120 protein-coding genes, 4 tRNA genes and 4 pseudogenes (1 of these 128 cut by a window edge) are annotated in these 114,527 nt (G+C 42.6%); 73 read left to right on the top strand and 55 right to left on the bottom strand.

All coding sequences use genetic code 11. The features are described 5' to 3' along the window. Positions 1–424, bottom strand: partial view of an MATE family efflux transporter gene (locus tag FD716_RS15505; RefSeq protein WP_139853717.1) — the 5' portion only. The gene continues 878 nt to the left of window position 1, outside the view; only the first 424 of its 1,302 coding nucleotides appear in the window; it begins with the start codon at positions 422–424; the stop codon falls past the left edge of the window. A 190-nt stretch (positions 425–614) separates the two neighbouring features. Then, positions 615–1,073 carry a DMT family transporter gene (locus FD716_RS15500; RefSeq protein ID WP_139853153.1) on the bottom strand — a complete coding sequence of 153 codons (459 nt, stop codon included), beginning with the start codon at positions 1,071–1,073 and terminating at the stop codon, positions 615–617. A 149-nt stretch (positions 1,074–1,222) separates the two neighbouring features. Between FD716_RS15500 and hemW the strand changes: the two genes are divergently transcribed. Then, positions 1,223–2,377, top strand: coding sequence for a radical SAM family heme chaperone HemW (gene hemW / locus FD716_RS15495; RefSeq protein WP_139853716.1), 1,155 nt, complete (start codon positions 1,223–1,225; stop codon positions 2,375–2,377). Positions 2,378–2,556: 179 nt separating this feature from the next. Beyond that, on the top strand, positions 2,557–3,408 hold the full coding sequence (locus FD716_RS15490) for a hypothetical protein (RefSeq protein WP_139853152.1): 852 nt from the start codon (positions 2,557–2,559) through the stop codon (positions 3,406–3,408). A gap of 121 nt (positions 3,409–3,529) precedes the next feature. On the opposite strand, the gene FD716_RS15485 is transcribed toward FD716_RS15490, so the two are convergent. Continuing rightward, entirely contained in the window at positions 3,530–5,353 is a 1,824-nt protein-coding gene (locus FD716_RS15485; RefSeq protein ID WP_139853151.1) for an acyl-CoA dehydrogenase C-terminal domain-containing protein, read from the bottom strand. A 239-nt stretch (positions 5,354–5,592) separates the two neighbouring features. Between FD716_RS15485 and FD716_RS15480 the strand changes: the two genes are divergently transcribed. Both FD716_RS15480 and FD716_RS15475 read left to right on the top strand, forming a co-directional pair. After that, positions 5,593–8,025: a hypothetical protein gene (locus FD716_RS15480; RefSeq protein ID WP_139853150.1), complete on the top strand. Its 2,433-nt coding sequence runs from the start codon at positions 5,593–5,595 to the stop codon at positions 8,023–8,025. Positions 8,026–8,169: 144 nt separating this feature from the next. Next, positions 8,170–10,494 (top strand): hypothetical protein, encoded by a 2,325-nt coding sequence (locus FD716_RS15475; protein ID WP_139853149.1) that lies wholly within the window; start codon positions 8,170–8,172, stop codon positions 10,492–10,494. A 96-nt stretch (positions 10,495–10,590) separates the two neighbouring features. Here the strand turns inward: FD716_RS15475 and aroE are convergent, their stop codons facing one another. The 5 genes from aroE to ribA all read right to left on the bottom strand — a co-directional run bounded on the left by aroE (position 10,591) and on the right by ribA (position 14,400). Beyond that, on the bottom strand, positions 10,591–11,379 hold the full coding sequence (gene aroE, locus FD716_RS15470) for a shikimate dehydrogenase (RefSeq protein ID WP_139853148.1): 789 nt from the start codon (positions 11,377–11,379) through the stop codon (positions 10,591–10,593). Between the two features lie 223 nt (positions 11,380–11,602). Further along, positions 11,603–11,809 (bottom strand): hypothetical protein, encoded by a 207-nt coding sequence (locus FD716_RS15465; protein WP_139853147.1) that lies wholly within the window; start codon positions 11,807–11,809, stop codon positions 11,603–11,605. A 240-nt stretch (positions 11,810–12,049) separates the two neighbouring features. Further along, positions 12,050–12,994, bottom strand: a complete 945-nt coding sequence (gene hemF / locus FD716_RS15460) for an oxygen-dependent coproporphyrinogen oxidase (RefSeq protein WP_139853146.1) — start codon at positions 12,992–12,994, stop codon at positions 12,050–12,052. 70 nt (positions 12,995–13,064) lie between these two features. Next, positions 13,065–13,622 carry a hypothetical protein gene (locus FD716_RS15455; protein ID WP_139853145.1) on the bottom strand — a complete coding sequence of 186 codons (558 nt, stop codon included), beginning with the start codon at positions 13,620–13,622 and terminating at the stop codon, positions 13,065–13,067. Positions 13,623–13,797: 175 nt separating this feature from the next. Beyond that, positions 13,798–14,400, bottom strand: coding sequence for a GTP cyclohydrolase II (gene ribA, locus FD716_RS15450; RefSeq protein ID WP_171477058.1), 603 nt, complete (start codon positions 14,398–14,400; stop codon positions 13,798–13,800). 300 nt (positions 14,401–14,700) lie between these two features. On the opposite strand from ribA, the gene dxs reads away from it, so the two are divergent. The 9 genes from dxs (at position 14,701) to FD716_RS15405 (ending at position 24,395) form a co-directional block, all read left to right on the top strand. Then, a complete protein-coding gene (gene dxs, locus FD716_RS15445; protein WP_139853143.1) occupies positions 14,701–16,614 on the top strand; it encodes a 1-deoxy-D-xylulose-5-phosphate synthase in 1,914 nt (637 codons plus the stop codon). 120 nt (positions 16,615–16,734) lie between these two features. Beyond that, a complete protein-coding gene (locus tag FD716_RS15440) occupies positions 16,735–17,565 on the top strand; it encodes an inositol monophosphatase family protein (RefSeq protein WP_139853142.1) in 831 nt (276 codons plus the stop codon). A gap of 242 nt (positions 17,566–17,807) precedes the next feature. Then, the gene (locus FD716_RS15435) at positions 17,808–18,419 is read left to right on the top strand and encodes a MarC family protein (protein ID WP_139853141.1); all 612 of its coding nucleotides are present in this window, start codon (positions 17,808–17,810) and stop codon (positions 18,417–18,419) included. Positions 18,420–18,798: 379 nt separating this feature from the next. Then, a complete protein-coding gene (locus FD716_RS15430) occupies positions 18,799–20,784 on the top strand; it encodes a DEAD/DEAH box helicase (protein ID WP_139853140.1) in 1,986 nt (661 codons plus the stop codon). A 387-nt stretch (positions 20,785–21,171) separates the two neighbouring features. After that, complete coding sequence (locus FD716_RS15425) at positions 21,172–21,996, top strand: ABC transporter ATP-binding protein (RefSeq protein WP_139853139.1); 825 nt, start codon at positions 21,172–21,174, stop codon at positions 21,994–21,996. Further along, positions 21,993–22,772, top strand: coding sequence for a lipid asymmetry maintenance ABC transporter permease subunit MlaE (mlaE, locus tag FD716_RS15420; protein ID WP_139853138.1), 780 nt, complete (start codon positions 21,993–21,995; stop codon positions 22,770–22,772). The genes FD716_RS15425 and mlaE overlap by 4 nt, the downstream gene beginning before the upstream one ends. After that, positions 22,772–23,440 carry an outer membrane lipid asymmetry maintenance protein MlaD gene (gene mlaD / locus FD716_RS15415; RefSeq protein ID WP_139853137.1) on the top strand — a complete coding sequence of 223 codons (669 nt, stop codon included), beginning with the start codon at positions 22,772–22,774 and terminating at the stop codon, positions 23,438–23,440. The genes mlaE and mlaD overlap by 1 nt, the downstream gene beginning before the upstream one ends. Before the next feature lie 20 nt (positions 23,441–23,460). Further along, positions 23,461–24,090 (top strand): MlaC/ttg2D family ABC transporter substrate-binding protein, encoded by a 630-nt coding sequence (locus FD716_RS15410; protein ID WP_139853136.1) that lies wholly within the window; start codon positions 23,461–23,463, stop codon positions 24,088–24,090. A 17-nt stretch (positions 24,091–24,107) separates the two neighbouring features. Then, complete coding sequence (locus FD716_RS15405) at positions 24,108–24,395, top strand: STAS domain-containing protein (RefSeq protein WP_139853135.1); 288 nt, start codon at positions 24,108–24,110, stop codon at positions 24,393–24,395. Positions 24,396–24,471: 76 nt separating this feature from the next. On the opposite strand, the gene FD716_RS15400 is transcribed toward FD716_RS15405, so the two are convergent. Then, positions 24,472–25,485: a CorA family divalent cation transporter gene (locus FD716_RS15400; protein ID WP_139853134.1), complete on the bottom strand. Its 1,014-nt coding sequence runs from the start codon at positions 25,483–25,485 to the stop codon at positions 24,472–24,474. A 154-nt stretch (positions 25,486–25,639) separates the two neighbouring features. Between FD716_RS15400 and FD716_RS15395 the strand changes: the two genes are divergently transcribed. Beyond that, positions 25,640–26,230: an LOG family protein gene (locus tag FD716_RS15395; RefSeq protein WP_139853133.1), complete on the top strand. Its 591-nt coding sequence runs from the start codon at positions 25,640–25,642 to the stop codon at positions 26,228–26,230. 1 nt (position 26,231) lies between these two features. After that, on the top strand, positions 26,232–26,639 hold the full coding sequence (locus FD716_RS15390) for an NUDIX hydrolase (RefSeq protein WP_139853132.1): 408 nt from the start codon (positions 26,232–26,234) through the stop codon (positions 26,637–26,639). A 15-nt stretch (positions 26,640–26,654) separates the two neighbouring features. Here the strand turns inward: FD716_RS15390 and FD716_RS15385 are convergent, their stop codons facing one another. Together FD716_RS15385 and recG are read right to left on the bottom strand one after the other, a co-directional pair. Further along, positions 26,655–27,287 (bottom strand): ComF family protein, encoded by a 633-nt coding sequence (locus tag FD716_RS15385; RefSeq protein ID WP_139853131.1) that lies wholly within the window; start codon positions 27,285–27,287, stop codon positions 26,655–26,657. A 178-nt stretch (positions 27,288–27,465) separates the two neighbouring features. After that, the gene (gene recG, locus FD716_RS15380; protein ID WP_139853130.1) at positions 27,466–29,511 is read right to left on the bottom strand and encodes an ATP-dependent DNA helicase RecG; all 2,046 of its coding nucleotides are present in this window, start codon (positions 29,509–29,511) and stop codon (positions 27,466–27,468) included. A 35-nt stretch (positions 29,512–29,546) separates the two neighbouring features. Here recG and FD716_RS15375 point away from each other — a divergent pair, with 35 nt between their 5' ends. Beyond that, positions 29,547–30,359, top strand: a complete 813-nt coding sequence (locus tag FD716_RS15375) for an NAD-dependent epimerase/dehydratase family protein (RefSeq protein ID WP_139853129.1) — start codon at positions 29,547–29,549, stop codon at positions 30,357–30,359. 14 nt (positions 30,360–30,373) lie between these two features. Here the strand turns inward: FD716_RS15375 and FD716_RS15370 are convergent, their stop codons facing one another. Continuing rightward, positions 30,374–30,988, bottom strand: coding sequence for a LysE family translocator (locus FD716_RS15370; RefSeq protein WP_139853128.1), 615 nt, complete (start codon positions 30,986–30,988; stop codon positions 30,374–30,376). A gap of 601 nt (positions 30,989–31,589) precedes the next feature. Continuing rightward, the gene (gene plsB, locus FD716_RS15365; protein ID WP_139853127.1) at positions 31,590–34,166 is read right to left on the bottom strand and encodes a glycerol-3-phosphate 1-O-acyltransferase PlsB; all 2,577 of its coding nucleotides are present in this window, start codon (positions 34,164–34,166) and stop codon (positions 31,590–31,592) included. Positions 34,167–34,385: 219 nt separating this feature from the next. Between plsB and FD716_RS15360 the strand changes: the two genes are divergently transcribed. Both FD716_RS15360 and FD716_RS15355 read left to right on the top strand, forming a co-directional pair. Then, complete coding sequence (locus tag FD716_RS15360; RefSeq protein WP_139853126.1) at positions 34,386–35,261, top strand: acyl-CoA thioesterase; 876 nt, start codon at positions 34,386–34,388, stop codon at positions 35,259–35,261. A gap of 136 nt (positions 35,262–35,397) precedes the next feature. Beyond that, positions 35,398–36,645, top strand: a complete 1,248-nt coding sequence (locus tag FD716_RS15355) for a dicarboxylate/amino acid:cation symporter (RefSeq protein ID WP_139853125.1) — start codon at positions 35,398–35,400, stop codon at positions 36,643–36,645. A 119-nt stretch (positions 36,646–36,764) separates the two neighbouring features. Here the strand turns inward: FD716_RS15355 and yihA are convergent, their stop codons facing one another. From yihA to FD716_RS15330, 5 genes are all read right to left on the bottom strand, one after another. Beyond that, positions 36,765–37,610, bottom strand: coding sequence for a ribosome biogenesis GTP-binding protein YihA/YsxC (gene yihA, locus FD716_RS15350; RefSeq protein WP_139853124.1), 846 nt, complete (start codon positions 37,608–37,610; stop codon positions 36,765–36,767). 108 nt (positions 37,611–37,718) lie between these two features. Then, the gene (locus FD716_RS15345; RefSeq protein WP_139853715.1) at positions 37,719–38,162 is read right to left on the bottom strand and encodes an RrF2 family transcriptional regulator; all 444 of its coding nucleotides are present in this window, start codon (positions 38,160–38,162) and stop codon (positions 37,719–37,721) included. 202 nt (positions 38,163–38,364) lie between these two features. Continuing rightward, entirely contained in the window at positions 38,365–39,129 is a 765-nt protein-coding gene (locus tag FD716_RS15340; RefSeq protein WP_139853714.1) for a globin domain-containing protein, read from the bottom strand. Positions 39,130–39,370: 241 nt separating this feature from the next. Continuing rightward, positions 39,371–40,909 carry a helicase HerA-like domain-containing protein gene (locus FD716_RS15335; RefSeq protein WP_139853123.1) on the bottom strand — a complete coding sequence of 513 codons (1,539 nt, stop codon included), beginning with the start codon at positions 40,907–40,909 and terminating at the stop codon, positions 39,371–39,373. Positions 40,910–40,936: 27 nt separating this feature from the next. Then, positions 40,937–42,130 carry a PLP-dependent transferase gene (locus tag FD716_RS15330; RefSeq protein ID WP_228714959.1) on the bottom strand — a complete coding sequence of 398 codons (1,194 nt, stop codon included), beginning with the start codon at positions 42,128–42,130 and terminating at the stop codon, positions 40,937–40,939. A 155-nt stretch (positions 42,131–42,285) separates the two neighbouring features. Between FD716_RS15330 and FD716_RS15325 the strand changes: the two genes are divergently transcribed. From FD716_RS15325 to FD716_RS15155, 35 genes and pseudogenes are all read left to right on the top strand, one after another. Further along, positions 42,286–43,014 carry a type 1 glutamine amidotransferase gene (locus tag FD716_RS15325; protein ID WP_139853121.1) on the top strand — a complete coding sequence of 243 codons (729 nt, stop codon included), beginning with the start codon at positions 42,286–42,288 and terminating at the stop codon, positions 43,012–43,014. Positions 43,015–43,272: 258 nt separating this feature from the next. After that, positions 43,273–43,584, top strand: coding sequence for a 30S ribosomal protein S10 (rpsJ, locus tag FD716_RS15320; RefSeq protein WP_004725677.1), 312 nt, complete (start codon positions 43,273–43,275; stop codon positions 43,582–43,584). A 59-nt stretch (positions 43,585–43,643) separates the two neighbouring features. Next, positions 43,644–44,282, top strand: coding sequence for a 50S ribosomal protein L3 (rplC, locus tag FD716_RS15315; RefSeq protein WP_139853120.1), 639 nt, complete (start codon positions 43,644–43,646; stop codon positions 44,280–44,282). Positions 44,283–44,293: 11 nt separating this feature from the next. Then, positions 44,294–44,896 (top strand): 50S ribosomal protein L4, encoded by a 603-nt coding sequence (gene rplD / locus FD716_RS15310; RefSeq protein WP_139853119.1) that lies wholly within the window; start codon positions 44,294–44,296, stop codon positions 44,894–44,896. Next, entirely contained in the window at positions 44,893–45,213 is a 321-nt protein-coding gene (rplW, locus tag FD716_RS15305; RefSeq protein WP_139853118.1) for a 50S ribosomal protein L23, read from the top strand. The genes rplD and rplW overlap by 4 nt, the downstream gene beginning before the upstream one ends. Before the next feature lie 11 nt (positions 45,214–45,224). Beyond that, entirely contained in the window at positions 45,225–46,049 is an 825-nt protein-coding gene (gene rplB, locus FD716_RS15300) for a 50S ribosomal protein L2 (protein ID WP_139853117.1), read from the top strand. 19 nt (positions 46,050–46,068) lie between these two features. Continuing rightward, positions 46,069–46,344, top strand: a complete 276-nt coding sequence (gene rpsS, locus FD716_RS15295) for a 30S ribosomal protein S19 (RefSeq protein WP_139853116.1) — start codon at positions 46,069–46,071, stop codon at positions 46,342–46,344. A 10-nt stretch (positions 46,345–46,354) separates the two neighbouring features. Further along, positions 46,355–46,684, top strand: a complete 330-nt coding sequence (rplV, locus tag FD716_RS15290; protein ID WP_068889854.1) for a 50S ribosomal protein L22 — start codon at positions 46,355–46,357, stop codon at positions 46,682–46,684. 1 nt (position 46,685) lies between these two features. Then, positions 46,686–47,499 (top strand): annotated as a pseudogene (gene rpsC / locus FD716_RS15285) (30S ribosomal protein S3); the annotation flags it as partial. Then, positions 47,442–47,855, top strand: a complete 414-nt coding sequence (gene rplP / locus FD716_RS15280) for a 50S ribosomal protein L16 (protein ID WP_016654884.1) — start codon at positions 47,442–47,444, stop codon at positions 47,853–47,855. The pseudogene rpsC and the gene rplP, both read left to right, overlap by 58 nt. Further along, a complete protein-coding gene (gene rpmC, locus FD716_RS15275; protein WP_004934539.1) occupies positions 47,855–48,052 on the top strand; it encodes a 50S ribosomal protein L29 in 198 nt (65 codons plus the stop codon). The genes rplP and rpmC overlap by 1 nt, the downstream gene beginning before the upstream one ends. Beyond that, positions 48,049–48,306 (top strand): 30S ribosomal protein S17, encoded by a 258-nt coding sequence (gene rpsQ, locus FD716_RS15270; protein ID WP_139853114.1) that lies wholly within the window; start codon positions 48,049–48,051, stop codon positions 48,304–48,306. Before rpmC ends, rpsQ begins: the two co-directional genes overlap by 4 nt. A gap of 90 nt (positions 48,307–48,396) precedes the next feature. Next, on the top strand, positions 48,397–48,765 hold the full coding sequence (gene rplN, locus FD716_RS15265) for a 50S ribosomal protein L14 (protein ID WP_004725701.1): 369 nt from the start codon (positions 48,397–48,399) through the stop codon (positions 48,763–48,765). Between the two features lie 11 nt (positions 48,766–48,776). Next, positions 48,777–49,097, top strand: a complete 321-nt coding sequence (gene rplX / locus FD716_RS15260) for a 50S ribosomal protein L24 (RefSeq protein WP_139853113.1) — start codon at positions 48,777–48,779, stop codon at positions 49,095–49,097. A gap of 15 nt (positions 49,098–49,112) precedes the next feature. Continuing rightward, positions 49,113–49,649 carry a 50S ribosomal protein L5 gene (rplE, locus tag FD716_RS15255; RefSeq protein ID WP_139853112.1) on the top strand — a complete coding sequence of 179 codons (537 nt, stop codon included), beginning with the start codon at positions 49,113–49,115 and terminating at the stop codon, positions 49,647–49,649. Positions 49,650–49,658: 9 nt separating this feature from the next. Continuing rightward, positions 49,659–49,964, top strand: a complete 306-nt coding sequence (gene rpsN / locus FD716_RS15250; RefSeq protein ID WP_139853111.1) for a 30S ribosomal protein S14 — start codon at positions 49,659–49,661, stop codon at positions 49,962–49,964. 11 nt (positions 49,965–49,975) lie between these two features. Continuing rightward, complete coding sequence (gene rpsH / locus FD716_RS15245) at positions 49,976–50,371, top strand: 30S ribosomal protein S8 (RefSeq protein WP_139853110.1); 396 nt, start codon at positions 49,976–49,978, stop codon at positions 50,369–50,371. A 13-nt stretch (positions 50,372–50,384) separates the two neighbouring features. Further along, positions 50,385–50,918: a 50S ribosomal protein L6 gene (rplF, locus tag FD716_RS15240; RefSeq protein ID WP_139853109.1), complete on the top strand. Its 534-nt coding sequence runs from the start codon at positions 50,385–50,387 to the stop codon at positions 50,916–50,918. 14 nt (positions 50,919–50,932) lie between these two features. After that, positions 50,933–51,283, top strand: a complete 351-nt coding sequence (gene rplR, locus FD716_RS15235) for a 50S ribosomal protein L18 (RefSeq protein WP_139853108.1) — start codon at positions 50,933–50,935, stop codon at positions 51,281–51,283. Between the two features lie 2 nt (positions 51,284–51,285). Continuing rightward, complete coding sequence (gene rpsE / locus FD716_RS15230) at positions 51,286–51,783, top strand: 30S ribosomal protein S5 (RefSeq protein WP_139853107.1); 498 nt, start codon at positions 51,286–51,288, stop codon at positions 51,781–51,783. A 6-nt stretch (positions 51,784–51,789) separates the two neighbouring features. Beyond that, positions 51,790–51,966, top strand: a complete 177-nt coding sequence (rpmD, locus tag FD716_RS15225; protein WP_139853106.1) for a 50S ribosomal protein L30 — start codon at positions 51,790–51,792, stop codon at positions 51,964–51,966. 3 nt (positions 51,967–51,969) lie between these two features. Then, on the top strand, positions 51,970–52,410 hold the full coding sequence (gene rplO / locus FD716_RS15220; RefSeq protein WP_139853105.1) for a 50S ribosomal protein L15: 441 nt from the start codon (positions 51,970–51,972) through the stop codon (positions 52,408–52,410). A 45-nt stretch (positions 52,411–52,455) separates the two neighbouring features. Next, on the top strand, positions 52,456–53,781 hold the full coding sequence (gene secY, locus FD716_RS15215) for a preprotein translocase subunit SecY (RefSeq protein WP_171477111.1): 1,326 nt from the start codon (positions 52,456–52,458) through the stop codon (positions 53,779–53,781). 20 nt (positions 53,782–53,801) lie between these two features. Further along, positions 53,802–53,918, top strand: coding sequence for a 50S ribosomal protein L36 (rpmJ, locus tag FD716_RS15210; RefSeq protein WP_000867907.1), 117 nt, complete (start codon positions 53,802–53,804; stop codon positions 53,916–53,918). 107 nt (positions 53,919–54,025) lie between these two features. After that, entirely contained in the window at positions 54,026–54,382 is a 357-nt protein-coding gene (gene rpsM / locus FD716_RS15205; protein ID WP_004725722.1) for a 30S ribosomal protein S13, read from the top strand. 19 nt (positions 54,383–54,401) lie between these two features. Further along, positions 54,402–54,788, top strand: coding sequence for a 30S ribosomal protein S11 (rpsK, locus tag FD716_RS15200; RefSeq protein WP_004281491.1), 387 nt, complete (start codon positions 54,402–54,404; stop codon positions 54,786–54,788). A 12-nt stretch (positions 54,789–54,800) separates the two neighbouring features. Further along, on the top strand, positions 54,801–55,424 hold the full coding sequence (rpsD, locus tag FD716_RS15195; protein ID WP_139853104.1) for a 30S ribosomal protein S4: 624 nt from the start codon (positions 54,801–54,803) through the stop codon (positions 55,422–55,424). 17 nt (positions 55,425–55,441) lie between these two features. Beyond that, entirely contained in the window at positions 55,442–56,449 is a 1,008-nt protein-coding gene (locus tag FD716_RS15190) for a DNA-directed RNA polymerase subunit alpha (protein ID WP_139853103.1), read from the top strand. A gap of 18 nt (positions 56,450–56,467) precedes the next feature. Then, positions 56,468–56,845 (top strand): 50S ribosomal protein L17, encoded by a 378-nt coding sequence (gene rplQ / locus FD716_RS15185; protein WP_139853102.1) that lies wholly within the window; start codon positions 56,468–56,470, stop codon positions 56,843–56,845. A gap of 183 nt (positions 56,846–57,028) precedes the next feature. Then, positions 57,029–58,483, top strand: coding sequence for a flavin-containing monooxygenase (locus tag FD716_RS15180; protein WP_139853101.1), 1,455 nt, complete (start codon positions 57,029–57,031; stop codon positions 58,481–58,483). Between the two features lie 225 nt (positions 58,484–58,708). After that, entirely contained in the window at positions 58,709–58,969 is a 261-nt protein-coding gene (locus FD716_RS15175; protein WP_139853100.1) for an FAD assembly factor SdhE, read from the top strand. After that, positions 58,953–59,366, top strand: coding sequence for a hypothetical protein (locus FD716_RS15170; protein ID WP_139853099.1), 414 nt, complete (start codon positions 58,953–58,955; stop codon positions 59,364–59,366). The genes FD716_RS15175 and FD716_RS15170 overlap by 17 nt, the downstream gene beginning before the upstream one ends. A gap of 428 nt (positions 59,367–59,794) precedes the next feature. Further along, positions 59,795–60,838: a hypothetical protein gene (locus FD716_RS15165; protein ID WP_139853098.1), complete on the top strand. Its 1,044-nt coding sequence runs from the start codon at positions 59,795–59,797 to the stop codon at positions 60,836–60,838. Positions 60,839–60,958: 120 nt separating this feature from the next. Beyond that, positions 60,959–61,543, top strand: a complete 585-nt coding sequence (rrtA, locus tag FD716_RS15160; RefSeq protein ID WP_139853097.1) for a rhombosortase — start codon at positions 60,959–60,961, stop codon at positions 61,541–61,543. 320 nt (positions 61,544–61,863) lie between these two features. Next, positions 61,864–64,059, top strand: coding sequence for a TRAP transporter large permease subunit (locus FD716_RS15155; protein WP_139853096.1), 2,196 nt, complete (start codon positions 61,864–61,866; stop codon positions 64,057–64,059). 623 nt (positions 64,060–64,682) lie between these two features. Here the strand turns inward: FD716_RS15155 and FD716_RS15150 are convergent. After that, a complete protein-coding gene (locus FD716_RS15150; RefSeq protein ID WP_139853095.1) occupies positions 64,683–65,588 on the bottom strand; it encodes a LysR family transcriptional regulator in 906 nt (301 codons plus the stop codon). A 78-nt stretch (positions 65,589–65,666) separates the two neighbouring features. On the opposite strand from FD716_RS15150, the gene FD716_RS15145 reads away from it, so the two are divergent. From FD716_RS15145 to FD716_RS15135, 3 genes and pseudogenes are all read left to right on the top strand, one after another. Then, entirely contained in the window at positions 65,667–66,545 is an 879-nt protein-coding gene (locus FD716_RS15145; RefSeq protein ID WP_139853094.1) for an HARLDQ motif MBL-fold protein, read from the top strand. Positions 66,546–66,573: 28 nt separating this feature from the next. Then, positions 66,574–66,834 (top strand): annotated as a pseudogene (locus FD716_RS15140) (MipA/OmpV family protein); the annotation flags it as partial. Between the two features lie 42 nt (positions 66,835–66,876). Beyond that, positions 66,877–67,113, top strand: coding sequence for a hypothetical protein (locus FD716_RS15135; protein ID WP_139853092.1), 237 nt, complete (start codon positions 66,877–66,879; stop codon positions 67,111–67,113). Between the two features lie 85 nt (positions 67,114–67,198). Here FD716_RS15135 and FD716_RS15130 read toward each other — a convergent pair whose 3' ends face one another. From FD716_RS15130 to FD716_RS15120, 3 genes are all read right to left on the bottom strand, one after another. Further along, positions 67,199–68,077, bottom strand: coding sequence for a DMT family transporter (locus FD716_RS15130; RefSeq protein ID WP_139853091.1), 879 nt, complete (start codon positions 68,075–68,077; stop codon positions 67,199–67,201). A 51-nt stretch (positions 68,078–68,128) separates the two neighbouring features. Further along, complete coding sequence (leuA, locus tag FD716_RS15125) at positions 68,129–69,826, bottom strand: 2-isopropylmalate synthase (RefSeq protein WP_139853090.1); 1,698 nt, start codon at positions 69,824–69,826, stop codon at positions 68,129–68,131. A 140-nt stretch (positions 69,827–69,966) separates the two neighbouring features. Continuing rightward, positions 69,967–70,749 carry an AraC family transcriptional regulator gene (locus FD716_RS15120; RefSeq protein WP_139853089.1) on the bottom strand — a complete coding sequence of 261 codons (783 nt, stop codon included), beginning with the start codon at positions 70,747–70,749 and terminating at the stop codon, positions 69,967–69,969. A gap of 126 nt (positions 70,750–70,875) precedes the next feature. Between FD716_RS15120 and FD716_RS15115 the strand changes: the two genes are divergently transcribed. Then, positions 70,876–71,790 (top strand): DMT family transporter, encoded by a 915-nt coding sequence (locus FD716_RS15115; RefSeq protein WP_139853088.1) that lies wholly within the window; start codon positions 70,876–70,878, stop codon positions 71,788–71,790. 11 nt (positions 71,791–71,801) lie between these two features. Here FD716_RS15115 and FD716_RS15110 read toward each other — a convergent pair whose 3' ends face one another. The 3 genes and pseudogenes from FD716_RS15110 to rnr all read right to left on the bottom strand — a co-directional run. Beyond that, complete coding sequence (locus tag FD716_RS15110; protein ID WP_171477110.1) at positions 71,802–72,005, bottom strand: YheV family putative zinc ribbon protein; 204 nt, start codon at positions 72,003–72,005, stop codon at positions 71,802–71,804. A gap of 41 nt (positions 72,006–72,046) precedes the next feature. Further along, positions 72,047–74,086 (bottom strand): M3 family metallopeptidase, encoded by a 2,040-nt coding sequence (locus tag FD716_RS15105; RefSeq protein WP_139853086.1) that lies wholly within the window; start codon positions 74,084–74,086, stop codon positions 72,047–72,049. 1,009 nt (positions 74,087–75,095) lie between these two features. Further along, positions 75,096–77,291, bottom strand: a pseudogene (rnr, locus tag FD716_RS15100) (ribonuclease R); the annotation flags it as partial. 262 nt (positions 77,292–77,553) lie between these two features. Here rnr and FD716_RS15095 point away from each other — a divergent pair. From FD716_RS15095 to FD716_RS15085, 3 genes are all read left to right on the top strand, one after another. Next, positions 77,554–77,643 (top strand) — tRNA-Ser (locus FD716_RS15095). Between the two features lie 14 nt (positions 77,644–77,657). After that, positions 77,658–77,734: transfer RNA gene (locus FD716_RS15090), tRNA-Arg, on the top strand. Positions 77,735–77,778: 44 nt separating this feature from the next. Continuing rightward, a tRNA-Arg gene (locus FD716_RS15085) sits at positions 77,779–77,855 on the top strand. Positions 77,856–77,922: 67 nt separating this feature from the next. On the opposite strand, the gene FD716_RS15080 is transcribed toward FD716_RS15085, so the two are convergent. From FD716_RS15080 to FD716_RS15055, 6 genes are all read right to left on the bottom strand, one after another. After that, a complete protein-coding gene (locus FD716_RS15080) occupies positions 77,923–78,636 on the bottom strand; it encodes a hypothetical protein (protein ID WP_139853085.1) in 714 nt (237 codons plus the stop codon). 104 nt (positions 78,637–78,740) lie between these two features. Then, positions 78,741–79,400 carry a hypothetical protein gene (locus FD716_RS15075; protein ID WP_139853084.1) on the bottom strand — a complete coding sequence of 220 codons (660 nt, stop codon included), beginning with the start codon at positions 79,398–79,400 and terminating at the stop codon, positions 78,741–78,743. 126 nt (positions 79,401–79,526) lie between these two features. Beyond that, positions 79,527–80,114, bottom strand: a complete 588-nt coding sequence (locus FD716_RS15070) for a hypothetical protein (RefSeq protein ID WP_139853083.1) — start codon at positions 80,112–80,114, stop codon at positions 79,527–79,529. Between the two features lie 184 nt (positions 80,115–80,298). Next, positions 80,299–80,790 carry a flavin reductase gene (locus FD716_RS15065; protein ID WP_139853082.1) on the bottom strand — a complete coding sequence of 164 codons (492 nt, stop codon included), beginning with the start codon at positions 80,788–80,790 and terminating at the stop codon, positions 80,299–80,301. A gap of 201 nt (positions 80,791–80,991) precedes the next feature. Beyond that, the gene (locus tag FD716_RS15060; RefSeq protein ID WP_139853081.1) at positions 80,992–82,014 is read right to left on the bottom strand and encodes a methionine synthase; all 1,023 of its coding nucleotides are present in this window, start codon (positions 82,012–82,014) and stop codon (positions 80,992–80,994) included. 29 nt (positions 82,015–82,043) lie between these two features. After that, positions 82,044–83,021, bottom strand: a complete 978-nt coding sequence (locus FD716_RS15055; RefSeq protein ID WP_139853080.1) for a DUF1852 domain-containing protein — start codon at positions 83,019–83,021, stop codon at positions 82,044–82,046. A 567-nt stretch (positions 83,022–83,588) separates the two neighbouring features. On the opposite strand from FD716_RS15055, the gene FD716_RS15050 reads away from it, so the two are divergent. From FD716_RS15050 to FD716_RS15040, 3 genes are all read left to right on the top strand, one after another. Further along, a tRNA-Arg gene (locus FD716_RS15050) sits at positions 83,589–83,665 on the top strand. Between the two features lie 201 nt (positions 83,666–83,866). Continuing rightward, a complete protein-coding gene (locus FD716_RS15045; protein WP_139853079.1) occupies positions 83,867–84,367 on the top strand; it encodes a YcxB family protein in 501 nt (166 codons plus the stop codon). Positions 84,368–84,400: 33 nt separating this feature from the next. Then, entirely contained in the window at positions 84,401–85,039 is a 639-nt protein-coding gene (locus FD716_RS15040) for a fumarylacetoacetate hydrolase family protein (protein WP_139853078.1), read from the top strand. Between the two features lie 127 nt (positions 85,040–85,166). Here FD716_RS15040 and FD716_RS15035 read toward each other — a convergent pair whose 3' ends face one another. The 5 genes from FD716_RS15035 to FD716_RS15015 form a co-directional block, all read right to left on the bottom strand. Next, complete coding sequence (locus FD716_RS15035; protein WP_407641937.1) at positions 85,167–85,886, bottom strand: substrate-binding domain-containing protein; 720 nt, start codon at positions 85,884–85,886, stop codon at positions 85,167–85,169. A gap of 312 nt (positions 85,887–86,198) precedes the next feature. Then, positions 86,199–87,917, bottom strand: coding sequence for a cation:proton antiporter (locus tag FD716_RS15030; protein ID WP_139853076.1), 1,719 nt, complete (start codon positions 87,915–87,917; stop codon positions 86,199–86,201). A gap of 162 nt (positions 87,918–88,079) precedes the next feature. Then, complete coding sequence (gene rpmG, locus FD716_RS15025; RefSeq protein ID WP_001205031.1) at positions 88,080–88,235, bottom strand: 50S ribosomal protein L33; 156 nt, start codon at positions 88,233–88,235, stop codon at positions 88,080–88,082. A 12-nt stretch (positions 88,236–88,247) separates the two neighbouring features. After that, entirely contained in the window at positions 88,248–88,484 is a 237-nt protein-coding gene (gene rpmB, locus FD716_RS15020; protein WP_031952295.1) for a 50S ribosomal protein L28, read from the bottom strand. A gap of 162 nt (positions 88,485–88,646) precedes the next feature. Further along, complete coding sequence (locus FD716_RS15015) at positions 88,647–90,095, bottom strand: coniferyl aldehyde dehydrogenase (RefSeq protein WP_139853075.1); 1,449 nt, start codon at positions 90,093–90,095, stop codon at positions 88,647–88,649. A 111-nt stretch (positions 90,096–90,206) separates the two neighbouring features. On the opposite strand from FD716_RS15015, the gene FD716_RS15010 reads away from it, so the two are divergent. Further along, positions 90,207–90,917, top strand: a complete 711-nt coding sequence (locus FD716_RS15010; RefSeq protein WP_139853074.1) for a TetR/AcrR family transcriptional regulator — start codon at positions 90,207–90,209, stop codon at positions 90,915–90,917. Between the two features lie 61 nt (positions 90,918–90,978). Continuing rightward, on the top strand, positions 90,979–91,845 hold the full coding sequence (gene purU, locus FD716_RS15005) for a formyltetrahydrofolate deformylase (RefSeq protein ID WP_139853073.1): 867 nt from the start codon (positions 90,979–90,981) through the stop codon (positions 91,843–91,845). 88 nt (positions 91,846–91,933) lie between these two features. Here the strand turns inward: purU and FD716_RS15000 are convergent. Beyond that, positions 91,934–93,024, bottom strand: a protein-coding gene (locus FD716_RS15000) for an IS4-like element ISAba1 family transposase (RefSeq protein ID WP_110925086.1) whose coding sequence is annotated in 2 segments (ribosomal slippage) — positions 91,934–92,484 and positions 92,484–93,024 — 1,092 coding nt in all. Because the reading frame shifts where the segments join, the coding sequence is not laid out codon by codon here. 220 nt (positions 93,025–93,244) lie between these two features. Here FD716_RS15000 and FD716_RS14995 point away from each other — a divergent pair. The 3 genes from FD716_RS14995 to FD716_RS14985 are packed head-to-tail and all read left to right on the top strand — an operon-like array spanning position 93,245 to position 95,130. Next, positions 93,245–94,075, top strand: a complete 831-nt coding sequence (locus tag FD716_RS14995; protein ID WP_139853072.1) for a TonB family protein — start codon at positions 93,245–93,247, stop codon at positions 94,073–94,075. Between the two features lie 27 nt (positions 94,076–94,102). After that, the gene (locus tag FD716_RS14990) at positions 94,103–94,726 is read left to right on the top strand and encodes a MotA/TolQ/ExbB proton channel family protein (protein ID WP_139853071.1); all 624 of its coding nucleotides are present in this window, start codon (positions 94,103–94,105) and stop codon (positions 94,724–94,726) included. Next, complete coding sequence (locus FD716_RS14985) at positions 94,726–95,130, top strand: ExbD/TolR family protein (protein WP_139853070.1); 405 nt, start codon at positions 94,726–94,728, stop codon at positions 95,128–95,130. Before FD716_RS14990 ends, FD716_RS14985 begins: the two co-directional genes overlap by 1 nt. 117 nt (positions 95,131–95,247) lie before the next feature. Here FD716_RS14985 and msrA read toward each other — a convergent pair whose 3' ends face one another. The 5 genes from msrA to thyA all read right to left on the bottom strand — a co-directional run bounded on the left by msrA (position 95,248) and on the right by thyA (position 98,913). Next, positions 95,248–95,772: a peptide-methionine (S)-S-oxide reductase MsrA gene (msrA, locus tag FD716_RS14980; RefSeq protein WP_139853069.1), complete on the bottom strand. Its 525-nt coding sequence runs from the start codon at positions 95,770–95,772 to the stop codon at positions 95,248–95,250. 107 nt (positions 95,773–95,879) lie between these two features. Continuing rightward, the gene (locus FD716_RS14975; protein ID WP_139853068.1) at positions 95,880–96,332 is read right to left on the bottom strand and encodes an META domain-containing protein; all 453 of its coding nucleotides are present in this window, start codon (positions 96,330–96,332) and stop codon (positions 95,880–95,882) included. Between the two features lie 126 nt (positions 96,333–96,458). Then, a complete protein-coding gene (locus FD716_RS14970) occupies positions 96,459–97,535 on the bottom strand; it encodes an Lnb N-terminal periplasmic domain-containing protein (RefSeq protein ID WP_139853067.1) in 1,077 nt (358 codons plus the stop codon). A gap of 26 nt (positions 97,536–97,561) precedes the next feature. Then, complete coding sequence (locus tag FD716_RS14965; protein WP_139853066.1) at positions 97,562–98,074, bottom strand: dihydrofolate reductase; 513 nt, start codon at positions 98,072–98,074, stop codon at positions 97,562–97,564. After that, positions 98,071–98,913, bottom strand: a complete 843-nt coding sequence (gene thyA, locus FD716_RS14960) for a thymidylate synthase (RefSeq protein WP_139853065.1) — start codon at positions 98,911–98,913, stop codon at positions 98,071–98,073. The genes FD716_RS14965 and thyA overlap by 4 nt, the downstream gene beginning before the upstream one ends. 129 nt (positions 98,914–99,042) lie before the next feature. On the opposite strand from thyA, the gene FD716_RS14955 reads away from it, so the two are divergent. Both FD716_RS14955 and FD716_RS14950 read left to right on the top strand, forming a co-directional pair. Then, entirely contained in the window at positions 99,043–99,876 is an 834-nt protein-coding gene (locus FD716_RS14955) for a YwqG family protein (RefSeq protein WP_139853064.1), read from the top strand. Positions 99,877–100,195: 319 nt separating this feature from the next. Further along, positions 100,196–100,726 (top strand): CHAP domain-containing protein, encoded by a 531-nt coding sequence (locus FD716_RS14950; protein ID WP_139853063.1) that lies wholly within the window; start codon positions 100,196–100,198, stop codon positions 100,724–100,726. A gap of 37 nt (positions 100,727–100,763) precedes the next feature. On the opposite strand, the gene ddlA is transcribed toward FD716_RS14950, so the two are convergent. Beyond that, positions 100,764–101,855, bottom strand: coding sequence for a D-alanine--D-alanine ligase (gene ddlA / locus FD716_RS14945; protein WP_139853062.1), 1,092 nt, complete (start codon positions 101,853–101,855; stop codon positions 100,764–100,766). Positions 101,856–102,074: 219 nt separating this feature from the next. Beyond that, on the bottom strand, positions 102,075–102,632 hold the full coding sequence (locus FD716_RS14940) for an NAD(P)H-dependent oxidoreductase (protein WP_139853061.1): 558 nt from the start codon (positions 102,630–102,632) through the stop codon (positions 102,075–102,077). Positions 102,633–102,752: 120 nt separating this feature from the next. Here FD716_RS14940 and FD716_RS14935 point away from each other — a divergent pair, with 120 nt between their 5' ends. Then, the gene (locus tag FD716_RS14935; RefSeq protein WP_139853060.1) at positions 102,753–103,097 is read left to right on the top strand and encodes a winged helix-turn-helix transcriptional regulator; all 345 of its coding nucleotides are present in this window, start codon (positions 102,753–102,755) and stop codon (positions 103,095–103,097) included. 9 nt (positions 103,098–103,106) lie between these two features. Here FD716_RS14935 and FD716_RS18940 read toward each other — a convergent pair whose 3' ends face one another. From FD716_RS18940 to lgt, 4 genes are all read right to left on the bottom strand, one after another. Beyond that, complete coding sequence (locus FD716_RS18940) at positions 103,107–103,280, bottom strand: hypothetical protein (protein WP_171477057.1); 174 nt, start codon at positions 103,278–103,280, stop codon at positions 103,107–103,109. A gap of 18 nt (positions 103,281–103,298) precedes the next feature. Beyond that, positions 103,299–103,670 carry a hypothetical protein gene (locus FD716_RS14930; RefSeq protein WP_139853059.1) on the bottom strand — a complete coding sequence of 124 codons (372 nt, stop codon included), beginning with the start codon at positions 103,668–103,670 and terminating at the stop codon, positions 103,299–103,301. After that, complete coding sequence (locus tag FD716_RS14925) at positions 103,667–104,053, bottom strand: hypothetical protein (RefSeq protein ID WP_139853058.1); 387 nt, start codon at positions 104,051–104,053, stop codon at positions 103,667–103,669. Before FD716_RS14925 ends, FD716_RS14930 begins: the two co-directional genes overlap by 4 nt. Positions 104,054–104,216: 163 nt before the next feature. Continuing rightward, positions 104,217–105,035 carry a prolipoprotein diacylglyceryl transferase gene (gene lgt, locus FD716_RS14920; protein WP_139853057.1) on the bottom strand — a complete coding sequence of 273 codons (819 nt, stop codon included), beginning with the start codon at positions 105,033–105,035 and terminating at the stop codon, positions 104,217–104,219. Between the two features lie 92 nt (positions 105,036–105,127). Between lgt and FD716_RS14915 the strand changes: the two genes are divergently transcribed. Further along, complete coding sequence (locus FD716_RS14915) at positions 105,128–105,895, top strand: NRDE family protein (RefSeq protein WP_139853056.1); 768 nt, start codon at positions 105,128–105,130, stop codon at positions 105,893–105,895. A gap of 62 nt (positions 105,896–105,957) precedes the next feature. Here FD716_RS14915 and FD716_RS14910 read toward each other — a convergent pair whose 3' ends face one another. The 4 genes from FD716_RS14910 to tatA (FD716_RS14895) form a co-directional block, all read right to left on the bottom strand. Continuing rightward, positions 105,958–108,174, bottom strand: coding sequence for a PhoX family protein (locus tag FD716_RS14910; protein WP_139853055.1), 2,217 nt, complete (start codon positions 108,172–108,174; stop codon positions 105,958–105,960). Positions 108,175–108,408: 234 nt separating this feature from the next. Then, the gene (gene tatC, locus FD716_RS14905; RefSeq protein ID WP_228715012.1) at positions 108,409–109,140 is read right to left on the bottom strand and encodes a twin-arginine translocase subunit TatC; all 732 of its coding nucleotides are present in this window, start codon (positions 109,138–109,140) and stop codon (positions 108,409–108,411) included. An 80-nt stretch (positions 109,141–109,220) separates the two neighbouring features. Then, on the bottom strand, positions 109,221–109,772 hold the full coding sequence (gene tatB / locus FD716_RS14900) for a Sec-independent protein translocase protein TatB (RefSeq protein ID WP_139853053.1): 552 nt from the start codon (positions 109,770–109,772) through the stop codon (positions 109,221–109,223). A 17-nt stretch (positions 109,773–109,789) separates the two neighbouring features. Then, positions 109,790–110,014 (bottom strand): Sec-independent protein translocase subunit TatA, encoded by a 225-nt coding sequence (tatA, locus tag FD716_RS14895; protein ID WP_139853052.1) that lies wholly within the window; start codon positions 110,012–110,014, stop codon positions 109,790–109,792. Between the two features lie 196 nt (positions 110,015–110,210). Between tatA (FD716_RS14895) and FD716_RS14890 the strand changes: the two genes are divergently transcribed. Continuing rightward, positions 110,211–111,086, top strand: a complete 876-nt coding sequence (locus tag FD716_RS14890; RefSeq protein WP_139853712.1) for an AEC family transporter — start codon at positions 110,211–110,213, stop codon at positions 111,084–111,086. 145 nt (positions 111,087–111,231) lie between these two features. Here the strand turns inward: FD716_RS14890 and FD716_RS14885 are convergent, their stop codons facing one another. The 3 genes and pseudogenes from FD716_RS14885 to tatA (FD716_RS14875) all read right to left on the bottom strand — a co-directional run bounded on the left by FD716_RS14885 (position 111,232) and on the right by tatA (FD716_RS14875) (position 114,442). Then, positions 111,232–113,226 (bottom strand): PhoX family protein, encoded by a 1,995-nt coding sequence (locus FD716_RS14885; RefSeq protein ID WP_139853051.1) that lies wholly within the window; start codon positions 113,224–113,226, stop codon positions 111,232–111,234. A 727-nt stretch (positions 113,227–113,953) separates the two neighbouring features. Next, positions 113,954–114,200 (bottom strand): annotated as a pseudogene (gene tatB, locus FD716_RS19125) (Sec-independent protein translocase protein TatB); the annotation flags it as partial. A gap of 17 nt (positions 114,201–114,217) precedes the next feature. Beyond that, positions 114,218–114,442 (bottom strand): Sec-independent protein translocase subunit TatA, encoded by a 225-nt coding sequence (gene tatA, locus FD716_RS14875; protein WP_139853049.1) that lies wholly within the window; start codon positions 114,440–114,442, stop codon positions 114,218–114,220. Positions 114,443–114,527: the final 85 nt, after the last annotated feature.

Genomic DNA, 114,527 nt, shown 5'->3' with positions numbered 1-114,527 from the left:
GATGGCCCAGGGCTTCTGAATAGCCACGTAATGCTGCGTACATGGTGACTGCGGGCATGCCGAGACCAATGGCATGTAAAAATAAACTGGCTTTCGGTAATAGGATTTCGGGTACGCCAAACATCGGCAGGAAAAATGGCATGACTTGTAAAATGAGTCCTGCAATTACCCCAATAATAAATGCGACCCAAAGCGATTGCCGTGCAATGCTGCCAATTTTATCAAAAGTCCGTGCACCATTGGCTTCAGCGACAAGGGGAGTGGTGGCAATCATAATGCCACTGGCCAACAACATAATCGGCATCCATAAGCCAACAGCAACTGCAATGGCTGCCAAATCTACAGCAGACAAATGACCTGCCATGATGGTATCAATCAGGCCAAAACCGGCTTGTGCAAATTGGGTTACCAAGATTGGGATCATCAGATGAAAAAGCTGTTTGAGCTGAAAGCGGCTCGTTGTGACATGTGACACAGAAAATACCTTATATCCAAAGATTTAAAAAATTAAACGCGAGCATTGACCTCAATCAAGCAGGTAGATCAAAAAGCGCTTCGAGCAAGTGATTCGAGCAAATAATTTGAGTATGTAACGCGAGAAAACAATACTTGTCTTAACGCTGTAGAGTCAGCATCACCCCAATAAAAATGATCACGGCACCTAGGCAGCGTGACCAAGAGATTTCGGTTTTTTCAATACCGAACCAGGCAAAATGATCTAACAGCATCGACATGACGATTTGACCAAAAATAATTAAACCGCTGAGCGTGAGAAAGCCCAATTGGGGCACAGTATATATACTCATGCTGATGGCATAAACGCCTAAACAACCACCGAGCCAAAGATACCACGGAATCAACCCAAGCATGCTCAAGTTTGGTTTAGCGCTCTGTTGAAAAAACACCAACAGACTTAACAGTAAGGTGCCCACAATAAAAGACAACAGTGCCGCTTGTAAGGGCGAATATAAATAACTGCGCAGTTGAGCATTCAAAGCAGTTTGAAGGGCCATCGCCACACCGATACCGATGGCAAAAGGCAGTAGAACCAAGACTTGAGCCGTTATTTTCATATGGATTATGCTTCTAGTTGTTAGGATTGTTGAAATGAGACGATGATCAATCGTGCGTCTAAACAGTCTAGAACAAATTCATGACATTACCTAAGCGAAGCAAGTCAGACATGTTAAAATCGGTTTTTATTTTTTTCCGAGTTAAATTCTTGACCGCGCTCAATCCTGCTGCTGTGCCTTTGTCTTTGTATATCCATATGCCGTGGTGTGTGCGGAAATGTCCCTATTGTGATTTTAACTCGCATGCCGTACCCGATGGCAAACTCAGCTTAGATTTAGAAAAAGCGTATTTACAGGCTTTGGTCGAAGATTTTAAAACGCAAATTGACTTTGCCCAAGGACGTCTGATTCATAGTGTGTTTATTGGTGGAGGCACGCCATCACTGATTTCAGCGCAAGGCTATAGCTGGTTATTTGCTCAACTGAAACAGCAACTTGAATTTGAAGCCGATTGTGAAATCACCTTAGAAGCCAATCCAGGCACTTTAGAGCATGAGCCTTTTGCAGGTTATTTGCAGGCGGGGATTAATCGACTTTCGATTGGGGTGCAAAGCTTTGACACGGACCATCTAAAACGTCTCGGCCGAATTCATAGTAATAATGATGCCTTATCTGCAATTAAATTGGCCAAGCAAGCCGGTTTTGCACGGGTCAATGTCGATTTGATGCATGGTCTGCCTGAACAAAGTTTGGCGCAGGCGCTACTCGATTTAAAACTTGCGGTTGAACAGGGCGCGACCCATATCTCTTGGTATCAACTGACCATTGAACCCAATACCGTATTTTTTAGAACCCAACCGATTCTCCCAGCAGAGGATGTGCTTGAACAAATTCAGTTGCAAGGTGAAGCTTATCTGCTTGAGCAAGGTTTTGTGAATTATGAAGTTTCAGCGTGGCGAAAAGAACGGCCGTCGGCACATAACTTAAATTATTGGCAGTTTGGTGACTATTTGGCGATTGGTGCAGGCGCACATGGCAAAGTGACTTTGCCAGACGGGGTTTATCGTTTTCAAAAAACCCGCCAGCCGAAAGATTATTTGGCCAAAATCCCGGCTGAACATGTGCAGTTTAGAAAGCTTGAAGCAGCTGAATTGCCTTTTGAATTTATGATGAATGCGCTGCGTTTAAATCAAGGGGTTGCAGCCAAGCTGTATGCTGAGCGCACTGGACTGCGCCTAAGTGATATAGATGAAACCTTGGTATCGCTTAGACAACGTCAGTTGTTAGTGAATGACTCACAGCGCTTGTCGTGTACCGAACATGCGCATGGTTTTCTCAATACTGTATTGCAGAACTTTCTTTAGGTTAAACCGTCAAGGGGCTCAATCGGTTTGAGCTCCTTAAAGTTTTAAGCCCTGTAAGATGCAACTTGTTAAATTTAAATATTTGAAATAAATAAAATTAATATATAAGGTGTGGCTTGTGTGGTTTAGATCTGCACGCTGACTAAAATTGAATAATAAGATTTTAAATGGGGAAATCTATGCAGAAATTAGAAGCCAAGCCTGAAAATCACAAAATTTTTGTTTTTAGTAAAGTTTTTGAGTTTGCATCAGCGAAACAGCAAGCTGAGAAAAAGAAACTCAATGCATTTGGTTTAAATAAGTTTAATCCCTTCAATCGGCCGACCGATGAAACCGTGGTGCTCAAAGACCAAATCTTACGTTATGAACCTTTTTGGTATGTCGCCAGTCGCCGTCAGCTCGATTATACCTGTGAAGTCACCTATGCCATTCCAGTACACAATCCACATGCGACTGCGATTTCAAGTAAAGCAACAGCGAGTGAGTCGGCAAATTATCCAGTTATTCGTCAGCAGGATAAATCAAAAATAGATGTTCCCGTGGTTGAGCATTGCCATCGTTCGATTGAATATGCGGGACACTTTGATGGGTTAAAGCGTGGCATAAAAACCAAAGCATTCATTGAATATATTAATAAATTTAATCACGAAGAAGTCCAACAAGTTGCGTTGGACAATGTCCTCAAGCCATTGTTGTCGGTTGATGAGTTGACCAGTGTGGTGCGCTCTGAATTACAGAATCAAGTGATTAATGCTACGACGATTGAACGTGATGCTGAAGAAATTACGGCTTTACATCTGTATTTTCGACCGGTATATGCATTCGAGTACCGTTGGTCGACTACAGATAAAGTCGGGGTGATTGAGGTTGATGGCTTAACTGGTGAAATTGTTGAAGGTGGTAATTGGTTTAAGAATACTTTTGAACAAACCTTTACCCGAGATAATTTAATTGAACTCAGTGCGGAGTTGGCGACGATGGTGGTGCCTGGTGGTGGTACCGCAGTTAAAATCGCTTCTAAAATGATGTAAATACTGGGGTAGATGCATAATAGTATCGTGAATTACACAGCATCAATAACAAAGCGCGCCGTAGCGCGCTTTGTTATTGAATGAAAGTCAGCTTTGAGGCTGACTTTTTTGTCAGTTCAAATTAGTAATCAAAACTAAAATGATCAGCAGGCAGTGAGGTCATGGTGCGAGATGGATTAACCATGGCTTCAGCGTGACCTTGGGTGCGTGGCAAGATCCGTTCAAAGTAAAAATCAGCCACTTTAATTTTCGCTTTATAGAATTCAACTGATTCTTTACCAGTGCCATCTTCTAATTTTTCAGAAGCGACAGCCGCTTGTTGTGCCCAGAAATACGCCATCATGGCATAGCCTGAGAACATTAAGAAATCAACCGAAGCACTGGAAACGATATCGCGGTCTTTACGTGCTGCAAGCATGATACGAACCGTTAAAGCATTCCATTGTGCGCAGATTTTGGTGAGATCCCAAGAGAAGCGACGCATATATTTATTGGGTGCATGACGACCTGCAAATCTTAAGATTTCAGCCGTATATTCACGCACCACTTTACCTTTAGAAGACAACAAGACTTTACGACCAATCAGATCCAACGCTTGTACGCCAGTTGTACCTTCATAAAGCGTTGCGATACGTGCATCACGGGCAATTTGTTCCATGCCATGCTCTTTGATATAACCGTGGCCACCAAAGATTTGCATACCATGGTTGGCAGCTTCTAAGCCAAGCTCAGTTAAAAAGCCTTTTAAAATTGGGGTGAAGAAGCCAAGTTTGTCATCATAGGCATCAAATTTTTCTTGATCGCCTTGTGCCAATGCATCCGCCATTTTATCGGCAATTTGTGCAGCATGATAAATCATGGCACGGCCACCTTCGGCAATGGCTTTCTGGGTTAAGAGCATACGACGAACATCGGCATGGTAAATGATCGGATCAGCAACTTTTTCAGGTTCTTTTTTACCAGACAGTGCGCGCATTGACATACGTTCTTTGGCGTATGGGAGTGCACCTTGGAAGGACAACTCAGCATGTGCCAAACCTTGTACCGCAGTACCAATACGTGCAGTATTCATAAAGGTGAACATGGCATGTAGGCCTTTGTTGGGTTCACCAATCAGATAACCAATCGCATCGTCAAAGTTCAATACGGCCGTTGCAGAGGCACGAATCCCCATTTTATGTTCAATCGAACCACAGCTCACACCATTGCGTTCGCCAATGCCACCGTCAGCAGTCGGTAGGAATTTAGGAACAATAAATAAGGAGATGCCACGAGTACCAGCAGGTGCATCTGGGAGACGTGCCAATACAATGTGCACGATGTTTTCAGTTAAATCATGTTCACCCGCAGAGATGAAGATTTTGGTGCCACTAATTTTATAGCTGCCATCTGCATTGGCTTCTGCTTTACTTTTGACCTGACCTAAGTCGGTACCACATTGTGGCTCAGTCAAACACATGGTGCCAGCCCAAGTCCCTGCAACCAAATGCGGCATGTAAGTGTTTTTCTGTTCGTCTGTACCAAACTGCATGATGGTGTTCATACAACCCATACTTAAACCTGGGTACATGGTGAACGACCAGTTGGCGGTGCCCATCATTTCAGATTTAATCAGGTTCAATGACATCGGTAAGCCTTGGCCACCGAATTCTTCTGGATAAGAAAGTCCTTGCCAGCCGCCTTGTACAAACTGGTCATAGGCAGCTTTAAAGCCTTTGGGGGTGGTGACTTCACCATCATTGAAATGACAGCCTTCTTCATCACCGCTTTGATTGAGGGGTGAAAGCACATTTTCACAGTAATCTGCCGCGCCTTCTAAGATCATTTCAATGGTATCTGGGTCTGCATTTTCGCCATTTTGCAAGGTTGCATAATGGGCAGGGTAGTCAAATAACTCATTCATTAAGAAACGGATGTCACGTAAGGGAGCTTTATATGTTGGCATGTGTTAATCCTAATATAGAAATAGTTTTGGATTTTTCAATCAATGGGTTGATTATTCATTTTTAAATAAAAAATACATTGATAACTGCTGCTAAATAAAATGTCAGAAAGGCGAATTTGATATAAATAATACAAGTCGGAAGTTGTTTTTTTTGCTAGACTCCTAAGGGTTTATTTTGATCAATTAGCCTAAACGTATTGGCTTGAAACGATAATTAAATCGGGTGTTTAAAGAATCTTATGCGATTAAAAAATTTAACATTATGTCTTTTGGGTTTGAGTCTTTCTGCATGTTCAATGCATGCAATCCAAAGCAACCAAACCACAGTAAGCCTAGATCAGAAAGCGACGCAGGGATTGAATGCAATTTATAGCACCCCGAGCTTTGATTTTAATGGGCAGTTTAAATTGGATTTTGCGGCTGAGACAGCGCAACAAAAACAATCCAAGCAGCAGACCTTGGAACCACAGCTTGAGAAGCAACTTGAAGCCTATTTGAATGCGCAAAATGTTAAATTAACAAAACAGCAAAAACAAGATTTGTATCAAGCGATTGCGCAAGAAAAAGATGCTGACTATGCATATAGTGGTACTGGAAGTACTGATAAATTTCAAGACTTCCTCGGTAATATTTTATCAAACATTCAATTTAGCTATGATGGCTCAGTGCATTACCGCGACCAGATCGGCTCGCTCAACCTAACGGCAAAATACGATAAACCGAATTTATCGGTACAGACGAAAGTGCCGATGGTGCTTGATTTTAAAAACAGTAAATTCTATGTCAATTACTTTGGCATCATGCCATTTATGGTCAACTCACAAAGCCAAGACAGTTTAACTTATTTCGATTTTTCCAAGTTCAAAGGCGACCTTGATAAAATTGATATGAAAAACTTAGTTGATTATCTCAAAGCCAATACTGCGATTCCATTTGTATTGGCGGAGCCTGAGCAACTTAAAAGTCTAAGCATAAGTTCACAAGAAAAGGCACGAGGTGTTGTTGAGAAAATACGCTTAACCTCAAGTATCGAAGAACTATTTTTACAACAGCGTCTGTTTGAAGCGGTAAATCTGTCATTTATGACAAATTCCATCGTTGATGTCGAAAAATTGGTGAATGACAATACCAAGTCAGCAGTGAGCGAAGCCGCTGTAGAGCGCGATGAAGACGAAGAGTACGTGCGTTATGCAACCTCGGAAATGAGCACAGCGGGCGCTGAAGCTTATCGTGAAAGTATTAAACTGTATCGTTTGGTAAATGAACACCTCGGTGGTGACGATGCACGTGATAGCGATGATGAAGCCTATGTCGAAGACAGTGCGGCAGACAACGCAGCAGATAATTACGCAGAAGCCAGTAATGCTTATGCAGCAGCGGCTGAAGCTGCAGTCGGTGGTGCAGATGAGTATGACTCTGCAGCAGATTCGGCTTCTGCAGAGGAAGCCTATGGGGTCTCAGAAGAGGCACTCAGCGCGACTGATGATGGTCTGACCGAACCGCAATGTGATGCACTGCGTCAACAAACAGGTCGCAGTAAATTGGGTGATGTGACTTATTGTGAAGATAATTATGGTATTGGTCTTTTAAATTCGGCAGCGCCTTCTGAGGATAATAACAACCCATTTGCCGCCTTTATTTCAGATGAGCATGAGGCATTGGTCCAAAAATTCCAAAGTTATGGTTCAGAAAAACTAACCGATGCAGTCGCTTTTAAGCAACTTTGGAATCAGCACAGTGATGAAATTAAACAGCTTTTGGCTAAGCACAAAAGTAATGTCTATGTCGCTGATATTGGGTTAGATGCGCAAGGTCGTGCCGTTGTTACCGATTATGACTTGAGTTTCAACGTTGAGAAATTTGGTCAGATGAATCTGAAATCAGAGACCAATATTTTTAACTACGGCAAGGCGACTGCAATTTCACAGCGTCAATTAAAAGATGCCAAATCGGTTGAAGAAGCCAGTAAAGGTTCAATGCTTGAAAGTATTGTTGAACGGATGAGCACAGCTTTTGGCATTGCCAGTACTGAGGCAGTCGCAGAAAAATCGAAGGTTAAATCTATTTCACAGCAGTTAGATGATGTGGCTGCACAGGTTTATGATGCGACAGGCTCATATAGCAAAGCCTATGAAGCGGTTTATGCATTGAAGCTATCACTTGAACATGCACAAATTGTTGAATATTACACGCCCCGTGAATTGAATGAAATTGCCCGCGTTTATGCCTATAGTTTCGCAGACCAAAGTGTTTATCACCCGAAAGGGAAGCAATTGGCTGAATTAGAAGCGTTGATGGTGAAACATCAATTACAGTCGCGTCGTCAATACGACACTGAAATCGGTACGGATGTTTATGAAGTGGTGATTGAGGCCATGGATCAACGTAAGCAACGACTTGAATGGCAGAAATTGGTGAAACAATATAAACAGCCAAAAGCCATTTTTGTACAAGCATATATGCAGCAATTCCTTGAAGAGCAAACGCTTGATGCTCAAGAGAAAGTTCAGTTAAAAGCCACTGCTGAGGTTTTAGCACAAGCTTATGCAGATTCAAGACAAAATAAATTGTCGAAGAAAAGCATTCAACGTTTGTCACAAGGTGCTGAAGAGTATATCGATTACGATTTGTACAGCAGTCTTTATGAGAAATTATTAGTGCAATTTAAGTAATGCTGAACCATTCAATTTGCGACGAGCGCGCAATTGAAGGGTAACCCAGTCTTTTAAATAAGCGGCTATTTTTAGCCGCTTATTTAAAGCGAAAAGAAAAATTTTGATGTTTCATATCGATAAAGAAATTGGATGTAAAGTTCTATGCGTTTAAAAACCTTAACATTATGCCTGTTTGGGCTTAGCCTCTCTGCCTGCTCAACCTATAGCATTCAATCCCAATCTCGGACGGATGCCAGTCTTGATCAAAAAGCAACGACGGGTTTAAATGCGATCTATGCCTATCCGAGCTATGATTTTAATGGACGTATTAAGTTATCCTTGGATGTTGATCCGAATGTAAAGCCTGAAGTTGCTGCAAAGAAGTTAGATCAAAAACTTGAGCAGCAAGTCGAAGCCTATCTAAAAACACAGAATATCCAACTGACCAAACAACAAAAACAAGCCTTTTATACGACGATTTCCGAACAACAAAGTTCGAGTAATCCATTGGTTAAACGTGATGTTTTTCAGATTATGTCTGGCGTCCTTGAACCAATACAGTTGAGTTATGATGGCTCGGTGCATTATCGTCAGAAATTAGCCGCCTTAAATCTGCACTATAAATATGAAACGCCGAACGCTAAGTCTGAAATGACCGCGCCAATGATCCTCGATTTTCAGAATGATAAATTCTATTTTAATATTGCTGGCTTTATACCGTATTTGCTGACCAAGGAAAATCGCGATCGCTTTGTCTATTTTGATTTTTCAAAATACAAAGATGACATCAATAAGGTCGATTTAAACAATGTGGTGCAGTATCTCAAACAAAGTACCGCGGTTCCTTATGCATTGGCAGATGCGAAACAACTTCAACAGGTTGCTTTAAACTCACAAGATAAAGCCAATCAAGTGGTTGAGAAAGTACGCCTCACTTTTACATTGGAAGAAATGGTCTTGCAGCAATTTCTCTATGCCAATGTAAATCAAAATTTTCTAAAAACTTCGATTTTAAAAGATACAAAAGAAGACCAATCCAAAGATGACGCTAAGGCTATCGAAAGCACTGCAACTGAAGTGGAAGATGATGATTATTATGGGTATGGCCTCACTGGAGAGGCACTTGCTGCGCATAAATCAAGTTCTAAACTACGTGATTTAGTTGATACACATTTATATTCAACGCAAGATGCCGATGAAGTCGAGGGTTTGGATGAAGAAGATTTAGCAGATATCGAAGCTCAGGTTGATGCAGAGGATGTTGCACAGTCCGACGAAGATGAGGTCGATGTGGTTGCCGCTGAAGCGTCTGGTTTAAGCGAAGAGCAATGTGAAACGCTGGCTGAAAAACCCAAAACTGCAAAAATGGGAGATATTAGCTACTGCCAGTCTGAATTTAGTGTTGATATTTTAGCCGCTGATGAAAAACAGGATGAGCGACCAGAACTCAAGACAGCAACAGCAGCATTACTTTCACTTGCGGAGCTATCCGAGGTATTTAAACCAGATGCAAGTGACGACTTCGTTGATGCACAAGGCTTTAAAACGCTTTGGGTGAAGCATGCCGATGAGATTAATGCGGCTTTAGCCAAGCAAAAAACCAATCCAATTACGGTTGATGTTGGGCTAGATGCGCAAGGGCGCGCCAGAACGATTGATTATGGTATTGATTACCATATTGAAGATTTGGGCCGAATTAAATTTAAAACCGACATGAATATTATTAATTATGGTAAAGCCACGGCCATTCCTCAAAGTACTTTAAAAAATGCGGTGACCTTTAAAGAAATGCTAAAAGGCTCTGCATTTGAACAGTTATGGGACACATTAGATTTAGATAAAACTGAAGGCAAGACGACTGAGCTACCGAAAAAAAGCTTCGATGAGCAATTAGAAGATGTGGCACAGCAGGTCTATGCCAAAACCCAGTCGTATAGTAAAACCTATCAAGCGGTTTATATTATGCAGTTGACCCAAGATCAACCTAAAGTTGTGCAGCATTATTCGGCAAAACAATTGAGTGAGATTGCACGGGTATATGCATATAGTTTTGCCGATCAAAGCATTTACAACCCTAAAGGCAAGGAATTGGCTGAGTTAGAAAGACTGATTGAAGTACATCATTTACAAGACCGTACTCAGTATGACTACTCACTAGGTGATTCTGTGTATGACGTGGTTGAAGCTGCGATTGAGCAGTACAAGCAAAACCAAGTATGGCTTGGGTTAGTGAAGCAATACAAGCAGCCGAAAGCCGTATTTGCGCAATACTATGTGCAACTTTTCCTTGAAGAACAAGAGTTAAGCAAGGCTGAGCAAGTACAGTTAAAAGCGACCGCTGAGATTCTGGCACAAGCTTATCTCGATTCAAGAAAAAACAAGTTGTCTGAGAAAAGTGTCGCGGGTTTACAAGCTGATGCAGAGGACTATATTGACTACAGCATATACCGCAAAGTTTTTGAAAAAACCGCAAAGCATTTTAAGTAATTATCGATAAACAATTAGATAGTCAAATAACAAAGCACCTCCAAGGAGGTGCTTTTTGATTTAAGACCGTTATAAGTTTTTTAAAATGAGTGCGGCTTATAAAAACTGTTTTAGCGCAGGGCGCACACCATGCCAAATTGCAAAAGCTTCAACTGCTTGTCCAACCAACATGCCATAACCATCACTATGCGCAACACCGCGCAACTGTGCTTGTTCTAAAAAGCTAGAGGCTTTTCCATAAGCCATTTCATAGGCAAAGTTAAACTGTAATGCTTCGGGTAAGATCAGCGCATCGCCAGACAAACTGGCCGAAGTGGCATTGATGACCAGATCAAACTCACCTTGAAGTTGATCGAGGCCACATGCGCTTAAGGTTGTGCCTGCAACTGCTGGTTGTAAGTCTGCAACTAATTGCGTAGCACGTTCAACAGTCCGATTGGCAATCACGATTTTGTCGGCACCGGCTTGTGCCAGTGGGTAAATCACTCCACGGGTTGCTCCTCCCGCACCAATAATTAATATTTTACTGTGCTGAAGTGGCCAATCTAAGGCCTTAATCGCATCGACTAGGCCCTGTCCGTCGGTGTTGTCACCATAAAGCTGACCATCTACACGCCATAAAGTATTGACGGCTTTGGCAATTTTTGCGCGCTCGGTCAACACATCACAACGTGCATAGGCTTGTTCTTTGAAGGGGACGGTTACATTGAGGCCAAGACCTTGCGCATCAAAAAACTGTTGCATACTCTGTTCAAAACCATCAAGTGGCGCAAGCCGTTTCTGATAGTCCAACTCAAGTCCTAGGCTTTGAGCAAAGGCATGATGCAGCTCGGGTGAGCGTGATTGTTCAATGGGGTTGCCAATAACAGCAAATTGTTTGCGCATAAACCGATCCAATGACTTAAAAAGCAATGGACACAATATACGTGATTTAAGCGGGAGGGCAAAATATTGAGGAAGAATAAGCGCAATGAATAAAGTGCGATCTACATCAGTGTTTTGTTGTGAAGACCTTGTTTGTCATGCATTTAAATAGCAGGTTTGGTCTTAAAAGATTGTCAGGAAATCGCCTCAAGAGGGTTGAGGGGTTAAACAGGGTTAAACGAGTTTAAGGGTTACAGATGGATTCGAGAACCTCTAAAACAATGGTGGCAAAGATCGCGATTATTGCAACAACTAATAGACTGCTGAGGGTCATGCTAATTCCGTCTGAAATATCATTTTGAAAAGCAATAGTGACAGCGAATGAGCAAAGTAAACTAATCAGCATGCCAATCGACAAGATGATTTTTTGATTGGTGCTTAAGGTGGGCATGGACAAACTCTAACTTAATGGTACCGATTCATACACGATTCGGAGATGGTTGTGTGAAGTACACAAGGAATCATTTTTCAGAAGTTTAGCCAGTGTAAACTGATCTTGAGGTGATGTGGGGAAGTAACTTAAAAATCAGACAGAGAATTGTGAGAATTCTTTTCTAATATGAAAAAAGCAACTGTTGCATCAGGCAATACAGTTGCTTTTTGGGTTGAGTCTTTCTGTTTGCGTTTTAGCTTAAGCTTTGTTTTTTGCTAACCAGTCTCTTGGTTTTAGGTAATAGTCAGCAAGACGTTGCTCTGCAGATGCTTCATCCCATTCTGGGCGATAAGACCAGGCTGCCAAATTTGGCAGACTGACTAAAATCGACTCGATACGGCCACCGGTTTGTAAGCCAAATAAAGTACCACGGTCATAAACCAAATTGTACTCGACATAGCGACCACGACGATAAAGCTGGAAATCGCGTTGTGCAGGGGTAAACGGTTTATCCTGATTTTTTTGGAAAATAGGAATAATTGCCTCTAAATAACCATTGCCGACAGCTTGGATGTATTTGAAGCAGGTTTCAAAATCCCATTGATTTAAATCATCAAAGAATAAACCACCGACTCCGCGCTGTTCATCTCGATGCTTGAGATAGAAGTAATCATCACACCATTTTTTATGTTGGTCATAGACGTCATCCCCAAAAGGGGCACATAAGTCATGCGCAGTCTGGTGCCAATTTAAAATGTCTGCATCATTTGGGTAAAATGGAGTGAGGTCAAAGCCACCACCGAACCACCAGATCGGTTCCTGCCCTTCAGGTTCGGCTACGAAGAGTCGAACATTGGCATGTGAGGTTGGTACATTGGGGTTGTTTGGGTGAATGACCAAGGATACGCCCATGGCTTGCGCTTTTGCGCCTGCAATTTCAGGGTGACGTTCTGTGGCCGATGCAGGGAGTGAGGTGATGTTGATGTGGGAGAACATCACACCACCTTTTTCAATCACTTGCCCATCTTGTAACACGCGAGAACGACCACCACCACCTTCAGGGCGCTGCCAGTCATCAATAATAAATTGTGCTTTACTGCCGCTTTGCTGTTCTTGCTTTTCTAGAGCAGCACAAATACGGGCTTGTAAATCGAGGAGAAATTCGCGAACGCGTTGAATATCAGCTGAAGTGGGGTTCTGCATGATGGTCCTCATAAGATGATTTTATAGGTTAAATACATAAAAGCATAAAACCATAATAAAAGTAAGGGTTTTATATCATTTCTTTATCGACTGCAGCGTCTAGTTGTTTAAAGACGTCATTGCTTTTATATCTGTACACAATATAAGCTACAAAAACAATGATTAAAGTGAAACCAATCGAGCTAGACATATAACCTGCAATGCCAGCAATAAGAAAGCTTAACCAGAGCAACATGATGTAGTGTGACTTGGCTACACGTTTTAGCGCATCATCATTATGTTGTGCTTTGCCAAGGCTAAGATTATTTAATCGTACAAAGGGGCCTTCTTTTGCATTGCTTGGGATCACCCAAAGCATTTGCACTTTATGACCTGCACGTAAGCTTACATTCCAATTGGAAAGGTTAACATCAAGTTCTTTACCCTCATCATTGACGATGAAGAATTGGTCATGCACAACAGTGGTTGAACTAATATTAATCGGTGCGGTACCGCCTGTACCTTGGTAACTTGCCCCACCGCCACCAGACCCGTGAATTTGAGTTTCTCTTTGTTTACTGGTATCTACAACCTCACCATAGAATTGGCAAATCTCATAGCTTTTATTGTTGACAATAATATTGGACATCTAACCCCCAAAAACGATCCAAGTCTTGATTTACGTATAGTGTGGCAAGTTGTGCCGCTTCATATGATAGGCAAATCCAGTCAGATCAAAATGCGACCCAAATCAATTAATGTTTAGGTCGTCTTTATAAAGGAGCCATCAAAATATAAAAAATATAACGATTGGTCAAATCTATTTAAAAATCTTCTTTGTCATACATATGCGACATGCGCTCATGTTTGGTTTTTAAATAGTCTTCATTCATTGGATTCATGCCTACTGTGAGCGGGATTCGATCAACGACATCAATTCCTTGTTCTGTTAAGGCTTGAATTTTTAATGGATTGTTCGTAATTAGCTGAACTTGTTTAATTTTGAGTTGATCAAGCATGATACTGCACATATCATAGCGCCGTGCATCTGCGGGCAGATTCAAGAGTAAATTGGCGTCAACAGTGTCATGTCCTTGATCTTGCAGCGCATAAGCACGAATTTTATTGGTGAGACCAATACCGCGACCTTCTTGGCGTAAGTATAAAATGGCGCCTTGTCCAGCAGCATCGATCATTTGCATTGTATTGTGCAATTGCGGGCCGCAGTCACATTTAAGTGAGGCAAAGGCATCACCGGTTAAGCATTCTGAATGAATGCGAACCAGTACGGGCATGGTTGGTTGGTGTTCTAAACCTTTAGAAAGCGCAATGTGTTCTTCGCCTGTGTTGGGGTCCTGAAAAACGCTAATTTTAAAATCACCAAAAGCCGTCGGGAGCTTTGACGTCGCAACAAATTCGATCGACACAGAATTTTCCATTATTCATGTAGAAATTGGTTAAAGTATATCGTAAAGCTCAAGTATTGATAGAACTGTGAAATATGTTTCGCTGCATTCGTTTTTGTTTTTTGTATAAAGCAAACGATAATAGTTGATAAGTAGTAAGATTATTAAGGATAATCTAGCACCAAGCATTTCCAAGTGTCATTTGGTGCTCGCGCATTACTCGTCATGTGGCCGATTGAGGTGATATGATTCGATTTATAGCGTGTACTAACCCGTTTACCTAGCTTAGGATTTGCCAGGCTTAAGAAGGCTTTGCCACATATGTTGTATACAGAAATACCAGCTCAACGTCCAGTTACGCCTTTGTTAGATGGAATTGATCATCCTCAGCAATTACGTCAGCTCGCGCAAAGCCAGTTAGCTCAAGTGGCGGATCAATTACGTCAGTATATACTCTATGCCGCGGGACAAAGTGGCGGTCATTTTGGGGCAAATTTAGGGGTCATCGAATTAACGGTTGCCTTGCATTACTGTTTTAACACACCAAACGATCGTCTGATTTGGGATGTGGGGCATCAAGCTTATCCACACAAAGTATTGACAGGTCGTCGTGAACAATTAACAACCATTCGTGCTAAAAATGGTTTGGCTGCCTTTCCCGCTCGGGAAGAATCAGAGTTCGATACTTTTGGTGTTGGGCATTCTTCTACTGCGATTTCAGCAGGGTTGGGCATGGCTTTGGCACGTCGCTATCAGCAATCGGCATGTGAAGTGGTTGCAATTGTGGGTGATGGTGCGATGACTGCGGGCATGGCCTTTGAAGCCATGAACGATGCAGTGGCACATCAAGCCGATCTTATTGTGATCTTAAATGACAACGATATGTCGATTTCCTGTAGTACCGGTGGTTTTGCACAGCATCTAGCCGCGATTTGGGAAAAAGGACAGTTGGTCAATATTGATGCCGATGGTCAAGCCTTTATACAATCACATCCAGACTGGTGCTATACCTCGCGTTTACATAAGCCAGCAACCGATGCGGCAGATAACTTATTTAAAGCCATTGGCTTTGATTATTTTGGTCCTTTCGATGGTCATGATGTCAATCAATTAGTGACGGTATTTGAGGCCTTAAAAAAACGGAAAGGGCCGCGTCTGATTCATATCTATACGAAAAAAGGCAAAGGCTTTGCACCAGCCGAAGCAGATCAAATTAAATATCATGCCGTGAGTCGTACAAATTCAGCGCCTGTGGTGGCGCAAGCCACTGTTGCACCGAAATATTCTGAAGTCTTCGGTCAGTGGTTATGTGACCAAGCAGAACAAGACTCACGATTACTCGCGATTACACCAGCCATGTGTGAAGGCTCGGGCATGATGCAATTCGCCAAACAATATCCAGATCGTTATTTTGATGTGGCGATTGCAGAGCAGCATGCGGTAACTTTGGCGGCGGGTATGGCATGTGAAGGTCTGAAACCTGTGGTTGCGATTTACTCGACCTTCTTACAGCGTGGCTATGATCAGTTGGTGCATGATGTTGCCTTACAAAATTTAGATGTGACTTTCGGAATTGACCGTGCAGGGCTGGTGGGTGAAGATGGCCCAACCCATGCTGGTGCCTATGACTATGCTTATATGCGGACGGTACCGAATATTGTGATCATGGCGCCCAAAGATGAAAATGAATGTCGTCAGATGTTGCACACTGCTTATTTATATCCTGGGCCAGCAGCAGTGCGTTATCCGCGTGGTAATGGTTTAGGTGTTGAAATTCAACAGCAAATGACAGCCATGGAAATTGGGAAAGCCGAATCTGTGGCTTGTTTCCAAGCGCAGCATGACGAGAAAATTACCATTTTGGCTTTTGGTAGTCGTGTCAGTGTTGCTGTAACGGCAGCAGAGCAACTTGCAGCTGCGCTTGAGGTTGCCGTACAAGTCATCAATATGCGCTTTGTTAAACCACTTGATACGCAGCTCATCTGTTCTGTTGCAGCAACAACACATTTATTTGTGACTGTGGAAGAACATGCTGTGATGGCTGGCGCGGGCAGTGCTGTGAATGAGTTCTTGGCACAAGCACAAATTGTGAAACCAATATTGAACTTGGGTTTGCCCGATGAATTTCTGCCCCAAGCCAGTCATGCAGAAATGCTCAAGGACTGTGGACTAGATGCCGGTGGTATTCAAAACGCGATTCATCAAGCCTGGTTAAAGCTGCTTCAAACAGTTTAATTTCAATGTGTTAGAAAAAATAGCAAGATTTTTACCCTAAAAGCGCTTTCATTTGCTAAAATGTTGGCGCTTTTATGCATTATTCTTTATCAGATTCTTTAATTTTGTAGTGGGTGTTCAATGGAACCTATGGTGGTGATGGCTGCGCGTGCGGCTGAAACAGTTGGTCAAGAGCTTTTAAAAGCACATAAAAATCGTCATAAACTCGACCTACAAGTTGAAGAAAAAGGTATTGATGGGCCTGTAACGCAAGTTGATCGTTATTTAGAAGAATTGACGATTGCAACTTTGCGTAAAAGCTATAAAAACCATAGCTTCTTAGGTGAAGAATTTGGTTTGCAAGAAGGTAAAGGGGATGATGCTGATTGGTGTTGGATTATTGATCCACTCGATGGCACACTCAACTTTGTTAATGCAGTTCCGCATTTTTGTATTTCAATCGCAGTGCAGCACAAGGGTATTACCCAACATGGCGTCATTTATGACCCAGTGAGAGATGAGCTGTTTTCTGCCAGTCGTGGCCGTGGTGCCATGATGAATCAACGCCGTATTCGTGTGAATATTAAAGACAGCTTAGATAAAAGCTTCTTAGCGGTTGGCCATGCTTATCGTGCAAAACGTAATGGCGAAATCGTTTCTTATGCTAAAAACCATTTTGAATCTTTGTTAGCTGTGACTGAAGCTGGTGCGCAATATCGCCGTACGGGTTCAGCAGCTTTAGATTTAGCTTATGTTGCTGCAGGTCGTTTCGATGGTTATTTCGAACTTGGCTTAAAATCATGGGATATCGCTGCTGGTGAACTCTTGGTGAAAGAGGCGGGTGGTACTATGGTTGATGCACGTGGTGGTAACGACAGTTTAGACAATGGTCAAGTATTGGCATGTTCAATGAAAATGCTTAAACCACTAATGCAAACCGTTGTTCCTGCTTGGGGTGATGCTGCAAAATAATGTAGCCACTACAGCGTTATAAATAACAGTCTAAAAAACCATCGTGTTTTTTGGGCTGTTTTGTTTTGGTAAAGACTATTGATAAAAATAAAAAATCAAATGAGTATCAATGGTGTGTGCAGTAATGTGATGTCATGCAATTTTTTTCATGGTATGGCAGCATAGAGAGCGGCGTAAATCATTTTGGGTCGATTTAACGCAAGGTCCGTTTTTTTGTATAGGTAATGACTTAGGTATCTATTTTGAACAATCTTTATATTCATTCATTTACATTATTTTTTGCTTTATTAAACCCTTTTCTCATGAGCATTTACATGCTGGGTTTAATTCGGAATTTAGAATTTAAAACATTTGCAACGGCACTCATTCAGGGGGCATTGATCGCCTTAACCGTATTTATGCTGTTTGCATGGGGTGGTGAGTCGATTTTTAGTGAGTTTTTACAGGTTCGATTTGAATCTTTCCAAATTTTTGGTGGCATTATTTTCTTGGTGATCGGTTATCGTTATGTATTTGAAGGTGCCGATACTATTGGTGTGACACGTGGGGCGCCAGAGCATGTGGCGGGTGCCATCGCAATGCCCTTTATGATTGGACCTGGAACCATCAGTGCGGCAGTGGTGACGGGGGTGCAATTGCCGTTGGTGGGTGCTTTTGCGGTTATTGGTGCCACCCTTGCGATCAGTTGCAGCTTGCTTATTTTAATGAAGTTTGCACATGACAACTTAAGGACCAAGCACTCTAAATACATTGATCGCTATGTCGACATTGTTGGTCGTCTATCTGCTTTGTTGGTGGGAACCATTGCCATCGATATGATCATCACTGGTGTGGTTGGCGTTATGAATAATTAATATTGCGCTTAAGCTTAGGGGCGTGCATTTTGAACACAAGATTAAAATTGCAGAGAATCTTTAATTTAAGCGTGACATTTGTTTAATAGCTGTTATACTCCCGCCACGCAGTTCATTTCCGTTCATTACCTGAACATTCTCTTCTTATACATTGTGTATGCGCGTCCGGTCCAACTAGAGGACGATATCTCGCGCCCCAATCGCTTAAGCGATTCTTTCAGGTTTACGGCCGTAATCTTACGTGCGTTATATCACATCGTCCTTACTCGGATTGCCGCTGATCTTATATTTTCAGCGTTTATTTGCTGTGCCGCTTTTTGCCGATGTCCATCTGATTTATTTTATAAATGGAGCACCCATTTGCGGGTGAATGTCCTCTATGAGCAAAACTTTTGCTGATTTTCCTTTGCATGAATCTTTACATAAAGCAGTTGAAAGCCTAGGTTTCACTACACCTACCGCTGTTCAAGAACAATCTATTCCACTTGCGCTAGATGGAAAAGACCTGCTTGTATCTAGCCAGACCGGTTCTGGTAAAACTGCAGCTTTTTTACTACCAACTTTAAATGCGATTGCTGACCAAGATAGCTTGGGTACAGTAAAAGATCGCATGCGTGCTGTAACGCAACCAAATATTTTAGTGCTTTGTCCAACACGTGAGTTGGCTCAGCAAGTTAGCCAAGATGCGATTGCATTTGTACGTCACATGAAAGGTGTTCGTGTTGCTGCAATTATGGGTGGTATGCCTTTTGGTAAACAAATCCAACAATTAAAAGGCGCTCAAGTTGTTGTTGCTACGCCAGGCCGTTTACTTGACTTGGTAAATCGTCGTCAAATTAAACTTGACCTTGTAGATGCATTAATCGTCGATGAAGCTGACCGTATGCTTGATCTAGGTTTCTCTGAAGACCTTGAAGCAATTGGTGAATTAGCGGGTAACCGTAAACAAACATTGATGTTCTCGGCAACGTTTGCAGATCGTATTATCCGTCTTGCTGAACGCATGATGAATAATCCACAACGTATCGCAATCGAAACGGGTCATACAACCAATACTGACATCACCCAAACTTTACATTGGACTGATGGTTTTGAGCATAAGAAAAAATTACTTACGCATTGGTTAAGTGAAGAAGATTTAGATCAAGCTGTTGTTTTTGCAAGTACGCAAGAAGATACAGATATGTTGGCTGAAGAACTGGCTGAAGCTGGTCTTTCTGTGGTTGCATTGCATGGTGCTATGCCGCAAGCCGTACGTAACCGTCGTTTACGTAGCATTCGTGAAGGTCGCGCTAAAATTTTAGTTGCAACTGACGTTGCTGCACGTGGTCTTGACGTACCAACAATTTCTCACGTGATTAACTTCGGTCTTCCAATGAAGAACGAAGACTATGTTCACCGTATTGGCCGTACAGGTCGTGCTGGTCGTACTGGTAAAGCAATTACTTTAGCAACTTACCGTGAACGCGGTAAAATTCGTGCATTAGAAGACTATTTAGATGCACGTCTAAATGTTTCTGAAATTGAAGGCCTTGAGCCATCTCCACCGCCAGCGAAAGGCAGTCGTGATGGTCGCGGTCGTGATGGCGGTGGTCGTGGTCGTGATGGCGGTCGTGGTCGTAGCTTTGGCGGCGGCAGTCGTGATGGCGGCGGTCGTGGTCGTGATGGCGGTGGTCGTAGCTTCGGTGGCGGTAGTCGTGATGGCGGCGGTGAGCGTCGTAGTTATGGTGATGATCGTCCACGTCGCGAAGGTAGTAGCTTCTCTGAGCGTCCACCACGTCGTGACTATAACGAAGATCGTCCACGTCGCGAGCCAAGTGCTGATGATCGTCCGCGCCGCGAATATAGCGCTGACCGTCCACGTCGTGAAGGTGGTTACAATGATAAACCACGCACTAATTCGAATGATGACAACCGTGGCAATCGCGTAGATTACAAACCACGCAGCGAAGGTAACTTTGCTGATCGTCCTAAACGTTCTTTTAGCGATGACCGTCCACAACGTTCTTTTGGTGGTGATGATCGCCCTAAACGTACTTTTGGTGGTGATGACCGTCCTAAACGTACTTTTGGTGGTGATGACCGTCCACAACGTTCTTTCGGTGGTGATGACCGTCCTAAGCGTACTTTTGGTGGCGATGATCGTCCTAAACGTACTTTCGGTGGTGATGATCGTCCACAACGTTCTTTCGGTGGTGATGACCGTCCTAAGCGCACTTTCGGTGGTGATGATCGTCCTAAACGTACTTTTGGTGGCGATGATCGTCCTAAGCGTACTTTTGGTGGTGAAGATCGTCCACGTCGCGAATTTAATTCTGATCGCCCGAGTCAAGATGATCGTCCACGTCGTAAATTCAACGACTAATCATCAATACGCGATTTTGTAAATAAATGAACCAGTCTTAGGACTGGTTTTTTTATGTACGCATGTTTGATTTTAAAATGTGATGCTTGTCAATTTAGTATAAAAAAGTGATAATTATAACGTTAATGTAAAGGGGCTACATTTCAAATGATGTTTTATGTTTTTAGCACATTGGTTATTTTTAACTTGAGCTACTTCTTTTTCAGCAGTTTGTTCTTAATTTAATTCTGAACTAAAATTTACAAAAAATATAAGCTTATTAAAATCATTATTTTACAAAATAAGGGCTCCGTTCGTCCTCATTATTATCTTTGAATAACAGTACATTAACCCTAATTCATGATGGTATAGTACATCAGCTGATTAATTGCAGGAAAATGTTCATTTATGAATAACTCAGTGTTTCAGGAAACTGAGGCTGAGGCTTTAATTGAAGTTAATAATTTAAGCTTTAACCGAGGTAAACGTGTCATTTACGACAATGTCAGTTTAAAAATTCGACGTGGACAGATTACCGCAATTATGGGGCCATCTGGCACTGGTAAAACCACCTTACTGCGCTTAATTGGCGGACAACTCCCCGCAGATCGTGGGGAGGTTTTGTTTGATGGTGCCAATATTGTCAAGATGTCTCGTCAAGAATTATTCGCTGCACGTGCACGTATGGGCATGTTATTTCAAAGTGGTGCTTTATTTACCGATATGTCGGTTTATGAAAATGTTGCCTTTCCAATCCGTGCGCATACTCAATTGCCAGAGCATTTAATTGCTGAACTGGTGGCACTTAAATTGGAATCGGTGGGTTTACGTGGGACAGAACAGTTTATGCCTTCTGAACTCTCGGGAGGGATGAACCGTCGTGTTGCTCTGGCGCGTGCCATTGCACTCGATCCAGAGTTGATCATGTATGACGAGCCATTTGCTGGACAAGACCCGATTGTAAAAGGGGTGTTGACCCGTTTGATTCGTTCACTACGTGAAGCGCTGGATCTGACTTCCATCATTGTCTCGCATGATGTGGCAGAAACCCTCTCAATTGCCGACTATATTTATGTGGTGGCAGAGGGAATTATTCAGGGTGAGGGTACACCTGAGCAGCTCAAAGCAGATTCATCACCATTCGTACAACAATTTTTATCGGGCTCAATAGAAGGCCCAGTCGATTACCAATTTAGCCATCAAGCCTATTTAAAGAATGAGGTGCGTTCATGAATGCCATTGCCTTATTAGGTAGACGCGTCATTGAACGTGTAGAGGGGATTGGTGTTGCAACGATCATGTTGTTGCAGATTTTATTTTCAGTACCAAGCCTACTTGGCGTAAAACTTTTTATTTATCAGATGTATCGCGTTGGCGTACTGTCTTTACTGATTATTGCTGTATCTGGTCTGTTTATTGGTTTAGTGCTCGGCTTACAAGGCTATTCAATTTTAGTCAATGTGGGTTCTGAGTCGATGTTAGGCACCATGGTGTCTCTCACTTTGCTCCGAGAGCTCGCACCGGTGGTTGCAGCCTTGCTGTTCGCGGGCCGTGCAGGATCTGCGTTGACGGCTGAAATTGGTCTAATGAAAGCCACTGAGCAACTTTCGAGTATGGAAATGATCGGTGTTGATCCATTAAAACGCATCGTATCACCACGCCTATGGGCGGGGATTGTCAGCCTGCCGATGCTTTCCGTTATTTTCGCAGCCATTGGTATTATGGGCGGCAAATTGGTTGGTGTTGATTTTCTTGGTGTAGACGAAGGTTCATTCTGGAGCGGCATGCAAAGTAACGTCCAGTTTATGCATGATATTTTTAATGGCACCATTATTAAGAGTATTGCTTTTGCCTTTATCTGTACTTGGATTGCTGTATATCAAGGTTATGCCTGTGTCCCAACTTCGGAAGGCATAGCAACCTCAACGACACGAACGGTGGTGTATTCATCACTCTGTGTATTGGGCCTAGATTTTGTGTTGACTGCGGTCATGTTTGGAGGAATTTGATGAAATCACGTGCAAGTGAACTGACCGTAGGTATTTTGGTTATTATCTTCGGCTTAGCTTTGTTTTTTTTAGCAATGAAAGTCAGCGGTCTTGTTGGGACGAACTTAAATGATCCCTATACCATGACGGCTAAATTTGACAATGTGAATGGCTTGAAACCACGCGCCAAAGTGACCATGAGTGGGGTAACCATCGGGCGTGTAGACCAAATTACACTTGATCCGGTAACGCGCCTTGCTACCGTTTCTTTTGACCTGGATGGAAAGTTGACCACCTTTGATGAAAAACAGTTAAAGACGGTACAGCAGGATGCCTTGGCAGAGTTGCGTTATAGCGCTGACTATGAAGCTGCAGACCCAGCGAAACAAAAAGAAATGGAACAACAACTGATTGGTAACATGAAATCTATCACCAATATTGATGAAGATGCTTACATCATGGTGGCAACCAATGGTTTGTTAGGTGAAAAATATTTGAAAGTAATTCCTGGTGGTGGTTTGAATTATCTTAAACGAGATGATGTTATTTCAAACACGCAAGGGACAATGGATTTGGAAGACTTAATTTCCAAGTTTATTACGGGGGGGACAGGTAAGTCTGATGATACCGCGACTGCACCTGAGGCCAGTAGTGATAGCAATGATGCACAAACATCGTTCGTTGAATAAATTGAAGAGGAATGGTTTAAATGAATATGTTATTGAAAACAACACTAACAGCAAGTCTATTAAGTTCAATGATTGCAACCACAGCATTTGCAGCACCTGCAGAAGCACCTCCCGCTTTTGTTAAACGTGTTGCTGATGGTTTGATGACGCGTCTGAAAGCCGATCAAGCAAAATTACAAAGTAATCCAGCTGCGATTAATGCGATTGTGCGTCAAAACCTTGATCCGTATGTTGATGGCCAAGCGTTTACTCGTATCGTGCTTGGAACCTATGCGACCAATCAATACACCACTGCGGCTCAACGTGCACAGTTTGAAAAAAACTTCCGTGAAACATTGATCAATAATTACGGCTCAGCGTTTGCGAAATACAGCAATCAGACTTATACCATGCGTCCATATAAAGACACTGGTAGTAAGAACCCTGTTGTGACGATTGATTTCATTGATAAAGGTAATAAAACTCCGGTTTCTTTCCAGTTGGCAGATAGCGGTAATCAGTGGAAAGTCCGTAATATCAACGTTGCAGGAATCGATTTGGGTTTGCAGTTCCGTAATCAGTTTGCAGCCAACGTAAAACGTAATGGCAATAACGTTGATAAAGCAATCGCAACCTTTAAGCCAGATGCTGATGCAGCGGTGAAAAAATAATTGACAGTAGGTGTCAGGTGATTGAATTTAAAAATCAGGAATTAACTGTTTCTGGCGCGATTAATTTTGAGAATGCGGAAACCTTGTATTTGAATGGTTTACGAATCATTCAGATGCAGCAGCAGTATCCGATCATTGTTAATTTATCGCAGTTAAAAGCGGCCAATTCATTAACACTTGCGGTGTTGGTGCGCTGGTTGCGTCAAACGCCAGAGGCCAAGGGATTATTGTTTAAAGCGGTCCCTGAGCAGATGCTAAAGATCATTCAGTCTTGTCACTTAGAAAATGATTTGCAAATGATTTAAGCGAAAAGTATGGTCATGATTCAATTTCAGCACTCCAATGGGGTGCTGAATTGTTTTTAAGAGCAGGATTATATTTTTAAATCCATTTTTTCCATCGAAAGTAAATCAGTGGTCCAATAAAGAACACAATCAAGATGCTTATCACCACAAAGAAGCTGGTGGTGCCGTGAGCAAATGGCAAGATTTCAGTGTTCATCCCATAGATACTGGCAATTAACATGGGGGGAGCAAGCATACTTGGCAAAATAGAGAATCGACGAATCGTGTCATTCTGTTCGGTGTTAATAAATCCAGAGGTGGTGTCGAGTAAGAAGCGGACTTTTTGAAAGAGGAAGGCATCATGTTCAACCAGTGAGCGGACATCCTCACTTAACTCTCGTATATCAGCATCATAGATATGGCTACCCAGTGCACGCGGGCGTGATAAAAATGTCAGAACCCGACGTAAGTCGATTAAGCACAGCTGTGCTTTTCCGAGAACGTCTTCCTTTTGAGCCAGACGTGTAATCATATCGTCAAGGTCGAGAATCTGCTCACGATGGCGGTTATTCAGGACTTCAGTGGAATACATTTCGAGGTCCTTGTGGATATCTTCTAAGATATCCGCAAGCTCATCAAGCTTTGCTTCTAATAGACCAAGCAGTAACCAAACAGGATCTTTATAGTCCATGTCATAGTCATTGCGACGTGCCCGTGCTCGAAAGGCCCGAAAGGCCACCAGTTTCTCACCACGTAAGGTAAACAGGCGTTCTTTATGCAGAATGAATGCAACGGTTTGCACGGTTGCCAACATATTGCTACTGTCTTCAACATCTGGATCGACTTGATAGTTTTTATTTTTAGTTAGAAAATAGGTGCTGATATGTAAAATCCCGTCATCATCTCGATAAAAACGAGCGGATGATGAAATGTCTTCTAAGGATTTTAATGTCGGTAAGTTTTGTGTGTAAGCATCATAGACCCATTGTTGTTCTTCTTGCGTGGGTGCGATAAGGTCAATCCAGACAAACTCTGGGTGTAGATCGAAGCCACCATTAACCGTGACGTCTTCTAAACTGCCGCGTTCTGTTGCATAAAAAGCTTCAAGCATGTTGTCTTTTCTCCCTACGCGGTATGGGGTCAATGAATGGGTGTATTTTAGACAAGGATTCAAGGAAAAACACTTATTAACTCACTAATTTTTTAAAAATTCATCTGCTCGATGTTTTTTCCAACATACAATCTGACAACAAGGTTCAAATGATATGAATTCAATTGCAGTTTTTTGTGGTTCGGCCTTAGGTACGGATACAATTTTTGCTGAACAAGCACGATTAACCGGTGAAATGATCGCCAAAGCAGGCAAAACATTGGTCTACGGTGGTGGGCGATCTGGGCTAATGGGAATTGTTGCGGACAGCGCATTAGCTGCAGGCGGGAAGGTCATTGGTGTCATCCCTCAAGGTTTGGCGGATAAGGAGTTGGCACATCCTGATTTGACTGAATTATATGTGGTGCAAGATATGCATCAGCGTAAAACCAAGATGTCTGAATTGTCCGATACTTTTATTGCGCTACCAGGTGGCTCTGGGACGCTCGAAGAAATTTTTGAACAATGGACTTGGGCGCAACTAGGCATTCATTTAAAGCCTTGTGCATTTTTAAACATCAATGGTTTTTATGATGATCTGATTCGCTTTATTGATGTCACAGCAACAAAAGGTTTTACCAAATCGCGTTTTTCCGAAGCCTTAATTTACAGCAACCGTATTGAGGAAATCTTGCAGCAATTTGAAGATTATGTTGCACCTGAACCGAAATGGGGCAAACAAGAACGTGTTGAGTTAGCGATCTAACATGAAATGTATAACAGTTTCGGCTGCTGTGATTGTCAATGCACAGCAGCAAATTTTATTGGTACGCAAACACAATACCGCGTTCTTTATGCAAGTGGGTGGCAAGCTAGAGCCGAATGAATCTGCTGAAGCAGCACTCTTACGTGAGGTTGAGGAAGAGACCGGTTCTACAGCCACAATTCAGCAGTTTATCGGGCGCTTTGAAACAGCAGCGGCCAATGAGGCCAATCACTTATTGGTCAGCTATTTATATTGGGTTGAGCTGGATCAAGTGCCGCAGATACAGGCAGAAATTGCAGAGCTGTGTTGGTTGGATTTGGCGGCTATTCCTGAACAAGCGTTGTTGGCACCCTTGACCAAAGAGATTGTGATTCCGTGGTGCCAACAGCATTTTTCTGCGATGGCATAAATGTTGGATTGGGCTTTATTTTTCATGTGCGGCTGCAATACAGACTGCCTCAACTTGGGTGCAGCCGAGCCGGTATAAGGCATCGGATAGGGCGTGAATCGAACTGCCGGTGGTGATGACATCATCTAAAATCAAGACTTTTTTATAGCGCCCCTGTTGCTGTGGTCGAGGTTTAAATTGGTGATTCATTTGTGCGAGTCGTTCAGTGCGACTCAAGCCTTTTTGTGCATGTTGTGCGGAGCGGATGATCGGTTGCCAAATTGGACGTTTTAATTGTTGTGCGACGATCTGGCTAATCAATAACATTTGGTTGTAGCCGCGTTCAATCAAGCGTTGTGTTGAGATCGGCATGGCCACCAACGCATCGACCTTGGGGAGAGTTAAGCTGAGCAGGCTATGCGCCAACATGATTTGAAAATGCAGTTGTTGCTCATATTTGAATTTTTGAATCACACGGTCAATCGGGAAAGCGTAATCGTGCGCGACCAAGACATTTTGTTCGTGCCGATGAATATGCTTTTTTGACCAAGGCAACGCTTGCCAGCAGTCGGTGCAGAGCGAATGTGCTTGTTGCTGGTCGAGTCCACACAGTTGGCAAGGCAGCTGTTTGGTGAGTCGGGATTTAATAAGCATGTGAATTTGTTTCATCAACAATCACCGTGATTTAACTGAGCATTGTAGCGGTTCGCTGCTATAGATTGATGGCTGCCCAGATGTAGCATTGCGCGATGTATAAAATAGCCTAAGTCACAAGTCACAAGTCACAAGTCACAAGTCACAAGTCACAAGTCACAAGTCACAAGTCACAAGTCACAAGTCACAAGTCTTAGACATAGGCGTAGCGCGGTGCTTGTGGTAACCAGCGATTGAGTAAAGCTTCGGCTTGCTGCGGATAATCTTTTAAGACCTCGCCAGCAATCAGATGTGCATCTGCCAAAAGATGTTCATCACGTTCGAGTTTAGCCACGCGAAAACCCATATCGCCCGTTTGCTTGGTACCCAATAGCTCACCGGGTCCACGAATTTCCAAGTCTTTTTCTGCAATCACAAAGCCATCGTTACTTTCACGTAAAATTTTCAAACGTTCATGGCCATTTTGCGACAGTGGATATTTATATAGAAGTGCGCAGAAGCTGGCCTGTGCACCTCGACCAACCCGACCACGGAGCTGATGCAATTGGGACAGCCCTAAACGTTCTGCATTTTCAATCACCATAATTGAAGCATTCGGTACATCAACGCCAACCTCAATCACAGTGGTGGCGATCAGTAATTGTAATTGATTGTCTTTGAACTGCTGCATCACCGCTTGTTTGTCTGCGGATTTCATTTTGCCATGCACCAAGCCAATTTTAATCTCAGGGAAACGACTTTGAATTTCTGCATAAGTGGCTTCTGCCGCTTGGGCATCGAGGGTTTCCGATTGTTCAACCAAGGTGCAGACCCAATAGGCTTGTTTGCCTTCAGCACAATTGCTGGCAATTCGAGTCAGCACTTCTTCACGTCGATTTAAAGGAATCGTTACGGTCTGAATCGGGGTGCGTCCTGGTGGTAACTCATCAATTACCGATGTATCGAGGTCACCATAGGCAGACATGGCAAGGGTGCGCGGAATGGGAGTGGCGGTCATCACCAATTGATGCGGTGTGGTTTGATCTTGGCCTTTATTGCGCAGCGCCAAACGTTGATCGACCCCAAAGCGATGCTGTTCATCGATGATGACCAGACCGAGCTTATTGAACTCAACATGATCTTGGAAGAGTGCATGGGTGCCGACCACTAAGTGAGCAGTACCATCTTTGACTTGTGCTTCTGTTTCGGCACGGGCTTTGGCTTTTTGTTTGCCTGCCAACCACACGACATTTAAGCCCAAAGGCTCAAACCATTTTTGAAAATTTAAATAATGTTGTTCCGCTAAAATTTCAGTCGGAGCCATTAATGCAACTTGCCAACCGGCTTCAAGCGCATGACAAGCGGCAACACCTGCCACTAAGGTTTTTCCTGCACCGACATCACCTTGTACCAAACGTAGCATCGGCTTGGCTTGAGCGAGGTCTTGCACAATTTCCTTCGATACTCGTTTTTGCGCCTTGGTCATTTCAAAAGGTAGTCCTGCAAGCAGTTGCTTGGCCAAGTTTCGACTTGGGGCAAAGGCAGGGGCCGCAATGTGCTGAATATAGGCACGACGGGTCAGTAAGCTAATTTGATGTGCGACCAACTCTTCAAGAATCAAGCGCTGCTGTGCAGGGTGAGTGGCTTGTGCCAGTTGTAACATATTGGCATCCACCGGTGGGTGGTGGATATATTCGAGGGCTTGTTTGAGCGCATAACCGTTGCTAAATTTTTGTGGTAATAGTTCGGCTAAATCGTGGCTATGTAGTTTGAGGGTTTTATCAATATAGTCACGTAGTTTGGCTTGCGTCAGTCCATCTGTGCTTGGGTAGATGGCAGTCAGTTGGGTCTTAGGCAGTGCAGTATGTGAACTAATCAGTTGGATTTCGGGGTGATAAAGCTCTAAACCACGTGCACCAACACGCACCTCACCAAAAATGCGCAAGCGATTACCGATTTGGGCACGATCTGTGAGTGCTTTATAAATATGATAAAAACGTAAAGTGACTTTGCCAAAATCATCTTGCAGTAAAATCGCCAGCGATTGGCGTTTACCAGGGGGATGATCAACAGATTGCACCACGCCTTCAAGCAGATAACTACGCCCAACCGTTAATTGGTTCATGGCAATGATCGTGCTACGATCCTCATAGTCACGTGGCAAATGAAACAGTAAGTCATCTGTGGTCAGTATGTTGAGCTTTTCAAGTAAAGCTGCAGAGGCTGAACCGACCCCTTGTATTTGATGGACTGCTGCCATGTCCTCTCATCTTTGTCTGTGAATGCGGTGATTCGATGCATATTCTATTTGTGGGTTATGGTAAAACATCCCAGCGTGTTGCTAAACATTTATTTCAAGCTGGCCATAAAGTTAGCACAATAAGTCGTAGCTCGAAACCAGCAGATGGCGCAAACCATCTGATTCAAGACATCTATCAGTTAGATCTCTCTAGGCTAGCACCAATTGATGTGGCGTATATCTTGTTAACACCTGAACAGGGCACGTCGGAAGCCTATCAGCATACCTATGTCGATTCTGTTACCCCAATTGCTGCAGCACTCCGTGCACATCCGATTAAGAAAGTAATCGTCGTGTCTTCCACCCGAGTTTATGGTCTAGACCAAGGCCAAGTCGTTGATGATCAAACTTTGCCGAAACCTAATGATCGACAAGGGGAGTTATTGCTAGAGATGGAGCAGGCATGGCAGCAAGCCTATCCATTGCAAACAGTGCTGGTTCGGCCAAGCGGAATTTATGGAACTTCGGTTGCACGGATGATTAAGTTGGCACACAGCACTCAGACTTATCCAAAAATGCATTGGAGCAATCGGATTCACATTGAAGACTTGGCACGGTTTTTAGCAGCATTGCTTCACGTGGAACCATCGGTAGCTTCTTATCTAGTCAGCAATAATCAGCCAACTTTGCTGCATGAAACGATTGTGTGGTTTCAACAACGGCTTGGTTTGGTGGAACTGCAATTATTAGGCGATGCGACGTCGGGTAAGAAAATTTATGCACAGCATATGTATGAGACTGGGTTTAAGTTGCAGCATCCCAATTGTTTTCAGGATTATGAACGACTATTAGAAGAGGGGGCTCAGTAGTTTATTTTGCTCGATTAAATACTGCTGCCCAATAGGATATAGATTGCCAGTAAGATAAAAATAACACCGCTGAGCAGATCGATTTTAGTTTGATGCGCCATTAAAAAACGAGCGCTATACTGTCCGATTTTTGCATAGCAGAAATGTACGCTTAGGGTGGAGAGCAATAGGATTGCTGTTAAATATAGATTTTGTTTGAGCAAACCCTGTTGTGGGTCAATAAAAGCGGGAAATAAAGCACTAAAGAAAATTAAAGTTTTCGGATTGAATACAGACATCATGTAGCCAGCAACAAAGCTAAATGGCTGCATTTCTGGTTTATCCTGATTGATGCTTTGTCCCTTGAAGGCACTAGAAATACACGCTATGCCAAGATAAAACAGATATAACCCGCCTATGAACTGTAGCGTATAAAATAGGACTTTAGAGGTGGAAATCAGGACGATAATTCCACACATGCTCAAGACTGCGACAAAGCCTAACCCGGCTTGAATACCAATTATTAACGGTAGGGTACGCTTAAATCCAAAGCGCATTGAGCAATGGATCACGGAGATGGTACCGGGGCCTGGGGTCGCTGCTGCAAAGATACATGTGGCGATATAAGTCAATTGATCAATGGCTTGCATGAGGAGATTAGCCTTTTTTAGTAATCAACAGTGTCATCGGCCAATGGAGATCATACTTATTATTTTTAATTTCAATTCCTAATATCTCTGCTGCTATAGTTTGAATAGGCGCATAACAGGATTCAATTTTCATAGTATTTCTTCTTATGTGAAAATAAAATTCATTATTTAGCTAAAATTTAAAAATTATAGATAAAGAATGTAATCTAATCGTTTTAAAGATATTTAGATTGCTGGTCGTTTTTAATATTATTGATTTAACCTACTTATTTTTAAATCTATTCCGTCTTTTTAGTATGCAATTTATTTTGCAGTAACACTTTTAAGAGCATGCAATTACGCAGTCGTACGGCAAGCAGGTTATTCTTACAAGGATTGTGATGAGTGATCGAAAATTAGCATGAAGTTTTCGATGCTGGATTGCTACGGTGGTTGAGAAAGTAGAGCGTCGTTGTGACTTTTACGATCAAAGTCATTTAGCAGGGCATTTTAAAAAAGCTTTGGGAACAACACCGAATCCATATCGGCAAGATGTGCGGTTGGGATTTTGTTGAAAGCTCGTCCTAACCCTCTCCTAGACGGAGAGGGTATCAACGGCAGATTATTTCTTTTTACGTTTCAAGCGCTTCTTGGCATTTTGCGCGGCAACGGCATCCAGTGCTTCTTTGAGTTCTTCATCGGTGAACGAGGTGATATGTTGCAGCATTTGCAGGGTCACATCATCGAGGACTAAATTGGCGTACTGTGCAACGTTACGGAATTGCTCATCAAAGGTCAGGCCGCCTTCTTCATTGGTGCTGATATAGCCTTGTTGAGTGAGCACTTTGATAAAGCCTTGGAACAATGATTTATCAAAGAATTCTGGAGAATTAAACTCGTAGAGTACCGACAGGCGCTGACCCAATAAGTGACTGAGATCTTCAACCTGTCTGGTTGAAATGTTGCCTGAACCACGCTGGGTGATCAGTGCCAAAGTCATATAATAGCGTTCTAAACTTTGCATCACTGGTGCAGCTAACACAGCCAATTGGTTGTGGTCTTCGCTGTTGCGCACTGGGCTATTGAGTATGCCTTCAGCATCCATCTGGATCAGATTGGCTTTGACCAGAGCATCCACATATTGCAGGATTTGATCTTTGAGTTCAGCATCTTTCCATTTTAAGAACAGTTCTGCTTTTAGGAATGGATATAAAGTGCGGATGACATTGATTAAATCACCTTGACCAATTTTACCATTGTGCTCAACAAGGGCTGCAATCAATGATGGTAATACGAAAGCATGCAAGATGTTATTGCGGAAATAAGTCAGCAACACCGCTTGATTATCTTCAATCGCAATAATATCGCCAAGCACGTGTTGAATACGTTTGATCAGTTTTAATTTCAGACCGTAGGCAATAATTTCCTTGCCCGAAAGGTGGGTAATTTGCGTGCGCTCATCGTATGGCAGGGCTGAAGCCAGCTTGCGGTAGGTGTCGAGTTGCTTGATGCAAATTTCTTCATCTAAGGTGTGCTTTGGTGTTGCCAATAAAATCAGTGAGAGCAATGAAACTGGATTGATCACCACCGCACGGTTGATGTTTTCTAAAATCGCATTGGCTGAACTGTTGACTGCATCGGAAACTTCTTGCGGAATTGGATCATCATTGCGTTTGATTTCAATGTTTTCGGCATTGTGTTGTTTGAGCAAATCATCTAGAAATACGGGTTCGCCAAAGTTGACATGTACTTTACCAAAAATACGTTCAATTTTTCTTAATGCGCCAATAATCCCAAAGATCGATTCCGCTTCTTTGGGTTTACCTTGCATTTCACCCACATAGGTTGAGCCTTCCATTAAGCGCTCATAACCAATATAGGTTGGAAGGAATACAATCGGCTTCGACTTGCCACGTAAATGGCTGTGTACCGTCATGGCCAACATGCCTGTTTTAGGCGGTAATAGACGACCGGTACGTGAACGTCCGCCTTCAATAAAGTATTCGAGTGGCGTATTGCGCGACAAAATACTAAACAAATATTCTTTGAATACTGAGGTATACAATGCGCTACCACGGAATGAGCGACGAATAAAGAACGCGCCACCACCACGCAACAGTTGGCCGACAAAGGGGAGGTTCAGGTTATCGCCTGCCGCAATATAAGGCACCATCAAACCACGACGATGAATCACATAAGACAATAATAAATAATCGATGTGGCTGCGGTGGCAAGGGGTATAGATAATTTCGTAATCTTTTGCCAGTTCACGAACCGTACTAAAGTTATGTACTTCAACCCCATCATAGAGCTGTGTCCAAAGGCGGGTCAGTGCCATATCTGCAAAGCGAACTGCTGAATAAGAATAATCAGAAGCGATCTCGTTGACATGCCCAATGGCCCGACGTTCAGCTTCGACCATGCTGATTTTGCTGCGAATACTTTCTTTACGCACCGCATCTTGGACTTCTTCTGATTTGATCAGAGAGTGCATTACATTACGACGGTCGGATAAATCGGGACCAAGAATAACTTCACGTTGACCATCGAGGTAATTGTTTAGCTGACTTAGGATATAGGTTGCTGGTGATAAATTTGGATGGTGAATGGTGGCGTAGCCAATTAAGTCTTTGAGTGATTGGGGTTTATGGAACTCTAAATAGGACTGGCGACCATGTATCCCAATATTCATCAGCTGTTTTACTTTGCTTGGCGTTGCCCAAGTGTCCGTAAACAATAGTCTAAATAAGGAGTCTTCTTTGTCTGGTGAGCGGCCCCAGAGTACCGTCACAGGAATCAATTCGACATCGTAGTCTGGGTTTTTTTCAAGGAACTCAATGAGACGGATCAAACGCGGAGGAAAGGCGTGTGAAGGCGGATTCACTAAATTGGTTTCATCTTTATGTTGTAAAAAAATAACCGCCTTTTTTTCTTGATGCTGGCCAAGTGTAAACGCATCCAAAGCAGGTTGGAGTTTTAAGCGGCGTGTTTCGCTATCGACAACCAAGGCATTACTGCGTGAATAGTTTTGTAATACGTAGCAGACAATTTTGTGCGTTGCGGCTTGTTCTTGTTCTGGGTTTTGCGGGCTAAGCGGGGCGTCATTTGGAACCTCACCGAGGACGTGCGGGGTAACCACAAGATCAAGTAGTTTACTGGAAAGTCGACGATAAATTTGACCAAAACTACTCTTGGACATAAAAACTCCTAGCGAATGACGCAGCCGTTGAGAACCACATGGGAAAGTATTTTTCGAGATTATATCAAATAACCGACAACACAATACAGTCAATCAATGTCGCGCTATTCATTGAATAGGTGTGGCAAAATATCCGCTCAGGGTGTGTAATCTCAAACATTGTCACTTCAATATGATTAAGCTGCATCGATATAGGGATATACAGAGGATAAATTGGGTATGAATCAACTCACTACAGAGCTTGTAGATCTATTAACGCTAGAGAGACTCGAAGCGCATATTTTTCGCGGACAAAGTCGAAACCTTGTTGGAAAGCGGGTGTTCGGTGGTCAAGTCTTGGGGCAGGCTTTACGTGCGGCATCTTATACGACTGACCGTCCTGCGCATTCATTACATGCTTATTTTCTTTATGGTGGTGACATTAACGCACCAATTATCTATGAAGTCGATAAGTTACGTGATGGCAAAAGTTTTATTAGCCGCCAGGTACGCGCGATTCAGCATGGTCGAATTATTTTTTCGGCAATGGTGTCTTTCGTGAATGAGGAAGAAGGTTTGGGTTATCAAATGGAATCGCCAGATTATCCAGAGCCAGATGAACTGATTCCTGAACAGCAGCTTAAAGAAAGCCTGATCGATTTTGTCCCTGAAAATATTCGTGCTGCATTTATGCGACCGCGTCAGGTTGAAATTCGGCCAGTAACAGTAAGTAATCCATTTCTACCGCACCCGGAAATACCGAAGCAAGCGCATTATCTGCGTACACATCAACCTATCGCACCTGGACTTGTGGACGATATTTCTTTACACCAAGCGATTGTGGCGTTCTATTCGGACTACACCTTGATGGTGACGGGACTAAAACCGCATGGTTTAAGCTATGTATCGCCAAGCCTGCAGTGTGCCAGTATTGATCATGCGATTTATTTCCATCGTCCTGTTCGTGCTGACCAGTGGATGCTCTACGATATGGAGTCCACGGTAACACATAGCTCTCGCGGCTTAAATTTCGGTCGGATGTGGCAAAATGGCAAACTGGTTTGCAGTACCACACAAGAAGGCTTAATGCGAGTGCGTGAGTTTAAAACGCAATGAGTCGTGGGCGAACGTGTGTGTGCATAATTTGAGCTATATAAAGCATTTATTTTATGCCTAATTTTCTTAATTAGACTCGATTGATTGTCTAAGAAATGGCATAGTGCAGGCAAACCCACAATTAAAATCAACACGTATGAGCCTTAATACCCAAATTTTAATCGCGGCAATCCTAGGTGTCGGATTCGGTTTTTTCTTAAATGAATTCCCAGCAGGCACATTTGTTGCTGGTAGCCTTTATGGTCTAAACATTGCCAGCAGTATTTTCATCGGCTTGCTGAAAATGCTGCTGGTGCCCTTGATTTTTAGCTCGATTGTGGTTGGTGTGTCTAATTTACAGTCTGGTGGGCAATTGGGGAAAGTGTGGAAAATCACGCTGATGTGCTTTGTTACCACCACGACGTTGGCTTTGATTTTGGGGCTGAGTGCGGCGCATCTGTTTGACGTGGGTAAGGGCGTTGATATTGCGCTATTCCAAGATGCAATGCAGTCGCAGAAAACGCCGGACACCTTAACGCCTTCTTCATTTTTCACCAATTTTATTCAAAACACCTTAATTAACCCATTTAAAGCCTTTGCTGATGGCAATATTTTGGCTGTCGTGATTTTTGCCTTGTTGGTTGGGGTGGGGTTGGTGCAAGGTGGGCCGCGTTTTAGCAGTATCCTCAAGTTAAGTCAGCAGTTTTTTGACATGATGATGCTCATGATCTCTTGGGTGATGAAGCTAGCACCTTTGGGGATTTTTGCCCTGTTGGCAAAACTGATCGCCACCGAAGACATTAGTATTTTAAGCCGCTTACTTGAGTTTTCTTTGGTGGTGACGGGAACAACTATTTTCCATGGTTTAGTCGTCTTGCCATTATTGCTGTGGATCTTTGGGCGAATGAGCCCTTGGCGATTTTTTAAAGGGGCGCGTGCTGCATTGATCACGGCATTTGCCACCAGTTCAAGCTCGGCAACGATGCCGTTATCAATGCAATGTGCGCAGCAAAACCTAGGTGTGCGTGCGGAAACAGCAGGTTTTGTTATTCCTTTGGGGTCGCAATTAAATATGGATGGTACAGCGCTGTATGAGGCTGCTGCGGCTTTATTTATTGCTAACTTAATGGGCTTAGAGTTAAGTTTGACACAGCAATTGATCGTCTGTTTAACCGCAATGATCGCCTCTTTGGGAGCACCCGGTATTCCGAGCGCGGGCATGGTCACTATGATTATGGTGTTGCAATCAGTGGGCTTGCCAGCGGAAGCGATTGCGATTTTACTACCGATTGACCGCTTATTAGATACCGTACGTACGGTCGTGAACGTACAAGGTGACATTATGATTAGTGTCGTGGTCGACCATCACGTCAAAGATGATGCATTAGATTCGATCAAGAGCTAATGTAGAGAATTAAGCGAATTTAAGCATAAAAATGGGCGCTGAATGCGCCCATTTTTATTGCTGAATCATCTATTTGATCAGACTTTCTAACAGCAGTTAAGCTATTTCAATCAGATGAATTATTTAGATTCTTCGATGCTTTCAGTCGTATCGGTACCGTGCGCTAGATCAGAATCAGCCTCACTTTCCACATCCGCATCGGCTTCAGAAAGTGTTGGAATACTGCTTAAATCAAACTCTGGTTTTACCTCGAGGGTGTAGTTAAGTCGACCAGCCATTACGCTGGCTAACTCTTCAAGTCCTTGTCGATTCATTGATGAAAATAACTGAATCGAGAAGTTTAGATTCATTTTTTTCAATTGCTGTTGCACTTCATGCAAGACTTTATGGGCAGGTCCACGATTTAACTTGTCTGATTTGGTCAACAACACATGCATGAACAAATTACGTGAATGTGCCCATTCCAACATCATGATGTCAAAATGCTGTAGTGGATGACGGATATCCATCAATAACACCAAGCCTTGTAAGCTTTCACGGTGAATCAAGTAATTCTCAAGTTCTTTTTGCCAAACCAATTTCATCGCTTCAGGCACCGCTGCATAGCCATAACCAGGAAGGTCGACTAAGCGTTGATCGGGATTGCCCAAGCTAAAAAAGTTGATCATCTGGGTGCGACCAGGACGTTTCGAGGCACGAGCCAGCTGCTTTTGGTTGGTGATGGCATTGATTGCACTCGACTTACCGGCATTAGAGCGACCAGCAAAGGCAATTTCATAACCTGTATCCTCAACACATAAGTTTAGCTTAGGTGCACTCATGAGAAACTCAGCCTGACGCAACCAAGTTAAGGAAGAAGATGAATATGCCGAGATCGCAGAGTCCACCTTTTTCTCATAACTGATTTTTTGTTTCGGGGCGTTGGCTGTCTTACTATTTTTCGACTTTCCACTACTGCGATGCATAATTTAACTTCAAACCTAATCGTCAACGACATGCATTATATAGGAACTCAATTGTGCAAGCGAATCTGTCTGTATTTATGGAGGGTGGGATGAGGGATTTACGCCACTTTAAATGTTGTAAAGTGAAATGTAATTTGTACTTGAGCTCATCGTTGCAGCCGCAGATTGAACCACATCGGCTAAGCGGTATTGATTTAAATGATTATAGAATTGCTGCATGGCCTGATCTAAAACACCTTTAAGGTCGCAATGCTTACGAAGTACACAAGGAGGGCTGTTGCAGTCGATAATCTCTTGATTACCTTGGAGAATTTTTACCATTTCACCCAGTTGAGCGCTGAGCGCATCTGGGTTTAATCGGATGCCACCCCCTTTGCCACGACTGGTGATAATCCATTCATTTTTAGCCATGAAATGGACAACTTTAACCAAGTGGTTTTGTGAAACCTGTAAGTTCTCTGCTAACTCCGCAATGGTGTACGGCACATCCCGTGGTGGTGAGATGTACATGACGATGCGTAAGGCGTAGTCGGTAAACTTATTCAGTTGCATGAGGCTTAAAACTACATTAAATGAGATTTTCCGTATGATAACGCGTAGTTGCATAGAGATCATCTAAAGAATTTTTAAATGCCCTGTAAATGGGCGAGCATACTTGGGATTATAAAATATTAGCAAAAATCAGAAGTTGAAAATAGAAACAGATCATCAAGAGATGATCTGTTTGAAAACAAAGATTTAATTTTTATCCAAATTATCTGGTTGGTAGTGGTGCGCTGACTGTGACACGGTCACCAACGTTGTAATGGTTAAGTAAAATATTTGGAACTGAATATTCAGTATGATTTTCTTCAGGTTTAACCACAAATTGATATTGCTGTTCGGCACTGTCGCTCAGTGTGAATTGATGTGGTTGATGTAAGTCGTGGGTAGGTACTTTAACTTTAACTGAAATAAATTCACCTGTATTCGCGGCAAGTAGGGCTTCAGTGTCTGTTGGTTTAACGGTGAAGCGTTGACCTGCATCTGTACTTTCGATGGCGGCAATCTCAAACTCACGCCAGCCCGCCCAGCCACCAACTTGTGCACTGAGTGCTTCGTATTTTTGTTTTTCAACATTAATCAAAATTTCTGCAAGCTGTAAATACGCTTGTTCCCAAGCCGCAATTAAGTCTGATTCAAATGGAACATCAAGCACTTCACTGATTGAATGTAAGAGGTTTTCGCCTACAATCGAATACTGGTCTGCTTGGATATCGAGACTGACGTGTTTTTTGGCAATATGTTCAATTGCTTTGGCCAACACAGTTGGATTTTCAATGTGTTCAGCATAAGCCAAAACCGCACCCGCCAATGCACGTGGTTGACGACCAGATTCTTGGCTATCGAGATTAAATATATTTTTAAGTTCTGGGTTGTTGTTCAACATGCGTTTATAGAAATAACTGGTTAGCGCCACACCGTGTTCTTTCAATACAGGAACGGTACTTTTTACGAGTTCAATTTGCTGTGGTGTCATCATGGCTAAAACTACTGTTGTGATTATAAGATGTATTTAAAATACATTTTATCTATTCTATTGTAAATACTTATTTTTAAAAAACCATAAAATAATTAAGTCTATGTCGTATTCGAGTATCTCATAGGAATATGGCATTTATCTTTCACATACACTAAAGGCGATAACCCGTAGGCCTTTAGTGTTGTTAATTAATAGAAAAAATTTCGATGTCTTCGCTTTAGGTAGATCTTGCTTGGAGTTAACGTTTTCCAAACAATGAACCCAGTAAACCGCGAATTAATTTCTGACCACTTGATCCACCTAAGCTACGTGCAGCACTTTTGGCAAAGGTGCTGACGATATCCTCGGTTAATTTGCTGCGATCTTTGGCTTGGCGTTCGGCTTCTTTTTGTTGCTCCCGTTCAAACCGCTCCTGCTCTTTGGCGTGTTGCTTTGCCAGTACTTCCTGTTGTTTTGCTTCGTTTTCCAGCAATTGCTGTTGTGCGCTTTCATTGACTTTACGTTGTAGCATTTCATAGGCGCTGTCGCGATCAACTGCTTGCTCATAAACACCTGCAACTAAACTCTGTTGCATCAGTTTTTGTCGCTCGTCAGCATGAATAGGAGTGAAAGCGGAGCGTGGCGGCATGATCATGCCACGTTCTACAATTTGCGGTGTCCCTTGCTCGTCTAGACAGCTAATCAACGCTTCACCTACTGCAAGTGCAGTGATTACGGCTTCAGCTTTAAATTCTGGATTGGCTCTAAAGGTTTCTGCTGCTGTCTTTACTGCTTTTTGATCTTTGGGGGTGAATGCTCTGAGCGCATGTTGAATGCGATTGCCTAGTTGCCCAAGCACATTTTCAGGAATATCCAGCGGACTTTGACTAATAAAATAGATGCCAACGCCTTTGGAGCGAATTAAGCGAACCACTTGTTGAATTTTTTCTTGCAGTGTTGGGCTTGCATTATTGAAGAGTAAGTGGGCTTCATCAAAGAAAAATACCAATTTGGGTTGGTCTAAATCACCAACTTCTGGGAGTTTCTCAAATAACTCAGACAGCATCCAGAGTAAAAAGGTGGCATAGAGTTTTGGGGTGTTCATGAGCTTATCGGCAGCGAGGAGGTTAATATAGCCACGTCCATCAGCATCAGTCTGCATAAAATCCATAATATCTAGGCTAGGTTCGCCAAAAAAGTTTTCAGCGCCCTGATCCCCCAGCGCCAATAAGTTCCGTTGAATGGCACCTAAGCTGGCAGGGGAGAGGTTGCCATAATCCGCTTTTAAAGCGGATGCATTTTCACTGACATAACTCAGCATTGCTTTAAGATCTTTAAAGTCAATCAACAGTAGTCCTTGGTCATCCGCAATTCGAAACACCGCGGCAAGTACACCTTGTTGCGTGTCATTCAGATTCAGCATTTGTGCAAGTAGCAAAGGGCCTATTTCTGAAATGGTGGTGCGAATGGGATGGCCTTGTTCACCAAACAAATCCCAAAATGTAACCGGTGCGCCTTCAAAGTTGATCGCCTCAATACCTAAGCTTTGTAGACGCGCATCAAATTTGGGATTGCTTGTTCCTGCTTTGGCAATGCTGGATACATCGCCCTTGGCATCGGCGAGGAAAACCGGGACACCCATCTGAGAAAATCCTTCAGCCAACACTTTTAAGGTGACCGTTTTGCCTGTGCCAGTTGCACCTGCAATCAAGCCGTGCCGATTGGCAAACTGTGAATGTAGAACAATATCTGTTGCTAAATCAGTCGATTTCTTTGCAATGATCATGGGTGTTGCCATGGTATTCCCCTATGCGAATTTTATTGTTTATGGTGAATTCATTCGTTTTAATGCTTGGGCTATATCTTGTATTAAATCTTCTGGATGTTCTAGCCCGATACAAAATCTAACCAGAATGCCAGCATTTAAATGAGGGTGAGCCAAGTGGCGCATATCTTCAATTTGATAGAGCATGACTAGGCTGAGCGGACCACCCCAACTGAAGCCGAGTTTGAACAGTTGTAGATGGTCGCAGAAAGCACGAACAGCCTGCATGTCGAATTCTGGTTTAAACACTACACTGACCAGTCCAGCACTCAAGCCAGTTTGACAGATTTCCAGCCAATATTGATGTCCAGCGCTCTGTGGGTATGCAGGGTGTAAAACTTGAGAGAAAGCAGGCTGATGAATCAGCCAGTCCAAAACGGTTTGCGTACTTTTCGCATGTTGTGCATAGCGTAATGCCATAGAGCTCAGACTGCGTTGAACTTGCGCAGTATCATCAGCTGAAACGGCAATGCCTTGTAGGGCGTGCATGCGTAGTAAGCGATGGTGTAGGACTTTATCTTGAGTAATAATCGCACCCATTAAGATATCACCACCACCACTTGGATATTTGGTGAGTGCGTGGACGCTAATATCGACGGCTAAGTGCTCATCGCTGAGGTCAAAAGGGTTAAAGGCAAGTCCTGCACCCCAGGTATTGTCGAGTGCAATGCATACACCCGCTTGTTTGGCTTTTTTAATGAGTCCTTTTAGGTCAGGGAACTCTAAGCTAACTGAGCCTGCCGCTTCAAGCCAAAGCAGCTTTGCTTGCTTTGAGGGCTGAAAGCTTTGTGCATCTAAGCCATCATAAACTTTGACCACAATGCCATAACGCTTTTGAAGATCGCGCAAATGCTCCATATTTGGACCATAGATGTTATCTGCTACCCAAACTTCATCACCATGACTCAAGCAGCAACTATTCACTAGGTTGATAGCTGATAAACCACTTGGTGCGAGCAGGCAATGCTCACCTCCTTCATTTAGCGCAATTTGATCGGCCAGTGTATAGGTGGTTGGTGTGCCATGTGTGCCATAGCTATAATCATAATCATCTGTCCAGTGTCGATTAAACAGTGCATCCGTATTGTTAAATATAATGGTGGAAGCACGGAACAGCGGCGGTTGCACAGTAGAGATAAATTGTGGTGCTTTGCGTGTTGCATGAATAAGGCTGGTCTGTGGATGTCTTTTCACAAGAATACTCATAAATTTTATGAATTAAGTTATGTTTGAAGCAAAGCATATTAATGAAGAGGAGCAAAGCAAAAAATTGTGAACCAAGATAAATAAAAGAATGATTGGCTTTATTTTTGCAGATTAAAAGAAATTAAAAATAGAGTGGGTGAAACATAATGAAAAAATTAAAAGTACATTATTTTCTTCATATTGCAGGGGAAGGTTTTGGGAGTTGTTATGAATATCTCAAGTCCTTGGGGGCTGAGATTAGCGCTACGGAATTTTTTGCATTACCTATTGATTTTGCATTAGAAGTTGATGCGCTTCCGAGTGTCGATGATGTCGACTTACTGCTTGTTATGGGTGGGGCGATGAGTGTAAATGATGAAGTTAATTTTCCATGGTTGAGGGTGGAGAAGCGTTGGATTCGTCGTTATTTGGCTGCATCTAAACCTGCGATTGGTTTATGTTTAGGGGGGCAATTAATCGCAAATTCATTGGGTGCAAATGTTCAACGAAATGCTGAACAAGAGTTGGGTTGGACAACGGTTTATCCAAGTGCTTATGTTCCAAAAGGTTATTTTAGTTTATCGAGTGAAATAAATATTATGCAGTGGCATAGTGAGACTTTTGATATCCCCAAAGGCGCTGTTCGACTGGCCGAAAATGCGGTTTGTTCAAACCAACTTTTTCAAATTGGAACAAACGTATTGGGCTTCCAATTTCACCCTGAAATTACACCTGATGCACTTAAAGTTTTTATTGAACATGAGCGTGAGGAATTGGTTTTTGATGGTGTAAATGTGCAGCCTTTACATACGCTCGAAATGACCAGGAAGTCAGACTTTATTATTGGTAATCAATTGCTTAATCAAGCTATTGATTATGTTCTAAAGCATTAATCATGATGTCTAGGCTACATCAGGTTTTATATACAATTAAAATGGATAAAAAGCCTAAATAGGTTTGCTTAATGCTTAAACAGTAGCTATAATGGGCAACCCTTGAATAGCAAGGGCTAAACGATAAATTAGTCGTTTAGATCGTTACAGTCATGGCATCGATCATGACCTTAGTGATTTTCACTGCCTTTGACACTTACCAATGGGTGAGCTGCGTCAAAGGTGATTCTTTATGTTTTTGGCTTGGAGTTTACTGGTATGTCTAACCAGAGAATCCGTATCCGTCTTAAGTCTTTTGATCATCGTCTGATTGATCAATCGTCTCAAGAGATCGTAGAAACCGCTAAGCGTACTGGAGCACAAGTGTGTGGTCCAATCCCGATGCCTACACGCATCGAACGCTTCAACGTTCTTACTTCACCGCATGTAAATAAAGATGCGCGTGATCAGTATGAAATCCGCACTTACAAGCGTTTGATCGATATCGTTCAGCCTACAGATAAAACTGTTGATGCTTTAATGAAATTAGATCTTGCAGCTGGTGTTGATGTTCAGATCGCATTGGGTTAAGGCTTTCGGTTAATTAACGAATAAAGTTAATTAAGCCGCTTTTTAAGAGGTTTACACACATGGCTATTGGTTTAGTCGGTCGTAAGTGCGGTATGACCCGTATTTTTACGGAAGCCGGCGTCTCTGTGCCAGTTACGGTGATCGAAGTTGATCCAAACCGTATCACTCAAATCAAAACGCTTGAAACTGATGGTTATCAAGCGATTCAGATTACTACTGGCGAACGTCGCGAATCTCGTGTAACAAATGCTCAGAAAGGTCACTTCGCTAAAGCGGGTGTTGCTGCTGGTCGTTTAGTTCAAGAGTTCCGTGCTACTGAAGCTGACCTTGAAGGTCGTGAAGTTGGTGGTACTATCGGTGTTGATTTGTTCACAGTTGGTCAAGTAATTGATGTAACTGGTCAATCAAAAGGTAAAGGTTTCCAAGGTGGTGTTAAGCGTTGGAATTTCCGTACCCAAGATGCAACTCACGGTAACTCGCTTTCACACCGTGTTTTAGGTTCAACTGGTCAAAACCAGACACCTGGACGCGTGTTTAAAGGTAAGAAAATGGCCGGCCATATGGGCGCTGAACGTGTAACCGTACAGGGTCTTGAGGTTGTATCTATCGACGCAGAACGCTCAATTCTTGTAGTTAAAGGTGCAATTCCTGGCGCTACTGGTGGTGACGTTATTGTTCGTCCTACGATCAAGGCTTGAGGGGAAATTACGTGAATTTACAAACTGTTTCCGGCTCTGCTGTTGAATTGTCTGAAGTTGCTTTCGGTCGCGAATTTAATGAAGCGCTTGTACACCAGGTTGTTACAGCTTATTTAGCTGGCGGCCGTCAAGGTTCTCGCGCTCAGAAATCACGTGCAGACGTATCTGGCGGTGGCAGAAAGCCATTCCGTCAAAAAGGTACAGGCCGTGCGCGTGCTGGTTCTATTCGTAGCCCAATCTGGGTTGGTGGTGGTAAAACTTTTGCTGCTCGTCCACAAGATTGGTCTCAAAAAGTTAACCGCAAAATGTATCGTGGCGCAATGCAATGTATCTTAGCTGAACTTGTTCGCCAAGATCGTCTTGTGTTAGTTGAAGAGTTTTCTGTTGCAGCTCCAAAAACTAAAGAATTGCTTGCTAAACTGAACGACTTAAATGCCACTCGCGCATTGATCGTTACAGAAGCTGTAGATGAGAATCTATATCTTGCAGCTCGTAACCTTCCGCACGTTGATGTGGTTGATGCTGCTGCAATCGATCCTGTTGGCTTGATCGCGTTCGATAAAGTTATTATGTCTGTTGCTGCTGCTAAGAAGATTGAGGTAGAACTCGGATGAATAACGAACGTATCTATCAAGTCCTTCAAGGGCCTGTATTCTCAGAAAAAGCACAAGCTTTAGGTGATACTGCTGGTGTTCAAGTTTTTAAAGTTGCAGTTGATGCAAATAAACTTGAAATCAAAAAAGCAGTAGAGCAACTCTTTGGTGTTGAAGTGTTGAAAGTAAACACAACAATTACTAAAGGTAAAACTAAACGCTTTGGTAAAACATTAGGACGCCGTTCTGATGTTAAAAAAGCATACGTCACCCTGAAAGCTGGCCAAGATGTTGAAATGGCTGACTTGGGCGATACCGCTGAAAGCGCAGCGGAATAAGGACGAAATTTATGCCAATTCAAAAATGTAAGCCAACGTCTCCGGGACGTCGCTTTGTAGAGAAAGTGGTTCATGACCATCTCCACAAAGGCGCACCTCATGCACCGTTGACAGAGGCTAAAAAACGTACTGGTGGTCGTAATAACAACGGTCACATCACGACTCGTCACATTGGTGGTGGTCATAAACAACAGTACCGTATAGTTGACTTCAAACGTAACAAAGATGGCATTCCAGCCACTGTTGAACGTATTGAATACGATCCTAACCGTACCGCACACATTGCTTTAGTTTTGTATGCTGATGGCGAACGTCGTTACATTATTGCACCTAAAGGTTTACGTGCTGGTGATAAAGTACAGTCTGGTAACGATGCTCCAATTCGTCCAGGTAACTGCTTGCCACTTCGCAACATGCCTATCGGTTCTACACTACATAACATTGAACTTAAAATCGGTAAAGGCGCGCAATTAGCTCGTTCAGCTGGTACTTCTGTTCAGTTGTTGGGTCGTGACGGTTCTTACGCAATTCTACGTCTGCGTTCAGGCGAAATGCGTAAAGTGCATGTTGAATGCCGCGCTGTAATTGGTGAAGTTTCTAACCAAGAAAGCAACCTTCGTTCATTGGGTAAAGCTGGTGCTTCACGCTGGCGTGGTGTTCGTCCTACCGTTCGTGGTATGGCGATGAACCCAGTTGATCACCCGCACGGTGGTGGTGAAGGGCGTAATAAAGGTATTCAGCCTGTAAGCCCATGGGGTCAAAAAGCGAAAGGGTACAAAACACGTACCAATAAGCGTACGACTAAGATGATCATTCGCGACCGTCGCGTTAAGTAACAAGTAAAGGAATCTGACAATGCCTCGTTCTCTGAAAAAAGGCCCATTCGTCGATGCGCACTTGTTCGCTAAGGTTGAAGCGGCTGTAGCGAGTAATACTCGTAAGCCGATCAAAACTTGGTCGCGTCGTTCGATGATCCTCCCGGATTTTGTTGGTCTAACAATTTCTGTTCATAATGGCCGTAACCATGTTCCAGTGATTGTATCTGAACATATGGTTGGTCATAAACTCGGTGAATTCGCGCCAACTCGTACCTATCGTGGTCACGGTGTTGACAAGAAGTCTAAACGTTAAGGTGCTCACAATGGAAGTAACTGCTAAATTACGCGGTGCCGCCATCTCGGCACAAAAAACACGTTTGGTTGCAGATTTAATTCGTGGCAAGTCAATTGCTCACGCATTAAACATCTTGAACTTCAGCAACAAAAAAGCTGCTGTTCTTGTAAAAAAAGCTTTGGAATCTGCAATTGCAAACGCTGAACATAATAACAGTTTAGATGTAGACGACCTTAAAGTTTCTACGATTTACGTTGATGAAGGCACTAGCCTGAAACGTATTTTGCCACGTGCTAAAGGCCGTGCGGATCGTATTACTAAGCGTACTTGTCACATCACCGTTAAGGTAGGGGTTTGATATGGGTCAGAAGGTTCATCCAATCGGTATCCGCCTAGGTGTTGTGAAACGTCATAACGCTAACTGGTATGCGAGTCCGAAACAATACGCTGAATATTTGCTTAAAGATCTTCAAGTTCGTGAGTTTTTGAATAAAAAACTTAAAAGCGCGATGATCAGCAATATTCTTATCGAACGTCCTACAGGTGCTGCTAAAGTAACAATTAGCACTGCTCGTCCAGGTATCGTAATCGGTAAAAAAGGCGAAGATATTGAGAAATTACAGCGTGAACTCACCACAATCATGGGTGTTCCAGCGCAAGTAAGTATCAACGAAATCGATCGCCCAGATTTAGACGCACGTCTTGTTGCTGAAGCAATTGCTTCTCAACTAGAAAAGCGTGTTATGTTCCGTCGTGCTATGAAGCGTGCGGTACAAAACACAATGCGTGCTGGCGCTAAAGGTATCAAAGTTGAAGTTTCAGGTCGTCTAGGTGGTGCAGAGATTGCGCGTACTGAGTGGTATCGTGAAGGTCGTGTACCTTTACATACGCTTCGTGCAGACATCGACTATTCATCTGTACGTGCTGAAACAACTTACGGTACGATTGGCGTTAAAGTTTGGATTTTCCGCGGTGAAATCTTGGGTGGCATGAAGCAAGTCATGAACCCAGCACCAGCTGAAGAACGTCCAGCTAAACGTGGTCGCGGTCGTGGTGAAGGTCAGGAGCGTCGTGGTCGTCGCAATGATCGTTCTGCTGAAAAGGGAGAATAATCCATGTTGCAACCTAAACGTACTAAATTCCGTAAAGTGCAAAAAGGCCGTAACACTGGTCTTGCGCATCGTGGCAGTACAGTATCATTTGGTACAATCGCACTTAAATCAGTTGAACGTGGTCGTATGACTGCGCGTCAAATTGAAGCAGCGCGTCGTACCATTAGCCGTCGTGTAAAACGTGGTGGTAAAATCTTCATCCGTGTATTTCCAGACAAACCAATTACTCAAAAACCATTAGAAGTACGTATGGGTAAAGGTAAAGGTAGTGTGGAGTACTGGGTTTGCGAAATCAAACCAGGTAAGATCCTGTACGAAATGGAAGGTGTGAACGAAGAATTAGCACGTGAAGCGTTTGCGCTTGCTGCTGCTAAGCTTCCGTTTAAAACCACTATCGTGACTCGGACGGTAATGTAATGAAAACTAAAGATCTACGTGAAAAATCGGTAGAAGAATTGAAAGCTTTGCTTGATGAGCAACAGCTTAACCAATTCCGTCTTCGTATGGCGAAAGCGACGGGTCAATTGGGTAAATCGCACGAAGTGCAAGTTGCTCGTAAGACTGTTGCACGTATTAAGACACTCCTCACCGAAAAACAGGGGAACGGACAATGAGTGAAAATGTAGTCCGCACGTTAACCGGCAAAGTAGTAAGCGACAAAATGGACAAGTCTATTGTTGTACTTATCGAACGCCGCGTTCAACACCCGTTGTATGGCAAATCACTTCGCCGTTCAACTAAATTACACGCTCATGATGAGAACAACACTGCTAAAACTGGCGATGTTGTAACCATTAAAGAAAGCCGCCCAATTTCTAAAACTAAAGCTTGGGCTTTAGTGGAAGTCGTTGAAGCAGCTGCTGAGTAATTAGGTTCTTGTTGCATCATCGGTCAATTTCGAGTACTCTTTGAGCCTTTCGAAATTGCGACCGGTGATGCTCGGTTTTGGAGTAGGGCAATGATTCAAACCGAAAGTATGCTCGACGTAGCAGACAATAGTGGTGCACGCCGCGTACAATGTATTAAAGTACTAGGTGGTTCACACCGTCGTTATGCTTCTGTTGGCGATATTATTAAAGTTACTGTAAAAGAAGCAATTCCGCGTGGCCGTGTTAAAAAAGGCGACGTGATGAATGCAGTGGTTGTTCGTACAAAATTTGGTATTCGTCGTCCAGATGGTTCAGTGATCCGTTTTGATGATAATGCTGCTGTTATTTTAAATAATAACAAGGCTCCGATTGCCACTCGTATTTTTGGACCAGTGACTCGTGAACTTCGTACTGAACAGTTCATGAAAATCATTTCATTGGCTCCTGAAGTTCTATAATAGAGGCAATCATGGCTAAGATTAAGAAAAACGATCAAGTAATTGTGATCGCAGGTAAAGAGAAAGGCAAACAGGGTACTGTTTTGTCTGTATCTAACGATCGAGTTAAGGTTGAAGGCCTTAACTTGGTGAAGAAGCATCAAAAGCCGAACCGTGCAACTGGTACTGAAGGTAGTATCGTTACACAAGAAGCTTCGCTTCATATCTCAAACGTGGCAGTTTTTAATGCTACAACCCAAAAGGCTGACCGTGTTGGTTACCAGTTTGATGCAGAAGGCACGAAAGTTCGTGTTTATAAATCAAATGGTGAATCAGTGGCGGCGGCGAAGTAATAGGTTGAAAAGGCAATGGCCAGACTTAGAACACGTTATAACGAAGAACTTAAGACTCAACTGAAAGATACGTTGGCTCTTGAGAATGTAATGCAAATTCCGCGTATTACAAAAATTACGATCAACATGGGTGTTGGTGCTGCTTCAGCTGATAAGAAATTATTAGATGGCGCACTTTCTGATATGCAAGCAATTGCAGGTCAAAAACCAGTACTTACTCTTGCGCGTAAATCTATCGCTGGTTTTAAAATCCGTGATGGTTGGCCGATCGGTTGTAAAGTTACTTTACGCGGCGACCAAATGTACGAATTCTTGGACCGTTTGATCTCAATCGCAATCCCTCGTATCCGTGACTTCCGTGGTTTCTCAGCGAAATCTTTCGACGGTCGTGGTAACTACTCGATGGGCTTGAAAGAACAGATCGTTTTCCCTGAAATCGATTATGACAAGATTGATCGTATTCGTGGTATGGATATTACTATTACTACGACTGCTCGCACCGATGACGAAGGCCGTGCGCTTATGCGTGCATTCGGCTTCCCGTTTAAATAAGAGGTCGATATGGCTAAGAAAGGTATGATTAATCGCGAATTAAAACGCGAACAGACCGTTGCTAAATACGCTGCAAAACGTGCTGAATTAAAAGCAACGATTGCAAATGTAAATGCAACTGACGAAGAGCGTTTTGAAGCGATGATGAAATTTCAAGCATTGCCGCGTAACGCATCTCCAGTGCGTTTGCGTAACCGCTGTGGTTTAACTGGTCGTCCTCATGGTTACTTCCGTAAGTTCGGCTTAAGCCGTAACAAATTACGCGAAACAGTAATGCAAGGTGATGTACCGGGCGTTGTTAAGGCAAGCTGGTAAGGAGCGACTAGATGAGTATGCAAGATACCGTTGCCGACATGCTAACCCGTGTTCGTAACGCACAAATGGCTAAGAAACAAACCGTTTCTATGCCGAATTCTAAGTTGAAGGTTGCTATTGCAAACGTTCTTCAACAAGAAGGTTATGTTTCAGATGTAGGTGTTGCTGATTTAGAAGGCAAACCAACTTTGACCATCACTTTAAAATATTTCGAAGGCAAACCAGTTATCGAAACTGTGAAACGCGTAAGCCGTCCAGGTCTACGTCAGTATCGCGGTAAAGATAAATTACCGAGCGTTAAGCAAGGTTTGGGTATTGCAATTGTTTCTACAAGCCAAGGCATCATGACTGATCGCGCTGCACGCTCTGCGGGCATCGGTGGTGAAGTTATTGCTTTTGTTTCTTAATAGGTGATTCCTCATGTCTCGTGTGGCTAAAGCCCCAGTAACTGTGCCGAATGGTGTAACAGTTACTCAGAACGGCCGGCAGGTCGAAGTGAAAGGCAGCAAAGGTACATTGTCTTTCAACCTGCATGCGCTGGTCGAGCTCAAACAGGAAGATGGTGCTCTGCACATTGCTCCAGCAAAAGAGTCGAGAGACGGCTGGATGCAAGCAGGTACTGCTCGCGCTGTTTTAAATAACCTTGTGAAAGGTGTTAATGAAGGCTTTGAACGTAAGCTACAACTGATCGGTGTCGGTTATAAAGCTGCAGTTAAAGGTAACGTTGTTAACCTTAACCTCGGTTTTTCTCACCCAATTGATTATGCACTTCCAGAAGGTGTAACTGCTGAAACTCCAATCGCGACTGAAATCGTGTTGAAGTCTGCAAATAAACAATTGTTAGGTCAAGTGGCTGCTGATATTCGCTCTTACCGTTCTCCTGAACCTTATAAAGGTAAAGGTGTTCGTTATTCGGATGAAGTTGTTCTTCGTAAAGAAGCTAAGAAGAAATAGGGCGCGAGGTTCTTATGAACGAAAAGAAACAATCCCGTTTGCGTCGTGCGAAAAGCACACGCTTGCACATCCGTGCATTGGGTGCGACTCGTTTGTGTGTAAACCGCACTCCGCGTCACATCTATGCTCAATTGATTTCAGCCGATGGTGGCAAAGTTTTAGCGCAAGCTTCAACTTTAGACGCTACTTTACGCGCTGGTGCTACGGGTAATACCGAAGCAGCGAGTAAAGTAGGTGCTTTAATCGCAGAACGTGCCAAAGCAGCTGGTGTAACTAAAGTTGCATTTGACCGTTCTGGTTTTAAATATCATGGTCGTATTAAAGCCTTGGCTGATGCTGCCCGTGAAGGCGGCTTGGAGTTCTAATCATGGCGAAAGTTGAACAAAACGAAGGTCTCGTTGAAAAGCTGGTTGCCGTTGATCGTGTAGCCAAGGTTGTTAAAGGTGGTCGTATCTTCTCTTTCACAGCATTGACTGTGGTAGGTGATGGTAATGGTCGCGTCGGTTTTGGTCGTGGTAAAGCACGTGAAGTTCCAGCTGCTATTTCTAAAGCACTTGAAGCTGCTCGTCGTAACATGATTACTATCGAACTTGCTGAAGGCACTTTACAACACCCAATTAATGCTCGTCATGGCGCTAGCCGTGTTTTCATGCAGCCTGCTTCTGAAGGTACTGGCGTAATTGCTGGTGGTTCTATGCGTGCTGTACTTGAAGCTGCTGGTGTACGTAACGTATTGACGAAATGCTATGGTTCTACCAATGCTGCTAACGTAGTAAACGCAACTTTTAATGGTTTGCGTGATATGACTTCTCCTGAGAAAGTCGCTGCGAAACGTGGTCTTTCAGTAGAACAAATTTTAGGGTAATCAATCATGAAAACGATTAAAGTTACCCAGATCAAATCTTCATCACATCGTTTGAAAAATCACAAACTTTGTCTACAAGGTTTAGGTCTGCGTCGTATTGGTCATACTGTAGAAGTGCAAGATACGCCTTCTAACCGTGGTATGGTCAACAAAGTTTACTATATGGTTAGTGTAGAGGAATAAGCCATGACTCTGCGTTTAAATGAACTTGCACCTGCAGAAGGTGCTAAACGTGAAAATCTTCGCGTGGGTCGTGGTATAGGCTCTGGCGTTGGTAAAACAGGTGGTCGCGGTGTTAAAGGACAAAAATCACGTAAAAGTGGTGGCGTTCGTCCGGGCTTTGAAGGTGGTCAAACTGCATTATATCGTCGTTTGCCTAAATTCGGTTTTACTAGCCAAATTGCTTTGAAAACTGCTGAAGTACGTTTGTCTGAACTTGCTAAAGTAGAAGGCGATCTTGTTAGTCTTGAAACTTTGAAAGCAGCTAACGTTGTGCGTAAAGATATGTTACGTGCTCGTATCGTTCTTTCTGGTGAAGTGACTCGTGCATTTACTGTACAAGGTGTTCCATTGACTAAAGGCGCTAAAGCTGCTCTTGAAGCTGCTGGCGGTAAAGTCGAGGAGTAATCGCGAGTGAGTATGTCTCCTAGTTCTTCAGGTCATGTTCACATGATGAAAGGTCAACCATTTCATGTGAAATACCGTGAAATTATTCGTCGATTAATGTTCTTAGTTGGCGCATTGGTCGTCTTTCGACTAGGAACGCATATTCCTTTGCCAGGTATCGATAATGTCGCCTTAGCAGGTTTTTTCAAGCAAAATGAAGGTACTTTCATTGGCTTGTTTAACATGTTCTCAGGCGGAGCATTAGAACGGATGTCTATTCTAGCTTTGGGTATCATGCCTTACATCTCTGCATCGATTATCGTGCAGTTGATGTCAACGGTAGTACCATCGCTAGAAGCATTGAAAAAAGAAGGTGAGCAGGGTAAGCGTAAGATTAATCAATATACGCGTTATGGCACACTTTTACTTGCAATAGTACAAGGCATAGGCATGTGTGCTGGCTTGGTTGCTCAGGGTATTACCTTGACTTCTGGTCTTGCATTCATGGTTCCTGCATTGACCTCTTTGGTTGCAGGGACAATGTTCTTGATGTGGTTGGGAGAACAGATTACCGAACGTGGTATCGGTAACGGGATCTCAATGATTATCTTTGCAGGTATTGTGGCAGGTTTACCAGGGCTTGTTGCTCAATCATTTTCTTCGGCAAATGATGGAACTAGCAGCATTGGTATGATCGGTCTTGTCGTGTTTGGATTGCTCTCTGTAGCAGTCCTTGCTGCGATCGTGTTTATTGAAAAAGCTCAACGTCGAATCACTGTCAACTATGCTCAAAAGCAGCAAGGTCGTCGCGTATTTACTGCACAGCAAACGCACTTGCCTTTGAAGATTAATATGGCTGGGGTCATTCCCGCAATCTTCGCAAGTTCGTTACTGCTCTTTCCTGCAAGCTTAGGCCAATGGTTAGGTAGCACTGAAGCTGATGCAAGTTTTTTCCAGCAGACCTTACAAACTTTGGCATTAGAATTATCGCCTGGACGACCGTTTTATTTGGTGCTCTTCGGTGCGTTAATTATCTTTTTCTGCTACTTCTATACAGCGCTTGTATTTAGCCCTAAAGAAGTTTCAGAGAATTTGAAACGCAGTGGAGCTTATGTACCTGGTATTCGCCCAGGTGAGCAAACTGCTCGTTATTTAGATCATATTCTTAGTCGTTTGACGTTTATTGGTGCAATTTACATTACAGTGATTTGTTTGATGCCAATGATTTTGCAAAGTTCTTTCGGTATTCCATTCACTTTGGGTGGTACCTCTTTGCTGATTGTTGTCGTCGTAGTTATGGATTTCATGGCTCAACTTCAAGCTCACTTAACGTCGCATCAGTATGACAATCAATCACTAATGAAGAAAACGACTGCTCATCCTAAGGGATAAGCGCACTTAGAGGTTTCATTATGAAAGTTCAAGCTTCTGTAAAGAAAATTTGTGGTAGCTGTAAAGTTATCCGTCGTAATGGGGTAATTCGCGTAATTTGTAGCGCAGAACCTCGTCATAAACAACGTCAAGGTTAATTTATTAATCAAGACCTGTTGATTTCAGTAGGCAAATTAGGTTACTATCCGCCCCTCAAGATTTGTGGGGCGGTTGATTATCTCTGCTGCCTTTTTGGAGAAAATGAATGGCTCGTATTGCCGGTGTAAACATTCCGGATAACAAGCATGCTGTTATCTCTCTCACTTATATTTTTGGTATTGGTCGCCATACTGCTAAGAACATCTTAGCTGCTGCTGGTATTACCACCACCACTAAAATTCGTGAATTAGATGATGCTCAGCTTGATGCGATTCGTGCAGAAGTTGCCAAGGTTCCGACCGAAGGTGATTTACGTCGCGAAATTTCCATGAACATTAAACGTTTAATGGATTTAGGCTGCTACCGCGGTCTTCGTCATCGTCGCAGCTTGCCTGTTCGCGGACAACGCACCAAAACTAACGCACGTACCCGTAAAGGTCCGCGCAAACCTATTAAGAAATAAGATTTCTGGAAGCTAAAAGATGGCTAAAGATACTCGCGCACGCAAGAAGGTCACCCGTACCGTCTCTGAAGGTGTTGCACACATTCACGCTTCTTTTAATAACACCATTGTGACTATTACCGATCGTCAAGGTAATGCACTGGCTTGGGCCACTTCAGGTGGACAAGGCTTCCGTGGATCACGTAAATCAACTCCGTTTGCTGCTCAGGTAGCTGCTGAAGTTGCTGGTAAAGCAGCTTTAGACTACGGATTGAAAAACTTGGACGTCCTTGTAAAAGGTCCTGGTCCAGGTCGTGAATCTGCGGTTCGTGCTTTAGGTGCAGTGGGTTATAAAATTAATAGCATTACCGATGTGACACCAATTCCTCACAACGGTTGCCGTCCACCTAAAAAACGTCGCGTCTAAGGAGAAACATTCATGGCTCGTTATATTGGTCCAAAATGCAAACTCTCTCGCCGCGAAGGGACAGACCTGCAACTTAAATCTGGCGTCAAACCATTTGACGTCAAAACAAAAAAACATGCTAAAGCGCCTGGCCAACATGGCCAAAGCCGTGCAAAACAGTCTGAGTACTCACTACAATTACGTGAAAAACAAAAAGTACGTCGTATGTACGGTGTGTTAGAGCGTCAATTTAGTAACTACTACAAAGAAGCAGCTCGTGTAAAAGGTGCAACAGGTGAAAACTTGTTGAAACTGCTTGAAAGCCGCATTGATAACGTTGTTTATCGCATGGGTTTTGGTTCTACACGTGCAGAAGCTCGTCAGCTGGTATCTCACCGTAGCATTACTTTAAATGGTCGTCGTGTTAACATTGCGTCTATTCAAGTTAAAGCTGGTGATGTTGTTGCAGTTCACGAAGGTGCTAAACCACAATTACGTATTAAAAACGCAATTGAGTTAGCAGCTCAACGTGGTATTCCTTCTTGGATGGATGTTGATCATTCTAAATTAGAAGGTACATTTAAAGCTGCACCAGATCGTTCTGATTTACCTGCTGAAATCAACGAAAGCTTGATTGTAGAATTGTATTCTAAATAATCCTTGAGGTAGCAATAATGACGCGTACTGCAAACGAGTTTCTAACACCGCAAGCGATTAAGGTCGAAGCGGCAAGCGGGACCTCGGCAAAAGTGATTCTGGAACCTTTAGAGCGTGGTTTTGGCCATACTCTAGGGAATGCTTTACGTCGTATCCTACTGTCTTCTTTACCTGGCGCTGCTGTGGTTGAAGTTGAAATAGAAGGTGTCGAACACGAGTACAGTACTTTAGAAGGCTTGCAGCAGGACATCGTCGAGCTCTTGCTGAACCTTAAAGGGTTGTCTATTAAACTGTTCGATCAAAACGAAGCATATTTAACATTAGAAAAACAAGGTCCTGGCGATGTTACTGCTGCAGACCTTCGTTTACCTCATAATGTTGAAGTGGTTAACCCTGAGCATTTGATTGGCACACTCAGTGCCTCTGGTTCATTGAAAATGCGCCTGAAAGTTGCTCAAGGCCGTGGTTATGAAACATCTGATTCACGTTTCCCAGAAGGCGAAACTCGCCCAGTGGGTCGTTTACAGTTAGATGCTTCTTATAGCCCGATCCAACGTGTGTCTTATACCGTAGAAAATGCGCGTGTAGAACAACGTACGGACCTTGATAAACTTGTCATTGATCTTGGTACTAACGGCACTGTAGATCCTGAAGAAGCAATCCGTAAAGCGGCAACAATCTTGCAACAACAAATTGCAATCTTTGTTGATCTTCAGAAAGATCAAGCGCCTGTGGCTCAAGAACCTCGTGAAGAAGTTGACCCAATCTTGCTTCGTCCAGTGGATGATCTAGAGCTAACTGTTCGTTCTGCTAACTGTTTGAAAGCAGAAAATATTTACTACATCGGAGATCTAGTACAACGTACTGAAGTTGAGCTATTAAAAACGCCTAACTTAGGTAAAAAATCGTTGACTGAAATCAAAGATGTTCTGGCTTCAAAAGGCTTACAACTCGGCATGCGTTTAGAGAACTGGCCACCGGCTAGCCTCCGTATGGACGATCGTTTCGCCTATCGTAGCCGTTAATTAAGTAGGACTATCACCATGCGTCATCGTAATAGTGGTGTGAAATTAGGCCGTACCAGTAGTCATCGTAAAGCGATGTTCCAAAACATGGCTAATTCTTTATTTGAGCATGAGTTGATCAAAACAACTGTGCCTAAAGCTAAAGAATTACGTCGTGTTGCTGAGCCTTTAATCACGCTAGCTAAAAACGATACTGTAGCAAACCGTCGTTTAGCGTTTGCTCGTACTCGTTCAGCTGTTATTGTCGGTAAACTATTTACCGTATTAGGCCCTCGTTACAAAGAACGTAATGGCGGTTATCTACGTGTGCTTAAAGCGGGCTTCCGTGCAGGTGATGCTGCACCAATGGCTTATGTTGAGCTTGTAGATCGCGAAGTGAAAACTTCAGCAGAATAATTTTATATTATTCGTGAAAAAGGCCAGTTGAAACACTGGCCTTTTTTTATGCCTGAAATTTGTTGCTTTCTCAATCATCAATCTCGACTGGCATAATAATCCTCTGTTTCTATTAACTTGACATTGCTGATTGTCAAAATTGTGTTTTAATAAGCTATCTCAAATACAGGCCATAAAAATAATATGGAAAAGCATGTTGATCTTCTTATCGTTGGTGCAGGGCTGTCTGGTATCGGGTTAGCAGCACATCTTTCAAAAAAATCTCCTAAGCGTTCATTTGAGATCATTGAGCGGCGGCAAAGCTTTGGCGGCACTTGGGATTTGTTTCAGTATCCGGGGATTCGTTCTGATTCAGATATGTCAACATTTGGCTTCGACTTTAAGCCTTGGACAAAGTCCAGTGTGTTGGCAGATGGTGCGGCTATCAAAAACTATTTGAGTGAAGTTGTTGATGAATTCGATTTAAAAAATAAAATTCATTTTAATCATCGTGTTCTTTCAGCAAATTATAATTCTGAGAGCAAGAAATGGCAGGTCGAAATTGAAGATGCTGCGCAGAATAAACAAACCTGGATCGCAAATTTTATATTTGGCTGCACAGGTTACTATAACTATGATCAAGGCTTTCAGCCTGATTTCCCGAATCAAGATCAGTTTAAAGGACCATTGGTTTATCCGCAGCATTGGCCTACAGATTTAGATTATCTCGGCAAAAAAATTGTGATTATTGGCAGTGGTGCAACTGCGATTACATTGGTGCCTGCTTTGGTCAAGGGCGGTGCTGAGCATGTCACCATGTTACAACGCTCACCGACTTACATTGCTTCGGTCCCTGCGACTGATTTTGTTTATAAGAAGATGCGTCAGTTTTTACCCGAGGCATTGGCCTACAAAATTGCGCGCACGCGTAATATTGTGATGCAACGTGGTGTCTATGTGCTGGCACAAAAGCATCCTCAACTGTTGCGACGTGTGTTATTACGCTCAGTTGCTTCACAGCTCAACGCGAAAGTGGATATGAAACACTTTACACCGCGTTATGCACCATGGGATCAGCGACTCTGTGTAGTCCCAGACGCTGATTTGTTTCAGGTGTTGGGCTCAGGGCATGCAAGCGTTGAAACGGATCAGATTGAGGCATTTACGGAGACGGGTATCCAACTTAAATCTGGGCAGCATTTGTCAGCTGATATTATTGTTTCTGCAACAGGACTACAGATTCAAATCTTGGGTGGAATACAGGTCAGCATTGATGGTCAAGCGCTGAACACCTCAGAACATATGTTATATCAAGGTGTGATGGTGAGTGATGTGCCCAATATGGCAATGATTATTGGCTACATCAATGCCTCTTGGACACTAAAGGTTGATATTGCAGCAAATTATATTTGTCGTCTGCTTAATTATATGGATCAGCATCATTTGGATGAGGTCATCGCACAGGGCGACCCGAGTCAGTTACTCGAAGATACTGTGATGGGGAGTTTAAGTGCTGGCTATATCGCACGTGCTGCTGATGTAATGCCAAAACAAGGGCGGAATGCACCTTGGCGAGTCAGCAATAATTATTTTGCAGATCGTAAAGCACTAAAAAATGCTAAGTTTGATGATCAGGTGCTCAGATTTAAACTGCGCTAAATTCCGAAAAGCGGATGAAATCAGCGACCAATCTTAAAATCAATCTTTTATAAGCGGTTGCGTATCCTTGTTTTAAGTGAATTATGGTGAATGCACTCTTTCGCAATTTTAGTTAAATTGTCGGCTGTTTAGTGTATTGAGGGCGGATTCAGTTAAACTATCCATTCGATTCAACGCCAGATTCGGTGAATTCACTGAATCTTTTTTTGTTTTAGGGAAATTGAAATGTCAGAGAATCAGAGTTTAGAAGAACGCAAAGTGATTTACCGTGCTCGACGTGGTTTAAAAGAGATTGATGTTTATTTTGATCCCTATGTGAAGCAGTATTATTTGCAAGCGGATGCGCATGAGAAAGCATTATTTGCTGAACTGGTTGAACAAGAAGATCCAGACTTACTGGATTGGTTTATGGAAGTGACTGAACCACCACGCCCAGAGCTGAAAGATTTGATTGCTAAACTCAAAGATTATGTCCATTCAGCCTAATTCAGCTGCTGCGATTCATTTGGTTTATACGCTGAAACCCAGTCGATCGATACTGGTGTTTCAGTTGTGTAGTTTATTCATTCTCCTAATGATCTTTTATCAAATTTTAAGTTTTGCTGAATTACTGCTTTTATTGCTACTGGCGCTGACCAGTTTTTTCTTTTTTCTAAAACAAGATCATATTCGGACACTGGCTGTGCTTGATGCACAAGACTGGACGATTCAATATGCCCATTCCAAAACTAAACACCGCGTACAAATTAAAAAAATCATCGACCAATATTTTTATGTGGTGGTTTATTTTGAAGCACGTTCAATCAAACCGCTGCTTATTTGGGGTGACCAACTCCCTAAAAGTGTATGGAAAAGTATTAGGATTCACTCAAAACTACAATAATGAGTTATAAGACACAATTATGTAACATTGAAAAAGATGTTAAATAATGAATACTTGTCTTTATATTGATGTTTTGTTTAAAAAATAGTTAGACATTGTTGAAAAAAACCACTAAATTAGCTTTGTTATCGAATAACTATACAGATGTCTTGTTATTTCAATAACCCGATTATGTTGTTGTAAAGATTGAGTGATCAAAACCAATTAATCCCACTGTGGATTTACCCTTTAATAAGTAGCATGTGCAGAACCGTCGCAATGCTGCTTTTTTTTGCCCAAAATTTAGTGGAAAAGATATTTTAGGTCAATTAAACAACCCTACTTATATGACAAACTGACAGGACTTGGAGAACGCTTTTTTTGTTCGAATCTAAGGTTTGATCGGTTTTATCGTAAAGGAATAATCACAATTATATAGGGATAGAAGCATGTATAAAAAACATAAAAAAATTCAACTCACCTGCATCACACTTCTGATTACAACGGTTTTATCTGGCTGTTCTATGGCAATAAAACATGGTGCAGAAACGGGTCTCGGTTTTACAGAAAAGCATATCTTGCCCCCCATTTTAACCATGAGTGATGTGGATATGGTGTGTAATAGCAGTAATGCATTAGCACCGATGATTATGTCGACCAAAGCGATGGGGGCAGATCCTGCTCGTATGGCAGTGATGCTTTATGCATCAGCAGGGATGTGTGCTGAAAGTCAGGCGATGAATGCTGAGTTACGTTATTTACGTGCATCCAAAGTTGGTCAAGTGGCAGAGGCACAGGATGCGCGAATTGAGCAGAAACGCTGGGCAGCGATTGCAGCAGAACGTCAATACACAGGTTATCAACTATTTGCTGAACATTGGGAGCGGAAATACAAGTATAAATTAGGTGAGGAGTGTCTAAACTTCCAAAAAGATACAGATCAATCTGTGTATTTATTGGCGATGATCAGTGGCTTACAGTCGATGACCAATGATATTAACTCAGGCGGGCAGGCCAATGTCCCGAAAGATATTGCTGCCAAGGTTGAGCGCGGGATGCGTTGTTTAGACAATACAACCTATTGGGGAGTTCCACGGGCAACGCGGGCGGTGATTTGGACCTTATTGCCTGGTTCTGGGGATGGTAAACCAGACCCATTTCTAACATTGCAAGAGTCGATGCAAATTGGGGAGCAAAAAGGGGTACGTTTATCGCATGCCTTAAATGCTGTGGCGGCACAGGCCAATGGGGATGATAGCAAAATTCGTAATGCATTACGTGCCTATGCATCATCTCGCGGAGAAGGGAAAAAGGTTGATCCCAATTATCGTTTATTTGATCAGATGGCAGGGCAAATGATTCAAAGCATTGCAGACCGCTACTGGACTGAACATACCGGAAAACGTGCAGGAGAGGAGGGAATGAGTCATTTCTGGGATGATCAAAAAATGGCTGCAGACGATACGCTATTTAGCAAAGCACCCGCAGAATAGCTTTAATAAAATTACAGAGAAAATAAAATATAATCTGTATCTTTATGAATATTAGAAAAGTTTTTAAGTGCTGAAGGCGTCGCTATACACCTTCAGTAAGCGGCTCGAAGGGGTGAAAAAATGAAAGAACAGGAATTACGACGAAGAATGATTTTAGTTGGCGCTGTAATGTTAATTGCTGCGTTTCTACAAATTTTCCAGCCCTACTTTATTTATTGGAAACCTGAATTCTTTAACCAACCTTGGCGTTGGTGGACTGCACATTGGGTTCATGTCGGATGGATTCACTATCTATTGAATATGTTGGCTTTTATATTCTTACCTTTTATTTTTCCACACCTACAAAATCGTTTTTTATTGATCATGATGTTGTGTTTACCACCATTAATGAGTTTTAGTTTTTATTATTTCTATCCAGATATTGAAGTCTATGCAGGCTTATCAGGATTAATGCACGGTTTATATGCAGCGGTTGCTTTGTTTTTTTTACAGTTTAATCAAGAACGTAAATTTGCTTTATTGGTATTGGGCTTGGTTTGGGCCAAAATCATTTGGGAAAATACCATGGGTTCATTGGAAACAGCTGAATTGATCGGTAGCCCTGTTTTGGTCGAGGCACATTTTGTTGGTGCAATTTGGGGCAGTTTGTTGGCGATTCTTTGGTTGATATTTATACAGTTGCAGCAACACCGTGCTGCAAAGTAAATGCAAACCATGAGCATCTCGTCATTTCGCTTGAAATAAAAGCCAAGACAATTGAAATGTTCAGATAACGGCAGGCGCTGCGCTGCATTTTTTGCAATTATTTACGCTTTGAAGATGATTTGAATTGTTGCCGCGGTTGCGACGCGAGCATGTGCATGAAAAGAATAGAGAAAATAAAAATTGGTGTGAAATGTGTTGAGTCAAATAACACAGCATTGGTGTAATCAAAAGAAATCAATCAGGTAACGGATTTTACCTCAATACAAGAACTGTGAAATAGATAGCCCAAGTTCTGGACTATGATAAAAAATGGACAAAGCATGCACGAAGCAAAAAATAATAGATCAGGATTTGGTCTACTCAGTTATCTCTGGAATGAATGGTTTTCAACCTTTTTTATACTCTTACTGCTCTTGCTGACCTTGATTATTGGAACGGGTGAGTTGATTCATGGTGAGTTGTTACGTACAGGTGAGCGCCTGTATGGCGACCCAAGTACAGGGATGCAATATTCTTTTTTAAGGGCAGAACCTGAGCAACCACAATGTGAGCGTTATCCCAATATAGATGCTTTGGTTCAGCAGCAAATGCAGACCAATGCCAAAGATGATTCTGCCGACTTTTTTGGCACGGCCTCAACCGCTGAGGTGCGTCAATCGGTGTTGGCGGCACAGCAACAATGCGAAGAAAAATATGCTTTCTATGACAAGAGTAAGCAGTATTTAGATGCGCATAGTACGCTTCGGAGCTTTCGAGATTTTGAAATCGGTTTGTTTGGGTTATTTAAATATGGCACCGATAATCGGATCTTGCTGCTGTTGATGATGGTGGTGGTTTCCGCGATTACGGCCTCGGTCAATATGCACCATATTAGTTTAAGAGCACCGAAAACCAAGATGGATTTTCGGATTTATAATTTGGTGATGGTGCTGGGTAATGGCTTACTTAGTTTTTCAGTTGTGAGTCAGTATCAATCCGTTCTCGACTCTGGGGTGGCGATCAATCTGGAAACCCGTGGAATTTATTATTTATGGATTCTGCTGTTCTTTAGTTTGACTCTGATCAGTGCGGTACAGTTGTTTCGAATCCCCAAAACGGCCATCGAAGGCGGGAAAATTGGGCTGGCTTTTTTAAGCGTGCCGTTATTTGCATTTATGGCGACATTGACTGGAATTGCCTTTATCTTTTTCATGGATTATCCAATGGGGCAGGGGATTTATCTGGGACAGATGATTGAGTTCTCAGGCATTTTCCTAAATCTAGCCTTGTTTATTTGGGCAGGAATGTTGCTCACCCAAACGCGCATTATGGATGTCTTTTTGGCAATTTTACGGCCATGGAATCTTGCCCCCGAAACCTTGACCTGTTTGATTTTAATTGCGGCAGCCATCCCAACAGCCTATACCGGTGCCTCAGGTATTTTCGTGATTGCAGCGGGTGCGATTATCTATCGAGAAGTTTGGAATGCCGGGGCACGTCGTCAATATGCATTGGCGGTTTCAGCCATGTCAGGCTCCTTGGGTGTGGTATTAAGACCTTGTTTGTTAATCATTTTGATTTCGATGTTGGACAGCAAACATGTGACTTCTGATGAACTTTTTAATCATGGTTTTTGGGTATTTTGGTTGACTGCGATTATCTTTTTTGCGGTCTCACTGTTTTTGGCTGAAGACAAGTTTCGGATTAACTCACCCAAAGTTGCTGTGCCAGGGATGTTACGTGCCTTGATCCCGGTCATTCCTTATGTGTTGATTGTCGCCTTGGTGATCGCCTTTTATGCCTATGGTTTAGATACCCAAATGGATGAATTTACTGCACCGGTGATTTTGCCATTTATGCTGCTTGGTATTATTTTCTTTGATAAAAAATGGGGGGATCGACTGCCAATCAACAGCATACAAAGTAATCTAGAGCAAGAACATGAACAGAAATCAGTATTCTTGCGCGAATATGGGCATCGGGCTGAGCAGCAACGTGGTTTTGGTCGTGCAATCCGTTTCGCGACTGCAGAGAGTGTTGGACATATCGGGGCACTCATTATTTTGATGGCCTTATCCGCCAGTATGGGGGGCTTGATTGAGCGCGCTGAAGTCGTGAGCTTACTGCCGACACATTTGGGCAGTGTACTGATTACGCTGGGCTTTATGGCAATGCTTTTGGCCATGATTGGAATGTGTACCGATCCCTTTGGTGCAGTGCTGTTGGTGGCTGCCAGTATTGCGCCAGTGGCTTATGAAAATGGCATTCATCCAATTCATTTCTGGATGGTGGTGTTGGTTGCCTTTGAATTTGGCTATGTGACACCACCTGTGGCGTTGAATCATCTACTGACACGTTTGTCGGTGGGAGATGATGAGATCATTGCAGCCGATGACGAAGCTAAGCAAAAGTACAGCAGTTTTTACTATCGCTACGAACGCTGGATTTTACCGATGATGGTGCTGTTTTCGTCCTTGATGTTGGTGACTTATATGCCGTATTTGTTCAATTTATTTGATTGGTATCCAAATAAGTAAAGTAGTTGAGCCATTTCTCTCTACGCGATTTACAGCTTAGGGAGAAGTCTGCAGATGTTGATTGATTGCAATGCATAAAAGGAGATCTTGAAGAATGATGGGATGAAATGACCGATTATTTAAACGTAATACAAAAATATGGATGAACGATTTAGCGTTTGCTTTACATCTTTAAATGATGAGTTTAAGGCGAATATCTAAGAACAAATGACATTACATTAGGAATACTATGAATAATTATTTACTTTTTATTTCTTTAATTGGCTCACTGTTTATTAGTGGATGTACTTCAACGCCAACGTGGCAGAAGCAAGGTATGTCACACTATGAAACGCAGAACACCTTTGCTAAATGTCGGTATGATATCGGTCTCGCAAAAGTTAATCCAAATGATAAACTAGATTTACTTGGTGAATGCATGCTATCAAACGGATACCGACTTTATTAAGCAGTCTCAGATCAACTAAAATTGTAGCCAACATGCCACAGTATATTGTTCTATATGCGTGTGGCACGAAGCATAATCTATGCTAGAAAATAATCGCTTCGGATGGTAATAATTAGTCAAGTGCTTAAAATAACTTGATATTTAATTACCGGATTTAGATCTCCAGTGTATCAGCCTACTTTTGATAATGCTGACTTAGAAAATCACCCACAGACGCAATGATCTGCTTTTTCCAGTGCGTCGTAGAGCTGCGATACAGCATAAACAGACCACCTACCGCTTTCTCATCATTTAATGCCAATTGATAAATATCGGATTGCTCTGCCATGGATTCAAACCATGGGCGTGGCACCACCGCGATCAGGGGTGCAGCCTTGATTGCTGGAATAATTTGACTGTAATCATTGCAGCTAAATCCAATGGTTCGATCCAAGCCGAGTCGTCTGAGTTGGCGATCCAGCTCATTTTCATTTTGAGGCCAAGGATGGCAGTAGATATGTTTAAACGCTGTGAGTTGTTCAAGGGGTAATCCTGGTTGAGATGCCAGTTGCGATTTTAGCGGGTCACCATATAAAACAATCAATTGAGTGTTGCCAACATGGGTATAGCGCAGTGCAGAGATCGGATTTTGATAATCACCCACTGCGAGTACCAAATCGACTTGACCTTGTAGCACTTCGTCACGCCAAGAGCGTCGTTCAAAGGTGACACAGTTGAGTTTGGTTTTATTTAATTCCGCAAGCTGAGCCAATGCCGGCGTTAATAATACATTCAGTGCTGGTGGAATCACGATATTAAAAATACGTTCAACATTTTCAATATTACGAAATAAGTCTTCATTTAAAGAGGTGAATAATGGCGTTAATTTCTCTTTGAGGGTTCGTGCATAGGGCGTGGCAACTTGCAGATTATTCTCTCGTCTAAAGAGAGGGTCATCCAAAACACCGCGCAGTCGATTCAGGGCATGACTGACAGCAGAGGGTGAGATCTGGAGTTTGAGTGCAGTCTCTTTGGTGGAGCCCGTTTGCAACAGCACATAAAGCACTTTTAATAAATTTAAATCTAATTGAAGAATGTTCAATCTGTGCCAACCAAAGTGAGCTAAATTCAACAGCTTTATACTATCATCCTGATGAAATTTCAATCTTAAGTCAGTGTTATGAATAGAGTTAGTTGGTTGATTTTAGCCGCCATTTGGGCGCCAATCACCTCAGCAAAATTAGATCCACAGCAAGCATTGTCCCATGCACCACCAATGGCTATTTTCGAGGCGTGGGCCAAACCGATTGAACCCTTTCAAATGGCACTACAGGTTTGGTATGTCGGCACTGAAAATCTCAGTTCGATTTTGATTACCACGCCAGAAGGACATCTACTGATTGATGCTGGTCTGGATCAAAGTGCAGAATTGATAAAATCGAATATTGAGCGACTCGGTTTTAAGGTTGGGGATATTCAATATCTATTGAACAGTCATGCGCGCTTAGATCAAGCAGGTGGCTTAGCCAAGATGAAAGCGTGGAGTGGCGCGCGTTTAATTACCAGTCGAGAAAATGCCAAACAATTGGCTTTGGGGGGAGCAGAAGATTTTGCATTGGGCGATGCATTATTATTTCCGCCTGTGATTGTTGATCGGGAAATACGTAATCGTGAGCGCTTCTATTTGGGTGGTGTGGAGATTACGGCACTTCTGACACCGGGGCATTTACCCGGTGCCACCTCATGGAAGATTAAACTGAGCAACAAGGATGTTTTAATCTACGCAGATAGTTTGGCGACGCCAGATTATTATTTAATTAACAATAAAAACTATCCCACGATTGTGGATGATCTGAATAATAGTTTTGCAGTTTTATCTGAACAGAAGGTGGATATTTTTATTGCCAGCAAAGGCGAACGCTTTAATTTAAAGGACAAGATCAATCAATATAAAAAAGGTGATCAACGCGCCTTCTATGATCGTGAGGGATTAGCGCGTTATGTCGATCTATCTAAAGCCGCATTGAACAAGCAGTTGGAAGCTCAAACAACCAAGTAGTAATCACTTAACCCACCTCTCGACCCGCTACGTGAATAAAAACTATAACCAAGCCTATTTTGGTGTCACAGAAAGTCAGGCAGCCCAAACCAATTTTACAGCGTATTCACCCGGTGGTGGTTTTAAGGATGTTGGGGCATTGCTTGGGGTGCATTATAAATTAAGCAAAAAGTTATTTTTAGGTGCAAAAGGCGGTGGTTATTATTTGTTGGGTGATGCCGTAGATAGCTCAATCGTAAAACAGAAATATGGGCTGATCGCGGTGACTGGATTGCTTTATAAATTTTAAAACGACTGATTTAAAGGTCACTGATCTAAAGTTGAGAACAGCATGAAAAGTTATTTATTCTTTATTCCAATTGTTGCAGCATTATTTGGTAGTGGATGTGTTGTCGGTCCAAGCTGGTATAAACAAGGGATTTCTTATGATGATACGGAAAACATTTTAGCCAAATGTAAATATGATATTGGCCTCGCCAAAGTGAATGCCAATGAAAAACCCGAATTAATCGCAGACTGTATGAAGTCGCAGGGTTATCGTTTCCGTAATTATTCACAGCCTCGTTAAACAGTATTATTTGCACGATCACCTAAACCCGTATTACTCGGTATAAAAGTAATGCATGTTTAGGTGATTGAATTTTGAAATCAGTCTACTGTTTTGCTAAACGATTTTGTAGCAAAGGACTACACAGTACAATTGCCAGAATAATAAAGCCAAAACCAATGATGCTGTAATGATCTGGGGTTTCTTGCCAAAATAAATAGCCCCACGTACCTGCAAAGATAATCGCACTATAATTGACGGGCCCAATTTGCCCAGCCGGTGCCATTTTATAGGCATAAGACATAAACATCTGACTGATACTCGCCAAAATGCCTGCTGCAGCTAACAATCCAATTTCATGCAAAGTATAGGGGCGCCATAGCCAGAACATCGGAATTGCAGAAACCAAACTACCAATCACACAGAAATAAAATACGATGCGTTCAGGTGGTTCGGTATGGGTGAGCGCCCGCACGGTGACATAGGCCATTGCTGCTAAAAAACTGGCACTTAAACCAATCGCAGAAATAGAGTTAAAAAAACCATCATCTGGCTTAGCCACAAAGACCACACCAATCAAACCAATTGCAGCGGCAAGCAGCATCGGCTTGGTGATTTTTTCTTTTAAGAACAACCATGCAATCAATGGAATAAAAATAGGTGATGAATAGGTGAACACCATGGCGTTGGAAAGTTTGAGGTGTGCAATGGCATAGAAAAAGCCATACATCGCTGCTAGACCCGCAATTGAACGCCAAGTATGCATCCATAATTTTTCAGTTTTAAAATGCGACAGCCCTTTGTTAAATACCAAAGGTAGAAAAATCAGCAGGCCAAAAATATTACGGAAAAATACCACACTGGCATTGTCTACCGTGTGTGAGGCATAGCGTACGCAAACGCCCATAATCGAAAATAAAAAGGCGGAAAGCATTAAAAATCCAATCGCCTTCAGTAGAGGCGGATTGGATGAGGTGTTTGGCATAATGGTCAACTTTGCGTTATTCCAGTGCAGTTTATCAAAGTTGAGCAAAGTTTAAGCCTGTTGAGTCTGATCTTGTGTGACATCACTATGAATATACGGAATGAGACTATTCGCTAAAGCTTGAATCGATGCACGCGCAATATCATTATCAATCGCAACGCCCCAAGTGGTTTGCCCTGTTTGACTACGGATTTGGACATAGCAAATTGAGCGGCTATGGCTGGCTTGACCCAAAGTATGTTCTTTATACTCAATGATCTGTGCTGTTTCACTGCATAGATCCAACAAGGCATTTAAACTGGCTGAAAGTATGCCATTGCCTGTGCCAATGCTATGGGTTGCCTGTTCGCCGTGTGCAAGCTGCAATTGAATCTGGGTTTCATCAGGACGCTGCTGTTGCACCTGATAAGAAACCAAGTTGAGTTGGGTCTGACTGATGCCGTAATGCGCACAAAATACTTTCCAAATCTGACTTTGGCTTAACTCTTGACTGCTGGCATCGGATATTTTTTGAATCACTTGGCTAAAGTCACGCTGTAATGCAGGCGGAAGCTCAATACCGTGATTTTGCTGTAAAATCCAAGCGGCACCACTTTTTCCCGATTGACTATTGACCCGAATCACCGCTTCATAACTGCATCCGATATCTGAAGGGTCAATGGGCAAATAGGGCACCTCCCAGCGTGAATGGCTTTGCGTTTTACGTAATTCAAAGCCTTTTTTAATTGCATCTTGATGACTCCCGGAAAAAGCCGTGAACACCAATTCACCCGCATAGGGATGACGAGGATGCACTGGAAGCTCATTGCATTCAGTGACGACATTCACCACATGGCGAATTTGACTAAAATCAAGTGCTGGCGCAATGCCTTGGCTATACATGTTTAAGGCTAAATTGACCAAATCGACATTACCAGTACGTTCACCATTGCCAAATAAACAGCCCTCAATCCGATCTGCACCCGCCAATAATGCCAATTCAGCCGTTGCCACGCCTGTGCCGCGATCATTGTGTGGATGCACGCTAATACAGACCGCTTGACGCTGTGAGAAATGCCGACAGAACCACTCAATTTGATCGGCAAAGACATTGGGGGTACTGACTTCAACCGTGGTAGGTAAATTGATAATCATGGGGCGGGCAGCACAAGGTTCCCAAACCGCAGCTACTGCCTCACAAACCTCTAATGCAAATTCTGCTTCAGTAAAACAAAAGGTTTCAGGTGAATATTCAAAGGTCCATTGGGTTTCTGGATGCTGTGCGCAAAGTTCTCGAATTTGCCGTATTGCTGTGACTGCAAGTTCAATCACTTGTGATTGGGTCATTTTAAACACCAAACGACGGAACACTTCAGCCGTGGCATTATATAAATGAATGGTGGCTTGTTTGGCACCGCGTAAAGACTCAAAGGTTCTGGTGATTAAGTCGGAGCGTGCTTGGGTAATCACTTGAATATTTACGTCATCTGGAATGTGATTTTGCTCAATTAAAAAGCGCACAAAATCAAAATCAGTTTGTGACGCAGATGGAAAGGCGACTTCAATTTCTTTAAAGCCACAACTGACCAACAATTGGTAAAACTTAAACTTACGCGCATGATTCATTGGGTTGGCCAAGGATTGATTGCCATCACGTAAATCTGTGGATGACCAACGCGGGGCATGCTCAATTTTACGATTGGGCCAAGTCCGATCTGGTAATTCAATGGCATTGAATCTTTGATATTTTTCGATAGGGTTCGCCAACATGATCCTCTCCAATAGGGTTGCTTGCGTTGATTATTGGGATTTTTCGGGCGAACTGCTCACGCATAGCTGACAATTGCTATTGCGAAAAGGACAATCAACAGGGGGGGGAGGTGTGAGAGAAAACTCAGCTGACGTGCCTCTTAGTCTATTGAGTTCACTTCAAATTGAGCAATATATTCACTGGGTGTCATGGCTGTTTCGCGCTTAAACATGGCACTAAAGGCACTGGGACTGTCATAGCCTAAGTCCAGTGCAATGGTTAGAATTGATTTATGCAGGGCCAAATCGGTCATGGCTTGCATCAATTTGGCTTGGCGAATCCATTGTGCGAAATTCATTGCGGTTTCTTTTTGGAAATAGCGCGCCAAAGTCTTACTGCTCATATGTAGTTGATCTGCCGCTTGTTCCAGTGGCCAAGTTTCACTTAGGTTTTCACGGATTTGTTGGCAGAGTTGTACCAAAGCGGGTGTTTTCGGTTCGGGTAAGTTAAATGCCAAACTCGGCAGTAGACGGACTTCATCTAAAATCAGTTCTAATAAACGCTCATCTCGGCTATGTGGTTGTATTTCAGTTTGAATCTGTAGTGCGGCACTCATTAGCTCACGCAGTAATGGGGAAATACTCACCACCAAACATTCATTGGCCAGATCAGCACGGCTATAAGTATCGATAAATACCCCACGTGCTTTCACCTGACCATGGATCAGTAAGGCATGTGGTTTTCCTGCTGGAATCCAGAGTCCACGACCTGGTGGGCTAATCCAAATGCCTTCTTCAGTTTGAATCCGAATCACCCCTGAAAGGGTATGAATCAGTTGAATACGTTCATGGCTGTGCCATGCTTCAATGTGACCATGCGCATAGTTTTGTGAGAAGGCAAAAATTGGATAATCTAAATAGCCGTGATTAAAGTCGGTGCCCATTGCTTACCTCAAAACACTTAAAAAGCATCATCTGTCTATTTCTCGATAGTTTCTGTCTTTATGTCGCGTAAAACAAGTGTGTTTATTTTTTAGCATGAACCAGCACACATTGTCTTGAGTTTTATCATGTTTCAGAAAGCATCTATTTATCCCTTATTGGCGATTTTATTTTGGGCCGGTAATGTGGTGGTCTCGAAAATGGCCAGCCATGCGATTTCACCAATTGCGATTACCTTCTATCGTTTGGTTTTGGCACTGGCAATTATGAGTGTTTTTATCTTCATCCCGGTGTGGAAAAATCGACAGGTTATTCGCTTGTATTGGAAGCATTTAGCCTTGGGTGGCTTTCTTTCGGTTTCATTATTTCAATTTTTATCTTATCAGGCGGCAGCGACCACTACTGCGACCAATATGGCGATTGTGACAACCTTGATTCCATTGTTGACCATGATTTTGAGTAGCGTAATTTTAAAAGATCGGCTGCGTTACGGCATGTTGTTTGGTGGTGCAATATCATTTTATGGGATTGTTTATTTGCTTGGTCAAGGGCAGGTGACTCAGGTTTTCGCTGCTGGTATCCATTTGGGTGATGGCTTGATGTTGATTGCAGCCTGTGGTTTTGCGCTGTATGGGGTGTTGTTAAAAAAATGGAAAATGCCGATTCCTGCGTGGCAGTCTAATTTTATACAATCTTGTTTTGCAATTATCTATGTATTGCCGTTTTTTATCTTTTTACCAGCAGAAGATATGCAATTGAATCAACAGACCATTCCTTTGATTGTCTATGCCGGTATTTTCTCGTCGGTATTGTTGTCTTATTTATGGATTGAAGGCGTACGCCATTTGGGACCGAATAAAAACAGTATCTTTATGAATTTATTGCCGCTATTTACTGCCTTAATTGCTGTGGCGATGTTGGGTGAGCATTTGCAGCAGTTCCATATTATTGGCGGTGGTTTAACTTTGATTGGCATTGTGATGGCGCAGTTAATACAAAAACCGATCTTTGCAGATCGGTCGGTAAAACAGGGTGTTGAATAAGCTGTGTCGCTTTATTTTTGCGGACGCGGTTTAAACTGCACCACGCCAATTTCATCGGCAGGTTCAGGCGGGATATCGAGATAAGTCGGGCGATTTTCAGAATAGTCACATTCAACGCATTCAATCCATTCTGCATCGCCCGTGGTGAGCATGACCACACGATCCATTGCTTCGCATTTTGGGCATTTGGCCCCGGCAATGAAACGACGTTTGATCTGCATAAGCTCACCCATTAAATTGATAGAAGGCCTGTAGTTTAAGCGCTTTTTGCGCCATTCGTCCAACCTTGATGACGCAACAACGCATCAATTTTCGGCTCACGACCACGGAAATTCACAAAAGCAGTTAAAGCACTGTCTTTACCCCCGACAGCAAGCACTGCTTTACGGAATTCTTTGCCGGTTTCAGTGTTAAAAATCCCTTCTTGTTCAAAGCGATCAAATGCATCACTGGCCAATACTTCTGCCCATTTATAAGAGTAATAACCCGCTGCATAACCGCCTGCAAAGATATGGCTAAAGCTGTTTTGGAAGCGATTACTGGCCGTGGTTGGCAACACCGCATATTTATCACGGATATCATCAAGGGTGCTTTGAATTTGCGCACTATTCAGGGCTGGATTTGCCGCATGAATATTCAGGTCAAATAAAGCAAATTCAATTTGACGCAGACTTTGCATGCCCGATTGGAAGAAACGTGCATCCAGTAAAGCGGTTAACAAGTTTTGCGGTAACTGTTGTTTGCTGTCGATATGCTCACTTAAGCTGTCTAAGCTGTCTTTGTCCCACGTCCAGAATTCCATAAATTGACTTGGTAATTCAACCGCATCCCATGCTACGCCGTGCGTACCTGCCACTGAAATTTGATCCACTTCGGTGAGTAGGTGATGCAAGCCATGACCAAATTCATGGAACAACGTGATTACTTCATCGTGGCTGAGTAACGCCGGTTGCGGTGCAACAGGTGGGGTAAAATTGCCAACCATATAGCAGATTGGTTTCTGTAAGCCCTCACTGGTTTGCATGCGTGAACGGAAGCCGCTCATCCAAGCGCCACCACGTTTGCCACTGCGCGCATACAGGTCGAAGTAGAAACCACCAAGCACTTGGCCTTGATCTTCAATTTCAAAATAACGTACATCGGGATGCCACAGTGGTGCAGCACGTTCAACCACTTGAATACCGTATAAACGGTTGACCACAGCAAACAACCCTTGAATCACACGTGGTGCGGGGAAGTACGGTTTGAGGTCTTCTTGGGATAGGCTAAAGCGTTGTTGTTTAAGCTTTTCAGAATAATAGGTGCTGTCCCACGGTTTTAGTTCAGTCACGCCATCTTGTGCTGCGATGTGCTGTAACTCAGCAATTTCTTGCTCTGCAGGTGCACGTGAATGTTCAGCCAATTCGACTAAGAATTTTTGCACGGTGGAGACATCGGGTGCCATTTTACTGGCCAATGAATAGGCCGCATAACTCTCAAAACCAAGCAATACCGCCATTTCCTGACGCAACGCCAAGGTTTCTTGCATGATCTCGCTGTTGTTAAATTCAGGATGGCTCGATTGATCTGATGCGCGGGTGGTGTAAGCCTGATAGAGTTGCTCGCGTAGCGCACGGTCATCGGCATAGGTCATGATTGCCAAATAAGACGGAATATCTAAAGTCGCAACGGCTTGATCAAGCTCACGTTGTTGTCCGTATTGCTTGAGCAATTCAATGCTGCTTTGCGGCAAACCTTGCAGTTGCTGTTCAGTCAACGGCAGGAAGAAGGCTTGCGTTGCATCTAAAACATGATTGGAAAATTCAGATGACAGCTGCGAAAGACGCGCTGAAATTTCGGCATAACGGGTTTTTGCATCACCAGTAAGTGCCACACCAGAAAGTTTAAAGTCACGTAAAGCCAGTTTAATCACACTTTGCTGTGCTGCGCTTAACTGTGCAAATTCAGCATGATCATGCAATTGTTGATAGGTCTGATACAGCACAGTATGTTGACCAAGCCCAGTGTAGTATTCGCTCAGGGCCGGTAAAACTTCCTGATAAAGTTCACGGGTTTCTGGGTTGTTCATCACGGCATTGAGATGGGAAAGAATCCCCCAAGACTCGCTTAAATTATTTTCAAGCTGATCGACTTTGGCTAAAACGTCAAGCTGTTGCTGCAACTGTGCTGGGACTTCAGTGAGCTGGTCTAAAAACTGTTGGCCTTGTTCGAGTGCCTGTTGTATTTGTTGTTTCAGATCGGCAAGTGGTAACTGATCAAAGTGGGGAACGGGTAAAGTTGCTTGTTGTAATGTCATTGTTGGGCGCCATTTCGTTATCGGTTATGTGTAGATGTGGGCTTGAACTGAGGGAAATCAAGGTCTCATTGGGAAAATTCGCTTTTCTCTGATGAGTTAAACGGGTGATTTATTCAATTTGATTGCTTTTTTAATGGTATTCAAGGGCGTGAGGGGATTTGTGGCTTGCAGCACTGCAACCGAAGGCATGTCAAATTTGCATGTATTTATGCGCTGTTGGTTTTCATTGTTATATAAGTAAAGAAGCAGAAAGAACGAACGGTATCCTCAGCGGCATTAAGCCACTGAGGATGTTGGTGCTTTATTCACTGCGAGACTTGGCGTTGTCTTTTTTCTTTTTAGCCTTGTCCTTTTTCTTTTTGACCTTGTCCTTATCTTTGATCTTGGCTTTGCTCGCAGATTTGGATGAGTCGCCATTGGCTGACTTTTTACGGTCATTGCCATTTTTGACTTTGGACTTTTTCTTGCTCAAATCAGTGCGTTGCTCAGTTTGTTGGACTGGCTCAGTCACTACCACTGCTTTAGCAACAACGGCTTCTGCTTCAACCGGCTTTGCAACGGCTGCGACTGGCGCAGCTTGTGTTGCAGCTAGTCTTGGCGTATTTGGCTTAGCGGCCGTATTGCGATTACGCGGTGGACGAGCTTTCGCTGTTGCCGGTTTTGGCGTATTCGAATGATCTGTAGTCGCTTGATCTGCAGCTGGGTGAGCAGTTGTCGGTTTTTTGGCGACAGGTGCTTTAGCATTTGCAGGTTTTGGCGTATTCGAACGATCCGTATTCGCTTGATCGGTAGCAGGTCGAGCAGTGTTCGGTCTTTTTGCGGCAGGCGCTTTAGCATTGGCAGGTCTTGGCGCAGTCGAACGATCCGTGGTTGCTTGATCGGTAGTCGGTCGAGCAGTGGTCGGTCTTTTCGCGGCAGGCGCTTTGCCATTGGCAGGTCTTCTATTCGAAGGCTTTGTAGTAGGCTTGGCTGGATCTTGCGCGAACACTTGTTCTTTCGCTGGTGTTTTCGCAGTGCGTGGAGCACGACTGCGAATCACACGACCAGCATGCGACAGTTGTTGTAACAGCTCAAAGTCGATTTTACGTTCTTCGAGATTGACACCCGCGACTTTAATTTTGACTTCATCACCTAGACCAAAGACTTGGCCGCGATTTTGTCCAACTAAGGTTTGACTGGCTTGATCGAAGACAAAGTAGTCATCACCCAATTGGCTGATATGAATCATGCCATCGACATACAAGTCTTTGAGTGTAACGAATAAACCAAATTCGGCCACAGCAGAAACGATACCGACAAACTCTTCGCCCAAATGCTGTTTCATATAATGACATTTCAGCCATGTGGTCACAGAGCGTGAAGCTTCATCTGCACGACGTTCAGTTGCAGAGAAATGTTGACCAGCATCATCCAGTGCGGCACCAGACAATACCGGTGTTTTTTTGGCAAGATGGGTTTTGATTGCACGGTGTAATAGTAAATCTGGATAACGACGAATTGGCGAGGTGAAGTGGGTGTAGCCTTCATAAGCCAAACCGAAATGGCCCGCATTTTTTGCGCCGTAATAAGCTTGCATCATCGAACGTAACAGCACCGCATGAATGCTTGGTGCATCAATACGATCTTTGGTCGCTTCAATCACGGCTTGGTAGTCGGCTTGAGTCGGCTGTTCTGGGAATTTTAAGCCCAGTAATTTGACGAAATCACGGACTTTTTGAATACGTGAAAACTCTGGTGGCTCATGCACGCGGTACAACATTGGAATTTCATTTTTAAGTGAATATTCCGCAGCAGCCACGTTGGCGAGCAACATGCATTCTTCAATCAGTTTATGTGCTTCATTACGATGGCGCGGTAAAATTTGATCAATTCCACCGAGTTCGTCAAAGGTCATATAGGTTTCGACGGTTTCGAATTCCATCGCATGACGTTTTTGACGTAAATCTTTGAGTACTTGATACAACTGGAACAAGGTATTCAGTGATTTGGTCACGTCACGGTTGTCTGGTATTGCCGCAGTATCACCCGCAAAGTATTCCGCCACTTGGTCATAGGTCAGACGGGCTTTGGAATGCATGACGGAAGGATAGAACTCATAACTGGTCACACGACCAGCACGCGATAGATTTAAATCGCAGACCATGCACAGACGGTCAACCCCCGGATTGAGTGAGCAAAGACCATTGGAGAGTGCTTCAGGCAACATCGGCAACACAAAGTGCGGGAAGTAAACTGAAGTACCACGTTCCTGTGCTTCGTCATCTAATGGTTTGCCTAGGCGAACATAGTGACTGACATCGGCAATCGCAACCACCACGCGGTAGCCGCCACCTGGACGTTTTTCGGCATAGACGGCATCATCAAAGTCACGTGCATCTTCACCATCAATGGTGACCAAGGCAAGATCTCTTAAATCGATACGTCCAGCGCGGTCTTGGGCCGTTGGCTCTTTAAAGTTTTCAGCCTCTTGTACCACTTCTTCTGGAAATTCAAACGGCAGACCAAATTCTAAGATGGTTTGCGGAATAATAATTTCAGTGTCGGCTTTGTCTGCCATCGATTGCACAATATGACCCGTCGCAAATTCATCGCGGGTAGGATAGTCATCAATTGCAACACGTAAAGAGTCACCGACTTTGACTTGCGCATGTTCGATTAACTCTTTTTCAAGGGTAATCGGTTGGTGTGCGTTGGGTGCTGCTGGTTGAATAAAGTATTCACCCTCAAAAACAGACAATTTCCCAATAATTTCTTTTATACGACGTTGCGTAATTTCAGTGACATAGCCCCAACCTTTGCCTTTACGGTCGACAGAAGTTTGTTGCACTTTAATGCGGTCACCTTGAAAGACTTGGCGTAATTCACGTTCAGGCAACAGTAAATCTTCCTGACCAGTGATTGAGGCAGAACCAAGACCTTTATTGTTGATATAAACCGTTGCATCATGAATCGGTTGATCGACCATCAATTGAAATTTAAAACCATCTTTCATGAGCTGACCATCACGCACCATGGCGCTTAAACGATGACTCAGTGCATCAATACTTCTTTGATCAGCAATTTGAAAATGTTCAACTAAGTCTGCATGAGACTGTGCTTGTTTTTTTTGCTCAATGGTTTCTGAAATAAGTGTACGACTGGGAATTGGATTGTCGTAACGTTGAGCTTCGGCTTTCGCTTCTGGATCATCCCAAGTTTTCATCATGGCTTTTGTTTCTTGTAAGCAGATGGCTTTAGCATAAGTCATGCAGCGATATACTGCACGTAAATGATTGCAATATTGTATTTTTAATCAAGTTTACAGCGCGTTTTTAAAAGTGGGTGAATTTTCCAGTCTGATTTAGCATAAAAAAACAACGAAAAAATGAAAATCGTATAAAAAGTATGTAATCGAGCAAGAAAACTGGTTTTTTTTAGATAGATGACTTGTGAAGTCGGACTTTAGTTTGTATTATGGCGGCTCGTTCGGTGAGATGGGTGAGTGGCTGAAACCACGTCCCTGCTAAGGACGCATACGGGTAACTGTATCGAGGGTTCGAATCCCTCTCTCACCGCCACGTTTTTATACGATGCGCTCATAGCTCAGCTGGATAGAGCACTTGGCTACGAACTAAGGGGTCGGGAGTTCGAATCTCTCTGAGCGCACCAATTTATAGAAACATAACGAATCGTCAATATGACACACAAGTATCGCGCTCATAGCTCAGCTGGATAGAGCACTTGGCTACGAACTAAGGGGTCGGGAGTTCGAATCTCTCTGAGCGCACCAACTTGATGATTAAACCGCTTTTTAGCGGTTTTTTTGTGCCTGAAATTTGCTTCTTAAAATTTGCTTCTTAAAATAAGACATTTAAAAACTTTTTGAATTTTTCCCATAGGTTGGTGGGCGGTAGATGTTGTTGCTTTGCCGGTTTTTGGCTGTCATCGGCTGTTGAATCCTTTTGATCATATGATTCAAGTGAGTTTGTAATAATATGGAGTGTATCAAGTAATTCTTCAGCACCATCAACGATATAACTTAGATGCTCATCTGGTTCATCCGGATCTAAGCCATTTAATGCAAAGTTATATTTCTCTTTGAAATAATAATCATAAGAAAGCGAAAGCCAGATATTTTGTTGTACTGCGGCCAAGAAGTCTGTCGAACGTGTGAGTTCATAGCAAGCCAATATTTTTAAAATGGCCTCATCATCTTCTTCGCTATGGCCGATGCTGAATATATCGCTTACATATAAAATTATGTATTTCTGGTCTCTTTCCGTTAAGTAGTTGATGAACTCTCTTGCCAGTCGTTGTGCTGTTAATCCAAATGCGGACCATAAGTGGGTTTTACTTTGAAAGTTGCTTATGGCTTGCGCTCTTTCAACGACAAGATGATGCCATATATAGGTATGCTCATTCTCACTTAAGATTTTTATATTTTTGGGAGTGAATAATGCGAACCAAAAAAGTGGAAAAATACTTTTGATGTAAAGGTCGGGATCATTGGGATTTAAATTATCTTGCGCAATTGGATTGTCGCTAAAAACCAGTTGGGTATAGTTTCCCATTGTTTGTTCCATTTGTTTTTTAAAATGACTTTGAATTGAATGTAGTGCGAACAAGGTATGTAGTCAAATAATGGCGCTCACTAATTTAAATAAGCCATCATCGTTTAAGTGTTTAGAAAAAACTGAATAATAAAGTGTAGATAATGCAGCATCAGCGCAACTGAGCAAATTTTAAAGAAGAGCCGTTTGTCTTGTTGCTTAATGGGATCTTCATCAGCTGTAAAAATATATAAGCCAATCATGATGGTGATATAAGTGAGTAATGTTATGAGAAAGAAACGAATAAAGCTTTTTTTCTCTGCTTGAATGGCGGAAGTGCTATTGGGTGCTTGTGCGAGTAGATCAATTTGCTGTGCTTTATTTTTTTCATTGTTGAAATAAATAGTTTTTAAGCGATATTGATCATTATGTCTAACATTCTCATTGGAATTATAGCTGGTATAAAAATCGAAAGAGGTTGGGGTATTTAATTTGGCTTTTACACCTTTGCAAAATGGCATCATTGCCGCACAGCGAGTGGTGTAAAAATTTCGTTGATATTGGGTAATCTTGAATTCGTAGGTCTTATCCCTATATTCAAAAATATCGTAGTGAGTTTCCTGATTTACTTCAACATTTACGATGTTCCAGTCGAGTTGTTGGTTTGCACTGAGTTCTTGTAGTTTTTGATAGAAACTCGTATGGGCGTTATAAAGCAACATTAGAATAAATCCAAATCCGGCAACACGGGTAGCGAGTTTGGAGAGTGGGTTGTTGTTCATCATGGAGTAAATCGTGAGTGAGTCTTGATTGGGTTGATGTTGGATACTTATTTAAGAATTGAATGTAGTACTAACAGGATATGCAGTTAAATAATGGCGCTCATTAATTTAAGTAAGTCATCTTGTCACTTAGGTGTTTATAAAAAACTGAATAATAAAGTGTAGATAAAACAAAGTTAGTCCGATCGTTAAAATTTTAAAGATGCGCATTTTAATTTTCTGGAAGGATGGGCTGTCGTCGTAAGCAGAAATATAAAAAATGAGTAAGAAGAAAGCATAACCAAAGAGCGTCATTATGAAAAATCCAGTAAAGCTTTTTTTTGCTTTTTGGAGTGCTTTGGGTGTGTTCGGTGCATTGTTGCGACGTTCGAGATGCTGAAGCTTTTGATTGTTATCTAAGTAGTGAACGCTTTTTAGTAAATATTGGTTATACGCTTCTGGTTGATTGGCTGGGTCATGGCGGACATAGAAGTCAAATGAGCTCGGGGTAACCAAGCCTTGTTTGAGTTCAATACAAAAAGGTTTTATTACACCGCAATTATCGGAATAGAAACTCTGTTCATGTTTATTAATCAATAAGTCATAGCCATTTGAGCGGTTTGCATAGGCAAAGTAACTAAAAGAAGGATCGGCTTTAATCTGGATGACTTTCCAAACTTGTGTTCTATTGGCTATGAGCTCATCTCGCTTTCCGTAAAATGTAAAATAGGTGGCCATGAGTAGCATCGTTAGAAAGCCGAAGCTAATGAGGCAAGACATCATGCTGGAAAGTGAGGGTTCGTCGTCTTTCATAAGATAGAATGTGAATTGGTCTGGGGTTAAGAGTATTGGCTATCTTAAAGTAAATCCCATCATTGAGCCTATGATTAACGGCTTTAGGTCAAATATATTTAACGCGGACCTAAGCGATTTTCGTCTGTCCCACATGGTGATAAGCACGATTAAAATAAACCAAACCTTGATCATGTTGGCTTTGTTGAATGGCGACAATACGGCAAATAAAAATCGCATGGGTGCCGACTGCTTGAATCTGCTCAATCTGACAGTCAAAACTCACCAACGCATCTTCTAAAACCGGTGCGCCGGTTTCTAAGGCTGTCCACGTTCCGCATGCAAAGCGTTGTTCTGGCGTCATTTTGGATGAAAATGCTTTAGAAATATGCTGATGATGTGCACCTAAGACATTCACTGTTAAAATTTTATTTTCTATAAAATGTGCATGTGAACTCGAAGCAGTATTCATACAGACCAACAAGGTCGGTGGCGTATCCGTGACACTACACACCGAGGATGCAGTGAATCCATAACGACCAGATGCACCTGTCGTGGTAATAACATTGACTGCGCCTGTTAATAAAGACATTGCATTTCTAAAGTCTGTTACTTCAACCATCACTTTGTTCCTAAATTGAACCGTACTTTTTGCTTTAAATTTGGCTATGCCCCGTGATGGTGTCACGTTGGCATATCATCTTTTCTGAGGAAGGAGCGTTGTGTCGCATACACAAGGCTTTGAGTCCCCCAAAAGTTCCCCCTCTTGGGAATAGATAAGCCATATGTGACGTAAGAGGGGGAGATTGGGTGAGGACTCGGTTTAGAGTTCTCCGCGAACGATTGCTGCACCTGCGCTTAAGGCATTGAGCTTGCCTCTTGCAACTTGGCGAGATAATGGTGCCATGCCGCAGTTGGTCGAAGGGTAGAGCTTGTCGGCATCGACAAACTGCAATGCTTTACGTAAGGTGTCGGCCACTTGTTCAGGTGTTTCAATGGTATTGCTTGCTACATCAATTGCGCCAACCATCACTTTTTTACCACGAATCAGTTCAATCAGATCCATTGGTACATGAGAGTTTTGGCATTCGAGTGAAATGATATCGATCTTAGATTTTTGCAACTTAGGAAAAGCTTCTTCATATTGACGCCATTCTGATCCTAAAGTCTTTTTCCAATCTGTATTGGCTTTAATGCCATAGCCATAGCAAATATGCACCGCGGTTTCACATTTAAGTCCTTCCAGCGCTCGTTCTAATGTGGCAACACCCCAATCATTGACCTCATCAAAGAACACATTAAATGCAGGCTCATCAAATTGGATGATGTCTACACCAGCAGCTTCTAATTCGAGGGCTTCTTGATTGAGAATTTTGGCAAATTCCCAAGCCAATTTTTCACGGCTTTTATAATGGTTGTCATACAGCGTGTCGATCATGGTCATTGGACCAGGAAGTGCCCATTTAATCGGTTGCGTAGTCTGCTGACGTAAAAACTTGGCATCTTCAACAAAAACAGGCTTTTCGCGTGTTACTGCACCAACGACAGTTGGAACACTGGCATCATAGCGATTGCGGATTCTGACGGTTTCGCGTTTTTCAAAATCAACGCCAGTCAGGTGTTCAATAAAGGTGGTGACAAAATGTTGGCGGGTTTGTTCGCCATCACTGACAATATCAATGCCTGCATGTTGTTGTTCTTGCAACGACAAACGTAAAGCATCTTGTTTGCCTTCAATGAGTTGCTCGCCCTGTAATTTCCACGGTGACCAAAGTTGCTCAGGTTCTGCAAGCCAAGAAGGTTTAGGTAAGCTGCCAGCGGTTGAGGTCGGTAGTAAAATTTTCATAATAAAATCATCTTCTATATTTTGGTTGATTAAGCAGCGTAATGCTCAGCCCATTGCTCAAGAATGTTTTGATAAGGTTTAATAAACTGCTCTTCAGTAAATTTCCCTTGCTTAACCGCCAACTGGCCACGTTCTTCTCGGTCATAAACAATTTGCGTTAATGAGTAATCCTGATATTTCAAACTAGGCTGATAGCATTGACCTGCCGCAGAATTGGCATTGTAAATCTCAGGTCGATAGATCTTTTGAAAGGTTTCCATCGTGCTGATCGCGCTAATAAGCTCAAGATCGGTGTAATCACTGAGTAAATCACCAGCAAAATAGAAAGCTAAAGGCGCAACACTATTTGTAGGCATGAAATAGCGCACCTGTAAGCCCATTTTGCTGAAATATTCGTCGGTTAGAGAATATGCATCCTGCTGATATTCAACACCCAATACTGGATGGTGATTTTCAGTTCGATGATAAGTTTTGCTGCTTGAAACACTCAGGCAGATAACTGGTTTTTTGCTAAAGTTTTCTTTGTAAGCACTCGAATTCACAAGATATTTAAATAACTTTCCGTGCAAGTCTCCAAAATTATTTGGTGGACTAAAGGTTGTTTGATTCTTGCTATGCTCTAACAGCAATACACTAAAGTCATAATCGCGCACATAAGAAGAAAAACTATTCCCAACCATGCCGTCAATGCGTTTGTTATTTTTGTGATCAACAATAGTGGTTTTTAATATTTCAATTGTTGGGAAGGCATTGCCATTGCCTTCAATGTCCATGTCGGCAGAAACGATTTCAATTTCAACCGAATAACGATCGCCCTTAGGGTTATCCCAGCTCGCCAAGTCATTGAAACGATTGTTAATCATTCTTAAGGTTTTACGCAAGTTTTCTTGACGACTCTCACCTCTAGCCAAATTGGCAAAGTTGGTGGTGAGACGTGTATTGTCTGAAGGGAAATAGTTTTCATCGAAACTAATGCTTTTAAGAGAACATGTAAATTCTTTAGTCATTTTGATCTTGCACCCTAATTCTGAGATAAACCTAAACTTCTTTATGCTGAGATTTATACCCGAATCACGACATGAATAAAAATGATTTAATCTAACTCAAAGCTGAGTGAAATTCATGTTGAGTGTTTTTCGAATAAAGAGGAGGTAGATGTAAGGGGAAAGGGCGGGGGGCTTTGGGCTGAGCATTTATATGTGGACATTTTTACTTTGGAGAAACCGGAGATTTATATTTCGGACTTACATTGAGTCTTACCAAACTTTATATTATGTAAAATAGCTAAAATTAACTTAATACACTTTATTTGAATCTAGGAATTAGGCGATTCAAGTCTTTCAAAAACGAGATTTCACACCGCGGACCAAGACCTCGTAAGGCGTATGCTCACAGCGCAAAGTTAAGTCGGTTGGGTGTATCGAGGCGGTTATTGCGGCACTCTTTATTTGTATTCGCTTTTAAATTAAACACTTGCGGTTATTTTGCTTAATTCATCAGCAAACAGGGGTAATTATCTTAAAAAACACTTATCAAATCTGACAAAACGCGTATAATGCGCACCAACAAGTATCGCGCTCATAGCTCAGCTGGATAGAGCACTTGGCTACGAACTAAGGGGTCGGGAGTTCGAATCTCTCTGAGCGCACCAACTTGATAATTAAACCGCTTTTAAGCGGTTTTTTTGTGCCTATAAAAAAGCCTAAAATAACGGGTGGTATTCGACCTGAAGCAAAGCCTTGGCGATTTGATTTTACTTGTCAGCGTGTAAGTAACCGTGAAAAGCATGAAGAAAAAGCATGATTTGGTGTAGTATCTTGCTATCTAAAATATTACTTGTATTGAAGTCATTATGTCAGACAACAAGCCAGAACTTCGTTTGCGTTATTTTTTAAATTTAGAAGAATCTCAAGATGGTTTTGCCCTAGCGACCTTTGGTAAAAAACAAATTACCCGTTTTCTTACGCCTTTAGTGAGTATCGCGATTGTGGTTTGGGGTTTTTATTTGGGCTTTGATGGCGTGGGGCGTTACTACGTTGGTTTAGGGATTTTCTTTTTGGCTTTGCAGTTTTCAATGCGTTACTGGTTTCTTCCGATGATGTTTAAACGTCAATTTGTGAAGTACCAATTTGGAAAAAGTGAGCAGGGGATTGATCTGTTTCAAGATTATGCTGAGCTATTCAGCAGTGGTCGGGTTAAACAAAAAATTCCATATGCTGAAATCCAGCGTTTTGTGGCAGGTAAATTGACTTACATGATCGAATTAAAAAACAAGACGGTGGTGATTGTGCCAAAGCGTGCTTTTGCATCTGCTGTTGATCAAACTTTATTTGAAAATAGTTTTAAGCGTTGATAAGCAATTCATTAAAATGACAGGGAGAACAATATGGCTATACGTCCATCTAAAATAATTTGTGTTGGTCGCAGCTATGCAGACCATGCCAGGGAGCTTGGTAATGCAGTGCCAGATCAGGCGGTATTATTCTTAAAACCACCGAGTAGCTTGTTGGGTTTAGATGAGGGGATTTCTTGGAATCCAGCGTGGGGTAGTTGTCATTTTGAGTGTGAGCTGAGTTTGCGTATCGATCAACCATTAAAAGATGCCAGCAGCCCAGAACAGGCTTTGGCAGCGATTGGTGCGGTGACACTTGGTCTTGACTTAACCTTGCGTGATCTACAGGATTCTCTAAAAAAACAAGGCTATCCGTGGGAGCGCTCAAAGGCTTTTGATGGTTCTTGTGTTTTGGGTGACTGGGTTGATGCCAGTGAGATTGAAGATTGGCAGCAAGCACAATATCAGTTTGAAATTAATGATGAGTTACGTCAGTCAGGCAATACTGCCAATATGATTTTTGATATTGGATCGTTGTTGATGGAAATTAGTCAAGTCTTTGGCCTTGAACCGGGGGATGTGATTATGACTGGTACGCCATCGGGTGTTGCGCCATTACATTCAGGTGATCAGCTAAAAATGACGCTTAAAGGTAAAACACAAGATTTTGTGTGGAATACTTGGGTGAAGTAATCCATATCGTTGATTCGCGTGTAAAAAAAAGACCATTAAGATGGTCTTTTTTTACACGCAGTGATCTAGTACCTTGATCTTGATGTGCTTGAATGGGGGATTACTGGTTGTAAGTGAGCAATTTAAATTATTTGCTCCAACCATACTTTTTGAAAATTGTATGACCTTGAGGTGAGGTTAAAAAATCCACGAAGCTGGTTGTTTCGGTGTTTTTTAAACTTTGTTTGGTTAAGGCAACACCAGTATCACGATAAACCACCAATTGCTTTTCAATCGGTACGATTTGACCGATATCAGGGTTACTTACGCCCCAAATATTAAATACCAACCATGCATCATAACTGTTGTCTTCTATCCAGTTTTTCTTGGCAACGCCGGTGTTCGGGGCAACCATCGTAATATTTTTACGGAAATCTTTAGTGAGCTGAATGTTGCCAGTTCGACCTGCAATATCTTCCCACATACCAACTTGTCCAGCGCCGTGAGTCACTAATACTTTGGTGCCAGGTTTGCTGAGGTCTTGAAAACCTTTGATGTTTTTAGGATTACCATTTCTGACTAAAATAGCAGCAGGGCGTAAATAGATCGGCTCAATAGATTCTTTGATGATTTGCTCAGAGAACATGGTTTGCATATCCGACATCATGGCTTCTGAGCCGCTAAAAAAGAGATAGGCATCTACTTTGGCTTTTTCAGCCCATTGTGGTGTTGGTCCTGCGATGACATTGACTTCAATCCCTGTTTTTGCTTTGAACTGTTTTGCTGCTTCATTCATTGCTGGTGCAGGTCCGCCGGGGCCGTAGACATTAATTGCAGCCATCGCATTGATAGAAAAACCAGCGAACATGAGTGGAAGTATATAGTGGCTAAGTTTATATTTTTTTAACATTTTTCATTCCATTTTGATGTAAATCATACAATAGTCTGATTCTTCTGGTTAAGCTATGCTTTAAGTATTGATTTTTTGATATGAATCATGTGCTTAAGTTATTTTAAAACATGGTTTTTTACTTGAATATATTTAGATTTTTATGATGCTTGAGGGCTAGAAAGACGTCTATCTCAGGTTGTAAGGTTGGAAATGTAGCGAAAAAAAAGACCACAAAGGTCTTTTTTTTAGGGGCTTAATCTTAATATTGCTGGGTGAGCATCAATCATTTTAGTGAGTTGGGTTTGACTCATGCGCCAGATGGATCTGATTTAAAATATGATCCGTCATATTTCTCGCCATTTCTTCTTTGGCGTAATAGACCTCACCAAGTGCATCTGCACGAATAATCTCAGCTTCTTCGTTGCTTTCAGCACAAACCAAAACTTGAATTTGTGGGTTTAGCAGTTTGGCAGTATCGACAATTTTATGAATGTCTAAAATATCCATTGGTGAAATCACCAGCAGTCGTGCGTGTTGCACATGGGCTTGAATCAGTACACCAGGTTCGGTGGCACTTCCTGACACTGCGGCAATACCTTTGGCACGTAAGTCTTCTACGATTTCCCGGTTTTCCTCTGCAATCACGACTTTAATATTGTCTTGCATTAGGGTTTTGGTAATACGACGGCCAACTTCGCCATGCCCAACAATTACCACTTGGTCGCGTAAATAATCTTGATCGACTTCATCTGGCAGCATGGCTAATGGGTCATTGCTGCGTTCCAACATACGTGCCAGTTGTGAGTGTTTGCGAATCCAATTTTGTACTGGTTCAATTGCGGAGAAAAAGAACGAGTTGAGGGTGATTGAAAAGAGAGCTCCGGCCAAAATCAGGTTTTGCCCTTCGATACTCAGCAGGCCGAGTGTTACTCCAAGGGTCGCCAAAATAAAGGAAAATTCCCCAATTTGCGCAAGACTTGCACCAACGGTCAAAGCGGTGTTGAGTGGATAGCGGAAGAACAGCACCAGCGCCATTGCGGCCAAGGTTTTACCAATCATGATGATGGCGATTACCGCCAAAATATGCAGCGGTTGTTCAATCAGGATGCTTGGGTCAAACAGCATACCGACTGAAACGAAGAATAAGATTGTAAAAATTTCACGTAATGGCAGCGTTTCTTCTTCTGCGCGGTGGCTAAAGTCAGATTCTTTCACCACCATCCCAGCAAAGAAGGCACCCAGTGCCATCGATACCCCGAAAATAGCATAAGAGCCGTAGGCAATTGAAACGGCTGCAGCAACCACGGTGAGGGTGAATAACTCTCTGGAGCCTAAACGCGCCACATGTTGCATGATCATTGGGATTAAGCGTTTACCCACAATCAGCATAAAGGCAATAAAACCCGTGACTTTTAATAGGGTCACCACCAAGGTTACCCAGATGCTTTGACTTGAGTCATAGCCTGCGGGGGTATGGCCACCAAGTAGCATGGCCACTGCTGGCAGCAGCACCAACACCAACACCATGACCAAGTCTTCAACCAAGAGCCAGCCAACGGCAATTTTACCATTCACCGATTCGAGTAGCCCGCGATCACCCAAGGCTTTGAGGAGTACCACCGTACTGGCACAAGACAGGCTGAGGCCAAAGATCAGTGCCGAGCCAAAGCTCCAGCCCCAAAACATCGAAACAAACATACCCAGTATGGTTGCAACGGTAATTTGGAGGATGGCACCCGGTAACGCAATTCGTCGAACTTGGACCAGATCCTTTAAGGAGAAGTGCATGCCAACGCCGAACATGAGAAACATTACGCCGAGTTCAGCCAATTGATTGGCAAGGGCGATATCAGCAACAACACCGGGCGTGTTTGGGCTGATAATGATCCCTGCAATCAGGTAGCCGATTAATGGGGGGAGGCGAAGTTTGGCTGCAATATAGCCAAAAATCAAAGCGATTCCGAAACCTGCGGCAAGTAAAATAATCAAATCGACTTGATGGGGCACTCGATACTCCTGCTGAGGTGAATAAAAAAGTGGAAATATGAATGGTGTCGAAATTTTAGCACCAAAAGTTTAACAAGCTTATTTATATAAAAGTATATTCGATACAGAAAAGGCAAAAAAAAACGACTCCAGCTGAAGTCGTTATTTTTTTAGAAACTAAAATTATTTAATTTTAGCTTCTTTGAAAATTACGTGTTGACGGATTTTTGGATCAAATTTTTTGATTTCCATTTTTTCCGGCATAGTACGTTTGTTCTTAGTCGTGGTATAGAAATAACCAGTACCTGCAGAAGAAACTAGACGAATTTTATCACGCATTCTACTGACTCCTTAGATCTTTTGACCTTGAGCACGAAGGTCAGCAATAACCTTTTCGATACCCAATTTGTCGATGATACGCATACCTTTAGTGGTTAAACGAAGACGTACGAAACGTTTTTCGCTTTCTAACCAAAAGCGGTGGTGATGCAGGTTCGGCTCGAACCGGCGCTTAGTTTTGTTGTTGGCGTGTGAGACGTTGTTACCAACGACTGGACGCTTGCCGGTAACTTGGCAAACCTTAGACATGGTGTAACTCCATTGATTTAGCCAACAGCAAACCTGTGTGGCCAGTCAAAAAAAACGATGAATTCATTCAAGGGGCGTTTTATACCAAAAATCCGCTTAAAAGACAAGCGGAAATGATGAAAAAACGACATGATAGTGCGTAACAGATCATGCCTTGATCAGTTATCGTAGGAAGGTTTTCTCTAAAACTTTGAGAAGCGACTTATTAAAAGGCGGCATGATAAATTTAAGATTAAACAACTTCGGTATCGACATTACCGAACGCTCATGGGATAGACTGAAAAAACCTTCAGGCCCATGATATTTCCCCATACCAGATGCACCAACGCCTCCGAAGGGGAGGTCGTCCTGTGCAACATGAGTTAAAACGGCATTTTGACCAAAATGTCCAGAGTGTGTGCGCTGGGCAACATAGTCTGCACGAGCTTGATCAAAGTCGAAATAGTATAAAGCAAGTGGACGCGGACGCTGATTAATAAAGTCGATCACATCGTTAATTTGATCGTATTCAATGATTGGAAGTATGGGGCCAAAAATTTCATGTTGCATAATTTGCATCTGTGCCGTTACCCCAGTCAGTAGGGTGGGTGCAATTTTACGGGTCAATGCGAGGTCTTCATCAAGCGGATTAATTTCGATTCGCTGCGCACCTTGTGCGATTGCATCATCTAAATAACCTTGGATGCGATTGTATTGTTTGTCGTTGATAATCGAGGTGTAGTCAGGATTATTTTGCATACCGGGATACATGCCACTGACCACATATTTAAACTCCGCAATAAACTCATTCACCTTTCCTCTAGGCAGAAAGAGATAATCTGGTGCAACACAGGTTTGCCCTGCATTCCACAACTTTCCAAAGGCTAAGCGCTGTGCCACATCTTTCATATCGCTCGAGGGGTGCACGATCACAGGGGATTTCCCACCAAGTTCTAAGATGACTGGAACAAGATTTTCCGCTGCTGCGGCCATCACTGTTTTACCGATTTGGGTTGAACCCGTAAAAATAATTTTATCAAAGGCCAAATGGCTAAAGCTGTCTGAGATGATCCCGCCACCAGTGACAACTGCGACCAAGTCCTGTGGAAAGGCTTCTGAAATAATGTTTTTGAGTAACTCACCAAAATGCATGGAAGCACTGGAAATTTTAATCATGGCATGATTGCCAGCAGCCAGTGCACAGATTAAAGGCCCCACGGAAAGAAGGAGTGGGTAATTCCACGGGCTAATAATTCCAATTACACCCATTGGTTGATATTGGACCCAAGCTTTGGCGGGGCGATGAATGATGCCAATGTGACGCTTCGAAGGCTTCATCCATTCGGTTAAATGCTTGCTATAATATTTAATTTGCTCAATACACGTGAGTAATTCACCAATTTTGGTTTCAGAAAATGACCGATTGCCGTAATCTTGATGAATTGCTTGAGCAATTTGCTCTTGATACTTGATCAGTACTTTTCTTAAACGTGCTAAACGCTCAATCCGTTCCTTTGCCGTTGGCATCGGATAACGTTGGTACGCGATCTTTTGCTGGTCAAGTTGTTGCTGTAGTTGTGATACTTCGGGTGGATAGGAAGCCGTAGAATCTGTTTTTGTTTGACTGTTCATAACAAGCAACCCGGTTGAATTTTATTAATTAATGTTTTTAGAGTAAATACTCTAAATAGTCAAGTTGCTTTATGTGTTAGTGTTTGCTAACGATTAAAAGATGGTGTTCGGATGACAAGCTCTAAAACCTTGAAAACCAAAGATCGAATTTTGCTGACGAGCTTACAGTTGTTCAATGAGCGTGGTGAACGCGCGGTGACAACCAATCATCTTGCCGCTGAGTTGGGTATTAGTCCAGGAAATTTGTATTATCACTTTAGTAATAAGCAAGAGATCATTCGTGAGCTCATGCATCAATATCAAAAAGAGACCTTGGAAATGCTGGCATTGCCAGATGATCGTGTGGTTGATGCTAATGATAAAATCCGTTACTTCCAAGTACTGAGCGGTCAGTTATGGGCCTATCGGTTTTTACATCGAGATGTTTACCATTTAATTGAGAACAATGAAAGTTTTCGCAAAAACTATCCGCGCTTTGCCGGTAAAGTGATGCAACAAGGGCAAAAAATTTATCAGGCCTTTGTTGAAGCTGGTTTAATGCAAATGACTGCAACAGAGATTGAAGCGCTGATTATTAATATTTGGATTGTGCTGACCAACTGGACCAACTTTTTATATATGTCTGGGCATCTGAGTGATTCAAACCATTTAGAGGAAAAATGGGTTTGGCAAGCGCTCAGACAAATGGTGTTTTTAGAGGGGCCCTATTTGCGTGGGGAGAGTCGTGAAACCTACGAGCGATTATTAGAAACATTTGGTTCTTCAGACTTTTTTAGCAGTCTTTCGGGTAGCAAGTTTGAGCTGAATGCGAATGAAGATTGAAAGCTTTGCAAAAAGCTTTAGAATGTTGACCAGTTTTTATGAATAAGTGATTTCAATCGACATGAACATGACGACCGCCAACACCGCACGGTTATTGATTACTTGTGAAGACAAGCCAGGCATCGTGCAAGCCGTATCGAGCTTTTTGTATCATCAAGGTGCCAACATTACCGCACTTGATCAATACGCAACTGAAGCTCAGGGTGGACGCTACTTTATGCGTGTTGAGTTTGAACTTGAGCATCTACAGTCTCGCAAAGAAACCCTGCTGCAAACTTTTGCTGCCAACGTCGCTGAACGCTACGACATGCAGTGGCGTTTAACCTTGGTTAGCGATGTTAAAAAAGTCGGGGTTTTGGTCTCTAGAGTGGATCATGCTTTACTTGAGTTACTGTGGCGTCATGCACGTGGCGGTCTACCTTGTGAAATTACCCAAGTGATTTCAAATCATGAAGATTTAAAAGAGTCTGTGGAAAACTTCGGTATTCCTTTTATTGTTGTACCTGTAAATAAAGACAATAAAGTTGAAGCCTACGCCAAAATTGACGAATTGATGCAAGGCAATGACTTGCTAGTGCTTGCGCGTTATATGCAAGTGCTCAGTGAAGACTTTGTGGCAAGATGGCCGATGAAAGTCATCAACATTCACCATTCATTCTTGCCGGCTTTTGTGGGGGCAAATCCATATAAGCAAGCTTATGAGAAAGGGGTGAAGTTGATTGGTGCAACTGCGCACTATGTTACAGCTGATTTGGATCAGGGACCAATCATTGAACAAGATGTAGAGCGTGTAAATCACGACTTTACTGTCGATCAGTTACGTGAATTGGGACAAGATGTTGAGCGTAATGTACTGGCACGTGCAGTTAGATGGCACCTCGAAGACCGAATTATTGTGGATGGAAATAAAACAGTTGTTTTCCAATAAGTAAACACTGATTGAATAAAATAAGGATGAGGATGCCCTGTGTATTCCTCATTTTTTTTATGTAAGAAAGCTCTGTACACGACAAATTTCACAGAACCCTTATCCTATCAGGATTCTGCCTTCTTAAAATTGCCAAAATTTCCTTAAACTCTTCTTTTTTCCCAAAACCAATTAAACGCTGAATCGCCATTTGAACATAGTCTAAACCATAGCGAAATAAACTCATTGAGAGTCGTCCATGCTTCTTTATTTTTATCGCTTTTTTTTGATCATGTTGCCATTCACCCGTTAAGTAACACCAACAGAAGCTTATAGCTAACACCGCAATCAATTTTTTCACTCGTCTAGGGTCTGTCAAGCGCGTATTTTCAAGATTAAACCCGCGTCCTTTGAGACAACTGAATAAGGTTTCAATTTCCCAGCGTAATGCATAATCCTGAATAGCATTGGCATTAAACTGAGGAGAAACGACGAGTAAAAGCTCTCCATTTTCTAACTGTAGTGCACTTATATATAGTTTCACCCGACCAACCAAAATCCGTCGTTTACGACATTCAATTTGACCAACTTTAAGATGGCGAAATAAATCACTAATTTTATGATTCTTTCCTAAATGATTGGTGACAATGAAGTTTTTTTAACACGAATGCAGAAGTTGATGTCTTGTTCAATTAACCATGTAAACCACTGCTCACCGATAAACTCTCTGTCTGCGAACACATTCACAATACGGTCTTTACCAAAAATGGAGATAAAGCGTTGAATCAAAGCAATGCGCTCTTTCGTATCTGAATTTCCACGTTTATTAAGCAATGTCCAAAGGATAGGTATCGCTATTCCACGATAAACGATCGCGAGCATCAGGATATTAATATTTCGTTTTCCCCATTTCCAATTGGTTCTATCTAAAGTCAGTTGCACTTTGTCGAATGAAAATATATTGAAAATCAACCGAGAAATTTGACGATAATCGAAATACTGACCTGCAAAGAAGCGCTGCATACGTCGATAAAATGATTGTGGTAAGCACTTGATGGGCAAGGCTTTAGATGCAGAAGAAAGATTACATGTTTGCTTTAAAATAATCACAAGCATGATGAGCGCAAAGCACTTTAAATGTGACTTGTTCCATTTTAGATATTTGTTTAAGATAAGATATAACTCATTGAGATGTGTCATAGTATTCGTCGTTAGAAAACAATTATTGTGACATTATTTCAATGAGTTATCTATTTTTGTCGTGTACAGAGGTAAGAAAGTTAAAAAACATATAAATAACAGTTGCAAATGAAAACACTTCTCATTTATGATTAAGCCACTTTAATTGTTCCAACCGATGAGCATGATTTGTAAAAGCTATGCTTTACGTCTCAACTCAGTTTAAGGTCCAAGTGTTTATATGCATCAGTCTTCCACACCAAATTTGCAACGACCGCAACCCGATATGAAGAAAAAAATTATCATTGCCTTAATGGCTGTGGCAGTTGGGCACATCGGGGTACTCTGGGGTGTAAGTCAGATTAAAACGGCTGAACTCAAACCGATTGAGAAAAAGCCAATCAAAGTAAAGTTGGTAAAAATTAAAGAAGAATTTGTACCGCCACCACCACCTCCGCCACCAACCAAACCAATTAAGCCAAAAGTCGAACCAAAACCTGAACCGATTCCAGTGGTCAAACCCAAAGTTATTGCTCAAAAAAATGAGAAAACGAAGGAAAAAGTAATTTTTCAAGATGATACTTTGGAAAAGCAAAAACTGGAAAAAGATCGCTTGGAAAAAGACCGCTTAGAGCGGGATCGTCAGAAGCGTGAACAAGATGAGCGTGATCGTCAAAAGCGCGAACAAGATGAACGAGATCGTCAGAAGCGCGAACAAGACGAACGAGATCGTCAGAAGCGCGAACAAGATGAAAATTCGAAGAAACCTCGGATGGTGTCTGAGGGTGATGTTTCTTGGTCACGACGTCCTATTATTGATGCAGCGCAAGTGGTTAAATGGTTGAAGCCAGAAGATGGGGTTAAAACGATTAAACTCGAAATTACTTCAGATGGTGCCGGTAAAGTCATGAGCGTTAAGCTTCTGCAAGGAAGTGGTTTTAGCTCACTCGACAGTTATGTTGTAAAGCAAACCAATGCTGCTAAATTTAAACCATATAAAGAGAATGGCGTCAGTGTTCCCTTTGTTGTAAGGCAAAATTTTAGTGTTTCTACTAACGAAAAACGTAGATAAAGATTTTATTATTTAGGATTTTGAATTATGAACTTTTCAGTCTATTGGCAACATGCAGACGCGATTAGTAAGACGCTGTATTTTATACTTTTGGCGATGTCGATTGCGACATGGACCATTTTTGTCTTACGTTTGCTCGGTACGCGCCAGCTGAAACAACAAGCGCAAGCACAGCTGAGTAAGGCAATGAATCAACTCAAGGCAAAATTTGTCCCATTGAGCTTTGATCAACGTAAAGCTGTTGCAGAACAAGCTTTACTTCGTCAAATCTCAGTTGAGAAATCATCTGCTGAAAAAGGTGTTTCTGTACTGGGTACCATTGCTTCTTTAGCACCCTTTGTCGGGTTGTTTGGTACCGTGTGGGGCATTTTTCACGCCTTGGTTGCTGTTGGTCAAAGTGGTCAAGCTGGTCTTGCTCAGGTTGCAACGCCTGTCGGTGAAGCACTGATTATGACTGGACTGGGTTTGGCGGTCGCGATTCCTGCGGTGATTGCCTATAACATTTGTGTCCGTTTTAATCGTACGCTCACCAATGATTTGCAAGATCATGCTCATGGTCTATTGATCGACACCATGTTACAGCAAGAGTCAACGCCGGCTTCTGTGCCCGTTGAACAGTCACAAAAAGGACTCGTTGGAGGTCAAGCTTAATGGCTTTTCAATTGGGTGAAGACAACGACACTGGCATGAATGAGATGAATCTCATTCCGCTGATCGACATTATGTTGGTATTGATGATCATTTTCTTGGTCACAGCAACTGTTGCTAACCCATCAATACCATTAACCTTACCAAAAACCACTGCGGATATTGTTGAGCCGCCAGCAAAAGAAGTCACCATTAATATTAATGCACAAGGTGAAATCTCTTGGGGAACCAAAACGATTACTTTAGAAGAGCTGCAAACGCGGTTTAAAGAAGAATCACAGTCAGCGCTAAAACCTGCGATCCAACTTCGTGCCGATAAAGATGCGCGTTATGATACGGTTGCGCAAGTAATGGCAAGTGCCAGTGAAGCAGGCTTAAATGATATTGCTTTTGTCAGTGATAACTAAGTGAAGCGAATTGACCTCGGCTAAGGTGAGCAACAACCAATAAGCCATTGAAAAAGCGATCTGTTTAGATCGCTTTTTTGTGTTTTGAGTTGAGTCATGTTTTGAATAAGGCAGCGCTTAGTCTTGTTTCATTAGGCTCTGGAACTTACTGCGAAGCTTGGCCAGTTTAGGCGGAATGGCAAAGTTGCAGAAGCCTTGTTCTGGGTTGCGTTCATAGAAATTTTGATGCATATCTTCAGCAGGATAAAACGTTGGCCATGCCGCAAGTTCGGTGACGATTGCCAGCCCATCTGCTTTTAAAGCATCGATATACTGTGTCGCTTGTTGTTTTTGCGCATCATCGGCATAGAAAATAACAGAACGGTATTGGGTGCCAATGTCATTGCCTTGACGATTCAGCGTGGTTGGATCGTGTGTGGCAAAGAATACATCTAACAGTTGTTTAAACTCGATTTGTGCTTCATCGTATTCAATTAAAATCACTTCAGCATGATTGGTATCACCCTGACAAATCTGCTCGTAGCTGGGATTGGTGGTATGACCACCTGCATAGCCGCTGACGACGCGATGCACGCCTCTTAACTGTAGAAATACTGCTTCAACACACCAAAAGCATCCACCACCAAAAAGTGCCTGTTGCATAATTTATTCTCTTTATTCAATTTGAAATAAATGAAGACCGATGCATGTATCCTCTCATCCATCTTCATGGTTTAAAGCTAAGCTTGAGCTGTAACGCGCGAGCAGACTTAAGGTTGCGTTATTACTGTATTGCTGAACTTTAAAACGCTATTGCCAAAACGATCCAATAACTTGAGCTGATGGCCATAGCTTTGATATGCCGTGACTTTAGCGAGTGCTTGATTGAATTGATCTGCTTGCTGCATCTTGCCCATACACATCATTTTGGTCGATGCAAACTGGGTTAGGTTCAGTTGTGCACCCTCAATTTTATAGCCTGCCATCAATTGATTACAGCCATCTGTACCACTTAAACGTTGTGTTGCTTGATCGAATTTAAGTTTAGGTGTACTGCTCGTTGCATCATCCTTAATTTCTGTCGAACCAATGTGAGTGAGCGTCCACTCTTTATTTTGTAAAAGTGTTGAACTCTGCTGTTGTTGCACATTGCTAGCAGTATTACAGCCAACAATGCCGAGCGTTGCAGCCAGCAGGACGCTGCTCATAAGCGGTTTTAACATAATTTTTCGTCCCAATTTTAAATGGTCTGCGTTATAAAGAAAAAATAATGAAGCGTGCCTGTATAGGCGCTGTATTCGGACATTAGTAAAACATATTTTGAGTCTATTGTGGTTACACAGCAGTGCTTAAGGCGAAGTTTTTGCAGGCGGCGTACTGCGAGGCAAACCTTCACGGAGTAAAGCGGAATAATGTGCGCTGCTTTGATCTTTAAGCTGATTAAAGTTGGACGTGCGCGGATTAACATGCGCATGTTGATACCATTGCTGCATATTCCATACTGGATTAAGCACGTTCAGGTCATACAGATAATTGGGTAAATACCCCGAAGCCAAAAGTCGGTAATCTTTGGGAAGTTTATTGGGGTCAATGGCCTGCACCATATCAAAGATTAGGGTCGTGCAGTTACTGGTGAGCGTGTTATACCACTTCGGTTGGGCGCGAAGTTCATCGGACTTGCTGAGGTATTCTAAGAACAGTGCTTTCATTGCAGGTTTAGACATCGCAACGGGGAAAAAATAAACCTGTTCACCGCGAATATTGCTACGGGTATAGATAATATCTTTTTCATCAGAGGCGATCAGACTCAGTTCAAATTGACGGAAGAAACCTCCAATTGCCGAAAATGCTTCATCTTTTTCTTTACGAATTTCGATCGAAAATACCAGCGGCTTTTGATCAGCAAAATCAAAACTGACCAAGGTGTGCGCGATTTGTGGTCCCATCCAATAGGAGGTAATAATATTCACCCCAGTGATTTGGGCTAAATCGTAAGTGCGAGTTTCCCAACGCTCTTGAAAACGATCTTGGCTATACCATTCAAAATTACGAATATTATCAATAGTGACCAAGTCACCATCGCGTTGATAACTGAGAATGTTGGCAACATCGGGGCTCCAGTCGCGGTCTTGTTTGGCTGGAATATTAAAATACCACAGCATGGCTAAAGCCAATATAATCAAGTAGATTATGCTGTCTTTGCCGCGACTAAAGACGCTTTGGGTGAAGTAGATTCCCAAAATACTGCAAGCAAAAGAAATCCAAAGCCCAATTAGGATCTGGCTGGTCAGCACGCTTCCAGGCTGTTGAATCCAAAGTGCAAAGCAGAGCCAGATCGATGATAAAATCACAAACAGGCTAAACAGGGCATGCAGTAAAACTTTTCCAAGCGCGATAAAAAAGTCTTTTTTCCCGATGTTATGCATATTCAATTATTTATAAGAGATTGCTGCTATTTTTGATAGCTTGCGAACTCAAATGCAATCCCTGTTTTGTCATCAATATGTTTCTCAGTCGCCATTTTCTTAAAAGCAGCCGGAATCTCAGGGTAGTGCGCATCACCTTGTACATCGAGTTCGATATGGGTGAGTTCCAAACGATCTGCGATATCAATGCTTTGCTTGAAAATCTCACCCCCACCAATAATGAAAATTGAATTGGGTTTTTCTGAAGCACGTACATCGGGGAGGGCATTGTTTAAAGCATCTTCGATGCTAAATGCAACTTTTACCCCATCAAAACGCCAGCTAGGATCACGCGTAATCACCCAGTTGACCCGATTAGGCAGGGCACGACCCATCGATTCAAGGGTTTTACGGCCCATGATCACCACACCACCTTGGGTAATGGCTTTAAAGTGTTGTAGGTCGGCAGAGATATGCCACGGCAGTTGATTGCCTGTGCCAATACAGTATTGTTGATCCATTGCCACCACGTGCACAATTTCTAAACCTTTAAAACTCATACGGCCACCGCTGCTTTAATTCCTGGATGTGATTGATAATTTTCAATTTCAATATCTTCAAATTTAAAATCAAAAATATTTTTAACGGCTGGGTTCAGCTTGAGTTGGCACAATGGCATCGGTTCGCGGCTGAGCTGTAATTGGGTTTGCTCAAAATGATTGGCATATAAATGGGTATCCCCGCCAGTCCAAACAAAATCACCCACTTCAAGATCACAGACTTGGGCAATCATGTGGGTTAAGAGTGCATAGCTGGCAATGTTAAACGGTACACCTAGAAACACATCGGCACTGCGTTGATACAATTGGCAGGAAAGTTTGCCATTCTGCACAAAGAACTGAAATAAAGTATGACAAGGTGGTAGCGCCACTTGGCCAGCTTCTTTGGGGTTCCAACCAGAAACGATGAGACGACGTGAGTTTGGATTGGTTTTAATTTCATTGACTAACCATGAGATTTGATCAAAACCATCGTGGTTATAGGCACCATCTTCTGCTTGGCTGGCAGCAAAATTTCGCCATTGGTGCCCATAGACTGGGCCAAGTTCACCCGCAGGGCGACCAAAGCGTGCCGTTTGCTCTGCCGTTGACCATTCATCCCAAATACTGACTTTATTGTCCTGTAAATACTGAACATTGGTGTCGCCTTTAAGGAACCATAACAGCTCAATCGCAATTGAACGGAAATGCACTTTTTTGGTGGTCAGTAGAGGAAAACCTTGACTTAAATCAAAGCGCATTTGATGACCAAATACGGAACGTGTACCCGTTCCAGTGCGGTCGCCTTTGTCAGCACCATGATCAAGAATGTGTTGTAAAAGGTTGAGATACGCTCGCATAAAAGTTCCAAATTCCGCTGTGGACGTCAATAGCCGTCGTGCAACGCTTGCAGGTGGGATTTATTGTTTAGCCCAGCAGTTTATACTAAACCCAAGATCTTTTTAATAGATAACAAATGGGGAAAGCAAATGAGTCTGGATTGGGCCGCATTACCACCACAAATACAGCAATTTAAAGATCAGATTTTGGCAACCGCGAAACCGAGTGTATCGATTGAACTACAAGGTACAGCGGCGGTCACACGCTGGCAAAGTCAGATCGGTGGTATGCCTTATTTACCACTGACAGAAAGCTATCCGATGGATCGTGAGGGTAAGCCACTCAAGTTGTTGGCACAAATGAATTTTGCAGAAATGCCAAGCCTACCCGATTATCCAAGTTCAGGAATTTTACAGTTCTATATTGGCGGTGATGATCTGTACGGTGCGGACTTTGATGATCTACAAAAACAAGCAGATTTTCGGGTGATGTTCTTTGAACAGGTCATTGAGGATGAAAGCTTATTACATCAAGATTTTAGTGAATATTTTGCTCAATTTGATGCGGACTATTATTCACCTGTTGAAGGGCAGTCTGCACTGAGCTTTGCCGTAGAAACACAATATATCAGTACCGATGATGAAAATTTTGCGCGCCAAGTATTGTCGATGGATGATATTTGGGACTATGAAGAACAGTTTGAAGGCGCTGATCTGCAAGAAGATTGGCTAGACCCTTATAATGAACAGTTCCCTAGCACTGGGCATCGTCTGGGAGGGTATCCGTATTTCACTCAATCCGATCCACGTGAGTATCGAGATGAATTAAAAGCCTATGTGTTGCTGCTGCAAATTGATAGTGATCAGGCAAATGGGATCGATATCATGTGGGGCGATGTTGGGGTTGGGAACTTCTTTATTGACCCAGCCGATTTAAAAAAGCGTGATTTTTCCAAAGTCGCTTATAACTGGGATTGTGGTTAATTGTGGCTTAGACAAAATTTAATTTAGTCAACAGATCACTAAAAAATGATTTAGATTGAAGTTGTGGTGTGCGCTTCAATCTGAGTCGTGTGAAAAGTATACAAATGCAAGCCGACCAAGAAAATGCATAGTTCGATTACACTAAAATAATTTTATTTAAAATAAATAGTTAAAAATTTTAAGCCAAATCTTACAAATTTCCTTACATTTTTTAGATCAAAAAATTAAGCTTGAAAGTTTAATATCCTCGCTTCGTCAAAAGATAGCTTGGCTATACCGCTGAGTTATCGATGCTTTTGAAACAACGAGAGGTTTAAGCATGGCTTATCACGCCAATGTTCAACAGCAGCATGTTGCTGAACATCATCAGATTAGGGCTCGTGCAAAGCAGCAGAATAATAAAAAGGCAACGATTCAGAACAGCGAAGTCATTCCAGCCAATCCCTTGACGAAGAATTCAGAGAAGAAAAGCATCGTTCAGGCCAAATATGCCATCAATCTTCATACATTTTCCAAAAGCTTAGCCCGTATTTCGAGCAGAACCAGCTCACAGAAATGTGCGAAGAGTATACGTCTTGCATTAGAAAGTGCGGGTGCACGTTTTGATAACCATCCTGTCGCGGCATCGGACTGGGGCAAGACTCTCATGGATATTGGTTATCGTCGAATTAATCCTGCTTTTGATCATCCAGAACGGGGTGATATTTATATTATTCAGCGTACCAAAGCCCATGTTTATGGGCATATCGCTGGATTTTCTGGCGCAGAGTGGGTATCTGACTTTAAGCAAAGTAGCCATGTGGTCTATAAGGAAAATGTGACCTATAGCTATTATCGACTTGGGTCTTAAGCAGCCCCTCCAAACTGGAGAGGGCGCTTGCGTTCAATCAAAGAACGTGTTGTTTACTGGCATTCAGTTGATGACGTTGCAAGGCAAGATCAATTAAATTGCTAATCAGATCGCTATAGTTTAAGCCACTGGCTTGCCACAGTTGCGGATACATACTGATATTGGTAAAGCCAGGTAAGGTATTGACTTCATTGACCACGATTTGATTGTCTGGGGTCAGGAAAACGTCAACACGGGCGAGACCTTCACACTCCAGTACCGCAAAGGTACGTAATGCAACTGCTTGAATCTGCGCTTCAATTTCTTTAGGCATCTCGGCAGGGACCACAGTACGTGATTGGCCATCAATATATTTGGCATCATAAGAGTAGAACTGATCTTGGGTCAGTACTTCACCACAGACACTGGCTTGTGGTTGATCGTTGCCTAAAATCGCACATTCGATTTCACGACCAACAATGGCTTGTTCAATCAGCACTTTTCGATCATAACGAAAGGCCAAGGCCAAGCCTGCACTAAATTCTGCTGCATTGGTGACTTTACTAACACCGACCGATGAACCTTGACTGGCAGGTTTGATAAATAAGGGGAGACCGAGTTGAGTTGAAGCTTGCTCAAATAAAGCCGCTTCATCCGCAACCGCTTTAACCGCGATATAAGGGGCAACAGCAATACCAGCCTGCATAAGCAAGCGCTTACATAGATCTTTGTCCATACAAACCGCAGAACCCAATACGGCAGAACCGACATAAGGCAGATTGGCGAAGGCCAATAAGCCTTGTAATGAACCATCTTCACCCAGTGTTCCGTGAATAATTGGGAAGATGACATCGAGTTGGTTGAGTTGTTGCTGTTGTGCTGATTCAAAAAAGGGCTGTTGGAGATGACCCGGTTGTAAGGCCAGTGGACGTACTGAAGCAGCAAGTGAAATATGACGCGGATCCTCTGCATTTTCTAAGAAGCGGTTTAGATCGCGTAAAAACCATTGGCCTTGTTTGTCGATACCAATCAAGGTGATATCAAATCGATTGCGGTCAATGGCTTCAATAATGTTTTTAGCAGATTGGAGTGAAACCTCATGCTCAGAAGATTTTCCACCAAAGATAATACCAACGCTGAGTTTTTTCACGTCCTGTACTCATTTCAAAATATGCGAAGTCCCTAGCATAGTCTGAAATTTGTAAAGTGCATGCTTAAATTTGTGTTAATCATCAGAAAGTGAAGTGTTTTTATATCAAAGAACCGATCACTATGAGCCATATTTTGATCGGGAGAGATGGAAGCATTCGTGCGCTTATCATCTCCCTTGTTTATAGATGAGCAGCGCACATTGCTTAAAAAAATAGGGTCATGCTACGGAAGCTTGTTGCTCAAAAAGTGTCGCCAAGTGTTCAATATATGCCTGTGCACTTTGTTCAAGGTTTTCGGTGGTTAGATTATGTTCTGCACCATAGTAGGCAAAGTAAGGTTGATAATCGGCTTGAACATACTGGGCAGTGAGAGAAAATGGCAGCAACACCTCCGTTAAGCTGGTTTGATATCTTCCATTTTTTGCATAGTCGCTGGTTTGATTGCCACCTGCAGTCACAGCCAAACCAAATTTTCGCTGTTTAAGTTTATCGCCAGTTTCGCCATAAGCCCAACCATAGCTAAATACATCATCTAACCATGTTTTTAATAATGGTGGGCAGTTAAACCAATAGATCGGAAATTGTAAAATCAAATGAGCATGCTGCTCAATCAGCGCTTGTTCATATTCAACCGAGATTTTACCATCGGGATAGGCTTGGTAAAGATCATGAACGGTGTACAGATCGGGATGTTTTTTTAATTCCTCAATCCAACGTTTATTGACAATCGATTGATCAATATTCGGATGGCTCACGATAACTAATGTTTTTTGCATTGCGACCTCGACTTCAGATTTATACAGGATGCTTGACTCGAAATCGGAGTATAGATCAACAACTAACTTGATTGAAGTACGCAATTTTAGGTTATATACTATCCCAAAGGAGAGTGTAAAATGGCAGAAAATAGATGTGCTCCAACCAATACTCAGCTTGAAGATACCCATTTTGGATATACGCTTTCTTTGCTGAATGGCAAATATAAAATGATTGTGATGTATTGGCTGAGTGAAAATAAGCCCGTGATGCGCTTTAATGAGTTAAAGCGCTGTATCGGTACAATTTCATTTAAAACCTTGAGTAATACACTCAAAGAGTTAGAACGAGATCAGTTGGTTATTCGAAAAGAATATCCACAAATTCCACCCAAAGTGGAATATTCCTTGTCTGCACGTGGGGTATCCCTGATACCAATTTTAGATTTAATGTGCCAATGGGGCAGTGAAAATAAAATTGAATAAGCTAAGCCATCAAAGCATCAATACGAGATCATCTGTGATGGTCTCGTATCCAGCGTTATGGCAGATATTCGCCATATTCTCCTGACAACCAAGTATTTTCTTGAAAATACCTAAAATAAAATCGGGCCCTTGATATTCAGATATTTTTAACATCAGCACCGCATAGTTCACAATATTTTCCATTGTTTTTAGCCAATCGATTTAATCATCACGTCGCGCGCGTTGGCTGTAATGCGACACCAGAAAGAATCCGAGTGCTGTAAAACCGATCACTTGTGCCGAATAAACCAGTCGATCTGTCATGGGTAAATACAGCAAGATGACAATTAGCGCGAGCAAGGGCAGCCTACTGAGTAGCAAGTTGAGCCCTGGTCGTGGATGGTCGACTGAGATGAATTTAAGTTGTAGCTGCCGAAACACATGAATTGAAATGCCGATCAAGAGCGCAATGCTGCTAAACAGCGTATTCAGTTTAGCGATGCTTGAGCAGTAATATAAAATGCCGATGGTCATGGCATAGATCATCAATTTGATGTTGCGACTACAGCGTTCGGAATACCAGAAATCAATCATTGTTTGGGCGCTTGCGGTGGGTTGTTTTTATTCAGCAGTGACAGCGGAGAAAATATACAGCTTGCTAGGGCCATAAAGCCAATGCCTTGTACACCAAGCAGCAGCAGTTCTTGTTGTGCTTTGGCAAACAATAAGGCCAACAGGATGGCAATCGGAATCCAAGTACAAAGGCGTGCTAATCGGCCATTGGGATTTTGAGTAAAGAAATAGAGTTTGCAATAACGACTGATCAGAAAAATAATGCCGGTACCGACAAACATTAAAATGGCATCAAGTGGCAATGCTTGAATATAAAATAGAGTCCCTGTAATCAATGCGATCACCATGAAAATACCTAACTTACGCAGTACCGATATTTTAGGATCAAACCAAAACTCAAGCATTTGTATTTACCCACCATTCTATTCAGTGCTTTATGTGCGCAAACTCTAGCATAAAACTACGCTTCAATATTGAAAAATACAAAGGCCGATCCGCAATTTATACCGAGATAGATTGCGGATCGGCCGATTTAAACCATTCGGTTTTTATTGTATCTATTGATATTTATGTGTTTTTGCGTGGGCCCCAGTCGAAGACATTTTTCTTGTAGGCATACCAAATCATCCAGAGACCAACCAAGATCATTGGGAAGGATAAAATCTGTCCTTTGGTCATCCAGCCAAATAAGATATAGCCTTGGTCTGCGTCAGGTTCACGGAAGAATTCAATCACAAATCGTGCCACGCCATATCCCATTAAAAACACAGCAGAAACGGCCATACGTGGACGTGGCTTACTACTAAACCACCACAACAGAATAAACAGCAATAAGCCTTCGCAGATTGCTTGATAGATTTGTGATGGATGACGAATCAGTTGCAGGGGATCGGTTGGAAAGATCATGCCCAAGGCAAAGTTGGGATCAGTGACTTGACGGCCATAGAGTTCACCGCCAATAAAATTGCCTAAACGACCAAACATCAAACCTGTTGGTACACAGGGAGCAATAAAATCGAGGGTTTCAAACCAAGTTTTCTTGTATTTGTGGCACCAAAATAACATGGCAAACATCACACCCAGAAAACCGCCGTGGAAGCTCATTCCACCGGTCCAGACTTTAAATAACCAGATTGGATCAACTAAAAATTTATCAAATTCATAGAACAGCACATAGCCGAAGCGACCACCGAGTACCACACCAAGTGCGCCATAAAAGACCAAGTCGGAGACCATTTCGGCATTCCAACTGTCGCGTTGTTTGGCACGATAATTTGCAAGCCCCCAAGCACATAAGAATGCTAATAAATACATCAGTCCATACCAATGTACTTGTACAGGTCCGAGTGCCAATGCCACCGGATCAATATTTGGGTAGGTCAGCATTGCTGCTCCTTGTTTAATATTTTGCACAGATTCTAGCTGAAACTTCGGAAAAATGTTGTACATTCAATGTGTAAACTCAGCGAGACCGAATTATGTGTATTGTAGCTTTTGCATGGCAATTACTTGATCAATTGCCATTATGTCTGATCTCCAATCGAGATGAGTTTTATGCGCGACCGACCGCAGCATTAAAAACGTGGCCGAATAGCCCGATTATTGCGGGGCAAGATTTACAGTCCGGTGGCACGTGGATGGGCGTGACTGCGACAGGGCGTTGGGCGATTGTGACCAACTTTCGCGATGGTCAGGATCAAACCCAATATACAACTTCGCGTGGTGAGTTGATTCAACAGTATTTAAGCACAGATCAAAGTCCGATTCGTTTTGCACAGGCCCTGGATAAACACCAATGTGACTATGCCGGTTTTAACTTATTTGTGGGGGATCGACAACAAGCAGTTTATATGAGTAATCGGGGGGAAGCACCGCAAGTATTGGCGCATGGGGTGTATGTGGTGTCCAATGGTTTGATGAGTGAGGATTGGGTAAAGACCCAACATTTACGTAAACGTTTTACCCAAGAATTTTTGCCAATGCTTCAACAAAATATTGCGGAAACAGCAATTTGTGCGGCAGCTTGGGAGGTGCTTGAAGATGAGCGCAAAGTCATTCCCCAATTATTACCTGAAACGGGCATTCGGGCTGAAATGGAACATTTACTGTCATCGACCTTTATTCAAAGTCCAAGTTATGGCACACGTTGTTCCAACTTGCTTCGAATCAGCAGCCGTGGGTTGGATTGGATAGAAAAATCACAACAGGGTGCAAGGCAAGGTGAGTTGATTCAAATTCAAATATAATGAAACACGCCTAGGCCGAGTTTAACTCGGCCTAGGCGCGGCTTTAAAATCAAGCAAAAGGTTTATGCTTTTTTCACTTGCTCTAGATCTTCACCCACAATGATTTTGCCATCTTTGCGGGTAATGACGACTGTTGCAGAACGTGGACGTGTGCCTTTGCCTAAGCTTGCATTCAGTGCCTTCGGATGGTTGGATGGCCACTCACCGCCTGGATGCTGTACATTGACAAAAATGGCTTTGTAATCGGGTGTCATGGTCACGCCAGTGATTTCACAACCTGAAGGGCCAGTGAGGAAACGACGTAATTTACTGTCGTTAAGTGTTGCTCCTTGAACCGTAACTTGGGATTGATCACCAGATTTGGCTTTCGCCACGCTGCCATCTCCGACTTGACCCGGTAATGCGGCAAGCATCATACAGTTGGTTTCATCTGTATAAGCACCATCATCAGTTTGGATCCACAGTACACCACGTGGGTCAAACCACATCCCATCTGGACTAGAGAAGTCATTGGCATCGGTTAAACCAGAAAGGTTGACGTTTGGCAGTGAATCTTGCTCAGCCCCAAATAAGAAGATATCCCATTCGAATTTGGTTGCAGTAGTTTGGTTTTCACTTTCACGTAGACGAATAATATGACCGTTGATATTGCCTTTTAGGTCAGTTTTGCCACTGTCTTGGTCGAAGTAGTTACGTGGGTTAGCTGCATCAGTTGCATAGCTTTTACCACGATTGGAGTTATTGGTCAGGGTAATGTAGACCTCACCATTCGTTGGATTAACAGCACACCATTCTGGACGATCCATTTTGGTCGCACCCACGGCATCTGCGGCAAGACGCGTGTGAATCAAGACATCAGCTTGATCAGCAAACTTATATTTATCATAAGCGGAAATACGCGAATTATTGATAGTGAGCTCAACCCATTCTCCGTGTGCCTTTTGTGTGGCTTCATCGAAGTTGAATTTAGCAACGTATAGCTTTCCTGCGTTCATATATTTGTCGCCAGCGCGATAACCACCGTTGACATCTTTTGCATCCCATTTGGCATCGGAGACAAATTTATAAATATATTCACCAGTAGAGTCATCACCCATATAAAAGGCGAGCTGTTGACCTTGAATGGCACGACTGCTGCGACAGTCCTCATGGGCAAAACGACCTAATGCTGTTCGTTTAACTGGATCTTGACGGCCATCAAATGGATCGATCTCAACAATCCAACCAAAGCAGTTGGCGCTATTGCGATAGTCTTTTTCTGCCTTGTCTGCCGTAATCGATGTATTCCAACGATCGTACATGTCTTGGTTTAAAATCGATGCTTTTGGCGTGTTCCATTTATATTGAGCACTTTGACCTTTGTCAATTTTATAACGTGTTAGCGCATTTTCGACCAAGTCTTGACGATTGTCATCGGCATTACGCGCAAGATAGCCATCAAAGTTTTCTTCAGTGGTGAGGTAGGTGCCCCAAGGGGTGTAGCCGTTACCACAGTTATTGTGCGTACCTAAGGTAAACGACCCATCTGGGCTGGTTTTGGTTTTAACTAAGGCATGGCCTTTCACTGGCCCAGAAAATTCAATACGAGATGCAGCGGTAATACGACGGCTAAATGGCGAGTTTTTATTGATTTTAACTTCTTGTGTTTTTGGATCTTTGATTACGTGAATAACCGAAACACCATGACAGTTCACTTCGCGGATGACTTCGTCTTCTGAGCGAATCAAGTCACGTGTGGTGTTAGGAATCGGATGTAAATGTTTTTGGTTGATATATTCATGATTTAAGACCAATAGACCTTGATCAGAGACTTGGGCATCATAACGTCCCTTCGCTTGATCTAAGCCAAAAAAGCTCATCCCATCATGATTGTCACCCGAACGCATAGCAAAGCTTGGACCTGATGCAATATTTTGATCATCCCATTCTGCATATGCTGTGTTGATTGGATCGCCCAAAGCGAAAAGAACGCGTGCTTCATAGCCTTCAGGTACGGTGAAAGCATTTAATGTGTTTTTTTCAACAGGCTTAAAGGTTAAAGCTTTTGGAAGGGGTTGTTTATCAACCTCAGGTGGAAGTGTTCCAGTGACATTGTCGTTATCATCGCTGCCACACCCAACTAAAGTTGTTGCGAGGGTTAATGCAACGGCCCCACCAGCAGATTTGGTAATTAAGTTACGGCGTGAGATTTTTTGATCAAATAAACTACGGAATTCTGGATTTCCAGATGGATTGCTATCATAAACATTGTCTTCATGCTGTGGCGTCTGCTCGGTCATGGAGTTTTCCTTAAGTATTTGATTAATCTAAACAATGATCGCTTCAATCTAATCGAGTTATATTTAAGTCATTTGACAGTTAGATGATGGTTTGGTTAAAAAACTTTTATTTATTAAAGTCTTATTTATTGAAAATTTATATGTTTAATCATTTGGCTCGTTGGTTTGGCGGTAATAAAAAAAAGCAGCTTGCGCTGCTTGTGATGGAAAACGGGCGATCGTTATTTTTATTGGTTAGGCATTGCTTTCAGCATCTGCTGTATTTTTACGTTTTTCTAATAGTTTGCCAAAGAACAAACCCACTTCAAACAGCAGCCACATTGGGACAGCCAGCATCACCATTGAAATTGCATCTGGTGGTGTGGCAAACATCGCAACGAAAAAACAGCCCACAATAATAAAGCGTCTTTTTTCAACCAAGGTTTGGGTGTTGACCAGACCAATTAAAATTAATACCAAGGTAATAATTGGGATTTCAAAGGTGAGACCGAATACTAAAAACAGTTTTAAACAGAAGCTGAGATAACTGTTGATGTCGGTCATGGGCGCGACGGTATCGGGTGAAACGCTGATAAAAAAGTGCAAAATGGATGGCAAGGCAACGAAGTAGGCAAAAGCAATACCGGCATAGAACAACACGATACTGCCAAAGAGCAGTGGAAAGGCGAGACTTTTTTCTTTTTCAAACAACGCAGGTTTCACAAAGGACCAGAGCTGATAAATAATAAAAGGCATCGCCAATAAAATTGCAATAAAAAAATTCAGCTTGAACGGTGCCATAAACGTGGCAGTCACATCGGTGGCAATCATGGTGGACTGCGCTGGTAATTGCGCACGAAGTGGTTCGGACAAGGTGGAATAGGTTTTATTGGCGAACGGCAGTAAGCAAAAAAAGAAGCCCAGTAATACCGCGACGATTTTGACCAAATGCTGGCGAAGAACGGTTAAATGTTGAGTGATGGGCATTGCAGCCAACGATGCTTGATCTTCTGCATCATTGGCCTTTGCTACTGCGGGTTGTAGTATTTCTGGACTGAGTGAGTTGCTCATACGGCCACCTGATAATCTGTGTTCAATGCGGGGTAAGGATAAGGCACTGAACTTGTACGATTGCAACGATCTTGCTTGAACCAAGCTGTCGCACAATAAGTCAGTGGCATCGCGGCATACATCCCATCTTGTGGATGAGACGCTGCTTGTTGACGTCGTTGTTTATGATGCAAGGGGTGCTGCTCACTTAATGGTGCATACATTGGCGAAGGTGCAACGGTTGCGGTCTTAACCTGCATGCTGGACTGCATTTCTGCAGCGGCTTGCGCGGGTTCATCCATTATTTTTTGTTGTTGTAACTGTTGCATTTGCGCCTGCATTTTTTGTTCAAGTGCTTGAATGCGGTCCATTTCATTTTTCATTTGCTCACGTAACTCTGAGACACGTAATTCACGATCAATATCATTTTGTAGATTGCTGATGGTGCTTTTGAATTTATGATAATAGCGTGCAGCAGAACGTAAGGCCTGCGGCAGTTTCTCTGGTCCGAGAACCAACAGGCCAATAATGCCAAAAACCAAAAGTTCAGAGAATCCGATATCAAGCATGCCTAGCGCCTCCCAGCTTAGTGTTTCACTGTTGCGTTTGTATCTGTGGTGCTGCTTTGGTGCTCCAAGGTACGCGGCTCATTCAGTGCTGCTGTCGTGGCTTCATCTTCTTTAATCGATTTTTTAAAGTCTTTAACTGCTCCACCGACATCTTTGCCGAGGTTCTTTAGTTTTGCAGTACCGAACAATAAAATCACCACAATGGCAAAAATCAGCACATGCCAAATTGATAAGCCAGCCATCTTTAATACTCCTTTGATAATGCTAGCTATCTCAGCAGTTATTGATGACAAGGCCGTGACCAAATTGTTGCAATTCGAAGACAACACTCCATCACTGCACGGTGTTTATGTGATGCCAAGGCTAAGCCAATACGCTGGCTGCCAAACATTTAGCCATGCTAGTATCAAGCGGAAATTAAATACTAGAAGTTCATCTGTGGTTTTATTATTCCCTTTGTTTTCCTTGATCAGCGGTTTGATCTTGGCCAACTGCTCAAATGCCACTGCGCTCAAAACCCTGCTCTCGGCCGTGTTAACCCGTGTGCTGATTCCAATCGTGATCATCTACAATATGGTGTATTACCGAGAGGGCAGCTTAAGTTTGGTGTTGCTGAGTCTGTGCACCGCGATTGTATTGTTTGCGCTATATGCATTGCTTTATAAAGACCGTGTACAAGCCTTGTGCTTTAGCTATACCAATATGGCGTGGTTGGGTTTTCCAATTGCGATTGCACTGTTTGGCCCTGAAGCCAGCGCACCGATGATTGCGCTGTATATCGGTGTTTCCTTATTTGGCAATGTTTGGGCAGTCAGTGCTGTTAGCACAGAAACGCAACCACTTGGTAAGATTGTTAAAAAAGTCATCCAGTCTCCACCCGTGATTGCTTTAGCGATTGCGGGACTGTTACGTTTGCTGCAAGTTCAGTATTTAGATCAACATCAGTGGATAGATGCAGTTTATCTATTTGCAAAATGGGCAATGAGCTTTAGTGGAATGTGTGTGCTGGGGATGTGGTTACGGCAGACTCGAATTGCATGGGACGACGTGTGGCACAGTGCCAAAGTGGCGATGTTGAAACTCTGCTGCGGTATGCTGATTTGTACGTTGGTGTATTTTTATTTTCCATTGACCGATTTACCGCATGCGCTGGGGTCTTTGTTTTTATTATTTTGTTTACCGCCAGCAGCCAATATTGTGGCGTTGGAAAACCATTATCAGGGTACTGGGACTTCAGCCAAGTATATTGCAGCAGGAACGCTTGTGAGTTGTGGGGTCATTGTCATTTATGCGGCTGTACTGCACATGCTATGAATCTCAATTTGGCCCATATCAGTTTATTTTTCCCATAAAAAATACCGACACAAGGTCGGTATTTTTTATGCGGGTCTTATTCAACAATAAAGGCCAACGTTGAATGGTCTGGGTTAGTTAGAAAGACCAGCAAGTAACGAATAAATTAAACTTTTTTCACAACTGATGGCATTGGATCAGCCGTGATATAACCCACTGATGCGGCATAACCACCATCATAGTTCTGCTCGATGAGTGGGGTTAATTGGTCTTTAACCACATTGTGAATACCGCCCCAGTCACCAGGATGCTGGAAGTTACTCATGATGTAGGTCCAGCCATTGATTGAGTCAACGGCATGTAAGCCAGTCGCCTCTGCACCAGCAGGTGTAGACAGAATGCGTACAAGTGCTTTGCTATCGATATTGTAAGCCCATAAGAAGTTATTGACGTGGTTACCACTGTCTTCGCCAATAAACAAAGTACGCAAGGTTTCTGAGAACTTAATATTATCAGGACTCGCAATTTTATTTGGGTTTGCTGTATTACCAAGCGCATCAGCAGGAATATCTTCACCCATGATCAGCATATGACTTTGGAATGGTATCCATTCACTGTTAATTAGAGCTTCTTTGTCATCAAGTTGGCTGCCTTTCATGTCATGTGCAAGTACGCCACCAGCTTTAATGACTTTCTTGAACTTGATATTGTGTCCTGCAACCCAACCTGTCTTACCTTCAATCATCGAATCTTGGATATTTGCCAAAGCAGAATAAGCCACTTTGTCTTTAATATTGACTGTGGTGCCTTCCATTTTGGTAAATGCCATACTGCCACCTTTGAGTGCAGCATAACGGTGAGTTTCAAGGAACGCAGCAGCCAGTTCAATTTCTTCTTTAGTGAAGCCATTGTTAGCTTCTTTTAACTTGATCCAAAGCGTTTTTTTATCAAGGATGATTTGGGTATAGCCAGTCGCGTCTTGAGGTGCTTCAGTCAAACTGTCAAAAATATTTTCTGCTTTGATTTTACGAACATTGACCAGATCATCAATGGTTTTGCTTGTCGCATGGCCAAGCTTGATCCATTGAATTGGTGCTGTAGAGGTTTCGTTGAGTTCCGCAGTATATTTCGCAACATAGAGTGTACCCGCAGACAAGTCTTTGGCTTTGTCAGCCACAAACATGAACAGGCCACCATTGGTGAAGTCATCGCCCATTAATGCAGTGCGATTATCCGGCATCACTTGAATTAATTCATGTGAGATACGACCTAAACAATAATGTTTAATCGCAGTTGCGCCACCTTTGCCATCTAAAATAATCTCCGGCATATGGCCGTAGTTGTAGACATTGGCTTTATTTTCATCACCGTACAAATTGCTACTGAACGCTTTTAGGGTACTTAAAGAAGTCCCAATTTGGTTGAATGCATCGGGCTCATATTCTTCGCTAGATAGATGGGTATTCCATGGTGATAGGCTCGCACCACAGGTAATCCACAAGCCATGGACTTTAGACATATCCACGTTGTGGTATTTTTTGAGCTCTAAATGCCCTGTTTTTTGATTTTGATCTAGCGTCAAGATTGCAATTGGCGAAGGTAACTTGCCATACATATCTTGTTTTGCAAGGTTTTTGCTGGCGTATTCAAATTGAACCACATGAAATACTGGATTGGCGACATCTGCCACTTTGGCATCTGGTACATGGATTAAGGATGAGCCATCTGGGCAGTCAGAGAAAAATTGACGTTCTTTGCCGCTGATAGATTTGTCCATAATCGGTTTATTGTTGATGTCAAAATAACCACCAGCCAAGATTTTTCCACCTGAGAGTTGAGCAACTTCAGCCCCAGTATTGAAAAATGCTTTATAACCCAGTTTGTATTCTGTTTTGCTGTTGTCATCCCAGGTGATTGCCAAGGTTGATCCAACCGTAGTGGTTGCCATCGCAGCCGCATCATTCAGTGATGGCGCTTGCATCGGAGTAAATGTTGCGGTTTTTAATTTTGCAGCATTCACGGGTGGTGTAACGCTGTCTTTATCGTCATTACAGCCTGTGAGTGCAGCAGCAGTAGTCATAGCCCCAAGTGGTAAAAATGGAATGCCTGCAAACCACTTTAAAATATCGCGACGGCTAGGTTGTGGTGAAGAAGTTGTCATAATTGGTCCATCAAGGGTGTGAGCGGATCGGATTTGCTCTGATTGTATTTAGGCTGGATGACGTTTCTTTTACATTTTTAAGTCAATTTGAAGACAATTGCGCTTCGTTATTGCTTGCTAGGTTGATATTTTTTCTAGTTTTTTTGGGTGGTGGCTGACTTTATACGTTCTACAGCTTCTAAGGCAATACCGCGCATTGCATTCAAGTCATGCAATCAAAAGGCGTGGCCCCACATGGTAGGGCAGTTCACGATTCGCAAGGAGCTCATTTTGGGGGAAGCGTGAGCAAGGCACTACACCACTAGCCTTAAAGAGGGTGCTGTCGATTCTGCTGCTGGAATTATTTCTGGCGCAGCTGTTTTTTCCTCAAGTGTCTTGGCTGTGTCAGGCGCATTGGGCACTTCAGATTGACTGGTGGCATCATGCAAGCTGGTTGCTTCAGATGTCATGATGGTTTTAGTGGTATCAGTTTCAGGAGATACTGCCGTTTCTACGGCCAGCATGGCCTGTTCAAATAGCGTTGTTTCCGTATGAGGTACGATCTCAGCGGTATCGCCAGATGCCGCAGAGACGCTTGCTTCTACTGGCGCCACGACTGAGTTCATCAAACGGTGTTGGTATTCAAGCGTGAAAGGTAGATTTAAACGGTGCGAGCTCAGCAACACATAGTGTGGTTGACTGCTAGAATCAGGACTGATGAGTGGTGTGGCTAGATTGCTTTGTAAATCCGCAAATTGCTGCGTCATACGGCGCTCAAGTTCTGAAATACGACTGATCTCAGCCTGCATTTCCTGTCGTAATTCAGAGAGATTCAACTGCTGGTCAATTTCATTTTGAATGGTGCCAACAAAGCGTTTAAATTTACCGTAACCTTTTGCGGTGGCACGTGCGGCTTGAGGTAGTTTTTCAGGGCCGAGAACCAAAAGTGCAATAATCCCAAACACCAGCAGTTCTGAGAAGCCGACATCTAACATGTGTTATTCCCTTCGCATCAGTGCTTTACTGAAGAATTCACATCAGTCATCTTATTTTGATGTTCGACCGTATGTGGTTCATTGATTGCAGCAGTAGGTGCTTCATCGTCTTTGATCGATTTTTTAAAGTCTTTGACTGCACCACCGACATCTTTGCCCAAGTTCTTCAGCTTAGAGGTACCAAACAATAAAATGACCACCACTGCGAAAATCAGTACGTGCCAAATCGATAATCCTGCCATCTTAAATACTCCTTTGATAATACTAGATATCTCAGCAGCTATAGATGACAGGGCGGTGACGAAAATATTGCAATTTAAAGACAGC

The organism is Acinetobacter pullicarnis (assembly GCF_006352475.1).
Taxonomy (GTDB): domain Bacteria; phylum Pseudomonadota; class Gammaproteobacteria; order Pseudomonadales; family Moraxellaceae; genus Acinetobacter; species Acinetobacter pullicarnis.
The sequence above is the reverse complement of the archived record's forward strand: the minus strand, read 5'-3'. Positions and strand labels throughout refer to the sequence as shown.

Bases quoted from the DNA above. Each gene is read 5' to 3' on its own strand.
- FD716_RS15500 (WP_139853153.1), bottom strand. From the start codon at position 1,073: ATGAAAATAACGGCTCAAGTCTTGGTTCTACTGCCTTTTGCCATCGGT.
- FD716_RS15490 (WP_139853152.1), top strand. From the start codon at position 2,557: ATGCAGAAATTAGAAGCCAAGCCTGAAAATCACAAAATTTTTGTTTTT.
- FD716_RS15485 (WP_139853151.1), bottom strand. From the start codon at position 5,353: ATGCCAACATATAAAGCTCCCTTACGTGACATCCGTTTCTTAATGAAT.
- FD716_RS15480 (WP_139853150.1), top strand. From the start codon at position 5,593: ATGCGATTAAAAAATTTAACATTATGTCTTTTGGGTTTGAGTCTTTCT.
- FD716_RS15475 (WP_139853149.1), top strand. From the start codon at position 8,170: ATGCGTTTAAAAACCTTAACATTATGCCTGTTTGGGCTTAGCCTCTCT.
- aroE (WP_139853148.1), bottom strand. From the start codon at position 11,379: ATGCGCAAACAATTTGCTGTTATTGGCAACCCCATTGAACAATCACGC.
- FD716_RS15465 (WP_139853147.1), bottom strand. From the start codon at position 11,809: ATGCCCACCTTAAGCACCAATCAAAAAATCATCTTGTCGATTGGCATG.
- hemF (WP_139853146.1), bottom strand. From the start codon at position 12,994: ATGCAGAACCCCACTTCAGCTGATATTCAACGCGTTCGCGAATTTCTC.
- FD716_RS15455 (WP_139853145.1), bottom strand. From the start codon at position 13,622: ATGTCCAATATTATTGTCAACAATAAAAGCTATGAGATTTGCCAATTC.
- dxs (WP_139853143.1), top strand. From the start codon at position 14,701: ATGTTGTATACAGAAATACCAGCTCAACGTCCAGTTACGCCTTTGTTA.
- FD716_RS15440 (WP_139853142.1), top strand. From the start codon at position 16,735: ATGGAACCTATGGTGGTGATGGCTGCGCGTGCGGCTGAAACAGTTGGT.
- FD716_RS15430 (WP_139853140.1), top strand. From the start codon at position 18,799: ATGAGCAAAACTTTTGCTGATTTTCCTTTGCATGAATCTTTACATAAA.
- FD716_RS15425 (WP_139853139.1), top strand. From the start codon at position 21,172: ATGAATAACTCAGTGTTTCAGGAAACTGAGGCTGAGGCTTTAATTGAA.
- mlaE (WP_139853138.1), top strand. From the start codon at position 21,993: ATGAATGCCATTGCCTTATTAGGTAGACGCGTCATTGAACGTGTAGAG.
- mlaD (WP_139853137.1), top strand. From the start codon at position 22,772: ATGAAATCACGTGCAAGTGAACTGACCGTAGGTATTTTGGTTATTATC.
- FD716_RS15410 (WP_139853136.1), top strand. From the start codon at position 23,461: ATGAATATGTTATTGAAAACAACACTAACAGCAAGTCTATTAAGTTCA.
- FD716_RS15400 (WP_139853134.1), bottom strand. From the start codon at position 25,485: ATGCTTGAAGCTTTTTATGCAACAGAACGCGGCAGTTTAGAAGACGTC.
- FD716_RS15395 (WP_139853133.1), top strand. From the start codon at position 25,640: ATGAATTCAATTGCAGTTTTTTGTGGTTCGGCCTTAGGTACGGATACA.
- FD716_RS15390 (WP_139853132.1), top strand. From the start codon at position 26,232: ATGAAATGTATAACAGTTTCGGCTGCTGTGATTGTCAATGCACAGCAG.
- FD716_RS15385 (WP_139853131.1), bottom strand. From the start codon at position 27,287: ATGAAACAAATTCACATGCTTATTAAATCCCGACTCACCAAACAGCTG.
- recG (WP_139853130.1), bottom strand. From the start codon at position 29,511: ATGGCAGCAGTCCATCAAATACAAGGGGTCGGTTCAGCCTCTGCAGCT.
- FD716_RS15375 (WP_139853129.1), top strand. From the start codon at position 29,547: ATGCATATTCTATTTGTGGGTTATGGTAAAACATCCCAGCGTGTTGCT.
- FD716_RS15370 (WP_139853128.1), bottom strand. From the start codon at position 30,988: ATGCAAGCCATTGATCAATTGACTTATATCGCCACATGTATCTTTGCA.
- plsB (WP_139853127.1), bottom strand. From the start codon at position 34,166: ATGTCCAAGAGTAGTTTTGGTCAAATTTATCGTCGACTTTCCAGTAAA.
- FD716_RS15360 (WP_139853126.1), top strand. From the start codon at position 34,386: ATGAATCAACTCACTACAGAGCTTGTAGATCTATTAACGCTAGAGAGA.
- FD716_RS15355 (WP_139853125.1), top strand. From the start codon at position 35,398: ATGAGCCTTAATACCCAAATTTTAATCGCGGCAATCCTAGGTGTCGGA.
- yihA (WP_139853124.1), bottom strand. From the start codon at position 37,610: ATGCATCGCAGTAGTGGAAAGTCGAAAAATAGTAAGACAGCCAACGCC.
- FD716_RS15345 (WP_139853715.1), bottom strand. From the start codon at position 38,162: ATGCAACTGAATAAGTTTACCGACTACGCCTTACGCATCGTCATGTAC.
- FD716_RS15340 (WP_139853714.1), bottom strand. From the start codon at position 39,129: ATGACACCACAGCAAATTGAACTCGTAAAAAGTACCGTTCCTGTATTG.
- FD716_RS15335 (WP_139853123.1), bottom strand. From the start codon at position 40,909: ATGGCAACACCCATGATCATTGCAAAGAAATCGACTGATTTAGCAACA.
- rpsJ (WP_004725677.1), top strand. From the start codon at position 43,273: ATGTCTAACCAGAGAATCCGTATCCGTCTTAAGTCTTTTGATCATCGT.
- rplC (WP_139853120.1), top strand. From the start codon at position 43,644: ATGGCTATTGGTTTAGTCGGTCGTAAGTGCGGTATGACCCGTATTTTT.
- rplW (WP_139853118.1), top strand. From the start codon at position 44,893: ATGAATAACGAACGTATCTATCAAGTCCTTCAAGGGCCTGTATTCTCA.
- rplB (WP_139853117.1), top strand. From the start codon at position 45,225: ATGCCAATTCAAAAATGTAAGCCAACGTCTCCGGGACGTCGCTTTGTA.
- rpsS (WP_139853116.1), top strand. From the start codon at position 46,069: ATGCCTCGTTCTCTGAAAAAAGGCCCATTCGTCGATGCGCACTTGTTC.
- rplV (WP_068889854.1), top strand. From the start codon at position 46,355: ATGGAAGTAACTGCTAAATTACGCGGTGCCGCCATCTCGGCACAAAAA.
- rplP (WP_016654884.1), top strand. From the start codon at position 47,442: ATGTTGCAACCTAAACGTACTAAATTCCGTAAAGTGCAAAAAGGCCGT.
- rpmC (WP_004934539.1), top strand. From the start codon at position 47,855: ATGAAAACTAAAGATCTACGTGAAAAATCGGTAGAAGAATTGAAAGCT.
- rpsQ (WP_139853114.1), top strand. From the start codon at position 48,049: ATGAGTGAAAATGTAGTCCGCACGTTAACCGGCAAAGTAGTAAGCGAC.
- rplN (WP_004725701.1), top strand. From the start codon at position 48,397: ATGATTCAAACCGAAAGTATGCTCGACGTAGCAGACAATAGTGGTGCA.
- rplX (WP_139853113.1), top strand. From the start codon at position 48,777: ATGGCTAAGATTAAGAAAAACGATCAAGTAATTGTGATCGCAGGTAAA.
- rplE (WP_139853112.1), top strand. From the start codon at position 49,113: ATGGCCAGACTTAGAACACGTTATAACGAAGAACTTAAGACTCAACTG.
- rpsN (WP_139853111.1), top strand. From the start codon at position 49,659: ATGGCTAAGAAAGGTATGATTAATCGCGAATTAAAACGCGAACAGACC.
- rpsH (WP_139853110.1), top strand. From the start codon at position 49,976: ATGAGTATGCAAGATACCGTTGCCGACATGCTAACCCGTGTTCGTAAC.
- rplF (WP_139853109.1), top strand. From the start codon at position 50,385: ATGTCTCGTGTGGCTAAAGCCCCAGTAACTGTGCCGAATGGTGTAACA.
- rplR (WP_139853108.1), top strand. From the start codon at position 50,933: ATGAACGAAAAGAAACAATCCCGTTTGCGTCGTGCGAAAAGCACACGC.
- rpsE (WP_139853107.1), top strand. From the start codon at position 51,286: ATGGCGAAAGTTGAACAAAACGAAGGTCTCGTTGAAAAGCTGGTTGCC.
- rpmD (WP_139853106.1), top strand. From the start codon at position 51,790: ATGAAAACGATTAAAGTTACCCAGATCAAATCTTCATCACATCGTTTG.
- rplO (WP_139853105.1), top strand. From the start codon at position 51,970: ATGACTCTGCGTTTAAATGAACTTGCACCTGCAGAAGGTGCTAAACGT.
- secY (WP_171477111.1), top strand. From the start codon at position 52,456: ATGAAAGGTCAACCATTTCATGTGAAATACCGTGAAATTATTCGTCGA.
- rpmJ (WP_000867907.1), top strand. From the start codon at position 53,802: ATGAAAGTTCAAGCTTCTGTAAAGAAAATTTGTGGTAGCTGTAAAGTT.
- rpsM (WP_004725722.1), top strand. From the start codon at position 54,026: ATGGCTCGTATTGCCGGTGTAAACATTCCGGATAACAAGCATGCTGTT.
- rpsK (WP_004281491.1), top strand. From the start codon at position 54,402: ATGGCTAAAGATACTCGCGCACGCAAGAAGGTCACCCGTACCGTCTCT.
- rpsD (WP_139853104.1), top strand. From the start codon at position 54,801: ATGGCTCGTTATATTGGTCCAAAATGCAAACTCTCTCGCCGCGAAGGG.
- FD716_RS15190 (WP_139853103.1), top strand. From the start codon at position 55,442: ATGACGCGTACTGCAAACGAGTTTCTAACACCGCAAGCGATTAAGGTC.
- rplQ (WP_139853102.1), top strand. From the start codon at position 56,468: ATGCGTCATCGTAATAGTGGTGTGAAATTAGGCCGTACCAGTAGTCAT.
- FD716_RS15180 (WP_139853101.1), top strand. From the start codon at position 57,029: ATGGAAAAGCATGTTGATCTTCTTATCGTTGGTGCAGGGCTGTCTGGT.
- FD716_RS15175 (WP_139853100.1), top strand. From the start codon at position 58,709: ATGTCAGAGAATCAGAGTTTAGAAGAACGCAAAGTGATTTACCGTGCT.
- FD716_RS15170 (WP_139853099.1), top strand. From the start codon at position 58,953: ATGTCCATTCAGCCTAATTCAGCTGCTGCGATTCATTTGGTTTATACG.
- FD716_RS15165 (WP_139853098.1), top strand. From the start codon at position 59,795: ATGTATAAAAAACATAAAAAAATTCAACTCACCTGCATCACACTTCTG.
- rrtA (WP_139853097.1), top strand. From the start codon at position 60,959: ATGAAAGAACAGGAATTACGACGAAGAATGATTTTAGTTGGCGCTGTA.
- FD716_RS15155 (WP_139853096.1), top strand. From the start codon at position 61,864: ATGCACGAAGCAAAAAATAATAGATCAGGATTTGGTCTACTCAGTTAT.
- FD716_RS15145 (WP_139853094.1), top strand. From the start codon at position 65,667: ATGAATAGAGTTAGTTGGTTGATTTTAGCCGCCATTTGGGCGCCAATC.
- FD716_RS15135 (WP_139853092.1), top strand. From the start codon at position 66,877: ATGAAAAGTTATTTATTCTTTATTCCAATTGTTGCAGCATTATTTGGT.
- FD716_RS15130 (WP_139853091.1), bottom strand. From the start codon at position 68,077: ATGCCAAACACCTCATCCAATCCGCCTCTACTGAAGGCGATTGGATTT.
- leuA (WP_139853090.1), bottom strand. From the start codon at position 69,826: ATGTTGGCGAACCCTATCGAAAAATATCAAAGATTCAATGCCATTGAA.
- FD716_RS15120 (WP_139853089.1), bottom strand. From the start codon at position 70,749: ATGGGCACCGACTTTAATCACGGCTATTTAGATTATCCAATTTTTGCC.
- FD716_RS15115 (WP_139853088.1), top strand. From the start codon at position 70,876: ATGTTTCAGAAAGCATCTATTTATCCCTTATTGGCGATTTTATTTTGG.
- FD716_RS15105 (WP_139853086.1), bottom strand. From the start codon at position 74,086: ATGACATTACAACAAGCAACTTTACCCGTTCCCCACTTTGATCAGTTA.
- FD716_RS15080 (WP_139853085.1), bottom strand. From the start codon at position 78,636: ATGGGAAACTATACCCAACTGGTTTTTAGCGACAATCCAATTGCGCAA.
- FD716_RS15075 (WP_139853084.1), bottom strand. From the start codon at position 79,400: ATGATGAACAACAACCCACTCTCCAAACTCGCTACCCGTGTTGCCGGA.
- FD716_RS15070 (WP_139853083.1), bottom strand. From the start codon at position 80,114: ATGGCCACCTATTTTACATTTTACGGAAAGCGAGATGAGCTCATAGCC.
- FD716_RS15065 (WP_139853082.1), bottom strand. From the start codon at position 80,790: ATGGTTGAAGTAACAGACTTTAGAAATGCAATGTCTTTATTAACAGGC.
- FD716_RS15060 (WP_139853081.1), bottom strand. From the start codon at position 82,014: ATGAAAATTTTACTACCGACCTCAACCGCTGGCAGCTTACCTAAACCT.
- FD716_RS15055 (WP_139853080.1), bottom strand. From the start codon at position 83,021: ATGACTAAAGAATTTACATGTTCTCTTAAAAGCATTAGTTTCGATGAA.
- FD716_RS15045 (WP_139853079.1), top strand. From the start codon at position 83,867: ATGTCAGACAACAAGCCAGAACTTCGTTTGCGTTATTTTTTAAATTTA.
- FD716_RS15040 (WP_139853078.1), top strand. From the start codon at position 84,401: ATGGCTATACGTCCATCTAAAATAATTTGTGTTGGTCGCAGCTATGCA.
- FD716_RS15035 (WP_407641937.1), bottom strand. From the start codon at position 85,886: ATGTTCGCTGGTTTTTCTATCAATGCGATGGCTGCAATTAATGTCTAC.
- rpmG (WP_001205031.1), bottom strand. From the start codon at position 88,235: ATGCGTGATAAAATTCGTCTAGTTTCTTCTGCAGGTACTGGTTATTTC.
- rpmB (WP_031952295.1), bottom strand. From the start codon at position 88,484: ATGTCTAAGGTTTGCCAAGTTACCGGCAAGCGTCCAGTCGTTGGTAAC.
- FD716_RS15015 (WP_139853075.1), bottom strand. From the start codon at position 90,095: ATGAACAGTCAAACAAAAACAGATTCTACGGCTTCCTATCCACCCGAA.
- FD716_RS15010 (WP_139853074.1), top strand. From the start codon at position 90,207: ATGACAAGCTCTAAAACCTTGAAAACCAAAGATCGAATTTTGCTGACG.
- purU (WP_139853073.1), top strand. From the start codon at position 90,979: ATGAACATGACGACCGCCAACACCGCACGGTTATTGATTACTTGTGAA.
- FD716_RS14995 (WP_139853072.1), top strand. From the start codon at position 93,245: ATGCATCAGTCTTCCACACCAAATTTGCAACGACCGCAACCCGATATG.
- FD716_RS14990 (WP_139853071.1), top strand. From the start codon at position 94,103: ATGAACTTTTCAGTCTATTGGCAACATGCAGACGCGATTAGTAAGACG.
- FD716_RS14985 (WP_139853070.1), top strand. From the start codon at position 94,726: ATGGCTTTTCAATTGGGTGAAGACAACGACACTGGCATGAATGAGATG.
- msrA (WP_139853069.1), bottom strand. From the start codon at position 95,772: ATGCAACAGGCACTTTTTGGTGGTGGATGCTTTTGGTGTGTTGAAGCA.
- FD716_RS14975 (WP_139853068.1), bottom strand. From the start codon at position 96,332: ATGTTAAAACCGCTTATGAGCAGCGTCCTGCTGGCTGCAACGCTCGGC.
- FD716_RS14970 (WP_139853067.1), bottom strand. From the start codon at position 97,535: ATGCATAACATCGGGAAAAAAGACTTTTTTATCGCGCTTGGAAAAGTT.
- FD716_RS14965 (WP_139853066.1), bottom strand. From the start codon at position 98,074: ATGAGTTTTAAAGGTTTAGAAATTGTGCACGTGGTGGCAATGGATCAA.
- thyA (WP_139853065.1), bottom strand. From the start codon at position 98,913: ATGCGAGCGTATCTCAACCTTTTACAACACATTCTTGATCATGGTGCT.
- FD716_RS14955 (WP_139853064.1), top strand. From the start codon at position 99,043: ATGAGTCTGGATTGGGCCGCATTACCACCACAAATACAGCAATTTAAA.
- FD716_RS14950 (WP_139853063.1), top strand. From the start codon at position 100,196: ATGGCTTATCACGCCAATGTTCAACAGCAGCATGTTGCTGAACATCAT.
- FD716_RS14940 (WP_139853061.1), bottom strand. From the start codon at position 102,632: ATGCAAAAAACATTAGTTATCGTGAGCCATCCGAATATTGATCAATCG.
- FD716_RS14935 (WP_139853060.1), top strand. From the start codon at position 102,753: ATGGCAGAAAATAGATGTGCTCCAACCAATACTCAGCTTGAAGATACC.
- FD716_RS18940 (WP_171477057.1), bottom strand. From the start codon at position 103,280: ATGGAAAATATTGTGAACTATGCGGTGCTGATGTTAAAAATATCTGAA.
- FD716_RS14930 (WP_139853059.1), bottom strand. From the start codon at position 103,670: ATGATTGATTTCTGGTATTCCGAACGCTGTAGTCGCAACATCAAATTG.
- FD716_RS14925 (WP_139853058.1), bottom strand. From the start codon at position 104,053: ATGCTTGAGTTTTGGTTTGATCCTAAAATATCGGTACTGCGTAAGTTA.
- lgt (WP_139853057.1), bottom strand. From the start codon at position 105,035: ATGCTGACCTACCCAAATATTGATCCGGTGGCATTGGCACTCGGACCT.
- FD716_RS14915 (WP_139853056.1), top strand. From the start codon at position 105,128: ATGTGTATTGTAGCTTTTGCATGGCAATTACTTGATCAATTGCCATTA.
- FD716_RS14910 (WP_139853055.1), bottom strand. From the start codon at position 108,174: ATGACCGAGCAGACGCCACAGCATGAAGACAATGTTTATGATAGCAAT.
- tatC (WP_228715012.1), bottom strand. From the start codon at position 109,140: ATGCCCATCACTCAACATTTAACCGTTCTTCGCCAGCATTTGGTCAAA.
- tatB (WP_139853053.1), bottom strand. From the start codon at position 109,772: ATGCTTGATATCGGATTCTCTGAACTTTTGGTTTTTGGCATTATTGGC.
- tatA (WP_139853052.1), bottom strand. From the start codon at position 110,014: ATGGCTGGCTTATCAATTTGGCATGTGCTGATTTTTGCCATTGTGGTG.
- FD716_RS14885 (WP_139853051.1), bottom strand. From the start codon at position 113,226: ATGACAACTTCTTCACCACAACCTAGCCGTCGCGATATTTTAAAGTGG.
- tatA (WP_139853049.1), bottom strand. From the start codon at position 114,442: ATGGCAGGATTATCGATTTGGCACGTACTGATTTTCGCAGTGGTGGTC.